At 65.7% G+C, this 110,888-nt stretch carries 101 protein-coding genes and 3 rRNA genes (2 of these 104 only partly in view); 59 read left to right on the top strand and 45 right to left on the bottom strand.

What is annotated here, in order from left to right; all coding sequences use genetic code 11:
* From ACS0OT_RS01495 to rrf (ACS0OT_RS01505), 3 genes are all read left to right on the top strand, one after another.
* A 23S ribosomal RNA gene (locus ACS0OT_RS01495) occupies positions 1-2,419 on the top strand; it begins 461 nt to the left of the window's first position.
* Between the two features lie 126 nt (positions 2,420-2,545).
* Positions 2,546-2,660 (top strand): 5S ribosomal RNA (gene rrf, locus ACS0OT_RS01500).
* A 131-nt stretch (positions 2,661-2,791) separates the two neighbouring features.
* Positions 2,792-2,906, top strand: a 5S ribosomal RNA gene (gene rrf / locus ACS0OT_RS01505).
* 317 nt (positions 2,907-3,223) lie between these two features.
* On the opposite strand, the gene ACS0OT_RS01510 is transcribed toward rrf (ACS0OT_RS01505), so the two are convergent.
* Together ACS0OT_RS01510 and ACS0OT_RS01515 are read right to left on the bottom strand one after the other, a co-directional pair.
* Positions 3,224-4,933 carry a M28 family metallopeptidase gene (locus ACS0OT_RS01510; protein ID WP_442256008.1) on the bottom strand — a complete coding sequence of 570 codons (1,710 nt, stop codon included), beginning with the start codon at positions 4,931-4,933 and terminating at the stop codon, positions 3,224-3,226.
* 86 nt (positions 4,934-5,019) lie between these two features.
* The gene (locus ACS0OT_RS01515; RefSeq protein WP_005414989.1) at positions 5,020-5,682 is read right to left on the bottom strand and encodes a hypothetical protein; all 663 of its coding nucleotides are present in this window, start codon (positions 5,680-5,682) and stop codon (positions 5,020-5,022) included.
* A gap of 95 nt (positions 5,683-5,777) precedes the next feature.
* On the opposite strand from ACS0OT_RS01515, the gene ACS0OT_RS01520 reads away from it, so the two are divergent.
* Together ACS0OT_RS01520 and ACS0OT_RS01525 are read left to right on the top strand one after the other, a co-directional pair.
* The gene (locus ACS0OT_RS01520) at positions 5,778-7,076 is read left to right on the top strand and encodes a murein hydrolase activator EnvC family protein (protein ID WP_033834985.1); all 1,299 of its coding nucleotides are present in this window, start codon (positions 5,778-5,780) and stop codon (positions 7,074-7,076) included.
* A 108-nt stretch (positions 7,077-7,184) separates the two neighbouring features.
* On the top strand, positions 7,185-8,621 hold the full coding sequence (locus tag ACS0OT_RS01525; RefSeq protein WP_442256009.1) for a S41 family peptidase: 1,437 nt from the start codon (positions 7,185-7,187) through the stop codon (positions 8,619-8,621).
* A 60-nt stretch (positions 8,622-8,681) separates the two neighbouring features.
* Here ACS0OT_RS01525 and ACS0OT_RS01530 read toward each other — a convergent pair whose 3' ends face one another.
* Positions 8,682-9,374: a rhomboid family intramembrane serine protease gene (locus ACS0OT_RS01530; protein WP_053498727.1), complete on the bottom strand. Its 693-nt coding sequence runs from the start codon at positions 9,372-9,374 to the stop codon at positions 8,682-8,684.
* 225 nt (positions 9,375-9,599) lie between these two features.
* On the opposite strand from ACS0OT_RS01530, the gene ACS0OT_RS01535 reads away from it, so the two are divergent.
* The 3 genes from ACS0OT_RS01535 to ACS0OT_RS01545 all read left to right on the top strand — a co-directional run bounded on the left by ACS0OT_RS01535 (position 9,600) and on the right by ACS0OT_RS01545 (position 12,821).
* Positions 9,600-11,027, top strand: a complete 1,428-nt coding sequence (locus ACS0OT_RS01535) for an outer membrane protein transport protein (protein ID WP_442256010.1) — start codon at positions 9,600-9,602, stop codon at positions 11,025-11,027.
* A 134-nt stretch (positions 11,028-11,161) separates the two neighbouring features.
* Complete coding sequence (gene pnuC / locus ACS0OT_RS01540; protein ID WP_111173230.1) at positions 11,162-11,761, top strand: nicotinamide riboside transporter PnuC; 600 nt, start codon at positions 11,162-11,164, stop codon at positions 11,759-11,761.
* Positions 11,748-12,821: an AAA family ATPase gene (locus ACS0OT_RS01545; protein ID WP_184014287.1), complete on the top strand. Its 1,074-nt coding sequence runs from the start codon at positions 11,748-11,750 to the stop codon at positions 12,819-12,821. The genes pnuC and ACS0OT_RS01545 overlap by 14 nt, the downstream gene beginning before the upstream one ends.
* Before the next feature lie 118 nt (positions 12,822-12,939).
* Here the strand turns inward: ACS0OT_RS01545 and putA are convergent, their stop codons facing one another.
* The gene (gene putA, locus ACS0OT_RS01550; protein ID WP_065186705.1) at positions 12,940-16,158 is read right to left on the bottom strand and encodes a bifunctional proline dehydrogenase/L-glutamate gamma-semialdehyde dehydrogenase PutA; all 3,219 of its coding nucleotides are present in this window, start codon (positions 16,156-16,158) and stop codon (positions 12,940-12,942) included.
* Positions 16,159-16,432: 274 nt separating this feature from the next.
* Between putA and ACS0OT_RS01555 the strand changes: the two genes are divergently transcribed.
* The 6 genes from ACS0OT_RS01555 to ACS0OT_RS01580 are packed head-to-tail and all read left to right on the top strand — an operon-like array spanning position 16,433 to position 21,295.
* Positions 16,433-16,909: a DUF2244 domain-containing protein gene (locus ACS0OT_RS01555; RefSeq protein ID WP_021202927.1), complete on the top strand. Its 477-nt coding sequence runs from the start codon at positions 16,433-16,435 to the stop codon at positions 16,907-16,909.
* A gap of 11 nt (positions 16,910-16,920) precedes the next feature.
* Positions 16,921-17,877 (top strand): cytochrome c oxidase subunit II, encoded by a 957-nt coding sequence (gene coxB, locus ACS0OT_RS01560; protein WP_053498721.1) that lies wholly within the window; start codon positions 16,921-16,923, stop codon positions 17,875-17,877.
* A 59-nt stretch (positions 17,878-17,936) separates the two neighbouring features.
* The gene (ctaD, locus tag ACS0OT_RS01565) at positions 17,937-19,544 is read left to right on the top strand and encodes a cytochrome c oxidase subunit I (RefSeq protein ID WP_005407790.1); all 1,608 of its coding nucleotides are present in this window, start codon (positions 17,937-17,939) and stop codon (positions 19,542-19,544) included.
* An 8-nt stretch (positions 19,545-19,552) separates the two neighbouring features.
* Positions 19,553-19,819 (top strand): hypothetical protein, encoded by a 267-nt coding sequence (locus ACS0OT_RS01570; protein WP_065179436.1) that lies wholly within the window; start codon positions 19,553-19,555, stop codon positions 19,817-19,819.
* The gene (locus tag ACS0OT_RS01575; RefSeq protein ID WP_053498717.1) at positions 19,816-20,406 is read left to right on the top strand and encodes a cytochrome c oxidase assembly protein; all 591 of its coding nucleotides are present in this window, start codon (positions 19,816-19,818) and stop codon (positions 20,404-20,406) included. Before ACS0OT_RS01570 ends, ACS0OT_RS01575 begins: the two co-directional genes overlap by 4 nt.
* 13 nt (positions 20,407-20,419) lie before the next feature.
* Positions 20,420-21,295 (top strand): cytochrome c oxidase subunit 3, encoded by an 876-nt coding sequence (locus ACS0OT_RS01580; protein WP_005407793.1) that lies wholly within the window; start codon positions 20,420-20,422, stop codon positions 21,293-21,295.
* Between the two features lie 20 nt (positions 21,296-21,315).
* Here ACS0OT_RS01580 and ACS0OT_RS01585 read toward each other — a convergent pair whose 3' ends face one another.
* On the bottom strand, positions 21,316-21,534 hold the full coding sequence (locus ACS0OT_RS01585; RefSeq protein ID WP_049416782.1) for a twin transmembrane helix small protein: 219 nt from the start codon (positions 21,532-21,534) through the stop codon (positions 21,316-21,318).
* A gap of 57 nt (positions 21,535-21,591) precedes the next feature.
* Here ACS0OT_RS01585 and ACS0OT_RS01590 point away from each other — a divergent pair, with 57 nt between their 5' ends.
* The 5 genes from ACS0OT_RS01590 (at position 21,592) to ACS0OT_RS01610 (ending at position 25,994) form a co-directional block, all read left to right on the top strand.
* The gene (locus ACS0OT_RS01590) at positions 21,592-22,308 is read left to right on the top strand and encodes an SURF1 family protein (protein WP_065186704.1); all 717 of its coding nucleotides are present in this window, start codon (positions 21,592-21,594) and stop codon (positions 22,306-22,308) included.
* A 96-nt stretch (positions 22,309-22,404) separates the two neighbouring features.
* Positions 22,405-22,974: a hypothetical protein gene (locus ACS0OT_RS01595; RefSeq protein ID WP_005415005.1), complete on the top strand. Its 570-nt coding sequence runs from the start codon at positions 22,405-22,407 to the stop codon at positions 22,972-22,974.
* 10 nt (positions 22,975-22,984) lie between these two features.
* Positions 22,985-24,148, top strand: coding sequence for a COX15/CtaA family protein (locus ACS0OT_RS01600; protein WP_164093479.1), 1,164 nt, complete (start codon positions 22,985-22,987; stop codon positions 24,146-24,148).
* A gap of 4 nt (positions 24,149-24,152) precedes the next feature.
* Entirely contained in the window at positions 24,153-25,046 is an 894-nt protein-coding gene (gene cyoE / locus ACS0OT_RS01605) for a heme o synthase (protein ID WP_049416773.1), read from the top strand.
* A 141-nt stretch (positions 25,047-25,187) separates the two neighbouring features.
* Positions 25,188-25,994 carry a calcium-binding protein gene (locus ACS0OT_RS01610; RefSeq protein ID WP_442256011.1) on the top strand — a complete coding sequence of 269 codons (807 nt, stop codon included), beginning with the start codon at positions 25,188-25,190 and terminating at the stop codon, positions 25,992-25,994.
* Positions 25,995-26,109: 115 nt separating this feature from the next.
* Here ACS0OT_RS01610 and ACS0OT_RS01615 read toward each other — a convergent pair whose 3' ends face one another.
* The 6 genes from ACS0OT_RS01615 to rpsU form a co-directional block, all read right to left on the bottom strand.
* The gene (locus tag ACS0OT_RS01615) at positions 26,110-27,081 is read right to left on the bottom strand and encodes a bile acid:sodium symporter family protein (RefSeq protein ID WP_139726642.1); all 972 of its coding nucleotides are present in this window, start codon (positions 27,079-27,081) and stop codon (positions 26,110-26,112) included.
* A gap of 28 nt (positions 27,082-27,109) precedes the next feature.
* On the bottom strand, positions 27,110-27,610 hold the full coding sequence (locus ACS0OT_RS01620; protein WP_442256012.1) for a beta-lactamase hydrolase domain-containing protein: 501 nt from the start codon (positions 27,608-27,610) through the stop codon (positions 27,110-27,112).
* A 27-nt stretch (positions 27,611-27,637) separates the two neighbouring features.
* Positions 27,638-29,377: a DNA primase gene (gene dnaG, locus ACS0OT_RS01625; protein ID WP_065179430.1), complete on the bottom strand. Its 1,740-nt coding sequence runs from the start codon at positions 29,375-29,377 to the stop codon at positions 27,638-27,640.
* 61 nt (positions 29,378-29,438) lie between these two features.
* A complete protein-coding gene (locus tag ACS0OT_RS01630; RefSeq protein ID WP_065186699.1) occupies positions 29,439-30,359 on the bottom strand; it encodes a YihY/virulence factor BrkB family protein in 921 nt (306 codons plus the stop codon).
* Positions 30,360-30,464: 105 nt separating this feature from the next.
* Complete coding sequence (locus tag ACS0OT_RS01635) at positions 30,465-30,908, bottom strand: GatB/YqeY domain-containing protein (protein ID WP_065179428.1); 444 nt, start codon at positions 30,906-30,908, stop codon at positions 30,465-30,467.
* 133 nt (positions 30,909-31,041) lie between these two features.
* On the bottom strand, positions 31,042-31,257 hold the full coding sequence (gene rpsU, locus ACS0OT_RS01640) for a 30S ribosomal protein S21 (RefSeq protein WP_002808376.1): 216 nt from the start codon (positions 31,255-31,257) through the stop codon (positions 31,042-31,044).
* Positions 31,258-31,423: 166 nt separating this feature from the next.
* On the opposite strand from rpsU, the gene tsaD reads away from it, so the two are divergent.
* Positions 31,424-32,449, top strand: coding sequence for a tRNA (adenosine(37)-N6)-threonylcarbamoyltransferase complex transferase subunit TsaD (gene tsaD / locus ACS0OT_RS01645; protein WP_021202939.1), 1,026 nt, complete (start codon positions 31,424-31,426; stop codon positions 32,447-32,449).
* Positions 32,450-32,482: 33 nt separating this feature from the next.
* Here the strand turns inward: tsaD and ACS0OT_RS01650 are convergent, their stop codons facing one another.
* Complete coding sequence (locus ACS0OT_RS01650; RefSeq protein ID WP_164230278.1) at positions 32,483-33,148, bottom strand: hypothetical protein; 666 nt, start codon at positions 33,146-33,148, stop codon at positions 32,483-32,485.
* A 359-nt stretch (positions 33,149-33,507) separates the two neighbouring features.
* Between ACS0OT_RS01650 and folB the strand changes: the two genes are divergently transcribed.
* From folB to ACS0OT_RS01670, 4 genes are all read left to right on the top strand, one after another.
* Complete coding sequence (gene folB, locus ACS0OT_RS01655; RefSeq protein WP_005415016.1) at positions 33,508-33,861, top strand: dihydroneopterin aldolase; 354 nt, start codon at positions 33,508-33,510, stop codon at positions 33,859-33,861.
* Between the two features lie 62 nt (positions 33,862-33,923).
* A complete protein-coding gene (locus ACS0OT_RS01660) occupies positions 33,924-35,195 on the top strand; it encodes a mechanosensitive ion channel family protein (protein WP_005415017.1) in 1,272 nt (423 codons plus the stop codon).
* Between the two features lie 128 nt (positions 35,196-35,323).
* On the top strand, positions 35,324-37,498 hold the full coding sequence (locus ACS0OT_RS01665) for a glycoside hydrolase family 3 N-terminal domain-containing protein (protein WP_005415018.1): 2,175 nt from the start codon (positions 35,324-35,326) through the stop codon (positions 37,496-37,498).
* Positions 37,499-37,626: 128 nt separating this feature from the next.
* Positions 37,627-38,181, top strand: a complete 555-nt coding sequence (locus ACS0OT_RS01670; protein ID WP_065197312.1) for a hypothetical protein — start codon at positions 37,627-37,629, stop codon at positions 38,179-38,181.
* Positions 38,182-38,296: 115 nt separating this feature from the next.
* Here ACS0OT_RS01670 and ACS0OT_RS01675 read toward each other — a convergent pair whose 3' ends face one another.
* Positions 38,297-39,463, bottom strand: a complete 1,167-nt coding sequence (locus ACS0OT_RS01675) for a PQQ-dependent sugar dehydrogenase (protein WP_065197313.1) — start codon at positions 39,461-39,463, stop codon at positions 38,297-38,299.
* Positions 39,464-39,632: 169 nt separating this feature from the next.
* Here ACS0OT_RS01675 and yiaA point away from each other — a divergent pair, with 169 nt between their 5' ends.
* A complete protein-coding gene (gene yiaA, locus ACS0OT_RS01680; protein WP_014645710.1) occupies positions 39,633-40,085 on the top strand; it encodes an inner membrane protein YiaA in 453 nt (150 codons plus the stop codon).
* Between the two features lie 100 nt (positions 40,086-40,185).
* Here the strand turns inward: yiaA and ACS0OT_RS01685 are convergent, their stop codons facing one another.
* From ACS0OT_RS01685 to ACS0OT_RS01710, 6 genes are all read right to left on the bottom strand, one after another.
* Entirely contained in the window at positions 40,186-40,509 is a 324-nt protein-coding gene (locus ACS0OT_RS01685) for a hypothetical protein (protein ID WP_005415023.1), read from the bottom strand.
* 110 nt (positions 40,510-40,619) lie between these two features.
* A complete protein-coding gene (locus ACS0OT_RS01690) occupies positions 40,620-41,921 on the bottom strand; it encodes an APC family permease (protein WP_065179423.1) in 1,302 nt (433 codons plus the stop codon).
* The gene (locus ACS0OT_RS01695) at positions 41,918-42,679 is read right to left on the bottom strand and encodes a L,D-transpeptidase family protein (protein WP_005415025.1); all 762 of its coding nucleotides are present in this window, start codon (positions 42,677-42,679) and stop codon (positions 41,918-41,920) included. Before ACS0OT_RS01695 ends, ACS0OT_RS01690 begins: the two co-directional genes overlap by 4 nt.
* A gap of 15 nt (positions 42,680-42,694) precedes the next feature.
* Positions 42,695-43,543 carry a MurR/RpiR family transcriptional regulator gene (locus ACS0OT_RS01700; RefSeq protein ID WP_053498690.1) on the bottom strand — a complete coding sequence of 283 codons (849 nt, stop codon included), beginning with the start codon at positions 43,541-43,543 and terminating at the stop codon, positions 42,695-42,697.
* 598 nt (positions 43,544-44,141) lie between these two features.
* Positions 44,142-45,236 carry a dipeptide epimerase gene (locus tag ACS0OT_RS01705; protein WP_012478950.1) on the bottom strand — a complete coding sequence of 365 codons (1,095 nt, stop codon included), beginning with the start codon at positions 45,234-45,236 and terminating at the stop codon, positions 44,142-44,144.
* Entirely contained in the window at positions 45,233-46,672 is a 1,440-nt protein-coding gene (locus ACS0OT_RS01710) for an SH3 domain-containing protein (RefSeq protein WP_235646306.1), read from the bottom strand. The genes ACS0OT_RS01705 and ACS0OT_RS01710 overlap by 4 nt, the downstream gene beginning before the upstream one ends.
* A 132-nt stretch (positions 46,673-46,804) precedes the next feature.
* On the opposite strand from ACS0OT_RS01710, the gene ACS0OT_RS01715 reads away from it, so the two are divergent.
* The 9 genes from ACS0OT_RS01715 to hglS all read left to right on the top strand — a co-directional run bounded on the left by ACS0OT_RS01715 (position 46,805) and on the right by hglS (position 57,828).
* Positions 46,805-48,277 (top strand): transglutaminase-like domain-containing protein, encoded by a 1,473-nt coding sequence (locus ACS0OT_RS01715; protein WP_329888458.1) that lies wholly within the window; start codon positions 46,805-46,807, stop codon positions 48,275-48,277.
* A 51-nt stretch (positions 48,278-48,328) separates the two neighbouring features.
* Positions 48,329-51,328, top strand: coding sequence for a TonB-dependent receptor (locus tag ACS0OT_RS01720; protein WP_442256013.1), 3,000 nt, complete (start codon positions 48,329-48,331; stop codon positions 51,326-51,328).
* On the top strand, positions 51,316-52,902 hold the full coding sequence (locus tag ACS0OT_RS01725; protein ID WP_442256014.1) for a serine hydrolase domain-containing protein: 1,587 nt from the start codon (positions 51,316-51,318) through the stop codon (positions 52,900-52,902). The genes ACS0OT_RS01720 and ACS0OT_RS01725 overlap by 13 nt, the downstream gene beginning before the upstream one ends.
* Complete coding sequence (locus ACS0OT_RS01730) at positions 52,835-53,548, top strand: M15 family metallopeptidase (protein WP_216655045.1); 714 nt, start codon at positions 52,835-52,837, stop codon at positions 53,546-53,548. The genes ACS0OT_RS01725 and ACS0OT_RS01730 overlap by 68 nt, the downstream gene beginning before the upstream one ends.
* A gap of 380 nt (positions 53,549-53,928) precedes the next feature.
* On the top strand, positions 53,929-54,300 hold the full coding sequence (locus ACS0OT_RS01735; RefSeq protein WP_065186625.1) for a hypothetical protein: 372 nt from the start codon (positions 53,929-53,931) through the stop codon (positions 54,298-54,300).
* 232 nt (positions 54,301-54,532) lie between these two features.
* Positions 54,533-54,949 carry an EF-hand domain-containing protein gene (locus ACS0OT_RS01740; RefSeq protein ID WP_005407824.1) on the top strand — a complete coding sequence of 139 codons (417 nt, stop codon included), beginning with the start codon at positions 54,533-54,535 and terminating at the stop codon, positions 54,947-54,949.
* 84 nt (positions 54,950-55,033) lie between these two features.
* Positions 55,034-55,783 carry an HAD family hydrolase gene (locus ACS0OT_RS01745; RefSeq protein ID WP_442256015.1) on the top strand — a complete coding sequence of 250 codons (750 nt, stop codon included), beginning with the start codon at positions 55,034-55,036 and terminating at the stop codon, positions 55,781-55,783.
* Between the two features lie 31 nt (positions 55,784-55,814).
* A complete protein-coding gene (locus tag ACS0OT_RS01750) occupies positions 55,815-56,303 on the top strand; it encodes a hypothetical protein (RefSeq protein ID WP_005415036.1) in 489 nt (162 codons plus the stop codon).
* A gap of 160 nt (positions 56,304-56,463) precedes the next feature.
* Positions 56,464-57,828: a 2-oxoadipate dioxygenase/decarboxylase HglS gene (gene hglS / locus ACS0OT_RS01755; RefSeq protein ID WP_188239175.1), complete on the top strand. Its 1,365-nt coding sequence runs from the start codon at positions 56,464-56,466 to the stop codon at positions 57,826-57,828.
* A 144-nt stretch (positions 57,829-57,972) separates the two neighbouring features.
* Here hglS and ACS0OT_RS01760 read toward each other — a convergent pair whose 3' ends face one another.
* The gene (locus ACS0OT_RS01760; protein ID WP_442256016.1) at positions 57,973-59,487 is read right to left on the bottom strand and encodes an acetyl-CoA hydrolase/transferase family protein; all 1,515 of its coding nucleotides are present in this window, start codon (positions 59,485-59,487) and stop codon (positions 57,973-57,975) included.
* 384 nt (positions 59,488-59,871) lie between these two features.
* Here ACS0OT_RS01760 and glnE point away from each other — a divergent pair, with 384 nt between their 5' ends.
* Positions 59,872-62,667, top strand: coding sequence for a bifunctional [glutamate--ammonia ligase]-adenylyl-L-tyrosine phosphorylase/[glutamate--ammonia-ligase] adenylyltransferase (glnE, locus tag ACS0OT_RS01765; RefSeq protein ID WP_070490025.1), 2,796 nt, complete (start codon positions 59,872-59,874; stop codon positions 62,665-62,667).
* Positions 62,668-62,842: 175 nt separating this feature from the next.
* Here the strand turns inward: glnE and ACS0OT_RS01770 are convergent, their stop codons facing one another.
* From ACS0OT_RS01770 to ACS0OT_RS01795, 6 genes are all read right to left on the bottom strand, one after another.
* Entirely contained in the window at positions 62,843-63,403 is a 561-nt protein-coding gene (locus ACS0OT_RS01770; protein WP_188239176.1) for a queuosine precursor transporter, read from the bottom strand.
* Between the two features lie 75 nt (positions 63,404-63,478).
* The gene (locus tag ACS0OT_RS01775; protein ID WP_188239177.1) at positions 63,479-63,991 is read right to left on the bottom strand and encodes a hypothetical protein; all 513 of its coding nucleotides are present in this window, start codon (positions 63,989-63,991) and stop codon (positions 63,479-63,481) included.
* A 32-nt stretch (positions 63,992-64,023) separates the two neighbouring features.
* Positions 64,024-64,527, bottom strand: coding sequence for a hypothetical protein (locus ACS0OT_RS01780; protein ID WP_032953871.1), 504 nt, complete (start codon positions 64,525-64,527; stop codon positions 64,024-64,026).
* A 19-nt stretch (positions 64,528-64,546) separates the two neighbouring features.
* On the bottom strand, positions 64,547-65,398 hold the full coding sequence (locus ACS0OT_RS01785) for a DUF2145 domain-containing protein (RefSeq protein ID WP_188239178.1): 852 nt from the start codon (positions 65,396-65,398) through the stop codon (positions 64,547-64,549).
* Positions 65,399-65,446: 48 nt separating this feature from the next.
* Complete coding sequence (locus ACS0OT_RS01790; protein ID WP_005415044.1) at positions 65,447-65,677, bottom strand: hypothetical protein; 231 nt, start codon at positions 65,675-65,677, stop codon at positions 65,447-65,449.
* Positions 65,678-65,831: 154 nt separating this feature from the next.
* Positions 65,832-66,791 (bottom strand): mitochondrial fission ELM1 family protein, encoded by a 960-nt coding sequence (locus ACS0OT_RS01795; RefSeq protein ID WP_072169051.1) that lies wholly within the window; start codon positions 66,789-66,791, stop codon positions 65,832-65,834.
* 126 nt (positions 66,792-66,917) lie between these two features.
* Here ACS0OT_RS01795 and ACS0OT_RS01800 point away from each other — a divergent pair, with 126 nt between their 5' ends.
* Together ACS0OT_RS01800 and ACS0OT_RS01805 are read left to right on the top strand one after the other, a co-directional pair.
* Positions 66,918-67,508, top strand: a complete 591-nt coding sequence (locus tag ACS0OT_RS01800; RefSeq protein WP_005415046.1) for a malonic semialdehyde reductase — start codon at positions 66,918-66,920, stop codon at positions 67,506-67,508.
* Between the two features lie 86 nt (positions 67,509-67,594).
* Positions 67,595-68,302, top strand: a complete 708-nt coding sequence (locus tag ACS0OT_RS01805) for a YceI family protein (RefSeq protein ID WP_005415047.1) — start codon at positions 67,595-67,597, stop codon at positions 68,300-68,302.
* Positions 68,303-68,519: 217 nt separating this feature from the next.
* Here ACS0OT_RS01805 and ACS0OT_RS01810 read toward each other — a convergent pair whose 3' ends face one another.
* Entirely contained in the window at positions 68,520-68,921 is a 402-nt protein-coding gene (locus ACS0OT_RS01810) for a hypothetical protein (protein WP_069139893.1), read from the bottom strand.
* Between the two features lie 206 nt (positions 68,922-69,127).
* On the opposite strand from ACS0OT_RS01810, the gene ACS0OT_RS01815 reads away from it, so the two are divergent.
* On the top strand, positions 69,128-69,949 hold the full coding sequence (locus tag ACS0OT_RS01815; protein ID WP_065179552.1) for a hypothetical protein: 822 nt from the start codon (positions 69,128-69,130) through the stop codon (positions 69,947-69,949).
* Between the two features lie 62 nt (positions 69,950-70,011).
* Here the strand turns inward: ACS0OT_RS01815 and ACS0OT_RS01820 are convergent, their stop codons facing one another.
* Positions 70,012-70,809 (bottom strand): siderophore-interacting protein, encoded by a 798-nt coding sequence (locus ACS0OT_RS01820; protein WP_329953277.1) that lies wholly within the window; start codon positions 70,807-70,809, stop codon positions 70,012-70,014.
* A gap of 60 nt (positions 70,810-70,869) precedes the next feature.
* Positions 70,870-71,430: a PadR family transcriptional regulator gene (locus ACS0OT_RS01825; RefSeq protein ID WP_329953276.1), complete on the bottom strand. Its 561-nt coding sequence runs from the start codon at positions 71,428-71,430 to the stop codon at positions 70,870-70,872.
* A 545-nt stretch (positions 71,431-71,975) separates the two neighbouring features.
* On the opposite strand from ACS0OT_RS01825, the gene aceE reads away from it, so the two are divergent.
* Positions 71,976-74,663 carry a pyruvate dehydrogenase (acetyl-transferring), homodimeric type gene (gene aceE / locus ACS0OT_RS01830; RefSeq protein ID WP_442256017.1) on the top strand — a complete coding sequence of 896 codons (2,688 nt, stop codon included), beginning with the start codon at positions 71,976-71,978 and terminating at the stop codon, positions 74,661-74,663.
* Positions 74,664-74,797: 134 nt separating this feature from the next.
* Here the strand turns inward: aceE and ACS0OT_RS01835 are convergent, their stop codons facing one another.
* The 4 genes from ACS0OT_RS01835 to ACS0OT_RS01850 all read right to left on the bottom strand — a co-directional run bounded on the left by ACS0OT_RS01835 (position 74,798) and on the right by ACS0OT_RS01850 (position 80,186).
* Positions 74,798-75,976, bottom strand: coding sequence for a hypothetical protein (locus ACS0OT_RS01835; RefSeq protein WP_141653575.1), 1,179 nt, complete (start codon positions 75,974-75,976; stop codon positions 74,798-74,800).
* Positions 75,977-75,988: 12 nt separating this feature from the next.
* Positions 75,989-77,860 (bottom strand): DNA cytosine methyltransferase, encoded by a 1,872-nt coding sequence (locus ACS0OT_RS01840; protein WP_072167693.1) that lies wholly within the window; start codon positions 77,858-77,860, stop codon positions 75,989-75,991.
* 1,255 nt (positions 77,861-79,115) lie between these two features.
* The gene (locus ACS0OT_RS01845; protein WP_005415054.1) at positions 79,116-79,484 is read right to left on the bottom strand and encodes a hypothetical protein; all 369 of its coding nucleotides are present in this window, start codon (positions 79,482-79,484) and stop codon (positions 79,116-79,118) included.
* A 486-nt stretch (positions 79,485-79,970) separates the two neighbouring features.
* A complete protein-coding gene (locus tag ACS0OT_RS01850; protein WP_005415055.1) occupies positions 79,971-80,186 on the bottom strand; it encodes a hypothetical protein in 216 nt (71 codons plus the stop codon).
* 212 nt (positions 80,187-80,398) lie between these two features.
* On the opposite strand from ACS0OT_RS01850, the gene ACS0OT_RS01855 reads away from it, so the two are divergent.
* The 8 genes from ACS0OT_RS01855 (at position 80,399) to ACS0OT_RS01890 (ending at position 87,728) form a co-directional block, all read left to right on the top strand.
* Positions 80,399-80,998, top strand: a complete 600-nt coding sequence (locus ACS0OT_RS01855; RefSeq protein ID WP_005415056.1) for a hypothetical protein — start codon at positions 80,399-80,401, stop codon at positions 80,996-80,998.
* A 520-nt stretch (positions 80,999-81,518) separates the two neighbouring features.
* Positions 81,519-81,875: a hypothetical protein gene (locus ACS0OT_RS01860; RefSeq protein ID WP_239666623.1), complete on the top strand. Its 357-nt coding sequence runs from the start codon at positions 81,519-81,521 to the stop codon at positions 81,873-81,875.
* 9 nt (positions 81,876-81,884) lie between these two features.
* Positions 81,885-82,823 carry an XVIPCD domain-containing protein gene (locus ACS0OT_RS01865; protein ID WP_111126922.1) on the top strand — a complete coding sequence of 313 codons (939 nt, stop codon included), beginning with the start codon at positions 81,885-81,887 and terminating at the stop codon, positions 82,821-82,823.
* Between the two features lie 133 nt (positions 82,824-82,956).
* The gene (locus ACS0OT_RS01870) at positions 82,957-83,883 is read left to right on the top strand and encodes an XVIPCD domain-containing protein (RefSeq protein WP_005415059.1); all 927 of its coding nucleotides are present in this window, start codon (positions 82,957-82,959) and stop codon (positions 83,881-83,883) included.
* Complete coding sequence (locus ACS0OT_RS01875) at positions 83,880-84,515, top strand: hypothetical protein (protein WP_005415060.1); 636 nt, start codon at positions 83,880-83,882, stop codon at positions 84,513-84,515. Before ACS0OT_RS01870 ends, ACS0OT_RS01875 begins: the two co-directional genes overlap by 4 nt.
* 2 nt (positions 84,516-84,517) lie before the next feature.
* The gene (locus tag ACS0OT_RS01880) at positions 84,518-85,531 is read left to right on the top strand and encodes an XVIPCD domain-containing protein (protein WP_442256018.1); all 1,014 of its coding nucleotides are present in this window, start codon (positions 84,518-84,520) and stop codon (positions 85,529-85,531) included.
* Positions 85,532-85,716: 185 nt separating this feature from the next.
* Positions 85,717-86,862 (top strand): YncE family protein, encoded by a 1,146-nt coding sequence (locus ACS0OT_RS01885; protein ID WP_442256019.1) that lies wholly within the window; start codon positions 85,717-85,719, stop codon positions 86,860-86,862.
* Positions 86,863-87,038: 176 nt separating this feature from the next.
* The gene (locus ACS0OT_RS01890; protein ID WP_065179600.1) at positions 87,039-87,728 is read left to right on the top strand and encodes a hypothetical protein; all 690 of its coding nucleotides are present in this window, start codon (positions 87,039-87,041) and stop codon (positions 87,726-87,728) included.
* A gap of 27 nt (positions 87,729-87,755) precedes the next feature.
* On the opposite strand, the gene ACS0OT_RS01895 is transcribed toward ACS0OT_RS01890, so the two are convergent.
* Together ACS0OT_RS01895 and ACS0OT_RS01900 are read right to left on the bottom strand one after the other, a co-directional pair.
* On the bottom strand, positions 87,756-88,148 hold the full coding sequence (locus tag ACS0OT_RS01895) for an XVIPCD domain-containing protein (protein ID WP_065197331.1): 393 nt from the start codon (positions 88,146-88,148) through the stop codon (positions 87,756-87,758).
* 75 nt (positions 88,149-88,223) lie between these two features.
* Positions 88,224-88,703: a nuclear transport factor 2 family protein gene (locus ACS0OT_RS01900; protein ID WP_235649908.1), complete on the bottom strand. Its 480-nt coding sequence runs from the start codon at positions 88,701-88,703 to the stop codon at positions 88,224-88,226.
* Positions 88,704-88,930: 227 nt separating this feature from the next.
* On the opposite strand from ACS0OT_RS01900, the gene ACS0OT_RS01905 reads away from it, so the two are divergent.
* On the top strand, positions 88,931-89,743 hold the full coding sequence (locus tag ACS0OT_RS01905) for an alpha/beta fold hydrolase (protein ID WP_065186645.1): 813 nt from the start codon (positions 88,931-88,933) through the stop codon (positions 89,741-89,743).
* A 9-nt stretch (positions 89,744-89,752) separates the two neighbouring features.
* Complete coding sequence (locus ACS0OT_RS01910) at positions 89,753-89,926, top strand: hypothetical protein (RefSeq protein ID WP_181452208.1); 174 nt, start codon at positions 89,753-89,755, stop codon at positions 89,924-89,926.
* Positions 89,927-90,036: 110 nt separating this feature from the next.
* Here the strand turns inward: ACS0OT_RS01910 and ACS0OT_RS01915 are convergent, their stop codons facing one another.
* Entirely contained in the window at positions 90,037-90,717 is a 681-nt protein-coding gene (locus ACS0OT_RS01915) for a hypothetical protein (RefSeq protein WP_442256020.1), read from the bottom strand.
* A 134-nt stretch (positions 90,718-90,851) separates the two neighbouring features.
* On the opposite strand from ACS0OT_RS01915, the gene ACS0OT_RS01920 reads away from it, so the two are divergent.
* Together ACS0OT_RS01920 and ACS0OT_RS01925 are read left to right on the top strand one after the other, a co-directional pair.
* Positions 90,852-91,511 (top strand): hypothetical protein, encoded by a 660-nt coding sequence (locus ACS0OT_RS01920; RefSeq protein ID WP_204324505.1) that lies wholly within the window; start codon positions 90,852-90,854, stop codon positions 91,509-91,511.
* 103 nt (positions 91,512-91,614) lie between these two features.
* The gene (locus ACS0OT_RS01925; protein ID WP_442256021.1) at positions 91,615-92,583 is read left to right on the top strand and encodes a polysaccharide deacetylase family protein; all 969 of its coding nucleotides are present in this window, start codon (positions 91,615-91,617) and stop codon (positions 92,581-92,583) included.
* 3 nt (positions 92,584-92,586) lie between these two features.
* Here the strand turns inward: ACS0OT_RS01925 and ACS0OT_RS01930 are convergent, their stop codons facing one another.
* The 3 genes from ACS0OT_RS01930 to ACS0OT_RS01940 form a co-directional block, all read right to left on the bottom strand.
* Positions 92,587-93,429 carry a class I SAM-dependent methyltransferase gene (locus ACS0OT_RS01930; protein WP_164229704.1) on the bottom strand — a complete coding sequence of 281 codons (843 nt, stop codon included), beginning with the start codon at positions 93,427-93,429 and terminating at the stop codon, positions 92,587-92,589.
* 456 nt (positions 93,430-93,885) lie between these two features.
* Entirely contained in the window at positions 93,886-94,524 is a 639-nt protein-coding gene (locus ACS0OT_RS01935; RefSeq protein WP_235649909.1) for a hypothetical protein, read from the bottom strand.
* 136 nt (positions 94,525-94,660) lie between these two features.
* The gene (locus ACS0OT_RS01940; protein WP_235649910.1) at positions 94,661-95,080 is read right to left on the bottom strand and encodes a hypothetical protein; all 420 of its coding nucleotides are present in this window, start codon (positions 95,078-95,080) and stop codon (positions 94,661-94,663) included.
* A 90-nt stretch (positions 95,081-95,170) separates the two neighbouring features.
* Here ACS0OT_RS01940 and ACS0OT_RS01945 point away from each other — a divergent pair, with 90 nt between their 5' ends.
* A complete protein-coding gene (locus tag ACS0OT_RS01945; RefSeq protein ID WP_005415073.1) occupies positions 95,171-95,455 on the top strand; it encodes a hypothetical protein in 285 nt (94 codons plus the stop codon).
* A gap of 87 nt (positions 95,456-95,542) precedes the next feature.
* On the opposite strand, the gene dmeF is transcribed toward ACS0OT_RS01945, so the two are convergent.
* A complete protein-coding gene (gene dmeF, locus ACS0OT_RS01950; RefSeq protein ID WP_329848208.1) occupies positions 95,543-96,508 on the bottom strand; it encodes a CDF family Co(II)/Ni(II) efflux transporter DmeF in 966 nt (321 codons plus the stop codon).
* A 50-nt stretch (positions 96,509-96,558) separates the two neighbouring features.
* On the opposite strand from dmeF, the gene ACS0OT_RS01955 reads away from it, so the two are divergent.
* Positions 96,559-96,843, top strand: a complete 285-nt coding sequence (locus ACS0OT_RS01955) for a metal-sensing transcriptional repressor (RefSeq protein WP_049417302.1) — start codon at positions 96,559-96,561, stop codon at positions 96,841-96,843.
* A 77-nt stretch (positions 96,844-96,920) separates the two neighbouring features.
* Here the strand turns inward: ACS0OT_RS01955 and ACS0OT_RS01960 are convergent, their stop codons facing one another.
* Positions 96,921-97,292, bottom strand: coding sequence for a MerC domain-containing protein (locus tag ACS0OT_RS01960; RefSeq protein ID WP_053499005.1), 372 nt, complete (start codon positions 97,290-97,292; stop codon positions 96,921-96,923).
* Between the two features lie 69 nt (positions 97,293-97,361).
* On the opposite strand from ACS0OT_RS01960, the gene ACS0OT_RS01965 reads away from it, so the two are divergent.
* A complete protein-coding gene (locus tag ACS0OT_RS01965) occupies positions 97,362-98,687 on the top strand; it encodes a GTP-binding protein (protein WP_329953261.1) in 1,326 nt (441 codons plus the stop codon).
* Positions 98,688-98,830: 143 nt separating this feature from the next.
* On the opposite strand, the gene ACS0OT_RS01970 is transcribed toward ACS0OT_RS01965, so the two are convergent.
* Both ACS0OT_RS01970 and ACS0OT_RS01975 read right to left on the bottom strand, forming a co-directional pair.
* On the bottom strand, positions 98,831-100,438 hold the full coding sequence (locus tag ACS0OT_RS01970; protein WP_171956385.1) for an ATP-binding cassette domain-containing protein: 1,608 nt from the start codon (positions 100,436-100,438) through the stop codon (positions 98,831-98,833).
* Between the two features lie 225 nt (positions 100,439-100,663).
* Entirely contained in the window at positions 100,664-101,563 is a 900-nt protein-coding gene (locus ACS0OT_RS01975) for a LysR family transcriptional regulator (protein WP_235649912.1), read from the bottom strand.
* A gap of 227 nt (positions 101,564-101,790) precedes the next feature.
* On the opposite strand from ACS0OT_RS01975, the gene ACS0OT_RS01980 reads away from it, so the two are divergent.
* Both ACS0OT_RS01980 and ACS0OT_RS01985 read left to right on the top strand, forming a co-directional pair.
* On the top strand, positions 101,791-102,969 hold the full coding sequence (locus ACS0OT_RS01980) for a serine hydrolase domain-containing protein (RefSeq protein WP_065197341.1): 1,179 nt from the start codon (positions 101,791-101,793) through the stop codon (positions 102,967-102,969).
* Positions 102,966-104,150, top strand: coding sequence for an MFS transporter (locus ACS0OT_RS01985; RefSeq protein WP_329953260.1), 1,185 nt, complete (start codon positions 102,966-102,968; stop codon positions 104,148-104,150). The genes ACS0OT_RS01980 and ACS0OT_RS01985 overlap by 4 nt, the downstream gene beginning before the upstream one ends.
* 67 nt (positions 104,151-104,217) lie before the next feature.
* On the opposite strand, the gene ACS0OT_RS01990 is transcribed toward ACS0OT_RS01985, so the two are convergent.
* On the bottom strand, positions 104,218-105,834 hold the full coding sequence (locus ACS0OT_RS01990) for an EAL domain-containing protein (RefSeq protein ID WP_065197343.1): 1,617 nt from the start codon (positions 105,832-105,834) through the stop codon (positions 104,218-104,220).
* Between the two features lie 228 nt (positions 105,835-106,062).
* Between ACS0OT_RS01990 and cycA the strand changes: the two genes are divergently transcribed.
* Entirely contained in the window at positions 106,063-107,436 is a 1,374-nt protein-coding gene (gene cycA, locus ACS0OT_RS01995; RefSeq protein WP_329953259.1) for a D-serine/D-alanine/glycine transporter, read from the top strand.
* Between the two features lie 211 nt (positions 107,437-107,647).
* Positions 107,648-108,424 (top strand): lytic transglycosylase domain-containing protein, encoded by a 777-nt coding sequence (locus ACS0OT_RS02000; RefSeq protein WP_005415084.1) that lies wholly within the window; start codon positions 107,648-107,650, stop codon positions 108,422-108,424.
* A gap of 7 nt (positions 108,425-108,431) precedes the next feature.
* On the opposite strand, the gene ACS0OT_RS02005 is transcribed toward ACS0OT_RS02000, so the two are convergent.
* Positions 108,432-109,952 (bottom strand): hypothetical protein, encoded by a 1,521-nt coding sequence (locus tag ACS0OT_RS02005; protein WP_139726666.1) that lies wholly within the window; start codon positions 109,950-109,952, stop codon positions 108,432-108,434.
* A gap of 167 nt (positions 109,953-110,119) precedes the next feature.
* Between ACS0OT_RS02005 and ACS0OT_RS02010 the strand changes: the two genes are divergently transcribed.
* A protein-coding gene (locus ACS0OT_RS02010; RefSeq protein WP_442256022.1) for a gluconolaconase crosses the window boundary here: on the top strand, positions 110,120-110,888 show its 5' end (the start). Its footprint extends 1,313 nt past the window's final position; only the first 769 of its 2,082 coding nucleotides appear in the window; its start codon is at positions 110,120-110,122; the stop codon falls past the right edge of the window.

The following is a 110,888-nucleotide window of genomic DNA, read 5'->3' on the forward strand; positions in this document are numbered from 1 at the left end:
GAAAAGAACCCCGGAGAGGGGAGTGAAATAGAACCTGAAACCGTGTGCGTACAAGCAGTAGGAGCTCCGCAAGGAGTGACTGCGTACCTTTTGTATAATGGGTCAGCGACTTACTGTTCGTGGCAAGCTTAACCGTATAGGGGAGGCGAAGGGAAACCGAGTCTGATAAGGGCGCATAGTCGCGGGCAGTAGACCCGAAACCGGGTGATCTAGTCATGCCCAGGGTGAAGGTGCGGTAACACGCACTGGAGGCCCGAACCCACTCCCGTTGCAAAGGTAGGGGATGAGGTGTGATTAGGAGTGAAAAGCTAATCGAACCCGGAGATAGCTGGTTCTCCTCGAAAGCTATTTAGGTAGCGCCTCATATGTATCCTCTCGGGGGTAGAGCACTGTTATGGCTAGGGGGTCATCGCGACTTACCAAACCATTGCAAACTCCGAATACCGAGACGGACTGTATGGGAGACACACGGCGGGTGCTAACGTCCGTCGTGAAAAGGGAAACAACCCAGACCCACAGCTAAGGTCCCAAATTTTGTGCTAAGTGGAAAACCATGTGGAAAGGCACAGACAGCCAGGAGGTTGGCTTAGAAGCAGCCACCCTTTAAAGAAAGCGTAATAGCTCACTGGTCGAGTCGGTCTGCGGGGAAGATTTAACGGGGCTAAGCACAGAACCGAAGCTTGGGGTGCATAACTTTGTTATGCGCGGTAGAGGAGCGTTCCGTAAGCCGTTGAAGGTGGATTGAGAAGTCTGCTGGAGGTATCGGAAGTGCGAATGCTGACATGAGTAACGATAATGCGGGTGAAAAACCCGCACGCCGAAAGCCCAAGGTTTCCTTGCGCAACGTTAATCGGCGCAGGGTGAGTCGGCCCCTAAGGCGAGGACGAAAGTCGTAGTCGATGGGAAGCAGGTTAATATTCCTGCACCTCGCGTAAGTGCGATGGAGGGACGGAGAAGGTTAGGTGTACCAGGCGTTGGTTGTCCTGGGGAAAGGCGGTAGGTTTGGATCTTTGGCAAATCCGGGATCCTCTAAGACCGAGCACCGAGACGAGCCTTTATGGCAAAGTCACTGATACCACGCTTCCAGGAAAAGCTCCTAAGCTTCAGCTTACGCAGACCGTACCGTAAACCGACACAGGTGGGTAGGATGAGAATTCTCAGGCGCTTGAGAGAACTCGGGTGAAGGAACTAGGCAACATGGCACCGTAACTTCGGGAGAAGGTGCACCCTTTTTGGTGGCTCGTGCGAGCTATAGCTGAAGAGGGTCGCAGTAACCAGGCCGCTGCGACTGTTTATCAAAAACACAGCACTCTGCAAACACGAAAGTGGACGTATAGGGTGTGACGCCTGCCCGGTGCTGGAAGGTTAATTGATGGGGTCAGCCGCAAGGCGAAGCTCTTGATCGAAGCCCCAGTAAACGGCGGCCGTAACTATAACGGTCCTAAGGTAGCGAAATTCCTTGTCGGGTAAGTTCCGACCTGCACGAATGGCGTAACGACAGCGGCGCTGTCTCCACCCGAGACTCAGTGAAATTGAAATCGCTGTGAAGATGCAGCGTTCCCGTGGCAAGACGGAAAGACCCCGTGAACCTTTACTATAGCTTTACACTGAACGTTGAGTTCGTCTGTGTAGGATAGGTGGGAGGCTATGAAACCATGGCGCTAGCTGTGGYGGAGCCATCCTTGAAATACCACCCTGTCGTGCTTGACGTTCTAACCTGGGCCCATTATCTGGGTCGGGGACCGTGTATGGTGGGTAGTTTGACTGGGGCGGTCTCCTCCTAAAGAGTAACGGAGGAGCTCGAAGGTACGCTCAGCGCGGTCGGACATCGCGCACTGTGTGCAAAGGCATAAGCGTGCTTGACTGCAAGATCGACGGATCAAGCAGGTAGGAAACTAGGACTTAGTGATCCGGTGGTTCTGTATGGAAGGGCCATCGCTCAACGGATAAAAGGTACTCCGGGGATAACAGGCTGATACCGCCCAAGAGTTCATATCGACGGCGGTGTTTGGCACCTCGATGTCGGCTCATCACATCCTGGGGCTGTAGTCGGTCCCAAGGGTATGGCTGTTCGCCATTTAAAGTGGTACGCGAGCTGGGTTCAGAACGTCGTGAGACAGTTCGGTCCCTATCTGCCATGGGCGTTGGAGATTTGAGAGGGGCTGCTCCTAGTACGAGAGGACCGGAGTGGACGAACCTCTGGTGTTCCGGTTGTCACGCCAGTGGCATTGCCGGGTAGCTATGTTCGGAAGCGATAACCGCTGAAAGCATCTAAGCGGGAAGCGCGCCTCAAGATGAGATCTCCCGGGGCACAAGCCCCCTGAAGGAACCATGTAGACTACGTGGTTGATAGGTCAGGTGTGTAAGTACAGCAATGTATTGAGCTAACTGATACTAATGATCCGTGCGGCTTGACCATATAACCTCAAGTTGCCTTGGCTTTACGACAGCGTCGTAAGAGCATCCAAGTGCACGCTACGTCACAAGAACTATGCGAGGCTGGCGCCTTGTCCCMCAGGGACGAGTGCGACKCTCCAAAAGCCTCCCTGGTGAAATTAGCGCTGTGGAACCACCCGATCCCATCCCGAACTCGGAAGTGAAACGCAGCTGCGCCGATGGTAGTGTGGCTCAAGCCATGCGAGAGTAGGTCATCGCCAGGGTTTAYACCCAAAACCCCGCTGCTGACGCAGCGGGGTTTTYCTTATTAAGTGAAGGCATTGCYTTTCTGGATACCTTCCGCCCAWGGGCAAGATCGCGAAGCTGGCGCTGCAAGCGCTGCTGCAACCGTCTCCCTGGTGAAATTAGCGCTGTGGAACCACCCGATCCCATCCCGAACTCGGAAGTGAAACGCAGCTGCGCCGATGGTAGTGTGGCTCAAGCCATGCGAGAGTAGGTCATCGCCAGGGTTTACACCCAAAACCCCGCTGCTCGCGCAGCGGGGTTTTTCTTTGCGCGCAGTAATACAGGTAGTACCAGCCGCTGGCCGGCAACCCGATGGCGTTACATCGCCCGCTAGATCCACGCCCTGCCTGGATGCCCTCTGCGAGGAAGCATGGCGCCAACCAAGGTCGGCCGCTACCAATCGATTGCCGGCCAGCGGCCGGCACTACCGGCAGATCCACACCAGTCGTGGATCTGCCGCCGACGGTATGCAAAAGAAAAGCGGCGCCCCAGTGGGGCGCCGCTCTGCTCTCAACAATGCTCAGTCGAGCATGGCCCGACTTTATTTGGCCGAAGCCTTGTCCTTCATCATCGCGTCGCGGGCCGCCTTGAACGGGTTGCCTGCATACCAGTTCGGCCAACGATCACCACCGGCCAGTTCCTTGCCCACGCCGTACATCAGCTGCAGGTCTTCAACGGTGCCGTCCAGTTTCCAGGTGGCCGCGTCGAACTCGTCCTTCGGGCCATGGTAGCGGTTGGCGCCGTAGTCCGCCGCGGCCTTGCGGCCCGCTTCCACGCCACCCTCGCGCAGGTCCTCGCCGCCATCGGCGTACAGGGCCGGCACACCGGCCTTGGCGAAGTTGAAGTGATCCGAGCGGAAGTAGAAGCCGCTTTGCACCGAGGTCTCACCGTGCAGCGTACGGTCCTGGGCGGCGGCCAACGGCTTGAGGATGTCCTCCAGCTCCGAGCTGCCGAAGCCGGTGACGGTCACGTCCTTGGCACGGCCGGCCACCGACATCGCATCGATGTTGATCACGCCGGCGATCTTGTCCAGCGGGAAGGTCGGATGGGCGACGTAGTACTTCGAACCCAGCAGGCCGGATTCTTCCAGGGTCACGGCCAGGAACACCACCGAACGCTCCGGCTTCGGGTCCTGGTGGGCCATGGCTTCGGCCACTTCGAGAATGCCGGCGACGCCGGTCGCATTATCGACGGCGCCGTTGTAGATGTTGTCGCCGGTCTCGCCCTCATGCTTGCCCAGGTGATCCCAGTGCGCCATGTACAGCACCGCCTCGTCAGCGCGCTTGCTACCCGGCAGCACACCCACCACGTTGCGCGACTGCTTCTGTGCGATCTGGCTCTTCAGGTCGACCGCAGCGGTGGCCTTCAGCGGCACCGGCTTGAAGCCGCGCTTGCTGGCGTCCTTGTAGGCCTGCGCCAGGTCCAGGCCGGCACCGGCAAACAGGGCCTTGGCCGCGTCGGCGCTCAGCCAGCCCTGCACCGGGATACGCGCTTCCGGATCATCCTTGGCCGGCAGGTCGTACTGCGGGCCAGCCCAGGAATTCTTCACCACGTCCCAGCCGTAGGAGGCGCCGGCGTTGTCGTGCACGATCAGTGCAGCAGCGGCGCCCTTGCGCGCGGCCTCCTCGAACTTGTAGGTCCAGCGCCCGTAGTAGGTCATGCGCTTGCCGTCGAACAGCTTCTCGTCGTCGACATGGAAGCCCGGGTCGTTGACGAACATGACGACCGTCTTGCCCTTCCAGTCCTGCCCGGCGTAATCGTTCCACTTCTGCTCCGGTGCATCGACGCCGTAGCCGACGAACACCAGGTCGCTGGCATCGACCTTCACCTCGGCCTGGCCGGTGCGGGTACCCACCACCATGTCGGTGCCGAACTTCAGCTCGGTGGTCTTGCCGCCCTGGGTGATCTTCAGCACGGTCGATTCGTCGGCCGTGGTCTCGGTCATCGGCACATCCTGGAACCAGCTGTCGCCGTTGCCGGGCTGCAGGCCGATGCGCTGCATCTGGTCGCGGATGTAGTTGACCGTCAGCTCTTCACCCTTGCTGCCCGGGGCGCGGCCTTCGAACTCATCCGAGGCCAGCGTCTTGACCATCTCGGCGAAGTCGCCGGCATTGATCTCCGGGGAGAACGAATGGGCGGCCGGCTTCGCCGCAGCGGTGTCGGTGGCCGGCGCGGCGGCGGGCGTGTTTTCGCCTTTGCAGGCACTGAGCGCGGCCGCGGCGGCCAGGCACAGGAGGAGTTTGCGGGGCATCGTCGATTCCTGGAGAACAAAGGGCGGCCGCACCTGATGCGCGACCGGTAACAGTGAGTATCACCGAACCGGCAGGTCCGGCGGGTTCAGTCCGCCGGGGCGGTTTCGGTGTCGAACGGAATTGGCTCGGCGCCGGTCACCGGGCCGATGCGAGCGGAGCGATGCACGTACAGCACCACTTCGCGCTCGAACTGCAGGGGGCCGTTGACCACCGCATTCGGGCCGATGATCACGCGCGGCTTGCGGCTGGCGGTCAGCGAGACACTGAAGTTCGGCTTGCGCACATGCACACCGCCGTTGACCTGCGAACCGATACCGACGGTGATGTCACCATTGACGGTCTCCACGTCCTTGCCGACGCGGCTCTCGACCAGGCCGATGCCGCCGTTCACGGTCTCGACGCCGCCTTCGATCTGGCTGCCGCGATCAGTGAAGATGCTGCCGTTGACGGTGCTGACGCCGCCACTGGCGATCACTTCACGACCCAGGCGCACACCGCCGTTGACCGTTTCGATCTTGCCGGTGCGCGCGCGGTCGGCGACCTTCACCCCGCCGTTGACGGTGTCGATGCTGCCGGTCTCGACGCCTTCGCCGACGCGGATGCCGCCGTTGACGGTGTCGAGCTTGCCGTAGCGTTGACCGGGTTCGGCGCTGATGCTGCCGTTGACCTTGCTGATGTTCTCCTGCGCACAGACCGGCCCGGTGGCCAGCAGTACGCCCAACAGCAGCGGAATGGAAAGAGTTTTCATGGCGACCTCGATGGATGTGCGGCTGGCAGGCCGCGTGCGGAGATGTCACCATTCCCCGGTAGCCCCCGCAACTGCCTGAAGTCACTGGAAAGCCCTTGCGCGACAACGCCTTCCCATCACGCCGACATCACATCGCCGCTGCCCGCGGCGGTCGCTGCCTGCTGCTGGGGCTGGCGTTGGCGCTGGCCCTGCCGCTGCCCAGCGGTGCGCAGACCACCCGCGAGACCGAGCGCAAGCTGCAGAAACTGCGAACCGAATTGAAGGGCGTGGCGCAGGAGCGACGGCAGATCGAGGGCCAGCGCGGGCAGGCATCGCAACAACTGCGCGAGGCCGACGAGAAGGTAGCCCGCACCGGCCGTGCCCTTGCGCAGACGGAAGCCGCGCTGCGCGAGCAGGGCCGCGCCCTTGCCGAAGCCGAGCAGCGCCGCAGCACGCTGCAGGGCAACCTGGCCCAGCAGCACCGCGAACTGGCCGGGCTGTTGCGCGCGGCATATCAGCTGGGCAACCACGCACCGCTGAAGCTGCTGCTGTCGCAGGACACGGTGGCCGATGCCAACCGCGCCTTGGCCTACCATCGCTACCTGCAGCGCGAGCGTGCGCAGCGGATCACCACGCTGACCGCCGACCTGAAGGAGCTGGAAGCGCTTCAGGCGCAGATCGCCGAGCGCAAGCAGAAGCTGCAGGGGACGCAGCAGGACCAGAAACAGCAGGCAGCCGCCCTGGAAGCGGACCGCCGCGATCGCGCAAAGACCGTTGCCTCGCTGGAAGAGCGCTTCAAGGACCAGCGTGAGAAGGAACAGGCACTGGGCCAGGACGCCAAGGCACTGGAAACGCTGCTGGCCAACCTGCGTGCCGCTGCCGCGCGGGCCGAAGCCGAGCGGCGCGCCGCTGCACGCCGGGCCGCCGCCGAGAAAGCCGCTGCCGAGCGCGCCGCACGCCAGGCCGCCGCGCAGGGCCGTCCACCGCCGCCCACCAAGGTTCCACCTGCGGTGGCGTCGGCACCGGCGCCGAAGGTCGGCGGCCTGGGGTGGCCGTTGTCCGGCAACCTGCTGGCCCGCTATGGCGGCAAGCTGCCCGATGGGCGCACCAGCAGCGGTGTGCTGATCGGCGCGCCAGCCGGCAGCACGGTCACGGCCGTGGCCGATGGCACCGTGGTGTTCTCCGACTGGATGACCGGCTACGGCATGATCCTGATCGTCGACCACGGCAACGGCTACATGAGCCTTTACGCGCATAACGACACCCTGCTGAAGGATGCTGGCGCGCGGGTCAGCCGCGGCGATGCGGTGGCCAAGGTCGGCAATTCCGGCGGCCAAGGCGTCACCGCGCTGTACTTCGAGCTGCGCCGTGGCGGGCAACCGGTCAACCCGGACAGCTGGCTGCAGCGGCGCTGAATCCTGGCCCGCCGGATGCGGGCCGGATTCAACGGGAATTTAGCTGTGCTTCGCGCATAATCGGTGCATGTGCCTTGGGCACCATGCCACCGTCGACAGGAGTGATCCATGCGCGCAGCCCGTACCGCCACCCTCTTGCTGGCCCTGTTGCCAGCGCTGTCCTGGGCGCAGCAGACCGCGCCCGCCCCCAGCCCGGAAACCAGCGGGCAGGCAGCGAACAGCGAGGAGGCGGTGACCTCGAAGGTGCCGCTGGAGGAAATCCGCCGTTTCGTGGCCGTCTACAACGCGGTGCGCGCCGCCTATGTCGACCCGGTCGATGACAAGAAGCTGATGCAGTCAGCCGTGCGTGGCCTGCTGCTCGACCTTGATCCGCACAGCACCTACTTCAACAAGGAAGACGCGCAGGCCTTCGACGAGCAGGCCAACGGTGCCTACGAGGGCATCGGCGTGGAGCTGCAGCAGCAGCCGGACAACGCCAGCATGAAGGTGATCGCGCCGATCGACGACACGCCGGCAGCCAAGGCCGGCATCCTTGCCGGCGATTTGATCATCGCCATCGACGGCAAGCCGATCAGCGCGATCGATGCGAGTGAACCGCTGCGCGGCCCGGCCGGCAGCAAGGTGGTGCTGACCATCGTGCGTGACGGCAAGCCGAAGCCGTTCGATGTCAGCCTGACCCGCCAGACCATCCGCGTGACCAGCGTGCGCAGCCGCCTGCTCGAGCCGGGCTATGGCTATATCCGCCTGAGCACCTTCCAGGCCGATACCGGCTCGGATTTCCAGAAGCATGTGCAGCAGCTGCAGAAGCAGTCCGGTGGCCAGCTCAAGGGCCTGGTGCTGGATCTGCGCAGCAACCCGGGTGGCCTGCTGACGGCCGCCGTGCAGGTCGCCGACGATCTGCTCGACAAGGGCAACATCGTCAGCACCCGTGGCCGCATCAGCATCAGCGACGCCCGATTCGACGCGACCCCGGGCGACCTGCTGAAGGGCGCACCGGTGGTGGTGCTGGCCGATGCCGGTTCGGCCAGCGCCTCGGAAGTGCTGGCCGGCGCGCTGCGCGACAACAAGCGCGCCCGCGTAGTGGGCAGCCGCACCTTCGGCAAGGGCTCGGTGCAGACCGTGCTGCCGCTGGACAACGGCGATTCGGTGAAGCTGACCACCGCGCGCTACTACACGCCCAGCGGCAAGTCGATCCAGGCCACCGGCATCGTGCCGGATGTGGAGTTGAAGCCCGCCGCCACCCCGGCGGAGGATGCCCTGCCGGCCAGCCTGAGCGATTACAGCGAAGCCACCCTGCCAGGCCATCTGCGCGGCGACGACGAAAGCACCGAGGGCTACCACGCCGGTGCGGTGCTGCCGGGCGACGGCCCGATCAACGACGCGCTGGCCGAGCTGAAGAACCCCGGTTCGGTGGCCGCACGGTTGAAGGCCGAGGCCGCGAAGGCGGCTGCGGTGAAGCCCGAAGCCAAGCCGGAGGCGAAGGTCGAACCGAAGGCAGACAGCACGCCGGAAGCCAAGCCCGCTCCTGTGCCGGCCAAGCCTTGATTCGTGGTCTACGAACGAGCGGGTGAGCGTGGAGCCGGCCAGCGGCCGGCTCTACCTGGATCAGAAGCCGTGCCGCTTGCGCAGGCGGCGCGCGATCGCGGCGCGTACATAGACCCCGTACACGACGCCGAACACGAAGCCGCCGATGTGCGCCCACCAGGCCACCATGCCGAAGCTCGGGCCGATGTGGGCGAACACCACTTGCAGCGCCGCCCAGACGCCGATCAGCAGGTACGCCGGGGCGCGCACGAACTCCAGGAACAGGCCGAGCGGGATCACCACGCCCAGCCGCGCGCCCGGGAACAGGGCCAGATAGGCGCCGATCAGGGCCGACACCGCGCCGCTGGCGCCGATGATGATCTGGTCCGGGCTGCCCATGGTGTAGATCGCGACCAGGTTCGACACTGCGCCGCCGACCAGGAACAGCAGCAGCAGCCGCCACGGCCCCAGCACCCGCTCGGCGGGCAGGCCGAAGATCAACAGGAACACCAGGTTGCCCAGCAGGTGCGACCAGTCCGCGTGCAGGAACAGGGCGGTGAACAGGCGCAGCACGCTGCCGTCCTGCAGCGTCGCCCACCAGTCCAGCGGGTGGGTCAGACCGGTGGACAGCGCGCCCCAGTCCAGCCAGAGGCTGCCGCGGGCATCGTCCGGACGCGAGATCGACCACAGGAACGCCAGCCACAATGACGCGAACAGCACGGGCGTGGCCCAGCGCAGGGCCGCCTTCTTGCGGGACGGGAGCGAGACGAACATGCCAATAGCCTAGCGTGCGGCCACTTTCGGTGGGGACGGTCCTGTTCAGCTTTTGAGACGAAAAAACCGCCTGCGCTGTTATTGTTTCATTAACAGCTCTGGGTAATACTCGCATACGGCGTCGTATGTCGGGAGGGGAATCCGGCGCGCTCCGATGGGTCCCAGGACCCGGCGGGCGCAGGCGCACTCAGAGCACCATCACCGCTTACCGGAGAGAGAACTACGATGCAAACCGCTTCCACCATTGCCCGACTGACCCTGCTGGCCGTCGGCGTTGCCGGTGCGCTGGCCGCCGCCGATGCCAATGCTGCCGCCTTCCAGCTGAAGGAAAACAGCGCCAAGGGCCTGGGCCGCGCGTTCGCCGGCTCCACCTCGACCGAAGGTGACGCCTCGGTCATCGCCACCAACCCGGCCTCCATGCGCCTGCTCGACGGCACCCTGGTCCAGGGCGACGTCAGTGCCATCAGCTTCGGCGCCAAGTTCCGCGGCCAGGGCAAGTACGGCAACGGCGCGCCGATTTCCGGTGGCAACGGCGGCGACGCCGGCATGATCGCCCCGGTTCCGGCCGCGTACTTCCACGTGCCGTTCGGCGAGAACGACAACAAGCACTTCGGTGCTTCGCTGACCGTGCCGTTCGGCTTCAAGACCGAATACGACCGCGACTGGGTCGGCCGCTACAACGGCGTCAAGACCGAGCTGCAGGCCATCGACCTGGGCGTGGCGTTCTCCTATGACGTCAACCCGTACCTGTCTTTCGGTGCTTCGGTGTTCGCCGAGCGCCTGAACGTCGACCTGACCAGCGCTGTCGATACCGGCACTGCGATCAACGCCACGGCCCAGCGCACCGCTGCGGCGCGTGTGCTGGCTGCCGGCGGCACTGCGGCCCAGGCTGCGGCGGCCTCGCAGGCCGCTGCACGCCAGGCCGCCCAGCTCGGCTTCTCGCCGGGCACCGCCGATGGCTACCTGCGCATCAAGGGCGACGAAGTGTCGGTCGGCTACACCCTGGGCATGACGGTCACCCCGGTGGAAGGCACCAACATCGCCTTCAGCTACCGCTCGAAGGTCGAGCACAAGATCACCGATGGCAAGGCCGACTTCACCATCCCGCAGAACGCTGCCGCCTTCCTGGCCACTGCTGCCCCGGGTACCTTCATCGACAGCAACGGCCGCGCCACCATCACCCTGCCGGCCAGCGCCACCGTGGGCTTCACCCACCGCGTGAACGACCAGTGGCAGATCATGGCCGAGGTCACGCGCACGGCGTGGAGCAAGTTCGACCAGGTCACGGTCGACTATGACTCCAACCAGCCGGACAGCGTGCTGCCGTTCCACTACCGCGACACCACCTTCGCGTCGATCGGTACTGATTTCCGCGTGAACGACAAGCTGACCCTGCGTGGCGGCCTGGCCTACGACCAGACCCCGACCACCGACGCCCACCGCGACGTGCGCGTGCCGGACACCACCCGCAAGTGGCTGTCGCTGGGCCTGACCTACGCCGCTTCGGACAAGATGGAATACAGCGTGGGTTACACCCACCTGTTCACCAAGGATCCGAACATCACCTCGACCTCGGCCACTGCCAACACCGTGACCGGCAAGTACAAGGTGAGCGGCGACGTGCTGGCGGCGTCGATGCAGTACAAGTTCTGATTCGGGCGATTGCCTGAAGCAGTACGAGGAGAGCCCCGCGCAAGCGGGGCTTTCTTTTTGCGGAGGGTATCCACGCATGGCATGGTTCTGCTGGTCCGACGACGCAGGGCGTGGATCTACGCGACAATGGTGCGATGAACCTGTCCGACCCGAGCTTCCAGCTGGAGCTGGCCGCCAACATCGCCGTCGCCGGCTCGATCCTGCTGGCCGGCCGCAACAACGTGCACACCTGGTGGCTGGGCATCGTCGGCTGCGCATTGTTTGCTGCGGTGTTCGAGCGCTCGCACTTGTATGCAGACATGGTGCTGCAGTTCTTCTTCATCGCCATCAGCGTGCTGGGCTGGTGGCAGTGGCTGCGCGGCGACCATGGCGCGCCGCTGCCGATCACTGCGCTGCGGCCGCGGGCATGGGCCTGGCTGGCGCCGCTGGCGGTGGTGGCCACGTTCGGCTACGGCTGGATGCTGACCCGACTGACCAACGCCTATGCGCCTTACATCGATTCGGCGGTGCTGGTGCTGAGCGTGATCGCGCAGATCCTGATGATGCGGCGCAAGCTGGAATCGTGGTGGGTGTGGCTGCTGGTGAACACCGTGGCAGTGCCGCTGTACTACAGCCGTGGCCTGCATCTGACCTCGATCCTCTACATCGGTTTCTGGATAAACGCGCTGGTCGCCCTGCGCCATTGGCGGCACCTGATGCGGGACGAGGCCAGGGCGGCCGATGCCGCTGCCTGAGCGTGTCGAGCGCGGCCTGGTGGTGGGCAAGTTCTGCCCGCTGCATCTCGGTCACGAACGCCTGATCGACTTCGCCGCCACGCGCTGCCAGCAGCTGCTGGTGATCGGCTGGTCGCAGCCGGGTTTCCCAGGCTACAGCGCCGAGCGTCGCGAGCGCTGGCTGCGAGCGCGCTTCCCGCAGGCGACGGTGGCGGTGCTCGATGATGCGCGGCTGGCGGCATTGTGCACGCAGCACGGTTTGCCCGTGCGCACGCTGCCGCACGACAGCGACAACGAGCACGTGCAGCGCGAGTTTACCGCCTGGCTGTGCCTGAGCCTGTTCGGCGGGCCGGTGCAGGCGGTGTACACCGGTGAGGACTACGGCGACGGCTTCGCGCAGGCGCTGGCCACGCACTTCGGTGCGCCGGTACGCCATGAGCGGCTCGAACGCGCATTGGACGCCGGGCAGGCGTGCGGCACCCAGCTGCGCGCCGATCCGCACGCGCACCGCCATGGTCTCGCACCGGAGGTGTACGCCGGATACGTGCAGCGCGTGGCCTTCATTGGTGGCGAGTCCAGTGGCAAGACCACGCTGGCGCGGGTGATGGCCGAGCGCCTGCAGACCGCCTGGGTGCCGGAGTATGGCCGCACGCTCTGGGAGCAGCAGGGCGGCGACCTGATGCCGGACGATCTGCTTCGTATCGCGATGACCCAGCCGCAGCATGAAGAAGAGGCTGCGCGGCGGTCACATCGCTGGCTGTTCTGCGATACCACGCCGCTGGTGACGCTGGGCTACAGCGGCTGGATGTCTGGTACGGCGCCGGAGGCACTGCGGCAGGCTGCATTGCGGCCATATGACCTGCTGTTCCTGTGCGCGCCGGATATTCCGTTCGACCAGGACGGCACACGGGTGGGGGAAGCATTCCGTGCGCAGCAGCATGCGTGGTACGTGCGCGAGCTGCAGGCGCGGGGCGTCGACCATGTGCTGCTGGAAGGCGATCTGGAGACGCGCATCGCGCGCATACAGCGCGAGCTGGCTAAGCGTGCGGACAACCGGTTCAGTGTCGCCCTGCCTCTGTAGCGCCGAGCCCATGCTCGGCTGCGCCAGGAAAGCCGAGCGTGGGCTCGGCTCTACAGGAAGCAAAGCACAAGAAACCCCGCTTTCGCGGGGTTTTTCGTTCACTGCATGAGGCTGACGATCAGTCGCCCAGGGTCAGCAGCGAGGCGTTGCCGCCGGCGGCGGTGGTGTTCACCGTCACCGTCTTTTCGGTCGCAAAGCGCAGCAGGTAGTGCGGGCCGCCGGCCTTAGGGCCGGTGCCGGACAGGCCCTGGCCACCGAACGGCTGCACGCCGACCACTGCACCGATCTGGTTGCGGTTGACGTACACATTGCCGACGTGGACGCCGTTGCTGATGCGGTCAACGGTTTCGTCGATGCGCGAATGCACGCCCAGGGTCAGGCCGTAGCCAGTGGCGTTGATCTGGTCGATCACCGCGTCGAGCTGGTCGCCCTTCCAGCGGATCACGTGCAGGACCGGACCGAAGACTTCCTTGTGCAGCTGCCCCAGGTCCTTCAGTTCATACGCGCGCGGTGCGAAGAAGGTGCCGTTGGCGGTTTCAGCGGACAGCTCGGCGGCGGCGATCAGGCGCGCTTCGCGGTCCATGCGTTCGGCGTGTTCCTGCAGGATCTTCAGCGCGTCGGCGTCGATCACCGGGCCGACGTCGGTAGACAGCAGGCCCGGGTTGCCGACCTTCAGTTCCTTCATCGCACCGGCCAGCATGGTCATCACCTTGTCGGCGATGTCGTCCTGCACGAACAGCACGCGCGCGGCCGAGCAACGCTGGCCGGCGGAGGTGAAGGCCGAACCGATCGCGTCCTTGACCAGCTGTTCCGGCAGTGCCGAGGAGTCGGCGATGAAGGCGTTCTGGCCACCGGTCTCGGCGATCAGCACGCCGATGGCGGCGTCACGCGCGGCCATCGCACGGTTGATCGCACGGGCGGTCTCGGTGGAGCCGGTGAAGGCCACGCCGGCCACGCGCGGGTCGGCGGTCAGCGCTGCACCCACGGTGGCGCCGTCGCCCGGCAGGAACTGCACCACCTCGGCCGGCACGCCGGCATCGTGCAGCAGCTTCACCGCGTAGTAGCCGATCAGGTTGGTCTGCTCGGCCGGCTTGGCGATGACGCTGTTGCCGGCGGCCAGTGCGGCGGCGACCTGGCCCAGGAAGATCGCCAGCGGGAAGTTCCACGGGCTGATGCAGACGAACACGCCGCGGCCGTGCAGCTGCAGCTCGTTGGATTCACCGGTCGGGCTGGGCAGCTTCTCGGCGTGGCTGAACTGCTCGCGCGCCTGCTTGGCGTAGTAGCGCAGGAAATCCACGGCTTCGCGCACTTCGGCGATGCTGTCGGGCAGGCTCTTGCCGGCTTCCTTCACGCACAGCGCCATGAACTCCGGCATGCGCGCTTCCAGCTGGTCAGCGGCGTGTTCGAGGATGGCGGCGCGGCTGGCGGCCGGGGTGCGGTTCCAGGCCGGTTGCGCGGCCACGGCGTTGGCCAGGGCCTTCTGCACGGTGGCGGCATCGGCGGCCAGCCACTGGCCGACCACTTCGCGGGTGTCGGCCGGGTTGGTCACCGGCAGCGCGGCGCCGGCCGGGTTGGCACCCGGTACCAGCGGCGAGGCCTGCCACGGCTTCACGGCGGCGTTGAGCTGCTCGGCCAGGGCGCGCAGTTCGTTGTCGTTGGCGAGGTTGGCGCCCATGGAGTTCTTCCTGTCGTGGTTCTGGCTGCGCAGCAGGTCAACCGGCAGCGGGATCTTGGGATGCGGAATCGATTCGAACGAGGCGACCATCTCGACCGGATCGCGGATCAGGTCGGCGATCGGCACGCGCTCGTCGGTGATGCGGTTGACGAAGCTGGAGTTGGCACCGTTTTCCAGCAGGCGGCGCACCAGGTACGGCAGCAGGTCTTCGTGCGAACCGACCGGGGCGTACACGCGGCAGGGCAGGTTCAAGCGATCGGCCGGCACCACTTCGGCGTACAGGTCGTCGCCCATGCCGTGCAGCTTCTGGTGCTCGTACACGCCGCCGTTGGCGATGCTGCGCACGGCCGCGATGGTGTGCGCGTTGTGCGTGGCGAACATCGGGTAGATCGCGTCCGCATGGGTGAACAGCCGCTTGGCGCAGGCCAGGTAGGACACGTCGGTGTTCTGCTTGCGGGTGAACACCGGGTAGCCCGGGTAGCCTTCGATCTGCGCGCGCTTGATCTCGGCATCCCAGTAGGCGCCCTTGACCAGGCGCACCTGCAGGCGGCGACCGGCACGGCGTGCCATGTCGGCCAGGTGGTCGATCGTGTACGGCGTGCGCTTCTGGTAGGCCTGCACGACCACACCGAAGCCATCCCAGCCAGCCAGCGAGGCGTCGGAGAACACCTGCTCGATGATGTCCAGCGACAGTTCCAGGCGGTCGGACTCTTCGGCGTCGACGGTGCAGCCGATGCCGTAGCTCTTGGCCAGCTGTGCCAGTTCCAGCACGCCCGGCACCAGGTCCTTCAGCACGCGCTCGCGCTTGGCGTGCTCGTAGCGCGGGTACAGCGCCGACAACTTGATCGAGATGCCCGGCGCGTTGTTGACGTCGCCGTCCGGACGGCCACCGCGGGCCTTGTGATCGCCGCCGATGGCGTGGATCGCACGACGGTAGTCTTCCAGGTAGCGCAGCGCGTCCTTCATGGTCAGCGCGCCTTCGCCGAGCATGTCGAACGAGTAGCGGTAGCTGGCGTTGTCGCCCTTGTGCGAGCGCGCCAGCGCTTCGCTGATGGTGCGGCCCATGACGAACTGGTGGCCCATGATCTTCATCGCCTGGCGCACGGCCAGGCGCACCACCGGCTCACCGACGCGGCCGACCAGGCGCTTGAATGCGCTGGGCGCATCGGCGCGCGTGGCGTCGTTCATCTGCACCAGCTTGCCGGTCAGCATCAGGCCCCAGGTGGAGGCATTGACCAACACCGAGTCGCTGCCGCCCAGGTGCTTTTCCCAGTCGGCATCGGCCAGCTTGTCGCGGATCAGCTTGTCGGCGGTGTCCTGGTCCGGAATACGCAGCAGCGCTTCGGCCACGCACATCAGCAGCACGCCTTCCTCGCTGCCCAGGTCGTACTGGCGCATGAAGGCTTCGATCGCGCCCTGGTCCTTGGCACGCACGCGCACGCGGCCGACCAGGTCGGCGGCCAGCGCCTGCACCCGGGCCTGTTCCTCGGCGGGCAGGCGCGCCTGCGCCAGCAGCTCGCGGACGTGGCTGGCCTCGTCCTTCAACCAGGCATCGGTGATGGCCTGGCGGAACGGGTTGGGGGGCGCCGGCAGTTCCGGCGACAGCAGCGCGCCCGGACGCGGGGCGTCGTGGGCGGCAGGGGAGGAGGAAGGTGCGTTCATGCCGGTCCGGCCAGTGGAAAACTTGGCGATTTTAATCATTTTTGCGGCCTTCGGAAGTGCCACGCAGACACCTTCATGAAGGGCTGATAGCCACTAACGGTGGTGGATTCGGCGTGTTCAGCAAACCCGGCGAGATTTGTGCTGAATTCGTCATCCGTGCCGCCGACCGCATGCTGTGTTGCAGCATCGGAAAAAGTGTGAATGCACCCTTGCTACCGGCGAGAGGGCGGGGCTACCATCGAGACGTTTCCCGCGGCAGGAACGCGGTTGCGACATGATCGAGGTGCTTCCAGCTCCGGATGGGTCAGGTACGCAGCTGCGGCTGCGTCCCCCACGGGCGCTCGATGCCCGGCAGTTCGTCCTGTTGTTCACCGTGTTGTCGGGTGCGATGTGGCTGGTGTCCGCCCTCGGGTGGTGGGCCGGCAATGCATTCGCCCCCCTGTTCGCGCTGCTGTACAGCCTGGTGCTGGCGGCGGCGCTGCGTGCCTTGTGGCGCAGCGGTGAACGGCAGGAGGAGATCCGGGTAGTGCCGGCGTACGTGGAGGTCATTCCCGTACCCGGTGGATCGCCGGTGTTCCGGGCCCACCCGCATTGGGTGCGCCTGCTCACCGACGATGAGAGGGTCCGGCTGGCATCCAGCGGCCGGCAGGTGGAGGTGGGGAGTTTCCTCGCGCCGGCCGAACGTCAGACGCTCGCAGAGACACTTGAAAGCTTGCTCGCCGCCAGCGATGGCGGCAACCGACGACGCTAAGGGTCTAGGCAATGAAGCAAAGCAGCAGGTGGGGCACGAAGTGCGTGAACGCGGTTGCCGCAGTGCTGGCGACCGGGGGACTGATGCCGGCGTTGGCCTGGGCCCAGGCGGCCGATCCCAAGCCGTGGCAGCTGAACATGGGCAAGGGGGTGACCCAGACCTCGCGCCTGGCCTGGGAATCGAACAACCTTTCGTTGATCATCTGCACGGTGATCGGCGTCATCGTGTTCGGCGCGATGGCCTACGCCATCTTCAAGTTCCGCAAATCCAAGGGCGCGGTCGCCGCCACCTTCAGCCATAACACCAAGGCCGAGATCATCTGGACGGTGATCCCGGTGATCATCCTGATCGTGATGGCGTGGCCGGCCACGGCCAACCTGATCAAGATGTACGACACCCGCGATGCCGAGATGACGGTCAAGGTCACCGGCTACCAGTGGATGTGGAAGTACGAATACCTCGGGGAGAACGTCACCTTCACCAGTCGCCTGGACCGGGAATCCGACCGCGTGCGGCAAAGTGGCATCGTGCCGACCCGCGAAAGTCATCCGCACTACCTGCTGGACGTCGACAACCGGCTGGTGTTGCCGGTCGATACCAAGGTCCGCTTCGTCATCACTTCCGATGATGTGATCCACGCCTGGTGGGTGCCGGCGCTGGGCTGGAAGCAGGACGCGATCCCCGGTTTCATCAATGAAGCCTGGACCAGCATCGAGCAGCCCGGGGTGTATCGCGGCCAGTGCGCCGAGCTGTGCGGCAAGGACCACGGCTTCATGCCGATCGTGGTCGAGGCGGTGTCCAAGGAGGACTTCAAGCAGTGGCTGGCGCAGCGCAAGCCTGCACCGCCGGCCGAGCCCGCCCCCCCTGCGGCACCTGCAGAACCGGCTGCCCCTGCGGGCGAAGCACCGGCGGCACCTGCTGCTGCCGAAGCCGGCAATGCACCTGCGGTTGCGGCCAGCGGCGCGTGATGTAAAGCCCGCGGCCGCTCGCGGCCGTGGTGACAACCGATTCTGAGAGGTGTTTTGCAATGGCGCACTCGGCAGTTGGGCACGACGATCACCATCACCACCAGAGTTTCTTCGAGCGTTGGTTCTTCTCGACCAACCACAAGGACATCGGCACGCTGTACCTGGGTTTCAGCTTCATCATGTTCATCATCGGCGCGGCGATGAGCGTGGTGATCCGCGCCGAGCTGGCGCAGCCGGGCCTGCAGTTCGTCAAGCCCGAGTTCTTCAACCAGATGACGACCGTGCATGCGCTGGTGATGATCTTCGGCGGCGTGATGCCGGCGTTTGTCGGCCTTGCCAACTGGATGATCCCGCTGCAGATCGGTGCGCCGGACATGGCGCTGCCGCGCATGAACAACTGGTCGTTCTGGCTGCTGCCGGTGGCCTTCAGCCTGCTGCTGCTGACGCTGTTCCTGCCCGGTGGTGCACCGGCCGGTGGCTGGACGCTGTATCCGCCGCTGTCGCTGCAGGGCGGCTACAACGTGGCCTTCAGCGTGTTCGCCATCCACGTGGCCGGCATCAGTTCGATCATGGGTGCGATCAACATCATCGCCACCGTGCTCAACATGCGCGCGCCGGGCATCGACCTGCTGAAGATGCCGATCTTCTGCTGGGCGTGGCTGATCACCGCCTTCCTGCTGATCGCGGTGATGCCGGTGCTGGCCGGTGCGGTGACCATGCTGCTGACCGACAAGTTCTTCGGCACCAGCTTCTTCAATGCCGCCGGTGGCGGTGACCCGGTGATGTACCAGCACATCTTCTGGTTCTTCGGCCATCCCGAGGTCTACATCATGATCCTGCCCGCCTTCGGCGTGGTCAGCGAGATCATCCCGACCTTCAGCCGCAAGCCGCTGTTCGGCTACCAGGCGATGGTGTACGCCACCGCCGCGATCGCGTTCCTGTCGTTCATCGTCTGGGCCCACCACATGTTCACCGTGGGCATGCCGCTGGGCGGCGAGATCTACTTCATGTTCGCCACCATGCTGATCTCGATCCCGACCGGGGTGAAGGTGTTCAACTGGGTCAGCACCATGTGGCGGGGGTCGCTGACGTTCGAGGCGCCGATGCTGTGGTCGGTGGCCTTCGTCATCCTGTTCACCATCGGTGGCTTCTCCGGCCTGATGCTGGCCATCGTGGCGGCCGACTTCCAGTACCACGACACCTACTTCGTGGTTGCGCATTTCCACTACGTGCTGGTGACCGGCGCGGTGTTCGCGCTGATCGCGGCTGTGTATTACTGGTGGCCGAAGTGGACGGGGCGGATGTACAGCGAGAAGTGGGCCAAGGTGCACTTCTGGTGGTCGATCGTGTTCGTCAACCTGCTGTTCTTCCCGCAGCACTTCCTCGGCCTGGCCGGCATGCCGCGCCGCATTCCGGACTACAGCGTAGCGTTTGCCGACTGGAACCTGATCAGCTCGATCGGTGCGTTCGGCATGTTCGTCACGCCGTTCATGATGGCCGCGATCCTGCTGTCCTCGCTGCGCAATGGCGAGAAGGCCGAGGCCCGTAGCTGGGAAGGCGCGCGCGGGCTGGAGTGGACGCTGCCGTCGCCGGCACCGGCGCATACCTTCACCACGCCGCCGACCATCCGCCCGGGCGATCTGGCGCATGACGACATCACGCATTGAGGTGGGGCATGCATAACGAGAGCCCACTGCAGACCTGTAGAGCCGAGCCATGCTCGGCTGACGGCGTGCTGACCAACGGTAGAGTCGACTGTCAGTCGACTCGCGAAGTGCAGCCGACTAGCAGTCGGCTCTACCAGAACCAAAGCCAGAGCGAAGCCCAACACCACGGCATCGAACAGCAACGCCAGCGTGCCCGGCGCACGGCGATGTGGGTCGGCGCCATCGCGGTGCTGGTCTACGTCGGCTTCATCCTCAGCGGGGTGATCGGCCGATGAGCGAGGCACCGGCCAGCACGCGGTCACCCAGTGCCGGGCTGCCGCGCCTGATCGGCGTGGCAGTGGCGGTGTTCCTGCTGACCTTCTCGCTGGTGCCGCTGTACCGCATTGCCTGCGAGAAGGTATTCGGCGTGCGCCTGGAACGCGGCCCGGGTGGTGAAGCCAGTACGGGTGCCGCAGCTGGCAAGCGCACCGTGCGGGTGGAGTTCGATGGCGGCGTCAATTCGCGCCTGCCGTGGTCGTTCCATCCCGAGCAGCTGACCATGGATGTGGTGCCCGGCGAACTCAACGAGGCGCTGTACTTCGCCCGCAACGACAGCCAGCAGGCAGTCGTTGGCAGCGCGGTGCCTTCGGTGGCACCGGCACGCGCGTCGGGCTTCTTCAGCAAGACCGAGTGCTTCTGTTTCACCGCGCAGACGCTGCAGGCCGGCGAGAAGCGCGACATGCCGGTGCGCTTCATCGTCGATCCGGACCTGCCGCCGGAAATCAAGACGATCACCTTGTCCTACACCTTCTACCGCAACGACGCGTTGTCCGATCGGCTGGCCCCGGCCGCCACCTCGGACGGCGCGCACGCCGCACCCTGACCCGGATACCGACATGGCCCAGACACCAACCGACGCCAACGTGTACTTCGTCCCGGCCCAGAGCAAATGGCCCTTCGTGGGGTCCATCGCGATGATGGTGACCATGGTGGGCGTGGCCAGCTGGCTCAACGATGCCAGCTGGGGGCGCTGGACGTTCTACATCGGCATCGCGATGCTGGTGTTGACCCTGTTCTGGTGGTTCAGCGACGTGGTGCGCGAATCGCAGGCCGGCAACTACAACCACCAGGTCGATGGCTCGTTCCGGATGGGGATGATCTGGTTCATCTTCTCCGAGGTGATGTTCTTCGGCGCCTTCTTCGGCGCGCTGTTCTACACCCGCAACCTGGGCCTGTCGTGGCTCAGTGGCGAAGGCCGCGGGGTGATGACCAACGAGCTGCTCTGGCAGGGCTACTCCGCCGGATGGCCGACCAATGGCCCGGCGGCGATCGGTGGTGCCTTCCAGACCATCCCGGCGTGGGGCCTGCCGCTGATCAATACGCTGATCCTGCTCACCTCAGGCGTGACCCTGACCATCGCCCATCACGCGTTGAAGGCCGGCAACCGCCGCCAGCTGCTGATCTGGCTGGGCCTGACCGTGGTGCTCGGCCTCGGTTTCCTGACCCTGCAGGCGGAAGAGTACATCCACGCCTACAAGGAGCTGAACCTGACGCTGGGCTCGGGCATCTACGGTTCGACGTTCTTCATGCTGACCGGCTTCCACGGTGCGCACGTGCTGCTGGGCACGATCATGTTGATCGTGATGTGGCTGCGTTCGGCCAAGGGACACTTCACCCGCGACAACCATTTCGGTTTTGAAGCGGCCGCGTGGTACTGGCACTTCGTCGACGTGGTGTGGCTGATGCTGTTCCTGTTCGTCTACGTGCTTTGACCACGCACGCATCGGTGGCCTCAGCCGCCGACGCCGTGCGGCTTGATCCAGCCCATGTAGATGCTCACGATCACCAGTACGATCAACGCCACCGACACCGCGATGCGACGTGTCAGTGCGTTGACCGTGCGCTTGGTCTGGCCGCGGTCGACCAGCAGGTAATACAGGCCGGCGCCCAGGTTCCAGACGATGACGATCAGAAACGCGATTACCAGCAGGGTCTTCAGCGAATCACTCATGCGCGGCTCGAGGGAAGGGTGGGTGCGCCTATCTGACCGCGTTTGTGCGGACTTGTCATGATGCGCCAGCACACACGCGTGATCGGATGGTTGCTGGCCGTGCTGGCGATGGCCGGTTTCACTGCATTGGGGCTGTGGCAGCTGCAGCGCATGCATGCCAAACAGTCAATGTTGGATGCGCAGGGGCCAGCGGTGGCACAGGCGCTGCCGCTGGCCCAGGCGCTGGCAGCCCCCGGTGCGTTGCACGGTGTGGCCGATCACGGTCGCTTCCTGCCTGGCGTGGTGCTGCTGGACAACCAGACCCGGCATGGCCGTGCCGGCGTAAAGATCTATCGCCCGTTCCGCAGTGACGAAGGCAGCGTGCTGCTGGTCGATCTTGGCTGGCGCGCGCTGCCGCCGGATCGCACGCTGCCGGACATACCGGCGCCGCCTTCGCCGGTGGTGGTGCGCGGGTTGCTGGCGCCACCGCCTTCGGCGGGGCTGGTACTGGGTCCGCCGTTCTCCGCCACCGGTGAGGCGGGGCGCTGGCTGGCCAGCCGCTTGCCGGCCGAGGGCCTCGCCGCAGCGCTGGGCCTGCCAACACTGCCCGAGCGGGTCCTGCGACTGGACCCGGCGCTGCCCTTCGGCGACGAGCGTGACATGGACCTGCTGCCAAATACGCTGCCACCGCAGCGACACCTGGGCTACGCCGTGCAGTGGTTCGGCCTGGCCCTGACCGTGCTGGTGGTGGCGCTGGTGCTGGAGCGGCGCAGGAGACGGCCCATCGCCGGGTAGTGTCGGCCGCTGGCCGGCACGCACTCGGATTCCTGGATGCCGGCCAGCGGCCGGCACTACCGGCATCGTTTACCCAACCATGAGAAAATGCCCCACATGAACACTGCTACGTCCCCGCAGGCGCGCGGCTCCGGCCGCCGGACCCTGGTGCTGCTGTTTGCCGTGTTCTTCGGGGCGATGGCGCTGGCCGCGGTATTGCGCTTCTCCGGCTGGCAGCCCACCGGCCACCGCAATGCGGGACAGCTGCTGAAGCCGCCGGTCGATCTGCGCCAGCAGACGCCGACCCTGGCCAGCGGCCAGCCCTATCCTTGGAACCCCGAGGCCCGCACCTGGCGCCTGCTGGTGGCACCGGCCGGTGCCTGCGACGCGCAGTGCGTCACTTTGTCGCAGGGACTGGGCAAGGTGTGGCAGCTGTTCGGCCATAACGCCGATAATGTCGAGATCCTGTGGCTGGGTACGCCACCGGCGTCGATCGCCTCGCTGCCCGCGCTGCGGCCGCTGGCTCCGTCGCCAGCCCTGCGCGCGGCGTTGCCGGGCGTCGATGATCCGGCGGGACTGCCGGTCTACGTGATCGATCCGAACGGCTTCGTGATCATGCGCCATGCCCCGGGTTCCGACCTGGGTGGCCTGCGCAAGGACATGGCCACGTTGCTGAAACTGAAGTGAGTCCCGTTTGATGAGCCTTTCCGCGCGTCCGGCGCTGCACCGCAATTTCCACCGCCTGGCGTGGTTCGCCATGATCATGACCGCGAGCACGATCATGTTCGGTGCGTTCGTACGCCTGTCCGATGCCGGCCTGAGCTGCCCGGACTGGCCGACCTGCTATGGCCAGGCCACCTGGCCGCAGCACGTGGAAGAGACCATCGGCCACCCGGCGGCGGATATCCGCCCGCTGGAGACCCACAAGGCCTGGCGTGAGCAGGTGCACCGCTTCCTGGCCGGCGCGCTGGGCATCGAGATCCTGACCCTGGCCCTGCTGGCCACGCGCAAGCGCCGCTTTGGGACCACGGCAGTGGTGACCGCCTGCGTACTGGTGGCCGCTGGCATACCGCTGTACATGATGGGCTGGCATGGCACCGCCAGCGCATTGGCTCTGGTCGGCGAGGCGATCCTGCTGATCGCCGCGCTGCGCTGGAGCAACATCGACCTGGCACGCGCTGCACTGCTGACCCTGGCGGTGGTGATCTTCCAGGCCCTGCTGGGCATGTGGACGGTGACCCTGCTGCTCAAGCCCATCGTGGTGATGGGCCATCTGCTGGGCGGCATGCTGATGTTCGCGCTGCTGGCCTGGATGGCCTGGCGTGCGACGCACATGCCGATCACTCTGGCCGAGGCACCGAAGCTGAAGTGGCTGCTGCGCATCGGCCTGGCGGTGCTGGTCACCCAGATCGCACTCGGCGGCTGGGTCAGTGCCAACTACGCGGCGCTGGCCTGCGGCGGCGGCAGTGCATCGCTGGACAACTTCCCGCGCTGTGCCAACCAGTGGTGGCCGCAGCACAACTTCGTCGAAGGCTTCACCCTGTGGCGTGGCATCGGCGTGGACTACGAAGGCGGCGTGCTGGATGGTGCCTCGCGTATCGCCATCCAGATGGCGCACCGCCTGTTCGCGGTGGTGGTGGCCATCTACCTGCTGTGGCTGGGCGTGCGCCTGTTCCGGTTGCCGAGCATGCGCGGCTGGGCCAGCGCGCTGATCGCGCTGCTGGTGCTGCAGGTCACCCTCGGCATCCTCAATGTGAAGCTGGCGCTGCCACTGGAAGTGGCCGTGGCCCACAATGGCGTGGCCGTTGCCCTGTTGTTCGTGCTGGTCAGCCTGCTGGCCCGCCTGCGCGCCCCGGACTGATTCCATGTTTTCCAACTACCGCCAGTACTGGGACCTGACCAAGCCCAAGGTCGTCGCCCTCATTGTCTTCACTGCCCTGGTCGGCATGGTCCTGGCTATTCCGGGCGTGCCCAGCTGGGAGCAGGTGCGCGCCGGCCTGCTCGGCTTCCTCGGCATCTGGCTGGCCGCTTCGGCGGCCGCCGCGATCAACCAGTTGCTGGATGCGCACATCGATGCGCAGATGGCACGCACGTCGTGGCGCCCGCTGGTGGTCGGCAAGGTCAAGCCATGGCAGGTGCTGGTGTTCGCCGGCGTGCTGATCGTGCTGTCGATGACCATCCTGGTGCTGTGGGTGAACCTGATCACTGCGGTGCTGACCTTCGCCTCGCTGATCGGCTACGCGGTGATCTACACCGTGTACCTGAAGCGTGCGACCTCGCAGAACATCGTCATCGGTGGCCTGGCCGGCGCGATGCCGCCGATGCTGGGCTGGGCTGCGGTGACCGGCATGCAGGGCTCGTCGGACTGGGCGTACTCGTCGCTGCTGGTGCTGATCATCTTCATCTGGACGCCGCCGCACTTCTGGGCGCTGGCGATCTTCCGCCGCGAAGACTATGCCAAGGCGGAGATCCCGATGCTGCCGGTGACCCACGGCGTGGCGCACACCCGCAAGCAGATCATGGTGTATTCGGTGGTGCTGGCGCTGGTCTGCCTGTTGCCCTACCTGGTGGGCATGAGCGGTGCGTTCTACCTGGGCGGCGCGATCGTGCTCAATGCCGTGTTCCTCTGGTACGCCTGGCGCATGCTCGACCCACCGGATGAGCTGTTCTCGATGAAGATGTTCTATTACTCCATCGTGTACCTGATGGCGCTGTTCGCCTTCCTGCTGGTCGACCACTGGATCCTGCCCTGGTTGTGAAGCACCACCTGTAGAGCCGAGCCCATGCTCGGCTGAGGGGGGATTGGAAGAGCAGCCGAGCGTGGGCTCGGCTCTGCACTTGATCTCTTCCAGCGGCGTCGCCATTGCTGTTCCTGACCCCAAGGAAAGGAGCGAGCAGGGATGCATACGATCTTCCGTTGGACCACCGCGCTGATTCTGGCGCTGGGCATGGCCGTGACCGCGCATGCCGACGACACCGCCGCGCAGATCCACCAGCACGCCGGTGATCACCGCCTGCTGGTGCTGGGCGAATTCCATGGAACCCGCGAGACGCCGCTGCTGGTGCGGCAGCTGGTGGATGACTACAGCCGCACCAGGCCGGTCCTGCTGGCGCTGGAACTGCCACGCGGGGAAACCTCCACGCTGCGCGATTACCTGACTTCCGATGGCGGGGAGAAGGCACGCCAGCATCTGCGCGGGCGTGCGTTCTGGACCGTGCGCGATGACCAGCATGATGGCCGTCGCAGCCGCGACATGCTGGCAATGATCGAAAGCCTACGCGTGCTGAAGTCGCAGGGACGTGTTATCGACGTCGTTGACTATGACGTCAACGCCAGCAAAGGCGGCAACCAGGTACGCGATGACCTCATGGCAGCCGAGTTGCGGCGGCTCTATCGAGGCCTACCGGCCAATGCGCGCATGCTGGTGCTGACTGGTAACGTGCACGCGATGCTGCAAAGGCCGCAAGGTATGCCGCCAGAAATGCAGATGCATCCGATGGCGTCGCAGCTGCGGGACCTGGATATCTACAGCGTACGGTTGGGCGCGCAACGTGGTCAGACGTGGGGATGCGCGGGCGGTTGCATGGCGCGGCCACTTCGAGAGCAGGTTGCCACGGGGCCGCGGGTCGCTGCCGGTGCGGAACGGCCGTACGACCTATGGGTATGGATGCCGGAACTGAGCGTCGGGACGCTGGTGGATCCGTAGCGTCAGGCAAACCATCCACGCATGGCGTGGATCTACTCCGGATCACAGGTGTCAGCCGAGCGCGGGCTCGGCTCTACAACAGATCCACGCCATGCGTGGATGTCCTCCCGTCGGGTCAGGGCGCGCGCTTCGCGTACCGCTGCGCGATCACGCCGCAGACGATGAGCTGGATCTGGTGGTAGATCATCACCGGCAGCACGATGGCGCCGAGGCTGCCGCCGGCGAACAGCACCTTGGCAATCGGCACGCCGGTGGCCAGGCTCTTCTTCGAGCCGCAGAACACGATGGCGATCTCGTCCTCGCGGTTGAAACGCAGGCGGCGGGCGATGAAGGTGATCAGCGGCATGGCGATGCCGAGCAGCACGGCGGCCACGACCGCCACGGCCAGCAACGAGAGCAGCGGCGTCTTGCTCCACAGTCCTTCGGTCACCGCCTCGCCGAACGCCGAATACACCACCAGCAGGATCGTGCCCTGGTCGGTGTAACGCAGCAGCGCGCGCTGCTTTTCCACCCAGCCGGCAATCCACGGCCGCAGCAGGTGGCCGGCCACGAACGGCACCAGCAGCTGCAGCATGATGCCGCCGATCGCATGCAGCGGGTCGTGCACGCCGCCGGAGGTGCCCGCCAGCGCGGTCAGCAGCAGCGGGGTCAGGAATACGCCGAGAATGCTCGACAACGAGGCACTGCACACCGCTGCGGGCACGTTGCCATGCGCCATCGAGGTGAACGCGATGGACGACTGCACGGTGGAGGGCAGGGTGCACAGGAACAGCACGCCCAGGTACAGCTCCGGGGTCAGCAGCCAGCCCGATAGCGGCTTGAACATCAGCCCGAGCAGCGGGAACAGGAGGAAGGTGCAGGCGAGGATGGTCAGGTGCAGCCGCCAGTGCAGCATGCCGCCAATGATCGACTCACGTGGCAGGCGCGCGCCATGCAGGAAGAACAGTGCAGCGATGGCGACGGTGGTGACATCGTCCAGGACGATGGCGGCGGCGCCCCTCATCGGCAGCAGGGAGGCCAGGCCGACGGTGCACAGCAGGGCGAGGGTGAAGTTGTCCGGTCGCAGGCGCGACCACCAGCGGGTCATGGTGGGCAGAGTCCTTGGTGCGGAGGGTTCAGGGTGAGGTGATCGGCGTGGCCAGGCGTTGGCGGGTGGCGGCTTCCAGCGAGGTCAGGCCAGCACGCTGGCCCAGCTGAAGGGCCTGTTCGGGGCTGGCATGTTCGTAGCGTGCGTTGACCAGGCCGAGCACGGCGCCGGCGCGGTTGCCGGACGCACAGTGCAGCAGCACAGGCCCCTGGCTCTGCCGCAGGGCCTGGTGCACGGCGCGCACGTTGGCGGCATCGAGCCCCTCGGCACCGGCCACCGGAATGTGCACGTAGCGCAGGCCCAATGATTCGGCAACGCGCGTTTCGTCGAACCCCCGGTCCTCGCCGGGCTGGCGCAGGTCGATCACGGTGCGCACGCCCTGCGCGGCAAGTTCGCCCAGTTGTGCGGCGGAGGGCTGGCCGCCGGCATACAGGCCCGGGCGGACTTCATTGAGCGGGCCATCTGCGGCCAGGGCCGCCAGTGGCAGGCAGAGCGACAACAACAGCAGGCAGGGCAGGCGCAGCAGCATGGTCCTCTCCGTGAAAACGTTCTGCCGCTACAGGCGCAGCCCGGCGCGGGCCTTCAGCAGCTCGCGCAGTTCGTATTTGTCAGTATCATCCAGGCCCTGCTGGCGCTGCTTTGCCAACAACTCCTCCAGACGTTGCACCAGCAGCTGTTTCTCCAACTGGGCCACGGCATCGTGCAGTTCCTGGGTCCAGCTGGCCTCGGTGCCGGGCAGCGTCTGAGCGGCCAGCGTATGCAGCGACGCCTGTTCCTCGCGGCCGTCGAAGTGTTCCAGCAGGGCGCCGGTGCTGATGTCCGGGCGTTGTTCGACCAGCCCCAGCAGTTCCAGCAGCAGCTCCACGCCCGGCAGTCGCAGGCCCTGGAAGTGATGCTTTCCGCCCAGGGTCAGCGCCAGCGACGGCTGCTGCAGCAGCACGGCGATCGCGCCGCGCACCAGGCTGCGCTTGGCCACCGGCTGGATCGTCCGATGTGGCTGGCGTTGCGGCACCGGCGCGCGCGTGGCCTGGGCTGTGCCACCGAGGCCGGTCAGCTGCGCCAGCTGCTGCTTCATCAGGTCGCCGAAGGCACCGTCGGGAATCTGCGCCAGCATCGGCTTTGCGCGTTCGGCCAGGCGCGCCTTGCCGTCCAGCGTGCCCAGGTTGATCTCGCGGGTCAGTTCATCGAAGAAAAACTGCGACAGCGGCGTGGCCTGCTTCAGGCGCTCGTTGAAGGCCTCGGCGCCTTCCTTGCGCACGATGCTGTCCGGGTCCTCGCCATCGGGCAGGAACAGGAAGAAGGCCTGGCGGCCATCCTTCATGCGCGGCAGCACCGACTCCAGCGCCTTCCAGCCGGCGCGGCGGCCTGCGGCGTCGCCGTCGAAGCAGAAGAACACGTCCGGTGCGTTGCGGAACAACAGCTCGGCGTGGTCCGGCGTGGTCGCCGTACCCAGCGTGGCCACCGCCTGGGTGACGCCGAACTGGAACAGCGAAACCACGTCCATGTAGCCCTCGACCACGATCAACCGCTCGATCTTCTGGTTGGCCTGGCGCACCTGCCACAGGCCGTACAGTTCGCGGCCCTTGTGGAACAGCGCGGTTTCGGGCGAGTTGAGGTACTTGGGGCCGTCGTCCTTCTCGAACACGCGCCCGCCGAAGGCGATCACCCGGCCACGGCGGTCGAAGATCGGGAACATGACCCGGTCACGGAACTTGTCGTAGACGTGGCCGCGATCGTTCTTGGAAAACAGGCCGGCGCGGTCGAGCAGCTTCATGCGCCGCTCGTCCTTGCCGAGCGCGTCGCGCAGGCCGCTGTAGCCGTCCGGCGCGTAGCCGATCTGGAAGCGCGCGCGGTTCGCTTCGTCCACGCCACGGCTTTCCAGATACGCGCGTGCCTTCTCGCTGCCTTCGAGGTTCTTCTGGAAGAACCTGGTGGCGGCGTCCAGCGCCGAATACAGCTCGCGGCTGTCGTCCTGCTGCTGCGGGCTGCGCGGATTCTCGTTGCGCGGCACTTCCATGCCGGCGCGCTTGGCCAGTTCATCCACCGCGTCGAGGAACTCGAGGCGGTCGTAGTTCATCAGGAAGCTGATCGCGGTGCCGTGCGCGCCGCAGCCGAAGCAGTGATAGAACTGCTTGGTCGGCGAGACCGTGAACGAGGCCGAGCGCTCGTCATGGAACGGGCAGCGTGCGGCGTATTCCTTGCCCTGGCGCTTCAACGGCACGCGGCTGCCCACCACCTCGACGATGTCGGTGCGGGCCAGCAGGTCGTCGATGAAAGCGTCGGGAATACGGGCCATGGGCAACAGGGCAGGGCGCGGTACAGGACCACGCGACGGAACCGGGGGCGGTTGCCCTAGTTTACCCCCTGTCGGGCACCTGGCTGGCGGTGGCCGGATCGATGCCGGCGGCGGCCAGGTGATGGCGCGCGCGCAGGCGCTCATCGATCACCGCGGTCATCAGCGCGCCAACGAAGAAGACCACGGTCGCGTAATAGATCCAGACCAGTGAGATCACCAGCGCGCCCATCGAGCCGTAGGCACTGCCGGGGGCCACGGTGGCGATGTAGACGCCGATGCCGTAGCGGCCCAGTGCGAACAGTGCCGAGGTGATGGCACCGCCGATGAAGGCCTGGCGCCATGCCACGCGGCGGTCGGGCAGGTAGTGGTACATGAAGGCGAACCCCACCGCGTACAGCAGCAGGCTGGTGACGTACCCCAGCGCGGGGAGGATCGAGGGCAGTTGCGCGAAGGCCACCTGCAGTACCGTGGTGGCAGTCATCGACAGGATCAGCAGGAAGCCCAGGGCCAGCACCACGCCGAACGAGAACACACGCTTGCGCAGCCAGGCCTTGATGCCCTCCAGGCGCTCGCCACTGGTGCGGAAGATCAGGTTGAGCGCGTTCTGCAGCTGCGCGAACACGGCGGTGGCGCCGACGAACAGCAGCAGCGTGCTCCACAGCCCCGCCAACGAGCCGACGTCGGGCTGGTTGTCGGCGTTCTTCAGGACGGTTTCGGCCACCGTAGCCGCGCTGCTGCCAGCCACCGAGCTGATCTGGTCGATCAGCGCCTGCTGTGCCGGCGGGTACAGCGAAGCGGTCAACCACAGCAGCAGCACCAGCAGCGGGGCCATCGACAGCAGGGCGTAGAAGGAAACGGAGGCGGCCTGGGTCAGCACGTCGACGTCGATGAAGCGCTTGGCCACCGCCATCGGAAAGCTGTCCTGCAGGCGCTTGAGGTACTTGTGCAGGGACACGGGAACGTTGGGCTCGGGTTCAACCATGGGTGTGGTTGTAGCAGGCGACCGACGAAGGTGCGGTGAAGCGGGTGCATCAATGGGGTCAGAGCCCTTTCGCGTTGCGAAAGGGATCCGACTCCGTGTACCGGATTACGCCAGCTGCTGCTTGACCAGCTTGGACACCAGGCCCATGTCGGCCTGGCCAGCGAGCTTGGGCTTCAGTGCGCCCATCAGCTTGCCCATGTCGGCCGGGCCGGAGGCGCCGGTCTCGGCGATGGCGGCCTGGATGGCGGCCACGATCTCGTCTTCGCCCATCTTGGCCGGCAGGTAGGCTTCGATGACCACGATCTCGGCGCGCTCGATCTCGGCCAGGTCTTCGCGGTTGGCCGCTTCGTACTGGCTGACCGAGTCCTTGCGCTGCTTGACCATCTTGTCGAGCACGGCGATCACGGCGGTGTCGTCCAGTTCGATGCGCTCGTCCACTTCGCGCTGCTTGATGGCGGCATTGATCAGGCGGATCACGCCCAGCTTGTGCTTCTCGCCCGCCTTCATGGCGGCCTTCATGTCTTCGGTGAGCTGCTGCTTCATGCTCATGAGGAACCTCGTGGTGGTAGGTGGGGCGGGGCGGATGCCCGAACCCGGAAACGCAAAAAGCCGGCGACGCTCGCGCGTGCCGGCTTCGGCTCCATCGCGACGGGCAGGCCCGCCGCAATGAAAATGCGTCCGATCAGTACAGGCGCTGACGCTTGGTGACGTCGCGCGACGAGCGGCGCAGCTGACGCTTCACAGCAGCGGCGGCCTTGCGCTTGCGCTCCTGGGTCGGCTTTTCGTAGAACTCGCGCTTGCGGGTTTCGGCCAGCACACCGGCCTTTTCGCAAGTGCGCTTGAAGCGGCGAAGAGCAAACTCGAAGGGCTCGTTCTCGCGGACTTTGACGCTGGGCATGGAATCTCCGGGACACAGTAGAACCGGGTCACGCCCGGCGAGCCGCACATTATAGCGGCGAATCGACAAACTGCAAGCGGCCAACCCTGAATACGGGCCGGCGGTTCGAAAGCAGTGAGATCTGCACGTCCCCCGAGGGGGCGGCAGGGGCGTCATAATAGCAGGCATGCGAGTCCTTGGCATCGAATCTTCCTGTGATGAGACCGGCGTGGCGGTGTATGACACCGACCTGGCCGGCAGCGCGGCCCTGCGCGCCCATGCGGTCTACAGCCAGATCGCCCTGCACGCCGAATACGGTGGCGTGGTGCCCGAGCTGGCCAGCCGCGACCACGTCCGCAAGCTGCTGCCACTGGTACGCCAGACCCTGGCCGACGCCGGCCTGGGCGTGGGCGATATCGATGGCGTCGCCTATACGGCCGGTCCCGGCCTGGTCGGCGCGCTGCTGGTCGGCGCCGGCGTGGCCCGATCGCTGGCCTGGGCGCTGGAGGTTCCGGCCGTCGGCGTACACCATATGGAAGGCCACCTGCTGGCTCCGCTGATGGAAGACGACCCGCCGGAAGCGCCGTTCGTGGCGCTGCTGGTGTCCGGTGGCCATACCCAGCTGGTGGCGGTGGACGCGATCGGCCAGTACCGCCTGCTGGGCGAAACCCTGGACGATGCGGCTGGCGAGGCCTTCGACAAGACCGCCAAGCTGATGGGCCTGCCGTATCCGGGCGGCCCGCAGCTGGCCAGGCTGGCCGAGCAGGGCACGCCGGGCGCGTACCGCTTCGCGCGGCCGATGACCGACCGCCCGGGGCTGGATTTCAGCTTCTCCGGCCTGAAGACCCAGGTCCTGATGGCCTGGCGCGACAGCGACCAGAGCGAGCAGACCCGCGCCGACATTGCCCGGGGCTTTGAGGACGCGGTGGTCGAGACCCTGTCGATCAAGTGCGAGCGCGCGCTGGAAGCGGCCGGGACCAATGTGATCGTGGTGGCCGGCGGTGTAGGTGCCAACAAGCGCCTGCGCGCCCGCCTGCAGCAGATGGCCGAGCGCCTCGGCGGCCGCGCCTGCTTCCCGCGGCCTGCACTGTGCACCGACAACGGCGCGATGATCGCCTTCGCTGGCGCGCTGCGGCTGCAGGCTGGCCAGCACAGCCCGCCGAAGGTGGATGTGACCCCGCGCTGGGACATGGCGACCCTGCCGGCGGTGTGAACCGGTAGCGTCGGGCCACGGCCGGCGGACGCATTACCGATGCACTACCAACGGCGACGCCGCCCATACCGTCGTCGCCCGCTCATGGCGCTGCAGCCACCCCAGGGTGTGCGGGCAGCGCGCATGGATCAGCCGCCCGATCGCGGCCAGATCGGCGCCGATGTCGCGCTCGAGGATGGGCTCGTGATGGGCGATGCGGTTGCGCAGGTGGCGGATGCGTCCGATATCCGCATGGATGGCTTTCCTGACGGCACTGGGATGAGCAGAGGGAGCATGCTGCAGAACCCTGCTGAGTGCGGGTATCCAAAGCGTGGAGTCGAAGCGACAGGTGAAGAGCTGCTGCCAGAACACCATCGGCAGGTTGGCGACGATCCCAGGTGTATCGGTTACGCGGCTGGCAAGGTGTTCCAGTACCGTGCGCGGAGAAGTACTGGATGAGGTTGGCAGCCTCCGTCGGAAGGCACCATTCCAGGGCCAACGCGGGCCATGCTGCCTGGCGAGCACAGCTGCAGCGGCGTTACGGGTGACCACTTCGCACAGATGGACCGGCATCATCAGTGCACTGCACATCCGCATGTTCCACAGGTACAGGGATTCGGCTGTGACGTCGGGGCTGCAGGTCGATGCGATTCTCTCGTAAGTAGACAGACGCTCCGCTGACAACGCGCGCCGCAGTACATCGTATGGAGCCATCGTCATGTGCGGTGGTGAAGGAGGGATCGATGTTCGCGAGAGTGGGCGGCGGCGACCATCAGGGAACGTCGTTGTCCGCGCGGCTGATTTTCTGCGTTTTGCCTCGGACGAATACCTGACCTGCCCTGTCGGAATTGGCCTTGACCGGCGATCTGGTCCTTGCCTAATCTGCGTGCCTGCGCCACCGGGACTCGCGGCTGGATTCCAGCTCCCCCCGGGGACAAACGGTAGTACCAAAGGGCCCTGCTAGTGGGGCCCTTTGTTTTTTCCGGCGCCGTCTCCCTGTCGGCCGCTCACCGCCCGTTCCGGGCAGGGTCACCGCCGTGCCGTTACCATGGCCGCCTGTATTGGCGCTGGTAACCGCAATGGACAAGGTTTTCATCGAGGGGCTGACGATCGACGCCCTGATCGGTATCTACGATTGGGAGCGACGGATCCGCCAGGACCTGGTGTTCGACCTGGAAATGGGCTTCGACAACCGTCGCCCTGCGGCCACCGACGACATCGCCCACACCCTGAACTACAAGGCGGTGAGCAAGCGCCTGGAGCAGTTCGTGCGCGAGTCGGAGTTCGGCCTGGTCGAGACGCTGGCCGAGCGCTGCGCGCAGATCGTGCTGGACGAATTCGACGTGAAGTGGCTGCGCCTGAAGCTGAGCAAGCCGGGCGCGGTGCGCGGCGCTCGCGCGGTGGGCGTGATCATCGAACGCTCGCGGGACTGATCCGGTAAATCCGGCCGCCGGCCGGCAACCCCAACAACAACGACAAAGCAAGGAGACAACGGATGGTGGATGCGGTGGTGGCGGTACAGTGGCTGGAACGGCTGCAGAACACACTGGAACCCTATCCCGGCGCCTACCTGGCGTTGATGATCTCGGCGCTGCTGATCGCCGCCGGCCTGGCCAATTGGGTGACCAAGCGCATCCTGCTGCGTGGCCTGCGGCGCCTGTTGCAGCGCCTGCCAGGTGCCGAGTCCGGCCGCGGCAGCCACTTGATGCGGGTGATTTCGCGCCTGTCCAACGTGGTGCCCAGCCAGGTGATCGCTTCGGGCATCACCCTCATCCCCGACCTGCCGCCCAGCCTGGTCAACGTCATCATCAAGCTGTGCATCGTGTGGGCCGTACTGACGGTGTCGATGGCGTTCTCGCATGCGCTGGACGCGGCCAACAGCCTGTACGAGCGCAAGCCCGATGCGCGCAACAAGCCGATCAAGGGCTACCTGCAGGTGGTCAAGATCGTGGTGTTCGTGGCCGCCGGCCTTTCCATCGTCGCCACCCTGCTTGGGGTGAAGCTGGGCCCGCTGGTGACCGGCCTTGGCGCCGCCACCGCGGTGCTGATGCTGATCTTCCAGGACACCATCCTGTCGCTGGTGGCCAGCGTGCAGATCAGTGGCGATGGCCGCGTGCGCATCGGCGACTGGATCGAGATGCCCAGCCAGAACGCCGACGGTGACGTCATCGACATCGCCCTGCACACCATCACCGTGCAGAACTTCGACAAGACCATCACCACCATCCCGACCAAGAAGCTGGTGACCGAGTCGTTCAAGAACTGGCGCGGCATGCAGGAGGCCGGTGGCCGCCGGATCAAGCGCGCGCTGTACCTGGACCAGCACAGCGTCGGCTTCCTCGACGACGGCGACCTGGCCTTCCTCGGCGAATTCGCGCTGCTGCGCGACTACCTGCGTGAGAAGGAACAGGAGCTGGGGCAGTGGAACGGGCGCCTGCGCGAGCAGGGCGTGGCTGAGGTCAACAGCCGCCGCGTGACCAACCTGGGCACCTTCCGCGCCTACGTGGAGCGCTACCTGCGCAGCCACCCGGGCATCCATACCGACATGACCCTGCTGGTGCGGCAGCTGCAGCCCACCACCGAAGGCCTGCCGCTGGAGCTGTACTGCTTCACCCGCAGCACCGCCTGGAGCGAGTACGAGGCCGTGCAGTCGGACATCTTCGACCACCTGCTGGCGATTCTGCCGGCGTTCGGCTTGCGGGTGTTCCAGGCCTCCAGCGATGCCATGTTGATGGCCGGGCAGCGCCAGATGGCCGGCTCGGAGTAAGCTGCGGTGCTCCCGGTGGGACCATACGGGCCCCGCTGTTGGCTGAAACTGAACGAAGAAACCTCTCGCCAAATGGCTCGGGATCGCTAGAATGCCGGGCTTGTAAACGTTTTCATCAAGGACTGCCGGTGGCCTCCGATCGCATCGAATCCCTCATTGCCCAGATGACCGTCGAGGAAAAGGTCGGCCAGCTGGGTGTCTTCGCGGACATGGTCCGCCCGTTCGCCCCGGACGTGAACCCGGAAGCCAACGTGCGCAATGCCGACCAGGTGCTGCAGCAGGTGCGCGAGGGCAAGGTCGGCTCGCTGTTCAATGGCGTGGGCGCCGAGCTGGGCCGCCGCATCCAGCAGGTCGCCACCGAGGAGAGCCGCCTGGGCATCCCGGTGATCCTGGCCGCCGACGTCATCCACGGCATGCGCACCGTGTTCCCGATTCCGTTGGGCGAGGCCGCCAGCTTCGAGCCGGACCTGGCCGAGCGCACCGCGCGCGCCACCGCCATCGAAGCCACCGCTGCCGGCCTGCACTGGACCTATGCCCCGGCCGTGGACATCGCCCGCGACCAGCGCTGGGGCCGGGGTGCCGAAGGTGCCGGTGAGGACGTGGTGCTGGGTTGTGCGTTCGCCGCCGCCCGCGTGCGTGGCTTCCAGGGCAGCGACCTGCGCGCCGCCGATTCGCTGCTGGCCACGCCGAAGCACTTCGCCGCCTACGGCGCGGTGATGGCCGGCATGGAATACAACATGGTGGACATCTCGCCGCAGACCCTGCGCGATGTGCATCTGCCGCCGTTCAAGGCCGCCTTCGAGGCCGGCGCGATCACCGTGATGTCCTCGTTCAATGACATCAACGGCGTGCCGGCCAGTGCCAACGCTGAACTGCTGACCGACATCCTGCGCGGCGAATGGAAGTTCCCGGGCGTGGTGATCTCCGACTACACCGCCGACATGGAGCTGGTCGCCCACGGCTATGCCGCCGACGACCGCGATGCCACCGCCAAGGCGTTCACCGCCGGCCTGGACCTGAGCATGCAGAGCGGCTTCTACGCCGAGCACCTGCCGGGCCTGGTCGAGAGCGGCGAAGTGCCGATGGCGGTGCTGGATGAAGGCGTGCGCCGCATCCTGTGGCTGAAGGAAACCATCGGCCTGTTCGACGACCCGTACCGTTCGCTGGACCCGGCGCGCGAAGCGGATACCTCGCATATCGCTGCGCATGATGAACTGTCGCGCGATGCCGCGCGCCGTTCGATCGTGCTGCTGAACAACCGCGACAACGTGCTGCCGCTGCAGAAGACCGGGCAGAAGATCGCGCTGATCGGCCCGTTCGTGCAGGACCGCGAGAACATCGAAGGCTGCTGGACGCTGTTCGGCGACAAGCAGCGTTACGTCGACCTGGAAACCGGCGTGCGTGCCGCCATCGGCGACGAAGCGCTGCTGGAAATCGTGCCGGGCTGCGAACTGGAAGCGGCCATTCCGGGCGGTACCGAAGCGGCGGTGGCTGCCGCGCTGCGCGCCGATGTGGTGGTGCTGGCGCTGGGCGAACCGCAGCGTTACAGCGGTGAAGCGCAATCGCGCGTGGAGATCACCCTGCCGCCGGCACAGCAGGCACTGGCCGAGGCCGTGGCGATGACCGGCAAGCCGCTGGTGGTGCTGCTGCGCAATGGCCGCGCGCTGGCGCTGCAGGGCGCGGTGCGCAATGCGCAGGCCGTGGCGGTGACCTGGTACCTGGGTACGCAGACCGGCCATGCCGTAGCTGATGTGCTGTTCGGTGACTACAGCCCGTCCGGCCGCCTGCCGGTCAGCTTCCCGCAGGTGTCCGGCCAGCAGCCGTACTTCTACAACCACCCGCGCACCGGCCGTCCGGAGCTGCCGACCATGTCGGAGTTCAAGGCCCGCTGGCGCGAGATTCCGAACGAGCCGCTGTACCCGTTCGGCCACGGCATCGGCTACACCACCTTCGCCTACGGCGTGCCGCAGCTGAGTGCTGTGCAGCTTGGCTGGGACGACACCCTGACCATCACCACCACGCTGACCAACAGCGGTGATGTGGCCGGGGAGGAAGTGGTGCAGTTGTACATCCACGACCGCGTGGCCAGCCGCGTACGTCCGGTGCGTGAGCTGAAGGACTTCCGCAAGGTGGCGCTGCAGCCGGGGGAGTCCGCCGACGTGGTGTTCACCCTGACCCGCGAGCAGTTGGCGTTCACCGGCCGCGATGGCGTGCTGCGTGCCGAGCCGGGCCAGTTCGACCTGTGGGTCTGCGCCTCGTCGGCCGCCGGCGAAGCCGTGCAGTTCGAACTGCTGAAGGCCTGATCAGAAAAAGGGGACGGAGGGGATTAAGTCGTTTGTGCCACTAACGACTTAATACCCTCCGTCCCCTTTTTGTTGCCGTCACTGTGGCGGCGCTACCATCGGGCTTCCTGTTTCGATGGAGTGCGCGTATGCGCCGGATGGCCTACCTGATTCCCGCTCTGCTGCTGGCGGCCTGTTCGCAGCCTGAGCCGCCGGCGCAGCCTGCGGCGGATGCGCCGCCGCCGATGGAAGCGAACGCGGCAGCGACGCCTGCCGCTGAACCGGCGGCGCCGGCTGCCGAACCTGCCGCCGCCGCACCGGCCGCACCGGCCGCGGAGGCGCCCGCCGAGGACGCGCGTGCGCGCATCGAATCGCTGCTCGGCGATGCCGCGCAGTTCGAGAAGGTCTTCAACGCGTTCAAGACCGCCGTGGTCGGCGGTGATCGTGCTGCGGTGGTCGAGCAAGTGCGCTTCCCGTTGAACATCAGCGACGGAAAGAAGATCACTGGCCCCGGTGAGTTCCAACGGAACTACGAGAAGATCATCACCCCGGCGGTGGTCAAGGCAGTGTCCGGGCAGGACTTCGGCAAGGTCTTCGTCAACCAGCAGGGCGTGATGATTGGCGATGGACAGGTGTGGTTGAACGGAACGTGCCTGGACAAGGCCTGCACGCAGACCGAGGTGAAGGTCATCACCATCCAGTGAACGCAGACGGCCCCGCACGCGGGGCCGTTTGGCAGGGTAGTGCCGGCCGCTGGCCGGCAACCGCCGGATGCCGGAAGGATCCAGGTGCCGGCCAGCGGCCGGCACTACCGGGGCATCAGGTCTTCGGGGTGAGCTTCAGCAGGCGCGCCTTGCTGCCGTCTTCCAGCAGCCACAGGGCGCCATCCGGGCCCTGTTCCACTTCGCGGATGCGCTCGCCCATGTTGAAGCGTTCGGCTTCGCGCGCGCTGTCGCCATCAAAGGCCACGCGCACCAGCGAGGTGGACGACAGGCCGCCGATGAAGCCGCTGCCCTTCCACTGCGGGAACAGGCTGCCGCTGTAGATCACGAAGCCGGCCGGCGAGATCACCGGCGTCCAGGTCACCTTCGGGGCGGCGAATTCCGGGCGGGTGTCGTGGTCGGGAATCGGACGGCCGTCGTAGTGGTTACCGTTGGAAACGATCGGGTAGCCGTAGTTGGCGCCACGCACGATCAGGTTCAACTCGTCGCCACCGGCGGGTCCCATCTCATGCGCCCACAGCTTGCCGTTGGCGTCGAAGGCCATGCCCAGGATGTTGCGATGGCCCAGCGACCACACCTGTGCGGCAACCCCGCCCTGTGAGGCGAACGGGTTGTCGGCGGGCAGGCTGCCATCGTCGTTGAGGCGGATGATCTTGCCGAGGTTGCCGCCCATGTCCTGGGCCGGATCGAACTTCTGGCGCTCGCTGGAACTGATCCACAGCTTGCCGTCCGGGCCGAACGCGAGACGATGCCCGTAGTGGCCCTCGCCGCTGACCTTGGGGCTCTGCCGCCAGATCACTTTCAGGTCCTTCAGCTGGCCACCCCCGTCGGCATCCAGTGCCAGCGTGGCCCGGGCCACCGCGGCACCGCGGGTGTCGAGCGTGCCTTCCTCGGCGTAGCTGACGTAAACAACATGATTCCGGGCGAAGTCCGGGTGCAGGATGATGTCGCCGAAGCCACCCTGGCCACCATAGGCGACCTTGGGAACGCCGGTGATTTCGTGCTTCTGCCCGTTGGCCGGGTCCAGGTGCTGCAGCGTGCCGCGCTTTTCGGTGACCAGCAGGCTGCCGTCGGGCAGGAAGGTCATCGCCCAGGGCTGGTCGAAGCGGCTGACTTCGGTGGCGGTGAACGGGCGCTGGTCGGTGGCGGTGGCTGCAGGCGCTGTGGCCTGGGCGGTACCCGAAGCCGGATCGGCGGCGTTGCAGGCGGAGGTGGCGAGGATCGGCACGAGGCCGAGGGCGAGCAGCAGGGGCGTACGGGTCATGGGTATCTCCAGGGCGGGGATGCGGATGGCCGGGCTGCCCCTTGTATACCACCGCAGCCGTTACCGTCGTGGCCCGAAGGTCCTGCGCCCCCCTGTGCGGCAGCGGCGGGATCGTCTAGGGTGGGCACGCCCGGGCAAAGCATGCCCGTCTGCCTGCCAAGGACCTGCAATGAATACTGCCATGCCTCACAAGCCCTCCACCGCCTTCATCGCCGCCTCGTGGGTGGCCCTGCTGCTGGGTGCGGCGGCGTACCTGATCGGCCTGTTCAATGCCACGATGGCGCTCAACGAGAAGGGCTACTACCTGACCCTGCTGCTGTTCGGCCTGTTCGCGGCGGTGTCGCTGCAGAAGAGCGTGCGCGACCGCGTCGAAGGCATTCCGGTCAGCGGCCTGTATTACGCGCTGTGCTGGTTCGCGTTGTTGTCGGCGCTGATGCTGCTGCTGGTCGGCCTGTGGAACGCCACGCTGGCACCCAGCGAGAAGGGCTTCTACGGCATGGCGTATGCCTTGTCGTTGTTCGGTGCGGTGGCTGTGCAGAAGAACACCCGCGACCTGATCGCCGCCGGTGGTGGCGAGAGCAAGCGCAGCGCGATCGTGCCGCCGCTGCCGGAACAGGAATGATTCGGTAGCGCCGAACCCATGCTCGGCTCAGCCGAGCATGGCTCGACCCTAAACGTGGGGCGAGAGCCGAGCGTAGGCTCGGCTCTACAGCAGCCTGGCGCTATCGCTTCAAGCGCGGATCCGCCAGCTGCGCTTCGTCCCAGCCACGGCGCACGGCGTTGCGTGCCTGCGCCCAGTCCAGGCGACTGCGGCCACGTTCGCTGGCCCAGCGCGATTCCAGTTCGCGCTCCACTTCCTCGTAGGCGCGGATCATGTCCTGCGCGCGCGCGGCATGGCCGATCCGGTAGGCCGGCTCGTAGTCCTCGAAGAACAGTTGGTCGTCGTAGTACGGCTCGGCGGTGTAGCGCTCGCGCCAATAGTCGCTGACCGCGTCGCGCGGCGTGCTGTCGTCCGGTACGCGGCCGGGAATCTGGTACTCGGTCATGAAAAGGCTCCGTTGTGGACGAAGCCTGATCGTGCCTGCGTGGCGGTTAACGGTCCGGTCCGACAGCGTGATCGCCAGATCAATCCGCCAGGCATGGCCCGGCGCTCCGTTCACCCGGCGTCCGCATCCTTGCGCGGCAGCGTGTAGATCACCGCGCCAATGACGAACGCGACCAGTGCAGCGGCGATGTTCTGCCAGCTGGCACTGGCGAACAGGGCCAGGCACAGCAGCAGCGCCAGCACCGGAATCAGCGGGCCACCGGGCAGCTTCAACGCGCCCGGGCGATCCGCGTAGCGCTTGGCCAGCACCAGGACGGCGGCAGCGGTGCCGATGTAGGCGAACAGGCGCGTGGTCATCGACAGCAGGGCGAGCTGCACGAACGAACCGGACAGCGCCAGTCCGAGCGCGATCAGGCCCTGGCACAGGATCGATGCGGCCGGCGTATGAAAGCGCGGATGCACCTGCGCCAGGATCTTCGGCCCGTAGCCATCGCGGGCCAGTGCGAACAGGAATCGCGGGCCCATCATCATCGTGTTGCTGTTGGTACCCAGGATGGAGATGGTCGCGCCGATGGTGAGGATCAGTGCCAGGGCCTCGCCGCCGAAACCGGCTGCGGCGTCGGCCAGCGGCGTGGCCGAGCTGGCCAGGCCGGCCAGCGTACCCTGCGCCACCACCTGCACCGCGCCATAGATGACGGTGACAGTGATGATCATGGTGATCAGCGCGAACGGAATATCGCGGCGTGGATTGCGGTACTCGCCGGCCGCGGCCGGGATGTTCTCGAAGCCGGCGTAGGCGTACAGCAGCAGCAGGGCGGCCTCGCCCATCCGTTGCAGGTCATGCGGGTCCGGGCGCTGGCCGGAGAAGGCCAGCTGTGGATCGATATAGAACGCGCCGATGGCCACGAACAGCAGCAGCGGCAGCATCTTGCCGATCACCAGCACCACGCCGGTGCGCGCGGCCGAGCGCACGCCGATGATGTTGACGCCGGTCAGGAAGCCCAGCGACACCACGATCACCGCGATGCGACCCATGCCGGCGCCGGCCCACGGCCAGAAGCGCGCGACCGCATCGGCCAGCGCGTTGCTCAATGCGGCCGCCGAGCTGATGCGGGTCAGCCAGATCATCCAGCCGATCTCGAACCCTGCGAAGCGGCCGAAGGCCTCGCGTGCGTAGAGGTAGCTGCCACCGGGTTCATCGAAGTAGCTGGCGGCCTGCGCGTAGCACAGCACCAGCAGCGCGACGACGATGCCAGCGGCGACCACGCCCCACAGGCTGAAGGGGCCGAGCAGGGCGACGGTGGCGGCCGGCAGCAGGTAGATACCGCTACCGATCACATCGTTGATCGACAGGCCGACGATCTGCCAGCGGCTGACCGCGCGCTGCAGCTGTGGTTCGTCCTGCGCGCTCAACGGGCGTCTCCGCTCAGCGCGGGCAGCTGCCACTGCACCTGCAGTCGCTGGTACTCGGTGCGCGGCAGCAGCACGAAGCGCGGCGTATCCTGCGGCCGCAGCCAGTCCAGCAGCGCCTGCATGCGCGCTTGTGGCATGGCGGTACAGCCGGCGGTGGCCTCCCCGGGCGTGCGCCACAGATGGGCGAAGATGCAGCTGCCCTTGCCGGGCTGGTTGTCCGGGTTGTGGGCGATGACGAAGCCCTCCCGGTAGCGCACGTCGCCCTTGTTGTGCAGATCCAGCCGCATCGGCTCGGTGGAGCCCTTGATCGCTGCACTGCCGACTTTCTTCTCATCGACGATGCGGTTGTAGAACGGCGAACCGGGCACGTCCATGCAGTAGCTGCTGTCCAGCATCGGCTGGTAAGGCATTGCGGTGCCGGGGCGTGTGACGGCATAGCCGAACGCACTGCCGAGCGCGAATATGCCGGCCGGGCTGCGACCGTCTCCTTCCTGCTTCTGCGGGCCATCGGCCTGTGCCGGATGCAGGCCCAGGCCCCAGGCGCTGCCGGTACGGCCGAGCGCCACCGGGAACGCCTGTCCGTGCGTGTGCCAGCCCTTGCCATCGCGCACATAGGCCTGCAGCTGCCCTTGGGTACTGTCCCAGCCATCGCTGGTGACCACGATCAGCTGGCGCGCGCCATCCAGCGGCGCCGCGTGAACGGACACCGTCGCAGCAAGCAGCAGCGCAGCGGTAGCGAGGCGAACCAGCGATTTCATCAACAGGTGCTCCGGTCAGGAATCCAGCAGGTGGTCGATCCGCTCCAGGTTCACCGCCAGCTGCTGCTGGCGGTCCGGATTGGTGTGGCAGAGCAGCACGAACAGGAAATCGAGCAGGGCGTGCATGGCGCTACGGTACAGCAGCTGCGCGACCTGCGGCGTGCGGTCGTGCGCGCAGACCGCCAGTGCCGCATCAGCGTGCGCGCGCAGCGGGTTGGCAGTGTGGCGGGTAATGGAAATCACCTTGCCACCCATGTCCTGGAACTGCCGCGACAGCTGCGAAAGCTGCGGCAGGTTGCCGAATTCGGAGAACACCAGCAGCACATCGCCGGGGCGTGCGGCCGACAGGTTGGCCAGCATCAGGATCGGGTCGGTGTGCGGCACGACCAGCAGGCCGAGCAGCGACAGCCGCATGGCGAACTCGCGGGCGAACAGGCCGTCGTCACCCAGGCCATGGACGAACAGCTTGGGTGCGCCGTCGAGCAGCTGCACGATGCGCTCGATCTCCTCGCGTGGATTGGCCTGGCGTGTTTCCTCCTCGGCCTGCGCCTTGCTGCGGCGCAGGGCCTCGCCCAGGCGCAGGTAGTCATCGCCGCTGTCGGGTTCGCTGGGCACCTGTTGTGGATCGGCACCGGCGCGGGCCACGTCCTGGCCGATCGAGTACTTCAGGTCCGGGTAGCCCTTGAAGCCGAGCTTCTGGCTGAACTTCACCACGCTGGACTGGCTGATGCCCAGCGCACTGGCCAGCTGCTGCGATGAGTAGTCGCGCAGCAGGTGGGCGTTGTCGAGGATGAAGTCGGCGATGCGGCGCTCGATGGCAGACATCTGCCCGCGCTCGGTGCGGATCTTCAGCAGGGGCGGCATGCGGGGCGTCCGGGCATGTGTAGGCGCGTTGCGGTTGGCAGCGTAGAGCAGATTATGTGGTGGGTCGGGTGGGTGGGGTTCGCGGGGGACGCCGTGAATTCGTCCATGGGGGCCTGGCCGCGCTTGCTCGTTTGCGCTGTCCTGCGCAAACGGCAAGACCGGGGTTGGGCGTCCTGCCCAACCCGCCCGAGGCATGCCTCGGGCCCATGGCGCGGACACCCCCGCAAGCCCCACCCGCCCGACCCCGGACAGATCGCGCGCGTGCCAGCCGCGAGGGGGATACGGGGTAGAGCAAAAGCAAGAGCAAAAGCATCCACGCATGGCGTGGATCCACGGGATGCAGTTGTTGCCTTTGACGTTGAGTCCGCCTTCAAGCGAGCCGAGCACCGCAGGTCCGGCGAGGGCGAAGAGGCGCGGGTGTCCGAGCGCAGCGAGTTCCCGCGCCGTCCCTCGACGGGCCGAGGAGCGCAGGGAACCGGTGCGTAGCACCGGCTCGCGGTCGGCGGAGCGTTTCTTTTGGTTACTTTTCTTTTCGCGAAAAGAAAAGTAACGCCCGACCCAACGTCAGTGGCACGCCAGGCCAACCGCAAGGCAGAAATCACCCCAGCATCTCCAGTCCACGCACTTCGGTGATACCCAGCCCCGGCACGTCGCTGATGCTGATCTCCGATTCGTTGAAATGCACGCCGCCGCTGACCGGATCGAACTGGCCCAGCGAGGGACCGTCGAGGTCGACCTTGGTGATCACATCGCTCTTGGCCACGGCCAGGTGCACGGCCGCGGCCACGCTGATGCTCGATTCGATCATGCAGCCGATCATGCACGGCACGCCGTAGATGCCGGCGATGTCGGCGATGCGGATCGCGTTGGAAAGGCCGCCGGTCTTCATCAGCTTGATGTTGATGATGTCGGCCGCGCGCTGCTGGATCAGGTCCATCACCTGGCTCGGGCTGAACACGCTCTCGTCGGCCATGACCGGCGTGTTGACGCGGTCGGTGACGTACTTCAGGCCGCTGATGTCGGCGGCCTTCACCGGCTGCTCCAGCAGCTCCAGTACCACGCCGGCTTCCTCCAGCGTGCGCATCGCATGCACCGCCTGCTTGGCGGTCCAGCCCTGGTTGGCGTCCAGGCGCAGCAGGGCGCGGCCCTCCACGGCGGCGTGGATCGCCTTGACCCGTTCGATGTCCAGTCCGATGTCCTTGCCGACCTTGATCTTCAACGACTCGAAGCCGCGTTCGATCGCCGACAACGAATCGGCCACCATCTTGTCGATGTAGTCCACGCTGATGGTGATGTCAGTGGTGATCACCGGGTCGCCGCCACCGAGCATCTGGTACAGCGGGGCACCGTGCAGCTGCGCCCACAGGTCGTACAGCGCGATCTCCACCGCGGCCTTGGCGCTGGTGTTGCGCTCCATCGCGGTCTGCACCAGCGTGCACAGGTGGTTGAGGTTGACCACGTCCTGGCCGATTAGGCGCGGGGCGATGAAGTGGCGGATCGCTTCGATGATCGAGCCGTGGGTATCACCGGTGATCACCGCTGTAGCCGGTGCCTCGCCGTAACCGGTGTGACCGGTGTCGGTGCGGATCAGCACCACCACGTCTTCCACGGTCTCCACCGTGCGCAGCGCGGTCTTGAACGGTGTCTTCAACGGCACGCGCAGCATGCCCAGTTCGATGGCGGTGATCTTCATTCAGGAGTCTTGGCCCGCAGGCGCTGGATGTTGGTGATGCGGTCGATGTAGCGGACGGTGTCGCTGGCCATCATCGGCTCCAGCGGCGTGACCGAAACACCATTGAGATGGGCCTGCACGCGTTTGCCGTCGGTACCGAACCAGCTGCCGCCCGCCGTATCGTGGATGACCCAGGTGCGGCCGTCGACGTGGCCGATGGCCATCATCACATGACCGGGAATGTAGACCAGGTCGCCCACCTGCAGGCTGGCGACGGCACGGTCGCGCACCGCCTTGCCGTCCTTGCCGGTGAACGGCAGGCGGTCCAGCGCCGGACTGACCGCCTGCGCGCTGGTATTGCGCGGCAGCAGCACGCCGAAGCTGCGGTAGATCTCGGAGACGAAACCGCTGCAGTCGCGGGTGTCGTAGTCGTGGCCCCAGCCGTAGCGTTCGCCGAGGAACTTGAAGCCCTGCTGCAGCAACAGGCGCGGGGTCAGCGGCAGGTAATCGGCGGCGGTGTCCTGCGAGCGCGGCAGCAGCGCCGGCACCAGCTTCAATCGGCCATCGGCCTCGCGTACCGGCAACTGCACCACCCACGAGGCGTGGGCCTGCTGGCCGTTCACCGGCTCTGACGCGGGCCAGTCGGCCAGCACCGGCAGGCGCACGCCCATGTCCAGCTGCAGGCGCGAGACGCGCGGCTCCTCCGGGGTATGGGCGGTCTGCGCGGTGGCGCCGGTGACGATCCGGTACGGTCCCTTCGCGCCGTAGCCGAGCACCGTGGCCTTGTCGCCGCTGGCGATGGCGTCGGCTTCGATCCACGCGCTGTAGCGCTCGCTGTGCACGAACAGCCAACGGCCATCGGTACTGCGATGGACCACGGCCACCTTGTCGCCGGGGAACAGTGCCGATTCCTGGAAGCGGTCGATGTCGGTGTCACCGACGGTGCTGAAGACGCGCTCGCGGGTGGGGAAGGTGCGCAGCGCGGCACGCTTCACCACCAGCCCATACTGCGGTGCCACCTGTGTGGGAATCGCATCGAGGCCGAGGTTGGCTTCGATAGTGCTGCGCAGCGCGGGTGCGATCGCCTGGCCCTTGTCGTTGTAGAGGGCGCGGGTGGGCCAGCTCGACAGCGCGGTGATGCTGGCGCGAACCGTCGCCGCATCAAGCTGGGCGGGCAGTGTGGCGATGTCCTGGATGTGGCTGTCCTGCGCCCGCATCCGCGCGTTCTGTGCTTCGATCTGCGCGCGATCCAGAATCGGCGCGTCGGCGTTGTCCAAGCGCGCGGCCCAGTACTGCGGGGTCAGATAGGCCTCGTGCAGGCCGATCACATAGGGCAGCGGCGCACCCGGGTCGGGCGGTGGGGCCGCCTGTGCAAAGGCCGGGGCGGCCAGCAGGCACAGGGCCAGGGCCAAGCGGCGCGGCCAATGCCGGTGCCGTTCGCGGAAAGCCAGGCTCATGCGGTGCACACCCTCCTCGAATGCCTGTTGGAATATTTATTCCTTTTGGCCCCGAAAGCAAGAATAAATTATTGACCAACATCCCGGCCCGTGTTACACAGCCGTTACCACCCGCGCTGGGGAAGTGTCGCTGTGGATCCTGCCGTTCGCAAACCGCGTCTGACTGCCGCCGCCGGCCTGGGTGCCGTGTTGCTGCTGTGGGTGTCGGCCACGCACGCAGCAGGCGAGCGCAGCAGCCAGCAGCAGGCGCGTCAGGCGCAGGTGATCGACCTGATCGACAGCGGCCGTTTCCGCGACGCCGACGCGCTGCTGGCCACTACACCCGCCGCCACTGACGAAGCGTTCCAGCGCGAGCGCATGCGCCGCATCCGCCTGGATTTCGCCCTCGACGAAAACGCCGCCAAGGACGCCGTACGGCGCGGCATTCCCGATCTGACCGACGAGGAATTTGCGCGCTGGGACCAACTCGGCCTGATCGAGCATCTCGATATCGATGGCGAGCGTTGGTACTTCAAGCGCGCACCCTCGAACCTGTTCCTGCTCAGCGACGAAGCACGCGCGCGTCGCCGCGCGGATGCACCGATGCCGCCTCCGGGCCCCAACGAAGTGCTCAATGCCCACCACGCAGGCGTGGTTGCTGCGGCCGAACAGAGTGGCCAGGCGTCGGTTCTGCCGCAGCGCTATGAATTCACCCAGTCGCTCACGGTGAAAGCCGATGTGGTGCCCGCCGGTGAAACGATCCGCGCGTGGATTCCGTACCCGCGCGAGATCCCCGGCCAGCAGGAGCAGGTGCAATGGCTGGGCAGCACCCCCGGCAAGGCGCGCGTGGCTCCGGCCCATACCCAGCAACGCACCGCCTACCTCGAAGCCAAAGTGGTTGCCGGGCAGCCGACCCGCTTCGAGATCCGCTACGCGGTCACGATCTTCGCCCGGCATACCGCGATCGATCCGGCCAGGGTGCAAGCCACACCGGAAGATTCCTCGTTGAAGCCCTACCTGGCCGAGCAGCTGCCGCATGTGCGCTTCACCCCTGCGCTGAAGCTGTTCTCCGACCAGGTGCTGCAGGGTGAAACGCGCCCGTATGAAGTGGTGCGCAGGCTGTTTGCTGCGGTCGATCGCATTCCCTGGGCCGGTGCGCGCGAATATTCCACGCTCAGCAACATCAGCGATTACGCGCTGCGGGCCGGCCATGCCGACTGCGGGCAGCAGACCCTGCTGCTGATCGCGCTGCTGCGCATGAACGGTATTCCTGCACGCTGGCAGTCGGGCATGGTGTTCTCCGGCGACGGCAGCGGCTACAACAACCTGCATGACTGGGGGCAGGTCTACCTGGCGCCGTATGGCTGGTTGCCGATGGACGTGACCACCGGCGCACTGGCCAGTGATGTGCCGGCCCTCCGTGACTTCTACCTGGGTGGCCTCGACGGCTACCGCATCGCCTTCAACGACGATTTCGGCCAGCCCTTCGTGCCGGCCAAGCAGCACTTCCGCTCGGAAACGGTCGACTCGCAGCGCGGCGAGGCCGAGTGGGCAGGCGGCAACCTGTACTTCGACCAATGGAGCTACGACTTCCAGTGGCGGGTACTGCCAGCCAGGCAACGCTAGCGCGACACATCGCATTCCACACCATTCAATTCTTGCAGGAGAGAGCAGGGGATGAAGGCTTACAGCATCAAGCGGGCGGCATTGTGCGTCGCCCTTGGGGCGTGTCTGGGCATGATCGCGCCCAGCGCATTCGCACAGGATGGTTCAGTGGTTGGCCGGCTGGTCAGCGATGCCGGCCAGGTACCGGCCGGTGCCACGGTGACCGTACGCAATCCGGCAACGGGCTTCGTGCGCTCCGTGCAGGCCGAAGCCAACGGCAGCTACCGCATTCCGTTGCTGCCGGTGGGCACCTATGAGATGGAGGTCGGCTTGCCGGGTGGTGGCGCCAGCCGTGTCGGCCAGGTAACGGTCAGTCTCGGCAGCGCAACTACGGTGAACGTGCCGCTCGGCGCGGTCAGCACGCTGGGCACGGTTGAAGTACGGGCACCGCAGGTAGTGTCGATGGTGGATGTGAAGTCCACCGAGTCGGCCACCAACATCACCCGCGAGGAACTCTCGCGGCTGCCGGTGGACCGTGACATCACCGCGGTGGCGCTGCTGGCGCCGGGTGCGGTGAAGGGCAAGGGCTCGCTGGGTGGCCAGGGCATTTCCTTCGGGGGTTCGTCGGTGGCTGAGAACACCGTCTACATCAATGGCCTGAACGTCACCGACTTCTACAATCGGGTCGGCTTCTCGTCGGTACCGTTCTCGTTCTATCAGGAATTCCAGGTCAAGACCGGCGGCTACTCGGTGGAGTTCGGGCGCAGCACCGGCGGTGTCATCAACGCGGTGACCCGCTCGGGCAGCAATGATTTCAAGGCCGGTGCCGAGCTGGTGTTTGAGCCGCGCGCGTGGCAGTCGCAGGCCCGCGACCGCTACGACGGCAACGGCAGCCGCTACATCACCGCCAGCCGCGACGACTACAGCCGCAGCGCGCTGAATGTGTTCGCTTCCGGTGCGCTGGTGCAGGATCGACTGTTCTTCTTCGGAATGTACGAGGCGCGCGACTACCGCCCGACCTCGACCAACGACGCCGGTACGCGCCTGAGCCAGGGCAAGGCTGATGATCCGTTCTGGGGCGGCAAGATCGACTGGCAGATCACCGACAACCAGATGCTGTCGCTGTTCGGTTTCTCGGACAAGAGCAAGACGCTCACCGATGTCTACGCCTACGACTACGCCACTGGGCAGACCGTGGGCGAGCGCAGCAACCAGATCTACAACACGGTGGGCGGCAAGAACTGGTCCGGCACCTACAGCTGGCAGGTGAACAACGACCTGACCATGAAACTGATGTATGGCGAGAACAAGCGCAACCGTGTGCAGAGCTCGTTGATGGACCAGAACTGCAACCGCGTGTTCGACAACCGAACCGCCAGCCAGGGCGTGCCGCCCTCGCTGCAGGGTGACCGCAGCTGCACCAGCAGTTCGCAGCTCGAATCCGCATTGGACACCCGCAAGGCCGCGCGCGCCGATTTCGAATGGACGCTGGGCAACCACCTGCTTCGCTTCGGCCTGGATCGGGAGGAGAACACGTCCGACTACAGTCGCGCCTATCCCGGGCCGGGCGGCCTACGCTACGACGTCTACGCCCGCACGCCCGGCAGCTCGCTCAACGGCGGTGTCGTGCCGGCCAGCGGCCTGGTGGCGCGCACCCGTCGCTATGAAGTGGAGGGTGCATTCGAGACGATCAACTCGGCCTACTACCTGGAAGACAACTGGCAAGTGACGCCGAACCTCCTGCTGAACATGGGTCTGCGCCTGGAAGCCTTTGACAACAAGGGTGGCGATGGCAGCAGCTACATCAAGATCGACGACATGCTGGCCCCGCGCCTGGGCTTCTCCTGGGACGTGCGCGGCGATGGCACGACCAAGGTCTTCGGCAACCTGGGCCGCTACTTCCTGCCGGTGGCCAACGTCATCAACATCAAGCAGGCCGGTGGCTTCCTCGACGAGCGGACCTGGTATGAGTTCCTCGGCTACAGCGGCGCAGCCAACAACATCCCGAACCTGGGCGTGCAGATCGGCCCGGTGGACAACTCGCAGGGCGACGGCAGCGTGCCGGACCTGCGTGCAGAAGTGAACCGGGACATGGACCCGGTGTACCAGGACGAGGCGATCCTCGGCTTCCAGCAGATGATCAACGAAGCCTGGTCGGTCGGTGCCAGCGTGACCTATCGCCGGCTGCACAACGCCATCGATGACATGAACATCACCGCGACCGGGCAATGTGGTGCCATCGACGGGGTGTGGATCATGGGCAATCCGGGCCGCACCAACACCGTGTGGGGAGACACCAACTGTGACGGCAGCAACGATGGCTGGATCAGCATCGATACGTCGAAGGAAGGCTGGGCGCTCTACGACGACAACGGCAACTACGTCGGCCAGCGCGGCTGGGTGAAGCCCAAGCGTGACTACAAGGCACTGGAGCTGCAAGTCGACCGGGCCTGGGACGGCAAGTGGGGCTTCAACGCGTCCTACACCCTCGCATACGGCCGCGGCAATGCAGAAGGCCCGGTCAACTCCGATACCGACTTCGCCGATGCCGGGCGTACCGAGAACTTCGACAATCCGTGGGTGAACTACCGCGGCTACGGCTATCTGGCCAACGACCGCCGACACCAGTTCAAGTTCCGTGGCAGCTATGCATTGACCGAGAACCTGAGCGTAGCCGCTACGCTGGGCGTGCAGTCGGGCAGCCCGATCACGCGCTTCGGCGCCGGTAATCCATTCGACGCCACCGATTTCCACAGCTACTACGTGTGCGTGTCCAACTGCCAGGCCACGGTGCCCTCCGAACGCGTGTTCGTGCATTCCCCGCGCGGTGGCGATGGCCGCACGCCGTGGACCTACGACCTGGACGTGAGCGTGTCGTACAAGGTGCCGATCCCCACCGACCTGCGTCTCAAGCTGGCGGTGTACAACGTGCTCAACCAGCAGCGCGTGGTGACCGTGGATCAGGACTACGAACCGCAGGACAGCATCGGTACGCCGAATCCGCTGTACCGCTACGGTACCGGGTTCCAGTCGCCGCGTTATGCGCAGCTGACCGTCACATGGGCCTACTGAGACCCGCCCAGCACGCTCGACGCTGCATCTGCGTGGCCGTGTTGGCGGTGTTTCCGGTTGCGGCGGCGCAGACCAGCGCGACCGCCTCGATCGATGCCGACGTCGCCGCCGTGGTCCAGCACGAGCACCTGCCCGGGCTGGCCATGGCGGTGGTCGAGCAGGGGCGTGTGGTGTACCAGCATGCCGAGGGCGCGCGCGGCGACGGCGGCCGCATCGACCAGGACACGCTGTTCAAGATCGCCTCCAACAGCAAGGCGATGACCGCCGCGCTGCTGGCGCGGCTGGTGCAGCAGGGCAAGCTGCGCTGGGAGGATCCGGTGCGGCGGCATCTACCGGGCTTCCGCATGCACGATGCGTGGGTGGGCGAGCAGATGCAGGTGCGCGACCTGCTGATCCACAACAGCGGTCTCGGCCTGGGCGCCGGTGACCTGATGCTGTGGCCGGAGCCGAACGCGTTCACCCGTGCCGACATCATCGCGGGGCTGGCGCACCTGAAGCCGGTCAGCAGTTTCCGCAGCCGCTACGCCTACGACAACCTGATGTACGTGGTGGCCGGCGAACTGGCCGCTGCGACGGGTGGCAAACCGTATGACCAGTTGATGCGCGAGCAGGTGTTCGAGCCGCTGGGCATGACCCGCTGCCAAGTGGGGACGTGGTCGGTGAAGCGGGTCGGCAACGTGGCGCAGCCACATGCCTGGCGTGGCGACCACAATACGGTGGTGAACGCCGATGGTGCGATCAGCCCGGACCTGCCGTCGATGGCCGCCGGCGGCATCCGTTGTTCGCTGCGGGACATGACGCGCTGGATGCAGGTGCTGCTCGATCCCGGCCTGGCACCTGGCTGGTTGGATGCTGAGCAGCGCCGTACGCTGTGGACCCTGCACATGCCGATGCCGCTGGGTGAACACCAGCGGCGTTGGGACAACGCGCATTTCTACGGCTACGGCTATGGCTGGCGCGTGTCGGACATGGATGGGCAGTGGAAGGTGGCGCACACCGGCACATTGTCGGGCATGTACTCGTCGCTGGCGCTGCTGCCTGAGCGCAAGGTGGGTGTGGTAATGCTGATCAACGGTGAAGGCGAGGATGCGCGCATCGCATTGATGCAGACCGCACTGAAGCGCTTCACCGCCCCCGATGAGGCGCGTCCGGCGCTGGCGTACCTGGCCGAACTGAAGGCTGACCAGGCCATGCGAGCGGCAGGCGGCCATCAGCGGCCGGCGACGTCGCAGGCACGGCCGACATCGGACGCCGATCTGCCGCGTTGGCAGGGCCGCTACACCGATCCGTGGCTGGGGCCGGCCTCGCTGTGCCCGGGCAAGGACGGCCTGCGCTTCAGCGTGGACAAGTCGCCCCGGCTGGAAGCGGCTGTGCTGCAGCTGCAGGGGCGCTGGCTGCTGCGCTGGGATACGCTGGGCGAAGACGCGCAGGCGTGGCTGCAGCCGGGTGAAGGCCTGGCACCGACACTGGACCTGCGCGCCATCGATCCGGACATCGACTTCAGCTATGACTTCCAGGACCTGCATTTCACTCGTACTGGCGATTGCCCTGGCAGCGACCACCAGCGCCGCTGAGCCACCGCGCGTTTCACCGGCCACCGACGCGGCCAGCGCCGGGCTGGTGGAGATCCGTACGTTGTCGCCGCGCATCGACCTGGACATCCGCTATGCGGGCGCCAACAACTTCACCGGCGCGCGCGTGCCCGGCTACGAGGCGCCTTCGTGCTACCTGCTGGCGCCGGTGGCGAAGGCGCTGGCCGAGGTGGAACAGGACCTGCGCGCCGATGGCTTCGGCCTGCGCCTCTACGACTGCTACCGGCCGGTGCGTTCGGTGCAGGCCTTCATGGCCTGGGTGAACGATCCGCGCGAGCTCTCGCGCAAGGCACAGCAGTATCCGGACCTGGACAAGCCGCGCCTGCTGGCCGATGGCTACATCGCCGAACGCTCCGGCCACAGCCGCGGTGCCACGGTGGATCTGGGCCTGCTGGATTGCCGAAGCGGTGCATGTGCGCCGTTGGACATGGGCACTGACTTCGACTTCTTCGGGCCACGTGCGCATACGCAGACGAGCGGGCTGAGTGAGACGCAGCAGGCAAACCGGCGGCAACTGGTGCAGGCAATGGCACGGCGTGGCTTCGTGAACTATCCGCAGGAGTGGTGGCACTACACGTTCCAGCCGGAACCGGATCCCGGCTCCGCGTACGACGTCCCGGTACGGTAGGGGTATCGGCAGGGCTGCGCCCTGTACCTGCGGTAGTGCCGGCCGCTGGCCGGCAACATCAGACGCAACAGCAACAGCGTGCGTTCCGTGGGTTGGCTGGGCGGTGCCGGAGTGCGGGGACGCCGTAAATCCGTCCATGGAGGCTTGGCAGCCGCATCCATGCGGCTGACACCCCGCACTCCGGCACCGCCCAGCCTCTGACAGTTTCCCGCGCGGTCCGTTGTAGGGCCGAGCTCATGCTCGGCTGCTCTTTGTTCAATCGTCGAATTATTCGATCTCGATGGAGACTCATCCACGCACGGCGTGGATCTACCGTGGCTGCCGGATTGGGTCCGAAGCAGATCCCTTACACTGGCCGCTATCCCACCGTTGCCCATCCGATGAACCTTCCCCTGCACTTCGGCCTGCTCGGTACCCTGGAAGCCGGCGCCATCGCCATGCTGGTTGGGCTGCTGGTGTACTTCCTGTGGTCGCAGCTGTGCCGCCTGCTGCGGTGGTCGATGGGGCACGCGATCGGCTGGTCCTGCGTCATCGCCGTGATCATCGCCGCCGGCATCGATGCGTGGAAGCTGTTCTACATGGGCATCGTGCGGCTGGAATCGCCGCTGTACGCGCGCATCTTCCTGGCCACCATCCACGATCCGAACGAACTTGGCAGCCGTGTGGTGCTGGAAATCGCCGGTGCGCTCGCCGGTGTTGCTCTTGCATGGGTGTTGTTCAGTTCGCGGTCATCGGAAAAAACCGTCGACTGACGCAGGTTTTTCGTTGCCTGCCGGTTAAATGCAGAGGCGCTGAATGCGCATCTTATGAGCCACTCACTTCACCCTAACCACCGCGCTAAAGCATGCGTGGAGGCGAGTGGTTAATCGCATGTGTGCGGGCCGGTCGCGGCGCAAAATCGATTCAGAAACGCGGTGGCAGGGTAGGTGCCGTGCGGAATCAACACGCCGCGCAACACCACCCAATTGGCAGGAGACACCCCTGATGACTATTCGCAACCGCAAGCCCCTGATCGCCCTGATCGTCGCCGCTGGCAGCGTGCTGGCCATCCCGGCGATGGCCCAGTCGGCCAAGCAGCAGGCCGCGCATGCACAGAACGAGGCCGCTCAGGCCCAGCAGGCGGCTGCACAGGCCGGCCAGGCCGCCGACCAGGCGACCAATGCGGCCGCAGCGGCATCGGCACAGGCCAATGGCGGTGGCCAGACCTGGGCCAGCATCGATACCGATGGCAACGGCACCATCAGCAAGACCGAGGCGCAGGTGAACGCCGGCCTGGCCCAGGTGTTCGACCAGGCCGATACCAACAAGGACGGCGAGCTGAGCGCCGATGAGTACAAGGCCTACGTGGCCGCCCAGCAGGCCGGCGCCGGTGGCGCAGCGCAGGGTGCACAGGGCAGGTAAGTCCTGCGTCGGGGCGTATGGGAACCCGGGCGGTTTCGGCCGCCCGGGTTTTTTTCGTCACCATGGCCCCTGTATCCTTGCGCGATGAATACACCCACGCCTGCGCCGTCGCGCGCCATCGGCCTGGTCGGTTTTGACGGTGACGATACGCTGTGGAAGAGCGAGGACTACTACCGCAAGGCCGAGCAGGATTACCTTGACCTGCTGTCGCGCTATGTCGACGTGCATGACACCCAGACCGCCCGCCACCTGCTGGAAGTGCAGCAGCGCCACCTGGGCACCTTCGGCTACGGCGTCAAGAGCATGACCCTGTCGATGATCGAAGCGGCCATCGACATCACCGGCCAGCGCATCGAGGCCAAGGACATCCAGCGCATCCTGGAGATCGGCCACGACACCCTGCGCCACCCGGTCGAGCTGATCGATGGTGTACGCGAAGCGGTGGTGGCCATCGCCGAGCACTACCCGGTGGTGCTGATCACCAAGGGCGACCTGTTCCACCAGGAAGCGAAGATCAAGGTCGCCAACCTGGGCGAGCTGTTCCCGCGCATCGAGATCGTTTCCGAGAAGGACCCGGAGACCTACGCCCGCGTGCTGGCCGAATTCGACCTGCCGATGCAGGGCTTCGTGATGGTCGGCAACTCGCTGCGCTCGGACATCGAGCCGGTGGTGACCCTGGGTGGCTGGGGCGTGCATACCCCGTACGCAGTGACCTGGGCCCACGAGACCCAGCATGGCGTGGCCGACGACGAACCGCGCATGGTCACTGCCGATACCGCCCACGACTGGCCGGCCGCACTGGCGGCGATCGAGGCCAAGGCCGCTGCGGCCTGACAGGGCCCGTCGGCTGCGGCAGAATCGGGGCATGAACCACCGACTGCGCGCGCTGATGTTGTTCCTGTTGCTGGCGCCGGCCACCGTGCTGGCCCAGCAGACCGCCGAGCGCTCAAGCGCCTACGACGTGGACACCGGCGACAGCTGGGTCGATGCCCAGCTGCAGGACATCAACCATTACGCCGAACGCTACCCCGATGCCTTCCTCGACGAAGTGTCGCGCTATGCCGACGTGCCGCGCGGCTACATCAGCGCGCTGTTCACCACCCACGGCTGGCAGGCCGGAGACATCTATTTCGCCTGCTTCTGGGCCAAGGCCAGTGGCCAGACCTGCCGCGACAGCGTGCGTGCCTTCAGCCAGGACCCGGAGGGCGGCTGGGAGGCGGTGGTCAAGCGCATGCCCACCAAGCCGGACAATCTGCACTACCGGGCTGTGCGCCATGCCATCGTGGCCAGCTACCAGCACTGGGACCGGCCGATCACCCTGGATGCCGCGCTGAAGCGCCAGTTGAAGCGGTAGGGTCGGCCGCTGGCCGGCAATTGCAGCCTTTCCAGGCATCCGGGGTTGCCGGCCAGCGGCCGGCACTACCCGGTCATGTTGCTCTGCGTATCGCCGCCGCCGGGCGCTCCGGCGACAATACGGGTCCGAGCTGTTCCCCGTTCCCGTAATCGAGTGACTGATGAGCGCCTCTTTCGTTTCGCCTGATGTGATCCGCCGCCTGTTCGCGCAGGCCATGTCCCGCATGTACCGCACCGAAGTGCCGCTGTACGGCACGCTGGTGGAACTGGTGGAGCGGATCAACGCGCAGGTGCTTGCCCAGGACCCGGCGCTGGCCGCGCAGCTGCAGCGCAACGACGAGCGTGCGCGGCTGGATGAAGAGCGTCATGGCGCGATCCGCGTCGGTACCGTGCAGGAACTGGCGACGCTGCGCCGCCTGTTCGCGGTGATGGGCATGTACCCGGTCGGCTACTACGACCTGTCGGTGGCCGGCGTGCCGGTGCACTCCACCGCGTTCCGCCCGCTGACCGGCGCGGCGCTGGCGCAGAATCCGTTCCGCGTGTTCACCTCGCTGCTGCGCCTGGAGCTGATCGAAGACGAAGCCCTGCGTGCAGAGTCGGCGAAGATCCTGGCGCGCCGTCGCATCTTCACCGACGGCGCGCTGGCGCTGATCGACCAGGCCGAGCGCGACGGTGGCCTGTCGCAGGCCGATGCCGAGCGCTTCGTCGATGAAGCACTGGAAACCTTCCGCTGGCATGGTGACGCCACGGTCGACCTGCCGACCTACCGCGCGCTGCACAACGCGCACCGGCTGGTGGCCGACGTGGTCAGTTTCCGCGGCCCGCACATCAACCACCTGACCCCGCGCACGCTGGACATCGACGCTGCACAGGCGGCAATGATCGAGCACGGCATGGCGGCCAAGGCGGTGATCGAAGGCCCGCCGCGCCGCGCCTGCCCGATCCTGCTGCGCCAGACCAGCTTCAAGGCGCTGGAAGAGGCCGTGCATTTCCCGGATGCCGAAGGTGGTAATGCCGGCACCCATACCGCGCGCTTCGGCGAGATCGAACAACGCGGCCTGGCGCTGACCCCGAAGGGCCGCGCGCTGTACGACCAGCTGTTGTCGCAGGCCCGCGACGCCGGTGGTGAAGGCAGCACCGGCGGCGACTACGGCCAGCGCCTGCAGGCGGTGTTCGCCAGCTTCCCGGATGACCATGACACCCTGCGCCAGGAAGGCCTGGGGTATTACCGCTACCAGCTGACCGACGCTGGCCGCGCCGCGCCGGAGCGCGTGGCCGATCTGCCCGCTGAAGTGATGGTGGCCGCCGGCCTGGCCACGGCTGACCCGATCGTCTACGAGGATTTCCTGCCGGTCAGTGCCGCGGGCATCTTCCAGTCGAACCTGGGCGGCGAAGAACAGCGCGCCTATGCCGCGCATGCCAACCGCGAAGCCTTCGAGCAGGCCTTGGGCGTGGCGGTGAACAACGAGTTCGAGATCTACGAGCGGCTGCAGGCCGAATCGCTGGCGGCGTTGCGCACCGCGTAAAGGCAGAGCCGGCCGCTGGCCGGGCACCGCGTGAAGGTGGAGCCGGCCGCTGGCCGGGCGCACCGCGTGAGGTAGAGCCGGCCGCTGGCCGGCTGTTGGGGAAGCCGGCCAGCGGCCGGCTCTACCCGACGTCCGTAGCGGGCCTCAGCCCTTCATCGTGCCGGTATCCAGCCAGCGCTGGTGCCACGACAACGCTTCCGGCAGCAGGTGCGGGGTGTGCTTGCCGTAGCTCTCGCGGCTGGCACGGTCGAAGTAATCCTGCAGCTGCGGGCGGAAGTCCGGGTGGGCGCAGTTGTCGATCAGCACCTGCGCGCGCTTGCGCGGGGTCAGGCCGCGCAGATCGGCCAGGCCCTGTTCGGTGACGATCACCGACACATCGTGCTCGGTGTGGTCGACATGGCTGGCCATCGGCACGATCGCCGAGATGGTGCCGTTCTTGGCGGTGGACGGGCTCAGGAACGCCGACAGGAAACCGTTGCGGGCAAAGTCACCGGAACCGCCGATGCCGTTCATGATCCTCGTGCCCATCACGTGCGTCGAATTGACGTTGCCGTAGATGTCCACCTCGATCATGCCGTTCATGCCGATGCAGCCCAGGCGGCGCACCAGTTCCGGGTGGTTGGAGATTTCCTGCGTGCGCATGATGATGCGCTCGCGGTAGAAATCGATGTTCTCCTTGAACGTCTCATTCGCCTGCGGGCTCAGCGCGAAGCCGGTGCAGGAGGCGTAGCTCAGCACGCCGTCGCGCAGCAGGTCGAGCATGCCGTCCTGGATCACTTCGGTGAACGCGGCCAGGTCGCGGAAACCACTCTTGGCCAGGCCGGCCAGCACGGCGTTGGGGATGTTGCCCACGCCCGACTGCAGCGGCAGCAGGTTCGGCGGCAGGCGGCCCTTCTTCACCTCGTGCTTGAGGAACTCGATCAGGTGCGAAGCGATCTGCTCGCTGGCTGCATCGATCGGGCTGAACGGGCTGTTGCGGTCCGGGCCGTTGGTACGCACCACGGCCACGATCTTGTCCGGGTCGCAGCGCAGCGCGGTATCGCCGATGCGGTCGTTGGCGTTCACCAGCGGAATCGGCTTGCGGTGCGGCGGCAGCGCGGTGCCGTAGTAGATGTCATGCATGCCGTCGACACCGGCCGGCTGCCATTCGTTGACCTCGACGATCACCTTCCTGGCCAGGTCCAGCCAGGTCTTGTTGTTGCCGACCGAGGTGGAGGGCACCAGCGAACCATCTTCGCGGATGGCCGAGACTTCGATGACGGCGGTATCGATCTCGCCATAGAAGCCGAACCACACGTGCTGGGCAACGTGGCTGAGGTGGATGTCGATGTAATCCAGCTTGCCCTCGTTGATGCGGTTGCGCGCGTCCGGGTCGCTCTGGAACGGCATGCGCATGGCGATGCCATCGGCCTTGGCCAGCGCGCCATCGAGTTCCGGCGCGGTCGAGGCGCCGGTCATCAGCTTGATCTGGAAGGGATTGCCCTGGGCATGCACCGCTTCGATGCGGCGGGCCAGTTCGACGGGAACGGCCTTGGGATACCCGGAGCCGGTAAAGCCGCTCATGGCCACGGTTTCACCGGGCTGGATCAGCGCGGCTGCGGCCTCGGCGGAGACCACGCGGTCACGGAGACGCGCGTTGGCGATGCGATCAACAGACATGACGACAGTGTTTCTGGGGGGAATCCCGATTATCGGCCATCCTCATCCGTACGGGGGGCCTACCTTCGTGGAATGGCTTTTCCCCCAGGGGCTCACCCATACCCACCGGTTCTGTTTTGCAGTGCAGCGTGCAAAGTGCTTTCGCAGCCCGCACGATGGCCCTGCATCCCGACGTGGGGGAGGGAGCAGAGCCCGCTGGCAGTTCGCTGCAAGCGGGCTTTTTTATTGCCTGTCGCCCAGTGTGAATACGCGGCCTGCATTATCGGTAGTGCCGGCCGCTGGCCGGCAACTGCAGCAACCTTCGGCAGAATCATGGGATCTGCCGGCCAGCGGCCGGCACTACCGGGTCCGTTGCGTCCCAGCCGGGTCGATACAATCAGACCCATGACCCTCGCCCCCGCTGACCTGCCCGCCCCGCTGCAGCCCCTTGTCGACCGCGCCCTGGCGCGCCTGGCCCAGGTCCTGCCCGAGCCCGTTCCTGCCGAACTGCTGCCGCTGCTGACCCGACTGGCGGTGGCCAGCGACTTCGCGCTGGACACCCTGGTGCGGCAACCGGCGCTGCTGGCGCAGCTGGCTACCCCCGGCTGCCCGCCGATCCCGCCACCGGTGCTCGATCCGCTGCAGCCCAGCGACTGGCCGGCGCAGATCCGGCGCTGGCGTACTGCCATGTCGACGCGGCTGATCTGGCGCGACCTGACCGGCCTGGACGACGTGGCACAGACCCTGGCCGGCGCCACCACCCTGGCCGAGGACTGCCTGCGGCTGGCGCTGGACGCGCTGCAGCAGGAATTCGCCCAGCGCCACGGTGTGGTCCGCGATGGCGAAGGCGCCGCGCAGCAGCTGGTGGTGTTCGGCCTCGGCAAGCTTGGCGGCGGCGAGCTCAACTTCAGTTCCGATATCGACCTGGTCTACGCCTATCCGCACGGCGGCGAATCCGACGGCCCGCGCGCGCTGGCCGCCGAAGAGTATTTCGCCCGCCTTGGCCAGCGCCTGGCCAAGCTGCTGGACGAAACCACCGTCGATGGCTTCAGCCACCGCGTCGACCTGCGCCTGCGCCCGTTCGGCAGCGCCGGCCGCGTCGCGCTGTCGTTCGCGGCGATGGACCAGTACTTCCAGCGCGAAGGCCGCGACTGGGAGCGCTATGCGTGGCTGAAGGCGCGCGCGGTCGCCGGTGATATCGAGGCCGGTGAAGCGTGGCTGCAGACCCTGCGCCCGTTCGTGTACCGCCGCTACCTGGATTTCACTGCGCTCGATGGCCTGCGCGAGATGAAGGCAGCGATCACCGCCGAAGTCGCGCGCCGCGAGCTGCACGAAGACATCAAGCGCGGCGCCGGTGGCATCCGCGAGATCGAGTTCCTGTGCCAGGCGCTGCAGCTGATCCGCGGTGGCCGCGAACCTGCGCTGCGCGAGCGCCGCCTGCTGGTGGCGCTGGACGCGCTGGTGGCTGCGGGGCAGATCGCGCCCGAGGACGGCAGTGCGCTGCGCGAGGCCTACCTGTTCCTGCGCCGCCTGGAGAACCGCCTGCAGATGCTGCGCGATGCGCAGACCCACGTGCTGCCCAGCGATGCACTGGACCGCGAGCGCATCGCCGTCGGCCTCGGCTACCCGGACTGGGACGTGCTGCGCGCGGCGCTGGCCGAACAGCAGCAGCGGGTCAGTACCGAATTCGCCGCGCTGCTGGCACCGCGCAAGGGTCAAGCCGCGCCCGACGCGCTGGCCAATTACTGGCGTAGCCTGCCCGAGGGCAGCAACGCGCCGTTGCTGGCAGAAGCCGGTTTCCTCGATGCCAATGGCGCCGACCAGTCATTGCGTGACTTCGCGCAGGGCACCGGCGTGAAGTCATTATCCGATGCGGCGCGTGCGCGGCTGGATCGCGTACTGCCCGCGTTGCTGCATGCGGCCACGCGTTCGCCGCAACCCGACGCTGCGCTCAAGCGTGTGCTCGGCCTGTTGCAGGCCGTGCTGCGCCGGACCAGCTATCTCGCGCTGCTGGACGAACAACCGAGCGCGTTGGCGCGTCTGGTCGATGTGCTGGCGCGCAGCGCGCTGCTGGCCGAGCGGCTGGCCGCGTACCCGCTGCTGCTGGACGAACTGCTGGACGTGCGCGTGTCCGGGCCGATGCCCGATGCGGCCGGCATGCTGGCCGAGTGCCAGCAGGTGCTGGCGGTGGAAGATCCCGAATCCGCACTGCGCTGGCTCAACGAGACGCGGCTGGCGCTCAGCTTCCGCATGGCGATGGCCACGCTGGATGGCCGCCAGGGTGCGGTGGACAGCACGCGGCAACTGGCCGAGCTGGCGCAGGCGGTGGTCACCACCGTGCTGGCGATGGCCGAGGCGGACATGCGCGCCGCGCACGGCGGGATTCCCGGTGGACGTTTCGCGATCATCGGCTACGGCAGCCTCGGCGGGCTTGAGCTGGGCTTCGGTTCCGACCTGGACCTGGTGTTCCTGCACGACAACCCGGCTGGCGTGGAGGCCAGCGATGGCGCACGTCCGCTGGAACCGGGGCGCTGGTATGCACGGCTGGCACAGAAGGTGATGGCGCTGCTTGGTGCGGTCACCGCCGCCGGGCGCCTGTACGACATCGACGTGCGCCTGCGCCCGGACGGTGGCAAGGGTTCACTGGTGTCTTCGTTGGCCAGCTACACCGAATACCAGCGCGAACGCGCGTGGACCTGGGAACACCAGGCCCTGGTGCGCGCACGCGGTGTGGCCGGTGATGCCAGCCTGCTGGCCGATTTCGAACAGGTGCGTGCACAGACACTGGGTCGTGAGCGCGATCCGGCCACGCTGTATGCCGATGTGCTGAAGATGCGCGGCCGCATGCGCACTGAACTGGACCGCAGCGATGCCGCGCGGCTGGACCTGAAACAGGGTGCCGGTGGCGTGGTGGACCTGGAGTTCCTGCTGCAGACCGGCGTGCTGGCGCGTAGTGCGCAGCATGCGGCGTTGCTGCAGCCACGCGACACGCCGTCGCTGATCGATGCGCTGGCGGTTGCCGGTTTCCTGCCGGAAGACACTGCGCAAGCACTGCATGGCGCGCATGCCACGCTGCTCGACGTGGGCCTGGCCTGCACGCTGGACCGTCGCCCGCGACTGGCACCGACCACGCCAGCGATTGAAGACGCGTGTGCGGCGATTACGGCGGCGTGCAGAGCGGCGGAGCTGCCGTTCGGGTGAGTGGGTGCACCCATTAGAGCAATTGCCCGGGGATGATCCGCTGTTGGTAGGTGCCGACCGTTGGTCGGCACAATCTGTCAGCGGTGATGAACTCTGATGGAGCGTGCCGACCAACGGTCGGCACCTACCGTGCTCATGTGCCATCCAAGGTCGGCACCTGCCAGAGCACGTGCGGTCAGCTGGTCGCGCGCAGCGGCGCCATCTTCCACAGCAGTGCGCGGAACGGGGCCAGCAGGCAGACGCCGATCGCCAGCTTCACTACCAGGTCGCCGGCGGCCCAGCTCACCCACGGCAGGGTGGAACCGGCAAATGCGATCGACCAGAAAATGGTGGTATCCACCGTCGCGCTGCAGGTCGTGGCCACCATCGGTGCGCGCCACCAGCTGCCGCGGCGCAGGCGGTCGAACACGGTGATGTCCAGCAACTGCGCCACGATGAAGGCTGAGCACGAGGCAACGGCGATGCGCGGCGTGGCCACCCAGATCGACAACAGCACCGCCACCGCGAAGCCGATCCACGCCACGCGGCGCGCCGGGCCCGGGCCGAAGCGGCGGTTGATCAGGTTGCTGACCAGGAACGCGACCGGATAGCTGAAGGCGCCCCAGGTCAGCCAGTCGTTGATCGGGTACTGCACCAGCACGTTGGACAGCAGCACCACCGCGCCCATCGCCAATACCGCCAGCACCAGGGCGCGGGCGGTCAGCGGGGCAAACATAGGGGCAGGACGCACGGACATGGCGAGCCAGGGGGACAAAGGGGATCGCCCATTATCCGCCCGGCCCGCGGCAAAGCCAAAACCGCTTGTTCAGCTTTACAACGCTTCGCTCATCACATCGCCCGCGGCGTAGGCGGTGGGGACGTAAGCCAGCGCTTGGCCCTGTGCGCTCTTCACGGTCCAGCCGGCACCGGCCTCGGTGGGGTCGAAATGTACCTGCTGGCCGACCACGAAGGCCGCCGTCTGGTCTTCATGCACGCGCGCCGGCCAGCGCAGGGTGGCGGTCTGATCGGCCTTGTCGGGCACCTGCAGCTGCACCTGGCGCTCGCCGGCCGCCGTGGTCTCCACCTTCTTCACTTCCATCGGCGGCAGTGGCACCGCCTTGGTGCGGGCAACCCTGCCATTGCGTTCGCTGGCCTTGAACGGCGCCTTGGACAGTTCGGACAGGCCCGCCGCCGCAGCGAGCGGCACCGAGACCACGATCAGCGAGGTGATCAGCACGCTGGCCTCGCTGCTGTTCAACTGCGGCGCGGCGCCGGCATGGACGGTGGGCACCAGCAGCGCGGAGAGCAGCAGGGCGGAAGCGGGAACGCGCAGGCAGCGGAACATGGAGACCTCCTGGTCAGCGTGGGGACGGCGGCTCAGCGCCGGGTATCGAAGATATCGCGCGGGCCGGTGGCCTCGGGCAGGTATTCCAGCGGGCGGCCCTGGTTGTCCTTCAGCTGCCAGCCCTGGTCGGCGCCGGTTGGCTCGAAGTTCACGGTCTGGCCCACGGTGAACTGCACGGCCGGGTCGCCGACGCCGCGCGGATACTGCATCGATGCGGTGTTCTGCGGATCGTTGGCATCACGCAGCAGCACTTCGCGGCGGCCATCGACGGTGGTGGCGATTGCGCTCACCTCCATCTGCGGCAGCTTGATCTGCTGCGGGCGGGCCAGCGGCTGGCCGGCATCGGCCGCATCCTGGGCTTCCTTCGCTGCTGCGGCGCGGGCCGAGGCCACCATCTGCGTGGACATTTCCAGGCTCGGTCCCTGCGGGCCCGGGTCATGGATGATCACGATGCGGCGTTCGGCGTGGGCGGCCGTCGACCACGCCAGGCCGGTGACGATCACCATCGACAACACAGAGGTAAGCAGCGGACGCATGTCGTTCTCCTTGCGGGATTCAGGGCGTGGCGGCGGTGGCACCGGCCACCGGCACATGGGGGATCACCAGTTCCTGCTGCAGCTGGCTGCGCTGGTGCAGGAAGTCGAACACCGATTCCACCGTCACCACCGAATAGTTGCCGGAGATGCGTTCGCCGGCTGGATGGTCGGTGGTGGTGGCGTTGGCTACGAACAGGCGCGCACCCACGCGCTTGCCGAGGCCGATATGCAGCACGCTGGGCTGGTACTTCTGCTGGCGCAGCCACTGCTGTGCCTGTTCGCGCTTGACGATGGCCGGCGCGCCTTCGGCCTGCGCCATCGCCGCCGCCAGCACTTCCAGCACCCACTGGTTGGAGTTCTGGTAGTCGGTGGCGAACGGGTAGGCGACCACGTTGTACCTTGTTTCGTGCAGCGCCTTGGGCTGGATCGAGGGCGGCACCAGCATCGCGCGCAGCGCTGCACGCAAGGGGGCCGACGGCACGCCGATGCGCAGGTCGGTATGGCCGCCGCTCTCGCCGACGAAGTTGCCGAGGCCCTCGTGGTACAGCTGCGAGCTGCCGGTCTTGCAGCGGTTGAGCAGGTGCATCGCGCGCCAGCGGCCGTCGTCCTCGCGCAGCAGGAAGGCCAGGTGGCTGTGGCGCAGGCCGTAGCGGCTCAGGTCCTGGCCACCGCGCGCGGCCACCACCACGTCCACATCGGGCAGCGCGTCCAGGCGTTCGGCGGTGGTCCAGGCCACGTCCAGCATCGCCGCCTGCGACGCCACGCTCGGGTAGCGCTCGCGGCAGGCGGTGCTGTCGGCCCAGGCCGGTGCGGTCGCCAGCAGGCTGGCGATCAGCAGCGCGGCGCGGCGCAGGCGGGAAAAACGATCCATGTCGGTACCTTCAACGGCGGGCAGGCCCGCGCGCCGATCATACGCTGCTCAGCGCAGCGGGCGATCCACGCCCTTGCGCTGGAGTTCCCTGTCGCAGGCATCGCTGATCGGGGCGATCGGCAGCGGCGGGCGCTCGCCCGTCTTCGGATCGCGCAGCGCCGGCTGTTCGCGGTACGCATCCAGCTGCTGCTGGCATTGATAGGAGATCGGGTCCAGCTCGGTGGGCGCGGTCGAACACGCGGCGAGCAGGGCCAGGGGCAGCAGGAGCAGGGTACGCATGAAGGCATTCGGTCCGATGGGGGACACCGGACTCTAACGATATGGGCGGATTGAAATGTTCAGAAATCGCTGCGCATCCCGGTAGTGCCGGCCGCTGGCCGGCATCGGCAGGGTGTCCGGTAATGCGTGCAGCGTTGCCGGCCAGCGATCGGCACTACCCCAAGGCCAGGCGCTGCTTCACTTCCGCCGCCACGCGCGCGGTTTCGCGCAATGGCTCGATGCGGTCGTACTGCCAGTCCAGCCAGTGCGGCTGCAAGCGCCCGCGCTCGCGCAGCTGCTGCTGGAAGCGCGCCAGCCGGCCCTGCGCGGTATCGGCCAGCGCCACCATCACCGGCATGCGCGTGGCGCAGGCCTCAGAGAGCAGGTTCACCGAATCGGGCGAGACCACCACGCGGTTGGCCCAGCCGAGCAGGCCGCCATAGGGATTGGTACCGTCGCCACCATCGCCCCAGATCACGTGCGGCAGGTCGGCGAACTTCGCGCGCAGGATCTCGGCCAGGGCTGGCGGCGTGCGTCGCGAGGTGGTGGCCAGCAGGCTGCCGCCTTCGCTGCGGATCTGCTCGGCCAGCGCCTGGAACACACCGACCATCGCCGTCTCGTCCCACGGCGCCAGCGGCGTCGGCCCGCCCACCAGCAGTGCGGTGCGCGGACCGGGCAGGGTGCTGAAGCCGGCGAACGCGGCGCGACCCCAGGCCAGCCAGTCGTCGTCCACCGGGTTGAGGCTGCCGAGCAGGGTCAGCACATTGCTGCCGCGCAGGGCGTCGTGTTCCGGCACCACCACCACGTCCCAATGGCGGGCGCCGATGCGCGGGTCGAGGATCTGCACCACCTGGCTGCCGCGTGCACGCAGCACGCGCAGGGCACCGGCCGCCTGGCGACCACAGCCGATCGCCAGTGCCGGCGCCTCGGCCGCCAGCGTCGCCAAGGCCTCGCCGTAGCCATTCACATCGCCGGGCAGGCGCCGCGGCGACAGCCAGCGCCAGGGTGCGCGCGGTTGCAGGAGCAGCGGTCGGTGGGTGCCCTGGCGCAGTGCCGAGGCCAGCGCGACCGCCTGGCGGACATTGCCCGCACGGCCGTCAGTGACCGTCCATGGCGCGCTCGATCGTTTCACCATTGGCATTAATTCGTTTCAGCCCTGCTGGGTGTTGCAACAGTCGCGACACTCTACACTGCGGCTCGTCGTTTCGCCCCGCGCCGCCCGCGGGCACTGACTTCCTTTCGCCGCCCTGGAGATCCACCGATGTCCCACGCGCTCGACGCCGCCGCCCTTGATCAGCTGTTCCGTACGGCCCGCACCCAGAACGCCTTCCTCGACAAGCCGGTCCCCGAGAGCCTGCTGAAGGAACTGTACGACCTGGTGAAGTGGGGCCCCACCGCGGCCAACACCACGCCGGCGCGCTTCGTCTTCGTCACCTCGAAGGAGGCCAAGGACAAGCTGGCCCCGGCGCTGTCCGAAGGCAACCTGGCCAAGACCATGGCTGCGCCGGTCACCGTCATCATCGGTTTCGACCTGGACTTCCACGAGAAGCTGCCGTACCTGTTCCCGCACACCGATGCCAAGGCCTGGTTCGATGGCCCGCAGGAAGGCCGCCACGAAGCCGCCATCCGCAACGGCAGCCTGCAGGGTGCCTACCTGATCCTGGCTGCGCGCGCGCTGGGCCTGGATGCCGGCCCGATGTCCGGCTTCGACCCGGCCAAGGTCGACGAAGCCTTCTTCGCCGGCACCTCCATCAAGTCGAATTTCCTGGTCAACCTGGGTTACGGTGATCCGGCGGGCCTGTTCCCGCGCCTGCCGCGCCTGTCGTTCGACGAAGCGGCGCGCATCGCGTAAGTCGCTGTATCGGTTTCGGGCCCGCTGTTCCGCGGCGGGCTCTTGCTGCACCGTGTACCCACCCTACGATCCGGAGAGTTCCTCAGATGAGCGCCACCCGTAAACTGCTGCTGCCGCTGGCCCTGACCCTGGCCATCGCCGCCTGCTCCAAGCCGGCCGACACCGCTGCCCCGGCCGCCGATGCCGCCGCCCCGGCCACCACCGAGCAGGCAGCCACCCCGGCGGCTGATGCCGCTGCTGCCGCGCCAGCTGCTGAAGCGATCAAGATCGCCTCGGGCACCTACAAGCTGGACCCGAGCCACACCGACGTGCTGGCGCAGTGGAGCCACTTCGGCTTCTCCAACCCCAGCGCGCACTTCGGCAACGTCGAAGGCACCCTGGTGTACAACGCCGAAGACGTGACCAAGTCCACCGTGGAAGTGAAGCTGCCGCTGAGCGGCCTGAACAGCTTCACCGCCAAGTTCGACGAGCACCTGAAGAGCGCCGACTTCTTCGACGCCGCCAAGTTCGCCGATGCCACCTTCAAGAGCACCAAGGTGGAAGCGGCCGGCACCAACAAGCTGACCGTCACCGGCGACCTGACCATCAAGGGCATCACCAAGCCGGTCACCCTGGACGTCACCGTCAACGGCGGCGGCGAGCACCCGATGGCCAAGGTTCCGGCTGCCGGCTTCGATGCCACCACCACCCTGAAGCGCAGCGATTTCGGCGTCGGCGCCTACGCCCCGAACGTCAGCGATGAAGTGAAGATCCGCATCACCACCGAAGCCACCGGCGAAAAGCCGGCCGCTTGATGCACCCAGCTCACTCGTCGTGAGAAGGCAGAAGGCCCGCTGAAAAGCGGGCCTTCTTTTTGGGTTCTGCATGCGCGGTGCCCGATGCCGATGGGGTTGCCGGCCAGCGGCCGGCACTACCCGGCAGGTGCCAACCTGCATCTGGTGGGTGCGGATCTGCATCTGGTGGGTGTCAACCTGCATTTGGTGGGTGCGGACCGTTGGTCCGCACGATCCCTCAGCGCAACGCGCCCAGCCACGCCCCACATGCTTCGCTCGGGCTCTGCTTGGCCTTCACCGTCATCCCGCTCACCCGCACGAATGTCTGCGCCGCCTGCGCCACCACCTGGCGTGCGATCAGCGCCGCCTGCTTGGTCGCGGCCTGCTGCTTGCGCAGCTGCACGATGTTGATCGAAGGCCGACCCACCGGCGCGTACTTCTGGTCGCGGCGCAGCACGTCGGCCACCTGCGCCACTTCGAATTCGGCCTGCAGGTAGCGGTGCTGTGCTTCCACCAGCTCGCGCAGCGGCGCGCGCAGTGCAGCGGTATCGGCGAAGGCGGCCAGGGCCGCGTCGCAGGCAGCGTCATCAGCGAAGCGGGTACGCAGCGCGTCCACGCTGGCCAGGGTCAGTTTGGCCATGTGGGCCTCGTTGCTGCAGGAAAGGAGCGCGATTGTCGCATTGCCAGCTCGGTAGTGCCGGCCGCTGGCCGGCAATTGCATGGGAGTGTGCGGACCAACGGTCCGCACCCACCAGTCGATGGCGGTCCGCACCCACCGACGGCGGCGCAGCCGAGCGTGGGCTCGGTTCTACAATGGCTGCGGTATCACCCACGGAAGGAAGACCCATGCAGGACGCGCAGTACTGGTTGAACGAATTCTGGTCGGGCCTGAGCGTGCTCGATCTGGTGGGCGGCAGCGTGCTCGGCACGCTGCTCGGCCTGGTGCTGGGCATCGCCGGCTGGCGCTGGCTGCATCGCCGTGGTTGGTTGCAGCGACGCAAGCGCTGGCATCACTGGCTGCTGGCCAGCTACATGCTGCTGCTGCCGCTGGCCACTGCCTTCTTCGGCCTGCAGCTGGGTTTCACTGCCGGTGCGCACCGCGCGCTGTTCAAGCAGCTCGATCATTTCCAGCCGCACCTGCAGACCCTGGTGGAAGGCTGGAGCGAAGGCTTTACCGATTCGCTGGACGACCCGCGCATGCGCGAGGCGCTGCGCAGCCAGGGCACGGTGGGCGACGTCGCCGACACCATCGCCTCGGCCTACCTCAGCGAGCATCCGCTGCCTGGCCTGGACCGTCTTGGCAACGGCCCGTTGGCACGTGGTACCGGCTGGGTGATCAGCAAGGTGCGCGAGGGCCTGTTGCGCAGCATGGTGGAAGACACGCTGGTGGACAGGGCCGGTACCCTCGGCCTGGAACCCAAGGTGGTGCGCGAGGCGCTGACCATGCACGTCGATGAGCTGCTGCACACCCGTGGCGTGCTGCGGCTGGTGAAGGCGCAGATCAACGGCATGATGCCGGGCGTGTACTTCGGGCTGCTGTTGCCGTTGTTGATCATCGCGCTGCTGGTGGCGCTGGAGATCTGGGCTGCGCAGCGGTTCGGGTGGACGCGGCAGAGGGTAGTGCCGGCCGTTGGCCGGCAATTGCAGGTTCCTGCCGAAGGTTCATGAGGTTGCCGGTGCATGGGGTCAGATCCCTTTTCCACAGGAAAAGGGATCTGACCCCGAGCCGGTCAATCGCCGTCGGTTTCGTCCGGGTGGGCCTTCCAGTAGCCGGTCGAACGAATCCAGTCGCGCGGCACGCCCAGGTGGCCTTCGATGAACTTGCGCATCATCCGTGCGCGGCGCGATTCGGTGGCGATCCAGTAGAAGACATCGCCGTCCGGTGCTTCGAAGTCGGTCAGCATGTCTTCCAGCAGGGTGCTGCTGGCCGCCGGGAAGCCGTTGCGCTCCAGCCAGTGGATGCGCACATTCTCGTACTGCGGCAGGTCCTGGCGCTCGGCTTCATCGCTCACTTCGATGAAGGCCTGCACCTCGGCATCCTCCGGCAGCACGTCCAGCCAGCGAGCGATGGCTGGCAACGCAGTCTCATCGCCGATCAGCACATAGGCGTCGTAGGTGTCGGCCACCACGAACGAACCGCGCGGGCCGCCGATCACCAGCGTGTCGCCCGGCTGCGCGCGTTCGGCCCACGGCCCGGCAATGCCCTGGTCGTGCAGCACGAAGTCGATGGCCAGCTCGCCGGTCTCGTGATCCCACCAGCGCGGGGTGTAGTCACGCGACGGCGAAGGCTCCTTGCCGTCCGGGTAGCTGCGGCCTTCGGCGGTCAGCACCGGCAGCACCATCTCGCCCGCAGCGTTGGGGAAGAACAGCTTGATGTGGTCGTCGGCGCCGGGCGAATCGAAACCGGCCAGCTCTGCGCCACCCAGCACGATGCGGCGCATGTGCGGGGTGACCTCTTCAGTGCGCAGCACGGTCAGTTCACGGAAGCGCACATCCAGGCGCAGGCGCGTGTTGTTGTGTTCGGTCATGGGGGTTACCTGTAAGGGCGTCGCGCGGGGGCGCGCGGCATGGGGGAGACCTGGCTGGAGTCAGTCTGGCTGGGTCGTTGAAAACGGTGGGCTCTCGCTGCCGGCGGTACCGTTGAGCAGGGCCGAGGCCCGCGTCAGCAGCGCCGCCACTTCGTCCGCCTCACCCTCGGCCCAGCGGCCGTGGTGGTGCACCAGCGCCCGCTTGAACTCGCGCAGGGCAGTGGCCAGCGGCGGCGGAAGCGAAGCCTTGGTGATCTCGCGGGCACGGTCGAAGGCACGCCGCTGCGCCAGGCGTACCTGGGTGCGCTGCACCTTCAGCTCGAACTCGCCAGCAGCGGTGATGCGGAAGATCCGCTTGCCGTCCACTTCCTCGGCCTCGATCCAGCCGGCCTGCTCGAAGCTGGCCAGCAGCGGGTACATGGTGCCGGCGCTGGGCGTATAGGCCTGCATGAACTGGTTGCTGATCAGCTGCATCAGCTCGTAACCATGGCGCGGCTGCTCGCCGATCAGGGCCAGCACCAGCAGGCGCAGGTCGCCGCGGCTCAGCACCCGCGGCTGGCCATTGCGACGTGGCACAGCTGAATCGGTGGAACGGGCTCTGGGAGAGGGGCTTCGGCTCATTTCGATATATCGGTAAACGAGTGTGCAAACGATATATCGATATGTCGAAAGCGACAACATCCGATCCGGCCACAAGCAGGTGCAATTTGGGCCAAGGACCCTCGTGCGCACAGCAAAAGGGGCGCCCCCTGCGAGGCGCCCCGGCGATGCTGTGGAAGGGAGCAGGGCCATCGGGCCCATCACTCGCGCCTCACCCTGGGCCCGTGGCTGGCAGCGATCCAGAGGCAGGTGCGACATGTTGTCGCCGGTTCAGAACCGCTGCCCCGCGCCCACCTACGGCGGTGCCGGAGTTGCCCTACAACCGTCATCGGCAGCAGTAACACTGCGTCCTGCGCATGGGCGCAGCGGCCCGCAAGCGACAGCCCGCGCCGCCGCCAAGGCCCGCCGCAGGGCCATCAGCGGGTCCGGCAAGCCCCTTGCGGACACTGGCCGGTTGCATCCATACGCCAGCGTAGCCAAGTGACGAAAGCCCTTGGTGCGCTACACTTTGCGGTCTAGAAATCTATACAACAGTCGCGCGCGTGCGTGCGGTTATGGGAGCGCTAATGAACTGGTTGAACGAGGTGCTGAACAACGACCCGAATCCTGTGGAAACCCAGGAGTGGATCGAGTCGTTGAAGGCCGTTATTGATGTCGAGGGCTCCGAGCGCGCGCATCAGCTGCTGGAAGGCATGGTGGAACTGACCCGTCGTTCGGGCGCCTACCTGCCGTTCTCTCCCACCACCGAATACGTCAATACCATCGAACCGCAGTTCGAGGCCAAGAGCCCGGGCAACGCCGAGCTGGAATGGCGCATCCGTTCCATCATCCGCTGGAACGCGATGGCCACCGTGGTGCGCGCCAACCGCAAGCCAGGTGACCTGGGCGGCCACATCGCCTCGTTCGCCTCCGGCGCCACCCTGTACGACGTGGGCTTCAACCACTTCTGGCGCGCCCCGAGCGAAAACCACCCGGGCGACCTGCTGTTCATCCAGGGCCACAGCGCCCCGGGCATCTACGCGCGTTCCTTCCTGGAAGGCCGCATCAGCGAAGAGCAGCTGGACAAGTTCCGCATGGAAGTGGACGGCGGTGGCCTGTCCTCGTACCCGCACCCGTGGCTGATGCCGGACTACTGGCAGACCCCGACCGTGTCGATGGGCCTGGGCCCGCTGGCCGCCATCTACCAGGCGCAGTTCATGCGCTACCTGGAAAACCGTGGCCTGATCGAGAAGTCCGACCGCAAGGTGTGGTGCTTCATCGGCGACGGCGAGAGCGACGAGCCGGAAACCCTGGGTGCCATCGCCCTGGCCGGCCGTGAAGGCCTGGACAACCTGATCTTCGTGGTGAACTGCAACCTGCAGCGCCTGGACGGCCCGGTGCGCGGCAACGGCAAGATCATCCAGGAACTGGAGGGCGTGTTCCGTGGCGGCGGCTGGAACGTGATCAAGCTGCTGTGGGGCGGTTACTGGGATGCCCTGCTGGCCAAGGACACCAACGGCGTCCTGAAGAAGCTGATGATGGAAACCGTCGACGACGAATACCAGAACTGCAAGGCCTTCGGCGGCGCGTATACCCGCGAGCATTTCTTCGGCAAGTACCCGGAAACCGCCGCGATGGTCGCCGGTCTTTCCGACGACGACATCTGGCGCCTGAACCGTGGTGGCCACGACCCGCACAAGGTGTACGCCGCCTACCACCAGGCCGTGAACACCAAGGGCATGCCGACCGTCATCCTGGCCAAGACCGTGAAGGGTTACGGCATGGGCAGCGCCGGTGAGGCACTGAACCCGACCCACCAGACCAAGAAGCTGGACGACGAAGCGGTGCGCCACTTCCGCGACCGCTTCAACATTCCGGTAACCGACGCGCAGCTGGCCGACGGCCAGGTGCCGTTCTACCACCCGGGCCCGGATTCGCCGGAAGTGCAGTACCTGCAGGAACGCCGTGCCGCGCTGGGCGGTTACCTGCCGCAGCGCCGCCGCAAGGCCGACAAGACCTTCGTGGCGCCGAAGCTGGAAGCCTACGAGCGCCTACTGAAGAGCAGCGGCGAGCGCAGCTACTCCACCACCATGGCCTTCGTGCAGAGCCTGAACATCACCCTGCGTGACAAGGAACTGGGCCCGCACATCGTGCCGATCGTGGCCGACGAAGCCCGTACCTTCGGCATGGAAGGCCTGTTCCGCCAGATCGGCATCTACGCGCCGTTCGGCCAGAAGTACAAGCCGGTCGACGCGGACCAGCTGATGTTCTACCGCGAAGACCAGAGCGGCCAGGTGCTGCAGCAGGGCATCAGCGAGCCGGGTGCGATCAGCTCGTGGATGGCCGCCGGTACCAGCTACTCGGTCAGCAACGTGCCGATGCTGCCGTTCTACATCTACTACTCGATGTTCGGCTTCCAGCGCGTGGGCGACATCGCCTGGCAGGCGGCGGATATGCGTACCCGCGGCTTCCTGCTGGGTGGCACCGCCGGCCGCACCACGCTGAACGGTGAAGGCCTGCAGCACGAAGATGGCTTCAGCCATCTGGTGGCCGGTGGCATCCCGAACGTGCGCAGCTACGATCCGACCTTCGGCTTCGAAGTGACGGTGATCCTGCAGCACGGCACCAAGCGCATGATGGAAGACCAGGTGGACGAGTACTACTACGTCACCCTGATGAACGAGAACTACACCCACCCGGAAATGCCGGAAGGCGCGGCCGAAGGCATCGTCAAGGGCATGTACCTGCTGACCGACGCCGGCAAGCCGAAGAAGGGCGAGCTGCGCGTGCAGCTTCTGGGTTCCGGCACCATCCTGCGCGAAGCCATTGCTGCCGCCGAGCTGCTGGACAAGGACTTCGGCGTGACCGCCGATATCTGGAGCTGCCCGAGCTTCAACGAACTGCGTCGCGATGGTTTCGACGTGGAACGTGCCAACCGCCTGCATCCGGAAGGTGAGCAGCGCAAGGCCTACGTGACCGAGCTGCTGGAAGGCCGCCAGGGCCCGGCGATTGCCGCCACCGACTACGTGCGTGCGTATGCGGACCAGATCCGCGCGTTCGTGCCGATGTCGTACACGGTGTTGGGTACCGATGGTTTCGGCCGCTCGGATACGCGTGCGAACCTGCGCCGGTTCTTTGAGGTGGATCGCTACTACATCGCGCATGCCGCGATTGCGGCGCTGGCGAAGGAAGGGAAGATGACCGCGAAGGATGTGGCCCGGGCGATCAAGCAGTACAAGATTGATCCGGAGAAGGCTAATCCTGTTGGGGTTTGACTGATGAATTAATTGGACAAAAAGAAGGCGGCCACATTGGCCGCCTTTTTAAGGTCTCCCGAAGAAGTTCAACTGTTGTGAGGATGTCTTGGGCTCCGGGGGGTAGAATATAGTCTAGAAGGCCTTTGTACCCGCTAGCCCATAGCGATTCTATTCCAAGCTTCACGGTGTTCGAAGCTGATGGCTCTCTCGGTCTTCAATAGTGCGGCATACTCTGGAGCGAAGCTCGAAGGATCCGACAATAGGCGAAGGTAATAATAAAGGGATCGGTACACTCCATTAACTATTACCTGGCATCCGAAGCGTGCCTGGATTGAGGTTAACTCTTCCTCCAGTCCGGGCTTATCGCTGCTGATATGGGTGGTAAGAACATAGTAGCGATCGACGGATTTATCCATCACCTTGCGCTTTACATGCTCAATAATGGTGGAGTCAATAGGGATGTTGTGTTTAATCTCAAGGGCTTCAAAAATAGATCCATCGCTTCTTGCTATCTCAATATCCCCAATTGCGCCGGTTTGAGCGTCTGCCGCTGAATGTGATTCAAGAGGTCTGATGGACATGCCATGAAAGCGTTGCATCTCGCGCACCAGAACCGTGTAAATCGCGTGGAAGGCTAGGACTGGCAGTCTTGATGCGCCTTTGTTCTTGTATGTTTGAGAAAAGTGCTCCGTTAGCATGCGCACAATAGTGGCTATATCTCGCGTCTTTGGTTCGGCGATTATTATTCCTTTTTTGGCGCGTATTTGAATTTGCTTGTAAATCAGAAATCGTAGCGCTTCAAATGGATCGCAATCTCCGGATTCTAGCTCGTCGTATATTTCAAGAAAGCTAGTCTTGATGGTTCCAATGTTTTCGTCATACGAAAGAAAATATGGCTTTGGGCGCTCGAATGTGCGCGTCTGCCATCCCGACTTGGCGCCATTAAACTCATTCTTGGATAGCCATGGGTAAATGTTCTTCTCGGATACGCCCCGAAAATTGAATCCCGCTGGTCGATTGGTCTGATTCTGAATCTGAACTTGATGGTAGCGGACATCAATTTCCGGGCGCGCTGTCTTTATGCTAATGGCCGTCACGATGTTGGTGAAAGCGGTGGTGGAAGTCTCGGATTTTGCGGAGAGGTTCTCTATCGCAGACTTGAGCCGTGGGCTGAGTTTGAAATTTACTTCCTCGCCCTTTGCGTAATCATCTTCCGCATATGAAAGCGCCAGCTGTAAGCAGTTCAGAACCTGCTCCCCGATTCGTCCTTCCGCTTCCGTTCCGTAAACGGAAGCTAGATCCTTACACTCAGATTCTGGTGGTCGATTCATTTCATATCCCTATCAATACATCTCGTCATTGCGAGGGCTCAACACGTTCTGAAGAACCGTCTGCCGCCTCTTTACTGAGAAGTTCATCTGCTTTCTATGAGGGAGAGTGAAGGGGTATGCCACCATGTACTTATCTTTAGGCATCGCAATGTTAGTTTCAAAGCAGCGGATGTCGAATCGATACCCTCTCAGAATCTCTACTATATCAAGAAAATTATTCGTGCCAAGGGATGATCCGAAAAGATCCGTCAAGTGAGATCTTTTCAAGTGGGTCGAACAATTCTCAAACTTTGAGCAGTGCTTGGCAAATGTCGCGATAGGATGAGTCGAGTGGGTAACAAAATTATCAATTTCGAAAATCGGGTGCGGTTCAGTGAAGTGGCCGTAGAGCTCGAAAAGCGAATGGAAATTACTGGATCTGATGACCCAGTCGTCGATCGCGTTCCACATTGTTTGGATTGAGTGAGGCGACTCGCCGAAAACTTCGATGCGAACGTATCCATCTGTGGGGTCACCTTCAGATGTCGGCATAATTCCGGGTAAGCGCATCGTCATTTTCGCGAATAGCTTCTTTGAGCCATCCGATCGAACAGATATCTTTACGCCATCCTTTACTCTTGTGACTTTGGTGTTCTTCTTTCCGGCAGGAGCGAGTGTTGGTTCAATTCTGGTCTCGTAGTCGAATATAGAAAATGAACTTGCCATGGCCCCCTTAGATTCGTCTACGATTGCGTGCAGCCTTCTCGTATTCCTCGCCTTGGCACTTTTTCTCTTATCGAAGCTGAGCGGCGCATCTGCAGGCAGGAGCTCAATGCCGGTGTCTATGTCAAAAATCTGGGTGGCAATAGATTGTGCAAGGGCGAATGCAATCTTTGGGCTTACAGAGTTTCCGATTTGCTTGATCGCATCGGACCTGGATCCCGTCACGATATAGTCATCGGGGAAGCCTTGAAGGCGCTTGTACTCGGCCACAGAAAAGTATCTGCTATCCCAGTGAAACGGTCCGGTGTACTTTCCGGGGCTTGCGATTAGTGTCTTAATTGGGAGATTGGGGTCGGCTTTGTAGAGAAAGTCGGAGAATCGTGACCTATAAGCGAAGACCGGATTCGGATAGCCTCGCTTCGACGTGAAGTGAAGATAGTTGCTACCCGGGGGGACGAGCGGAAGCAGATGGGCGTACTTGCCATCTTTGAGGCACAGTGCGGCAACATCCTCAGTTTGAACTACTCCCTCAAGAGCTCTGCCGGCGGTGACATGGGGCTGCCCGCTTTGGGAGTCTGGTCCAAATAGGGGGGCAGGGAAAAGGAAAGAGCGATCGGCTCGATGACCGACCAGAAATAGTCTCTCTCTCTGCTGAGGAGCGCCGTAATCAAGTGCGTCTAGAACCCTGAAGCTAATTGTATAGCCGAGCTCTTTGAAAGCCTGCTGAATTCGCGCCCAATCTTTTCCCCCATTCGTTGCTAGGATGCCGCGAACGTTTTCGAAAAGGAATCCCTTGGGTTTTAGCCAGGATAAGACACGACAATAGGCCTCGAACAGGGTCCCTCTGGAGTCCAGTGTTCCGGCCGCGCCTCCAGCTCTACGTCCAGACGCTGAAAATGACTGGCAGGGAGGGCCGCCAATAACAAAATCAATATCCGAAGGTAGGTCGCTCTGCTTCAATGTGCGAATATCTGCACAAACGACTTCTGGTGCCGATTGGATTGATTTTGATGAATTGGCTCTGATGGTCTCAGTACACTGGGGTATGAAGTCTGTAGCATATACGACGTCAAATCCTGCTTGGTCGAATCCCAAATCGAGGCCGCCTGCGCCAGCGAAGAAGGCAGCTACTCGAACTTTTGGCTTTGACTTGGAGCGGGCAGTGTTAACTACGGATTTCATATATCAAAATATCCATTATAGTTTTTTATCTGTAGCAGTGGGTGCCGGCTGATAGCCATCTTCAGTCAAGTTGACGTCATGAACGTAAGATCTCATGAATTCTCTTAGGACCTGAGCGGCGCAAGTGTTATGAAGCCTGCACTTATGCACAAATGCCTTCCGAAGCTCGGGTTCCAATCTGATTCGCATCCCTACATCTTTCATTGGGTGTTCCAAATGGATACACATTGTGTATCCATCTTATCACTACACCGCCCCGCATTCCAATACGGCTGGGGGCAGTGTCAAGTGCTCGATGTTGATTGGAGGAGACAATTCTCCGCCTAGGGAGTCTCATAAGCGGAGACCAAAGTCGTGTGCGCGAAGGATTGATATTGCGTCTCCACATCTTTAGGTCAAAACGCTTGGGTCGACGAGTCCCGACACCAGTGGATCTGCGGGAGGGGAGGAGGGCTCCTCGAGAAATACCGCTGAGTCAGGCCCTAGTGCCAAGCTGGCAGCGCCATCGCACGGAAACGAGCCCGCAATACGATGCCCCTAAGGCTCGCGCGTACGCTTAAATCTTGGAGATCTTGGTTGCCAACTGCAGTCGTTGGCTATGCGCTTTCTGATAATGAATTTTGCGATTTGCTGGCCATCGCATGTCTGGCAATTGCGAGGACTCGAAAATGATTCCGAGCTTACTGCCTCTGCGGATGAGGGCATTGGCCAGCGTTGAGTCGAGACGGCTGGTGCAATTTCTGAGTGAAGTATGTGGGGTGAACTGCTCCAAGCTCACGGTGCGTGAATGCAGTGCGCCTTTGCTATCAATGCGCTATTGAGAGATTGCGCAGCTACTACTGTTCAATGGGAAATTGTGCAGCGAAGCGAATTCAATTTAACTTGCATAGTTCGCCATCAGCAATCGCGGCGACGAGTCATGCGATTGTACGTTGGATTCCCCGCGGCAGGCCGCAGCGAAAGCCATCGGACCTAAGTTCCAGAATGCCTGATGCTGTATCGGCGGTCATCTGGCGCAGAGCGATTTTATGACGGGCAAGTATATTGTCGGAGGCAGCTGAGTAGTTGCTCTTTCCTAACCCTTCCTTTTGACTAGGGATGATGAGAGCTCCGCCTACCCTCCTCGCCGCAAGACAGTTGGAGGCCGTAAAGCACTATCAAAAGTTCGCAGTTCGGCGAGCAGGAAAGGCCGTTCGCCTTCCGATAGCTCATTAGCGGCGCGCTGCCTATTGTCTGAAACTCAGATCCTCCGGCTCTACTCCGGCACGTGCAACCGCTCAGTCACCTGCGCAGTCAACGCCACACACGCCAACTTCAACCCCTCCATTACCCGATCCCCCAGGTACTCCTCGGGCGCACCGTTCTGCCGGGTCCGCTCTGCGGCCAGCATCAGCTCCGCCACCACACGCAGGCCCGCCAGCGCGCAATCCGCGTCCGCCAACTGAAGGCACCTCCCAGGCAGTTGATGCCGTTCCCGCCAAGGCTGGCCATCCGCAGCCGCACCAGATCCGATGCGGCGCAGCGTGGCGACGAAGGCGTTGGGATCGACGGATGGTTCGCGCTCGGGTTCGGCGTTGTCCGGATCGTACTGCGCGTGCAGGGAACGGAAGTCCGATGTGTTCATGGCAATGCTCCGTACAGGACAGACAGCAGCGCCACCGATAGAAGTGGCGGACGATGCGAGGCTCGAAAACCGGTCAACAACCAATCCGGCGGGCCCGAAGACCCCCACGCACCGCCCGCCATGGACCGCGAACGGATTGCCAGCCGGCGTCACACGAACGTGACGCCGGCTGACAAGCGCAAACACATGGTTGTTGACCGGGTTTTCGACGCCCGTGCCACCCTGTGTGAGGTGGCATGCCAAGGTGTACTCGCATGGTTGCGAGATGCCAAGAAACCGTAGGCCGCAGAGGCCGCAAATGCTGACGCTTACGGCATTGTTGCATGGCGCACGCGTGGCAGAACCCTTGCGGTGCAGTGGTTTCGGCCGGTGTTAAGTTACCGCCCGAATGCGCATTGAAAAGCACGGTTTGCAGCTGTTCGAGATCCCAAAAACGACACGTAGCCCACAGCGCCCATTCGCGCAGCGTGCCGATTGCGACACAACTTAACTTTGCAGCGCCATACCCGGCCATGGCCACAGCGCATCGTCGCGCTCCAGGTCGTAGTCGCTTCCGAACGCCAGTGCTGCTTCGCGAGGCGGAAGGTCTGCGTAGCAGCCCAGCAGGTACTCATCCATGCCGGCATCACTATGGTCGATGGCGAACAGGTGGAGAAGCTCCTTGTCGAACGCTTCCAGCCATGCGGTGTCGATCCTGGTCATGGTCATCCTCCAGAGTGCAGGAGTAGTGCCTGCATCATCGCGTGCCTGCTAACACAAGAACTGGCCCATGCAATGTTCATCGGCAGGATTCCCCATCCCGCCTCCGGCTATGTGAAGCCAGTTCAGATCCTGCCGGCCGGCGCGGTGTATAAACTGCCGACACGTGTGTGCCCGAATGTGAGGAACGGATGCGACAGCTACTGAGGCCATGGATGGTACTGCTGCCCGTGCTTATGGACGGCTGTAGCACGCAGGCACCCCGGGTGTATGGCGATGGTTTCCCCGTTGCCAAGCCGATGGACCTGGTCCACGCAGGTGCGACGGTAGAGGCGCGTTTTGAACTGCCGCCGCCTTGGGAGAAGGATCTCGAGCCTCGCACGTTCCTGATCGGGTTCCGTACCGGTGGGCCTGCCAAGCGCCCGGACATGAAACCGGGAGACGTCGACTTCCTTGAAGGCGCCCGGATTCCCCTGAAGGTGCAGCTGTGGAAGTTGGATGGGGACACCGAAACGCCCATAGCACTACAGGTATTGAATCGCGATCTGCCTTCTGTCTGGCAGGGCAGCCGATATCAACCGGCCAAGGGCGACGTGTACGAGTACAGGAGCGCCGTCGGCGCGGATTCGAACAGTCTGGTCAATGCAGGAAAGTACGACATGTCCCTGGCCTACAGGGAGTACGAGGTGGCCCGTGCTGATTCCGGGGATCTGACGGCCGGGAAGTACCGGCTGAAGGTGACCAACCTTCAGGGCAACCCAGACGTTGCGCATCTCAACTTCGAGCTTCTCGTCGCCAACTACAACGTGAAATAGGGCTATGTACAGTCAACAGCCTCAACGATTGGGTGTTTCATAGGCTGCGCTGGGACACGCCCGCATTGGATCGTCAATGCCTCGTGCTCTGCAGCCCACGGCGACTAATCAGCCGCTGTCCCATTTGCAGCTCTCCCGTTCTGTGGTGGCAGTCGTCATAGATTGCTTCCAGGCCTGCGTGTATAAGAAGGTCTGGTGAGAAAACACCTATCAATCAAAGATGAAGCGAGGGCGGACGATGCTGCGACTGGGACGACGGATGCTGGGGGCAGGCGCATGCTTGGCCTTACTACTGCTAAGCGCTTGCCAGGCTCAGACAGCTCCGCCGCGATCTGAGCCTTCTTCCGGTGCTGCGCAGAACATTGTGCCGGTTGTCAGGCCGCTTACGTTGACGTCAATGGCCGAGCCCATGGTTGTAGAGTTCAATCTTGAGCCGCCCGGTAGAAACGCCGCGCCAACACTCCTGGTTGCCGTCCGCGTAAGTGGGGAGGATGGCGCAGCAGCGCTCGAGCGGGCCTTGATGATTCGACGCGCTGGTCTGCCTGCACGCGTGCACCTCACTCGGCTCGGGGAAATGGGTGAGGCAAATGCTCCACTCGTGCGTGTTGAGCAGCAGCCAGGAACGGCCGCCACTCTTGTGCCGATCAACGCTGATGGGCAAGTTTCAACGGTGTGGCTCGATGACGTGGACGACACTTCACTTGAGGCGGCGGGGCTGTCCAGTCCGCAAGGGCACTACAAGCAGTTGGCGATGGCTTGGGGCCAGAATCTCTCTCCAGGCCGGTATCGCCTGAGTGTGGAGTTACTTGACCCCTCAACGCGCCTCGCGCCAATCCCGGCAGAATTGCTGGTCGCCTACAAGCACAAGTCAAAATAGGAGCGCTTCATGGACGAACGATATCGCGTGACAATCTACGTTGCGGCGCCAGGAACCCCGCTGTTGGGGGGCGGAACGTCTGCCGCGGGTCACGTCTACTACACGGTGGGCGATGGCCGTGAGAGCATCAGCTATGGCTTTGCGCCGAAGGAGCACGGGGCAACGACCGGTCCCGGCAAGGTTTATGACTCCGACGCGGGTGATTACCAGAATCCCTTTTACCAGCGAACGCTCGAAATCTCGAAAGATCAGTACGAAAAGCTCAAAGAATTTGGTGATGCGCCGGACAAGCACGGGTTCAATACGGAGTATCACGGGCTCAACAATAGTTGTATTGATTTCACTTGGGGTGCGTTGAACCACGCGGGACTTCATCGCACCAATGCGCTTTTCATGCAGGACAAGGATTTCCAAGGCGGCCTCAAGCCTCTCACCAACATCGAGTACATCCGTAGTATCCGCGCGCCTTTTCCGGACAGCGCGTTGAATACCGAGCACTACAACAAAATGCCGGAGAGAACGCTGTTCCAGCGAATCATCAGCGATGAGCAACTGCCGCGGGGGGACAGGGATATGCTCGACTCCATCCGCAAGGGAGTGGCGGGTATCGATGAGCGGCATGGCCGTTCCTACGATGCGACCAGCGAGAGGATTTCAGTGGGGTTGTTGGCCACGGCCAAGGAGAGCGGGCTGGAGCGCGTTGATCATGTGGTATTGGGCAATGCGCCAAGCGATGGTTCGGCGCAGCGACTGTTCGTTGTGCAGGGGGAGCTCAACGATCCGGCCCACGTGCGGGCGTCGATGGCGGCGGAGGAGGCCGCGCGAACGCCAGTGGAGCAGTCCTTTGCGAAGGTCGAGCAGATTTCGAAAGCCCAGCAGGAGCGCGCCTCGTTGGCGCCGCAGGAGCTGGCCATGGAACAAACCCGGGCGCCGCTGCAGATGGGCTGACTTCCAGCGACTGCACGGCAGATCACAGTTTCGAGCGCCTCGGCCTCGAAACTGCTTTCACCTCCACCTGCCCCCCATCCCACCTATGCCATCATCCGCCCAGGACCGCAGCACCCATCAAGGCTGAACAGGCATGGAGCAGGCAACACGCTACACCGTAACCCTTTATCTGGCCGCGCCCGGCACCCCGCTGAAAAGTGGGGGCATCTCGCCGCGCGGCCACATGTACCTGCAGGTCGCTGCGGGCGACGAGGCTCACAGCTACGGTTTCGCGCCGCCGCGCCAGGCGCCGGGCGAAACCCGCACCGGCGTGCAGTACGCGCAGGTTCGCCACGACGATGCCGACCAGCATCTGGACCCGTACTACAGCCGCACCCTGGAAATCACCGAGGAGCACTACGGCTGCCTGCGTGATTTCGCCGAGGAACCGGCCGAGTTCGAATTCGATGTGGATCGCCCGGCCACCATCAATCGCTGCAGCGATTTCGTCTGGGCGGCGCTGCACTACGCCGGCCTGCATCCGCTGCCGGCGCCGCTGGATGGCAGCAGCAACCTGGGCGAGTTCGCGGTGCTGTTCAACCTGCCGGAGATCCAGTGTATCGCCGCGCCGTTCCCGGGCAGCGACCTGAATGCCGAAACCCACCACGCGATGCCCGAGCGCGAGGCCGAGCATCATCGCCAGGGCGACCGTGCCAGCGATGAACCGCCGCCGACGCCGATTGAAGTGGCCGGCACGCTGCTGGACCCTTCGCATCCCGACCACCGCCTGTTCTCGCAGCTGATCCAGAAGGTGGCGGAGCTGGATGCCGCGCACGGCCGCCCGTTCGATGCGGCCAGCCAGCGCATCAGCGCCAGCCTGCTGGTGCTGGCCAAGCAGAACAACCTCTCGCGCGTGGACCACGTGCTGCTCAGCCGGCCGACGAAGAGCAGCCATGCGGCGGAGAGCATCTTCATCGTGCAGGGCGACCGCAACGACCCGGGGCACCGCCGCGCCAGCATCGCCACCGAGGTGGCGGCCAAGACCGATGTGGCCGATTCGCTGCGGTTGAAGGAGCAATGACGCGGTCACTGCGGCGGGGGCTGGTGGTACTGGCGGTGCTGGGCGCGCTGGCGGCATGCCGTGCGTCACCAGCGCCTGAGGTTGCGCCGTCCCTGCTGACGCGCGCACAGGCCGAGGCCCGCACGGTTGTGCCGCTCACGCGGGCCGTGCAGTTGCAGAAGGCCGGTCGGATTGCCGAGGTCACGTTTGATTTGCCGGCGCCCCAGAAGCCGGCCATTCCGATCCTGAACATCGGGTTGCGGCTGCAGGATACCGATGGGCGACGGCTGCTGGATGCTTCGGAGAAGATCACGCTGGGACGGCTGCCAACGCGGCTGCGCCTGGAGCGTATTGATGGCGGTGCACCTGGTCCTGTGCAGCTCTGGCAGCGTACTCGCGATGGACGCGATTCTCAGAAAATCGGGGAGGATGGCGTGGTAACAGACCTGACGACGGGGAGCGTGGACATCAACAGCTTGGCCGAGGCCGGGTTGTACTCTGAAGAGGTGCTCTATCGCACGTTGCAGTTGGCGCAGGTCGGAGGCATTGCACCCGGGCGCTACCTTCTGCGGGTGGACCTTGTGGAGGATCGGCCCCGGCTGGAAGGCCTGAAAGCAGAACTGATCGTTGGCTACCAATCACTAGGAAAGTAGACATGCACAAGGACGATGCCGAACGCTACAGCGTAACCATTCATCTGGCGGCCCCCGGCACGCCGCGCTACGGCCGTGATGCTGAGGGAAACAGGTTTCTGCTGGAGCCCTCGTTCGCGGGTCACATGTTCCTGTCTCTGCGCCGTTCGGGTGAACCGTTGCCGGAGAGTATTGGTTTCACCCACGCGGGCACCAAGGACAATCCGAACAGGGGCAGGGTCGATGACATGGATGTGTCGGTCTACGACAAGCCCCGCTTCGAGCGCACGATCGAGATCAGCAAGGAGCAGTACGACCGCATCCTCGAGTTCTCGGCTGATCCGAAGAAGCACGGCTTCGACATGGATTACGACTTCTTCTCCAACGCCTGCACCGATTTCGCATGGGGTGCCCTGAACCACGCTGGGCTGCGCCCGGTCGGGCTGGCCGGGGAGATCACCAACTACGAGGGCGCTACCAGGGTCCTGGACAACATCCGCGCGGTCAACGCCATTCCGCAGCAGGTGAAGGGCAGCGAGCTGGACAAGGTGCAGTGGAACCCGATGCCGAAGCAGACCTTCCGCGAGTGGATGTTCACCGAGAACGGCGAGCAGTGGCGCGGCAACAGTACGCTCGCGGCAAGCGGCACGCCCGCAGACCCGGCGCACGACGATCATGCCCGCCTCAACCAGATCCACCAGCAGGTGGCCGACCTCGGCGCTTTCGGGGCGCGCAACGGCAATGTCAGCGCCAGCCTGCTCGCGCTGTCGAAGGAGCAGCAGTTCTCGCGCGTGGACGAGGTGGTGCTGGGCGAGCAGCGCGGTGATACCGCACCGAAGCTGTTCATCGTGCAGAGGGACCGCAGTGACCCGGCACACCAGCGCGCCAGCATGCCGGCGGAGGTGGCTGCGCAGGCACCGGTGGAGGCCTCGTTCGATCGGGTCGCGCAGTTGCAGCAGAATCAGCGGCAGGGAGACGCGCAGCGCCTGCAGGAGGAGCAGCAGCTTCAGCAGAGCCACGGCCCACGGATGGCATAGCGGCGGGCGCAGCATCGAGGTCGAGCGTCGGCCATGCCCGCGCCGGCGCACGCCACGCCCCCCACCTGCTACCATTCCCCCGCATCCCCAGCCAGCCCACCCCGCGCAGACAGATGTGGGGCGGGCCGTCGCAGTACGGCCCAGCGAGCCAGGACACCTTCCCGTGCCCATTCAAGGACGCTCGCATGTTCAGTACTCCTCTCTTCCGCTCGGCCGCCCTGGCCGTTGCCGTTTCGCTCAGCCTCGGCGCGCCCTCGGCGTTCGCCGACAACGCACCCGCCGCCAGTGCCACCACCGCCGTGCAGCGCCAGGCCGTGGCCAAGGGCCTGTACGAGCTGGCCTACAGCCCGAAGCAGAACGCCGTGTTCGTGGCCTCGTCCGGCGGTTTCGGCGATGACGCCGGCCCGGCCCAGGTGCTGCGCCTGAACCCGGCCACGCTGGCCGTGGAAACCCGCATCCCGCTGGAGCGCAAGGCGTTCGGCGTGGTGCTGGATGACGCCCACGACCGCCTGTACGTGGGCAACACCGTGGACCTGTCGGTGACCGTGGTCGACACCGCGCAGAACAAGGCCGTCGGCACCCTCCAGCTGATGGAGAAGAAGACCGGCAAGGACGGCAAGGCCGCCTACACCCACGACCTGCGCGAGCTGGTGGTCGACAGCGCGGCCAACCGCCTGTACGTGACTGGCCACAGCAGCCAGCCGGACGTGAGCAGCGTGCTGTTCGTGATCGATACGAACACGCTGAAGGTGATCAACACCATCGACGGCCTGGGCAATGCCAAGGCGCCGGGCCTGGCGCTGGATGCGGCCAACAAGCGCGTCTACACCAGCAACCTGCTGGCCGACCTGGTGGTGGTGGGCACCGATTCGAACAAGGTGGTGGCGCAGCACAGGATCGCCGCCGAGCAGCCGATGAACATCGCGCTGGATCCGGACGGCAAGCGGCTGTTCGTGACCGACCAGGGCTCGGAATTCCTGCGTGGCTACCAGGCCAAGAGCAGTGGCCTGGTCAGCAAGCATCCGGGCCAGCGCGTGCTGGTGCTTGACCGCAGTACCGGCAAGGAACTGGCCAGCATCCCGACCGATGCCGGCCCGCTGGGCATCCTGCTGGATGCACCGCGCAAGCGCCTGTACGTGACCAACCGCGAAGCGGGCACGGTGACGGCGTACAACAGTGACAGCTACCAGAAGGTGGCCACCTACACGGTGCCGACCCACCCGAACAGCTTGGCGCTGGATGCGAAGAACAACGTGCTGTTCGTGAGCATCAAGAACGGCGAGAAGGATGACAAGGGCGCTGACGAGAGCGTGGCGCGCATCCAGCTGTAAGCATTCGCGCTGGATTGACGAGGGCCGTGTCCTCGGCCGTCGGCCGTGGAGCGGGCCTCATCCGTTTATGCGGCTCGCATGACGCTGGACTAGGAAGTGTTGCAAAAGCAGGGGCAGCGCTTGTTGCAGTGGGGCGGTACATGTAGCGTCATCAGCCTTCCAGGGGAGGCTATCCAATGAGTACGTATACCGCGTTCGTCGAGCTCGCATTTGAAAGGTTGAACAAAGAGCTGGCGATACCGAAGGGATTCGCCGTAGCACTCTACAAAGAGGAAGACTCGTGGAGCTTCATCTCGAAGCTGGCGCAGCTCGTCGAGGCCGTTTTCACGCGGGCCGTCGTCGATGCCCTGCGCGAGCCGCTGATATTCGATGTGATCAGCAATCTTCCGCAGGAAGTGAGGATCAATTTTCTGCGCAAGATGAACATCATCGACAGTGAACAGAAATCGATGTTCAAGGCCGTTGCAGAGATCAGAAACCAGTACATCCATGATCTCTCGAACATCGACGTTCCGCTGGATGCCTACATCAAGAACCTGGAGGACGGTGCAAGGAAGGGACTCTTCAAACGGTTCAAGCCGTACTTCGTCGACCCGAAGATGTCCATTGAGAAGTTCATCTCGCAATGCAGGCCACAGGTCTTCCATGTGTGCGTGCTGGAGCTGCTGAAGGTCCATGGAAAGGTGTCATCCATCAACATCCAGAAGGACCACGAGGCATTCCGTCTTCAGCAGGCGGGAAGGTTGCTGCCGGCGAAGAAGCAGGGCGAGATGCTTCCATTGGATCGACTTACGGTGAGCAGCTATGTCACCCAGGCCAGAGACGTTCTGAAGCGGGAAGGCCTGTTCGTTTCAGAGTTCAAATAGCGGGAGAGAAACCGCTTCCGCGCCTGCTTACCCCATCCGAGGCGCAGGATTCTGCATTTCGTGCGCCTGCACATCGACCTGCGGCTGCGCACCCACCCCCAACTTCTGCATCGACTGCTCCACCGGCGTCTGCGCTGCCAGAGCCGTCGGCATCATCGCGCGCAGGTGCGCCGGATTGGCCGGGTCGCCCTGCACCACGAAGATGTTGTGCCCGGCCGGGTGCTGGGCCGTGGCGTTGCTGACCAGCACGTGGTCGACCTGCTGCAGGCCCTGTTCGCGGGCGAGCACGGTCAGGCTGGCGGTCAGGCGTTCGCTGGTCTGGTCGAACGCACGGCCATGCTGGGCGTCCAGTGCGGCCACGCCCTGACGGATCTGCTGGTTGAGGCCGTAGTCGGGGTGGTTGGGGGTGATCTCTGCCATGGCGATCGAACGGTAGCGGTGGGTCGGGGTGAACCCCGCCAGTATAGATCCGGCCGGTGAAGGGCGCCGGAAAGGTCAGTCCGCCGGCCGATGGTCATAGCTGATCACCCGTTCGGCCAGCCAGTGCCCGTCCACGCGGCGCCAGACCTGGATGAAGCGGGCCTGGCCGGTCCAGCGTTCCACCCCGTCCTTGCCGCGCTCGTAAAAGCGGTGGTCGCCGATTTCGAGCGCCCGCTCATCGTGCAGCGGAAACACCTGCAGCGAAGATTCCACGAGCTCGCGGCGCAGCTGCCAGCCACCCTCGCGCGCGCTGCTGCACAGGTTGGCCACGCTGTGGCGGAAGTCCTCGCGGCTGCTGGCCGACTTGCCATCCTTGTCATGGAAGAACTCCATGTCGTCGGTCGTCATCGCGGCGGCCTTGTCGGCATCGCAGGCCTCGAAGGCCGCAGCGAAGAGCTGGATATCGGCGTGGCGGATCTGCACGCGCAGGGTGTCGGCGGGCGCTGGCGTGGCAACGAGGCCGGCGGCCAGCAAGGGCAGGGTGAGCAGCAGCATGGTGAGGCTCCAGGGAGGGTTCACGCAGGCTCGCATGGCGTTTGGGCCACTGCAGCCGGCTTCCGACGAAACGGCCCTGCCACGGAATGAATGCCCATATTGGCGGCCCGGTTCCAGCCTTGAGGCCGTTGCCTGTGCAGGGGATGTCATGAGCGACCGGGATTCCCTCACAGCCGCCACAGGTGACGGCCACTAGCCTGCACTCCTTCCCTTCCACAGGAGCGCCCATGCCTGCTTCCCGCATCCGCCTGCACGTTGAAGACACGGGTGGCGATGGCCGCCCGGTCATCCTGATCCACGGCTGGCCGCTGTCCGCCGATGCCTGGAAGACGCAGGTGGCGATCCTGCGCGACGCCCAGTATCGGGTGATCAGCTACGACCGGCGTGGCTTTGGCCGCTCTGACAAGCCGGCCGAAGGTTATGACTACGACACGCTGGCGGCGGACCTGGCGGGGTTGATCGAGGAACGTGACCTGCGCGACGCCACCCTGGTCGGTTTCTCGATGGGTGGCGGCGAGGTGGCGCGCTACGTGGCCAACCATGGCCAGGATCGCCTGCACAGTGTGGTGTTCGCGGCCGCTGTGCCGCCGTTCCTGCTGCGCAGCGACGACAATCCGCAGGGGCCACTGACCCAGGCCAAGGCCGATGAAATGCGCAGCGGATTGGAGAAGGACCGCGAAGCGTTCTTCGATGGCTTCACCCGCGACTTCTTCAGCGCCAACGGCCAGTTGATGGTCACCGAGGAGACGCGCCAGGCGGCGATCGCGCTGTGCCATCAATCCGACCAGGCGGCGGCGCTGGGCTGCATGAAGGCGTTCGCTACGACCGATTTCCGGGATGACCTGAAGAAGATCACGGTGCCGACCTTGATCCTGCACGGCGACAGTGACGCCATCGTGCCGTTCGAGGGCTCCGGCCAGCGTACGCACAAGGCCATCAAGGGCAGCGAAGTGGTGATCCTGGAAGGTGCACCGCATGGCTGCAACACCAGCCACGCCGACCGCTTCAATCTGGCGCTGCTGAACTTCCTGAAGCGGTAAGCTACGGCGATGCGCGAGCCAAAGACACCCCCGTGGAAGAAGCCCAACCCCAAGGGCCAGACGTCGCAACCGCTGTCGGATGCGCAGAAGGCGGCGGCACGGCAACGTGCCGAGGAGAACGGGCGGCGGTATCCGAACCTGGTGGACAACATGTGGGCGGCGAAGCTGCCGCGTGGGTCGTGATTCACAGGCCGGGTGGGGACGTGGCGTAGCACAGAGCCGATGCTCGGCTGGCGCGCACAGCGCGTGCCGTTCGGGGAAGGGGCAAAGGGCAGCCGAGCATGGTCTCGGCGCTAGGGGCCGGGCAGTGGCCGCCAGCCCGACTCCCGCCATGGCGCTACGTCGCGCCTCTGCACGTTGATCGCCTCGACCGGCAACCCTGCCTGTCGCGCCAGTTCGGCACGCAGTACTTCGCTGTCCACCGGCAGTGCGATGGCCACCTGCAGCTGGTCGCCCTGCTGACGGACCTGCGTGGGCACCACCGCATGGGCTTCATGCTCGCCGCCGGTGCGAGCAATCGGATAGCGCATCGCCACGGGCCTTCCCAGGTGTGCCAGTACGGGGCGCCATGCCTGCAGCACGACAGGCTGTGCTGCTGCGGGAACCCGCACCTCGATGATGGTTCCCGGGTAGCCAATGACATTGCCCACCATCACCTGGAAGCGCGCACCATCGGGGATGGCGACCACAGTGGCGGCCAGCACGCCTATCGACAGGACAGCTGCGGCGGGGCGCCATCTGCGCGGCGCGGCGGCGGCGCGGGTCGCCGTGCGCAGCCCCGGCTTGCGCCGCAGCTTGCGCGCGTAGATGCGCCGATCCTTCCTGCGCGGGCTGCTGCTGTGCGCCGGCAGGTTCAACGGGACGCGTGGCAGCCGGGCGGCGCGCGCGTCGATCAGGCGCGCGAGCAGCCACCACGCGAGCACGAATGCCAGCAGGGGCAGCAGCGTTCGTACGATCAGGTACAGCATCACCATCGGGAATACCAAGGAAAATTCGCATTCAAACAACCGTGCCATCGTAACGGCGCTGCGTGGTGTGTGTCGCATCCGCCAGCCGACACGTGCGAACTGCTTGGTTAGGATGGCTCTTTGCTGTCATGGATGAACCGATGAGCGCTGCCACCTCCCGAATCCGCCGCATCTGTGGGCAGGGGCCGATCCTGCTGATGCTGCAGCTGGTCGCGTTGCTGTCCGTTGCACTGGCTTCCGGGTTCTTCCATTGCCGCGTCGACCTGCTGCTGGAGCCGATCACCGCGGCGTGCGGTGGCCCGGATGAGCAGGCGCGGTTGCAGATGGCCGAACAGGTGATGGCGCGCGCCGGTGCATTGGACGACTGGCAGCCATTGAGCTGGATTCCATTGGCGGGCATCGTGCTGGCGCTGCTGGGTGCGATGGCGGTGTGCGCGAGCCGCGCGCTGTGGCTGCGCGATGGGCTGCGCACGGCGAACGTGGCGCTGCTGCTGCTGCATGGCGGGGCACTGTGCTTGGCCGGGTGGACGCTGCACCTGTACGAGAACGCATGGAACAGCGTGGCGCGCTTGTCACCCACGGCATGCCTGATGGACCTGGTGGCGGAGGGCGATACCCCGCTGGTGCAGGCGCAGTCCGTGGTGTTCCACATCCTGGCGCGCGAGAACGCAACGCTGATGCGCAATCCGGACGACCTGGCGCTGGTGCTGGTGGCGTTGCTGATGGCGACGATGGTGGGCGGCATCTCCCTGTGGCGGGCGATCGTGCGGGCCCGGGTGGCACGATCGGCAGTGGCCTGACGGGCCTCCGCGGCTGACCGGATCCGAGACATGCAGGGCGCACGCTCGGCGGCGCGCGGCAATCGCGCTACAGTCGACGCCTCGCCACTCCAGGGAAGACCCGATGCGCTTGTTGCTGCGTGCGTTGCCGTTGTTGCTGTGTTCGCTGGCCGTACACGCCGCCGAGGTGGACCGTCGTATCGCGGTGACCATCGATGATCTGCCATGGGCACGGCTGGACCAGATCGTGCCGCCGGATCTGCAGGCGCGGCACGAAGCGTTGATGGCCCAGCTGCGCGAGGCCGGCGTGCCGGTGGTGGGCTTCGTCAATGAGAACAAGCTTGAGGTGAATGGACAGGTGCAGCCGGCGCAGGTGCAGATGCTGCGCGACTGGCGCGATGCGGGTTATGTGCTGGGCAACCACACGTACTCGCACATGGATTTGAATGCGAAGGGCGTGGCGGCGTTCCAGCAGGATTTCCTGCGCGGCGAAACGGTGCTGCGGCCGCTGCTGGCCGAGAAGGGGCAGGCGCCACAGTGGATGCGCCACCCCTACCTGCGCGCCGGGCGCACCGCAGATGAGCGCGTGCAGATGGAGGCGTTCTTCAAGCAGCATGGCTATCGCGTGGCACCGGTGACGGTGGACAACGGGGAATGGGTGTGGGCGTTCGCCTATGCCAACGTGATGAACGAGCAGGCGGATTCGCCGGCGCGTGACGCGACGCTGGCGCAGCTGCGCAAGGGCTACGTGCCGTACATGCTGAACAAGCTGGATTACTACGAGAAGCAGTCGCAGTTGCTGCTGGGGTACGCGCTGCCGCAGGTGTGGCTGATGCACGCCAACGAGCTCAATGCGGCCACCTTTGCCGAACTGGTGGCGGCCACGAAGCGCCGCGGCTATCGCTTCATTTCACTGGACGAAGCGATGCGTGACCCGGCGTATGCGCGGGGTGCGGAAGGCTACAACGGCCGCTATGGCCCGAGCTGGCTGCATCGCTGGGCGATGGCGGAGAACAAGCCGAAGGACTTCTACGCCGGCGAACCGGGGGTGCCGGCGTGGGTGATGAAGCTGGCCAAGGTTGATTCGGAGTGAGGCTCAGCGCTTGACGGCCAGCACGCCGTCGAGCGCCAGTTCCGCCTTGAAACCAGCCTTTTCCAGACGTTTGGCCACTTCACGCGGCACGTCGCGGCCGCTGGTCAGCTTGTTCGGCGCGCCGGTGTAATGGAACAGGCGACCGCCCTTGCGGATGACGCGGGCGAGGTGGTCGTAGAACACCTGCGAGTACAGCTCGCCGGCGATGCCGAAGCGCGGTGGGTCGTGCAGGATTGCGTCGACACTGTTGCTGGCCACCCGTTCGATCTGCTGCGAAACGTCACCGTGGCTGAACTGCAGGCGACCACCGGCGGCAGCCGAGTCTGGATCCGGCGACCACGGGTTGAGCGTGCGCAGCCACATCACATCGGCGTTCTTCTCGAATGAACGGATCTGGCCGACACCGGCCTCCAGCGCGCAGGCGGCGAAGTAGCCCAGGCCACCGCAGGTATCGAGGATGACCTTGCCGGCCGGGGCGACCAGCTCCACCTTGCGGCGTGCATCCTCGAACGGCGACAGCTTGGAGGTCGGCAGCATCTTGATGCCGTCGATCTCGAAGGTCGGTGCGCCCCATTCGGTGGGCACCAGCTTGATCAGCGAGCCGCTGTAGCGCGAGATCGGCGCGAATTCCTCGCCATCCCAGTAGTACAGCGTGCGGTCCTTCAGCTTGCCCGGCCAAGGGTAGGGCTGGCCCCGGAAGTGGAAGCCGTCCGTATCCAGCGCCACGCTGTCCTGGCTGCGGCCGAGGTCAAGCGATCCCTGCCAGTCGGCGGCGCCCTTGTCACGGGCACGGCGCAGGGTATCGGCGCTGTCGCGGGTCAGCAGGGGGCCGGTGTAATGGGGCACGGCGGGTACCGGGGCGGTTCGGGGGAGGGCATGGTACCGCAGGACCTTTGCCAGGATACTGAGATTCCGTAGTGCAGACCCAACCGGTGGAGGGCGTTGGTAGAGATGCAGTTCCCACTGAGGGCGTCATGCCCATAGCGGCACAGAATTCTCTGTGGAAGTCGCGTGACGCTGACGGTTGAAGATCGTAATGATAGGTCAGTACTCCCTCTTCATTTCTGATCAAAAGTTGCTGGATGCATATCATGTTCCCAGAACTGTCAGGGGCCAATGTGCTGCGGATGACCACTGGTGTCCCTTGGAGGCTGTAGTCCGCGCTCAGTTGGCCTGGGATGCACGAGCCTGATACGAAAATCAGGGATTGAGCGATGGTAGCGATCATTGGGAATCGGGTCATGTACCTAAGCAGTGAGGGTGGCTTGGTCACCCTCACTGCTAGGTCAAAAGGTTTTGGTATCAGTTGGCTCTGATGGAACCACGATCACTGGCGCAGGCGCGCGGTACACAACCTTCCATCAGCGTATTCATCGTCTGCGGGGAATGAGCAAAGCAGAGGACTCGTGCAGTGTGATTTCCCACCGTGTTTGGCGGGTAATACTCGCTATAGAAGGTCCGGCACCTTCCGTTGTCTATTTGCGCGCTACCCTGGATGTTCCCACTGACTGAGCTGTTGAATCTTACGGTTCCGTAGGAAACGAAGTTCTGGCCAGCTGATACCTGTCCATTTGGTGCATAGGCGATTACATAGTCAGTACTCTTTGCGTCGCTAGCACTGTTCGAATCGATGCTTGAGCAATGCCATGCAGCGCTTCCTGGCCCCACTGTGATGGACTCGCCCTTGGCAGGGTTCATTCCAAGATCTGCGCAGGAAGCCTCGTGATACTGCTTCGTCGCTTCCGTTTGATCGTCGTAGCGATATACATATTGTCCCTTCGAGTTGCGGGTGAGGGACTGCTCCACACTGATCGTCCCCCCAATGAAGTCGGGCCATTCTGCGCTGCGAACGATTTTTTCCGGGATCTTTGCTTCGTCTGCGGTTTGTCCGACAGCTGGATTCCCGTCTCCTGCCTGCACGGATACAGAGGCGATGAACATGATGATGGCTAGCTGCAATTTCACTTGGGCCTCTCAAAATCTGGGTGAGGCTTCATCTTCGCTACTTGCCCAATGGTGCTTTTGGTTGCATTACGCAGTTCTTTGGATTTCAAACATTTCTCAAAAGTCTGTGTCGCTAATCGCACTTCACCGCATACACCGGCCCGGCCCCGATCAGCATCAACGCCATGTAGTCGCTGTCGCTGGCCTTGCCCTTCAGCGTCGCGCCCTTGTTGAAGTGGAAGATGCCGAAACCGCCGGCCATGCGGATCAACGCACTGTCGATCTGCTCGGCGTCGTCGCGGAAGTAGCGGCTGATCTCGCTGGACGTGGCCTTGTGCAGGGCATTGGGTTCGCGCTGCCACTGCTCGCCACGGCTGAAGGAAACGAAGTACTGGCCACCTTCCTTGTCGATGCGGAAGTCGGCGGGTTTGCGCGCGCTGGTGGCGAAGCAGCCCTGCAGCGGGTCGGTGGAAAACGGAAGCCCGGCGTCACCGCTGCAGGCGGCGGTCAGCAGCAGGAGGGCACCGGGCAGCAGCAGGCGGAGCGTGCGCATGGGATGTCCCTACAGGGCAGGTGCGGCTAGTGTAGGCAGCACGCGGGCGTGGCCCGTACGGAAATTCGGCAAGGACACAGGGGTTTTCGGATGGCGCAGGGCAAGGCACCGTGGTGCGGCGTGGCCAGTTGGCTGGGTATTGCAGTGGGGTGGGGGGCAGGCACCGTGGCGGCACAGGCGGCGGTCGCTGCGGGTGGCAATGGCATGGCCGCAGGGCTGGGCGTGGGCGTGCTGGGTGCGGCGCTGGTGGGCGGCGGCCTGGCCGTAGCATCGCGCGTGCGCGGTGAGCGCTGGCCGTGGATCGGCATCGGCGGTGCAGTGCTGAGTGCGCTGCCGCTGCTGATGTACCTGCTGCGGATGATGCTGAAGCTGTAGCGGTAGTGCCGGCCGCTGGCCGGCACCTGCAGGTTGCGTGCGGCGCTCATGGGGTGCCGGCCAGCGGCCGGCACTACCGGATGCAGGTCAGGTGCTGCGGTGGATCTCCACGGTGACATGCACCAGCTCCTCATGGATCGCCAGTGCATTGCGCACGGTATCGGCATCCAGACCTGCGTCGCTGGTGACCACGCTGGCACTGACCGCGTACTTGCCGCGGCCGACCTGCCAGACGTGCAGGTCGGCCAGGCGCGCCGGCCACGGGCCTTGTTCGATCACCTCGCGCACTTCGGCCACCACCGGCGCGTCCATCTGCGCGTCGAGCAGGATGCGGCCGCTGTCGCGCAGCAGGCCGATCGCCCACACCGTGACCAGCACGGCGCCGACCAGGCCCATCACCGGGTCCAGCCAGGTCAGGCCCAGCAGCTTGCCGCCGAGCAGGGCGATGATGGCCAGCACCGAGGTGGCGGCGTCGGCCAGCACGTGCACATAGGCCGAGCGCAGGTTGAGGTCGTGACCGTGCGCATGGGTGTGATCGTGGTTGTGGCCGTGGTGATGGCCATGGTCATGCCCGTGGTGGTGATGCACGTGGCCCGGGCTGTCGTGCAGCCACCAGGCGCACAGCAGGTTGACGCCCAGCCCGACCGCAGCAATGGCGATGGCTTCGTTGTAGTGGATCGTTGCCGGTACCCACAGCCGCTCCAGCGATTGCACCGCCATCAGCGCGGCGACGCCAAGCAGGGCGATGGCGCTGGTATAGCCGGCCAGGATCTCTATCTTCCAGGTACCGAAGGCGAAGCGCGGGTCGTGCGCGTAGCGGCGCGCGCAGCGGTAGGCGAACACTGCCAGGCCCAGCGCGAGTGCGTGCGAACTCATGTGCCAGCCGTCGGCGAGCACGGCCATGGAGTTGAACCACCAGCCGCCGACAATTTCCACCAGCATCATGCTGACGGTGAGCCACAGAGCGCGGCGGGTATTGCGTTCGGCCAGCGGGTTGCCGTCGTCGAAGCGGTGTTCGTGGCGACGGGCGGCGGCGAGGGCATCCAGGTGCATGGAAAGACCAGAGGGTGGAAGGATACCCCCATAGGGTATACGATGCGCCCATGGCCCATGTACACAGGAATCGAAAGCAGCTGCTGACCCGGGTACGCCGCATCGGCGGCCAGGTGGCGGCGTTGGAGCAGGCGCTGGACAGGCCGGAGGGTGAGGCCGGCGACTGTGCGGACGTGCTGGTGCAGGTTGCCGCCGTGCGCGGTGCCGCCCACAGCCTGCTGATGGAGCTGCTGCACGAGCATCTGCAGGAACATGTGGTCGGCGCCGAAGACCCGCAGCAGCGGGCGGCCGAGGCCGAGGTGCTGGTCGAACTGCTGCGCCGCTACGGCAAATAGCAAGGGTAGTGCCGGCCGCTGGCCGGCACCTGCAGGTTGCGTGCGGCGTTCATGGGGTTGCCGGCCAGCGGCCGGCACTACCCGTGCCGGTGCCGCGCGTTCCAGATATGCGTGGCGGCCAGCAGCAGGCTGCCGGTGACGGTCATCGGTGTTTCCCAGTCGTGCGAGGGCAGCGCCAGCGCACCGGCCAGCAGCAGGCCGAGCCCGGCGCCGGCGGTGGCCCAGGCCAGCACCGGCAACGGATGGCGGCGCTCCGCCCGCCATAGTGCATACCCGGTCAGCGGCAAGGCGATGGCCACGAACAGCAGGTGGACCCATTCGGCTTCGGCCCAGCTGCCGAACAGCGGCAGCGCGGCTGCAAGCAGGGGCAGCGCCAGGCAGTGCAGCAGGCACAGGCTGGACAGGGCGACCGCGCCGGCATCGAGCAGGGCGGCAGACGGCGACTTCATCGGGGGACGTTCCTTGCGCAGATATTGTTATACAGTAACATTTACACTCCGCAGCCAACCCGCTCCGACATGAACACTGTTTCCCGCGCCGACCGTCGCCTTCCGGTCACCGTGCTGTCCGGCTTCCTCGGGGCCGGCAAGACCACCCTGCTCAACCAGATCCTGCGCAACCGCGCCGGCCTGCGTGTGGCGGTCATCGTCAACGACATGAGTGAGGTCAACATCGACGCGCAACTGGTGCGCGACGGCGGCGCCGAGCTGCGCCGCACCGAAGAGACGCTGGTGGAATTCAGCAATGGCTGCATCTGCTGCACCCTGCGCGATGACCTGCTGCAGGAAGTGCGGCGCCTGGCCGACGCCGGTTGCTATGACTACCTGCTGATCGAGTCGACCGGCATCGGCGAGCCGATGCCGGTGGCGGCCACGTTCGCGGTGCGCGACGAGCAGGGCTTCAGCCTGAGTGACATCGCGCGCCTGGACACGATGGTGACGGTGGTGGATGGCGGCGCATTCCTTGCCGACTTCGGCTCGACGTTGCGCCTGGCCGAGCGCGGCCAGCAGGCCGGGCCGGATGACGACCGGGGGTTGGTCGACCTGCTGTGCGAGCAGGTCGAGTTCGCCGACGTGATCGTGGTCAGCAAGGTCGACCAGGTGGATGACGAGGTGCTGCAGGACACGCTGGCCGTGCTGCGCGGCCTGAACCGCGACGCGAAGCTGCTGCTGTCCCGCTTCGGTGACGTGCCACTGGCCGAGCTGCTGGACACCGGCCGCTTCGACTACGAGCGTGCGCAACGTGCGCCGGGCTGGGTGAAGGAACTGCGTGGCGAGCATACGCCGGAGACCGAAGAGTACGGCATCGCCAGTTTCGTTTACCGCTCGCGGCGACCGTTCCATCCCGCGCGCTTCGCCCGCGCGCTGCAGTCGGGCATGCCCGGCGTGATCCGCAGCAAGGGCTGGTTCTGGCTGGCCAATCGCATGGACTGGGTGGGTGAGCTGAACACCGTGGGCGCCGCGACGCGGACGCAGGCGGCGGGGTTCTGGTACGCCGCGCGTGATCGTGTGCGGGCTGGGCTGGAGGACACCGCGCCATTGCTGCCGCCCACGCCGCTGCCGTACAGCGACCTGGGCTGGGCGCGGCAGCAGGCCGACTGCTGGAGCGCACCGTTGCCGGGTCTGGAAGACTTCCCGGATGCGGCCGCGCATTCGGCGATGCAGCGGCTGTGGCACCCGCTGTGGGGCGACCGCCGCCAGGAGCTGGTGGTGATTGGCGTGCACATGGATGAGCGCGCGGTGCGTGCGGAGCTGGACGCGTGCCTGCTCAACGACCAGGAACTGCGTGCGGGGCCGCTGCTGTGGCAACAGTTGCCGCAGGCATTCCCGGTGTGGAAGCGGTGACGGTGCACTGAGGATCCATGGGTTGCCGGCCAGCGGCCGGCACTACCCCTGGTCGATAGGCCATGCATGCATCCACGCATGGCCTATCCTGTAGAGCCGAGCCGACGCTCGGCTGCTGCAGCAGGTCCACGCATGGCGTGGATCTACAAGCCGTCACGCCACTGCCACCCCCCGGTGCCCACCTGCAGCACGTGGGTCGGCCGCAACGCCTGCAGCAGGTGCCGGTCGTGGCTGACCATCAGCAGCGCGCCCGGCCACGCCGCCAGCAGTTCTTCCAGTGCCTGCAACGCGCTCAGATCCAGCGCGTTGCCCGGCTCGTCCAGCAGCAACAGCTGCGGTGCGGGATCTGCATACAGCACGCTGGCCAGCGCGCCTTTCACCCGTTCACCATCACTGAGGCTGTGGGCTGCACGCTGGATGCGCTGTGCGTCCAGCCCGAGCAGGGCCAGCCGTGTGCGCAGCTCACCCGCATCCGCCACCGGGTTGGCGGCCTGCACGGTGTCGAGAATGCTGCGTTCGCCGGACAGTCCCAGCAGCTGCTGGTCGAGCAGCGCCAGTGGTGCATGGCGCTGCACGATGCCGCTGCGTGCAGGCAGCTGGCCGGCCAGCACGCGCAGGAGCGTGGACTTGCCACTGCCATTGTCACCGACCACGGCGATGCGCTGGCCGCGGCGGATCTCCAATTGCAACGGTGCACTGCAACCCTGCGGCAGCACCAGCGACTCCGCCTGCAGCAGACGTGCGTTGCCGCGTTCACCGTCACCGGCGAACAGCGCCAGCTCCGGCGCGGCGTGAACTGCCGAAGCCGCTGCGCGCAGCTGGTCGGCGCTGGCCTGAAGACGATCGGCCTGTACCTGTTGCGCGCGCCCGTGGCTGGCCTCTGCACGCTGTTTCTGCCGGCCAAGCAGGATCGGTGCCTGGTTGGCCTGCTTCGCATCGCGATTGCCACGTGCCTGGCGCTGCTGCTGGCGTTCGTGCTGCTCGCGCGCGCTGCGCTGTTGCTGCCGGTGCTGGGCGCGGGCGTGGTCGAGCTGTGCGGCGGCCGCTTCGCGTTCGGCGGCCCGCGCGTCGGCGTAGTGCTGCCACGGCCCGCCATAGCGATGCAGCCCGCGCGCGTCGAGCTCGACGATCTGCTGCATCTGCGCCAGCAGCTCGCGATCATGGCTGATCACCAGCAGGCCGCCGCGCCACTGCTGCAACCGTTCGTACAACTGTTGGCGATGGCGGCCATCGAGGTGGTTGCTGGGTTCGTCCAGGATCAGCCAATCGGCGCCGCTGGCCCAGGCGCCGGACAGCGCCACCTGCATGGCCTGGCCGCCACTGAGACGCGCGGCGGGTTGGGCGGGATCGAGATCGTCGGGCAGGCGGAGCGCCTGCCATTGCTGCTGCAGGCGCTCGCGCAGATCCCAATGGTCGCCGACGCAGGCGAAGTCGGCCTCATCCACGCTGCCGGCTTCGATGCGTTGCAGCGCGGCCAGTTCCGCGCCGACGCCGGCCAGTTCACCGACCGTGCCGGCGGGGGGATAGCCGGGCGTCGGCAACAGGAACACGCGGCTGCTGCTGCGCACCTGCCCGTTCTCTGGCCGCACCCGACCGGCCAGCAGGCGTGCGAGCACGCTCTTGCCGGTGCCATTGGCACCGACCAGACCGGTGGCGACCGGATCGAAGGAAAACGACAGATCGGAAAACAGCGGGCGGCCGTCGGCCAGCCGATACGACACGCGATCGAGCGTGAGGGAATGTGTGGTCATGCGACCTCCATGGATGCCGGTTCTCCCCTGCGCGCAGGGGCGGGAAGAGTCAGGCCGTCTGTTGGGAAAACGGCGGCATCAATGGCGCATTGGTCGCGAGCCTCTGGGAGGAATGAGCGGCCAGTATAGCGGGGTTGGCTGAATGGTTTGATGGCTCTGCACTACAAGAGCATCCACGCATGGCGTGGATCTACTGTGGGCCGGGCATGGGTGGATTTCTCGCGGCTACGGCACGGTGTCCAGGCGGGCGCCGACGAAGTCGATGAACACCCGCAGCTTCGGCAGTACGTGTCGGCCCGACGGCCACAGCAGGTGGAAGGTGCCGCAGGAGTGCACATGATCCTCCAGCACGGTGACCAGGCGGCCGTCGGCCAGCGCATCGCGTACCGAGTGCACCGGCACGAAGGCCAGGCCGGTATCGCGCAGCGCCAGCGCCACCCGCGCCTCGATGGTGTTGGCCACCATGTGCACCGGCAGCTCCTGCGGTGTTTCGTGGTCGGGCCAGTGGATCGGCCACGGCTCCAGCTTGCCGGTGCTGGGGAAGCGGTAGTGCAGCAACGTGTGCTGCAGCAGGTCGGCCGGCGTGCGTGGAACGCCGCGACGCTGCAGGTAGCCCGACGAGGCGACGACACGCCGCGGGAATACCCCCAGCCGGCGTGCGTTCATCCGCGAGTCGCTGGGTTCGCCAACGCGCAGCACCGCATCGAAACCTTCCTCGATGACATCGACCAGCCGGTCGCTGAAATCCAGGTCGAGGCGGATGTCCGGATACGCGGCCATGAATTCGGCCATCAACGGCAGGGTGAGGTCGCCTACCAGTGGCAGGCTGATCCGCAGCGTGCCGCTCGGTGCAGCGTGCGGTTGCGCCAGTTCGGTGCGCGCGGCATCGCGTTCGTCGAGGATGCGCCGGCAGCGCGCCAGGAACAGCTGGCCCTCGGCGGTGAGGGTGATGCTGCGCGTGCTGCGGTGGAACAGGCGCACGCCCAGTGCGTGCTCCAGCCGCGCAACGCACTTGCCGGCGGCCGATGCGGAGATGCCCTGCAGGCGCCCGGTCTCGACGAAGCTGCGGGTGTCGGCGGCGTGGACGAAGGTCTGCAGATTGGCGAGGTTGTCCAGGACTGACATGGGCGTAGCAGCAATGAAAACGGCAGGGTAGGGGCAGGTGATCGCGGCACGCGGCGCGGCCATCGCAACACTGTGGTGCGGGGCCTCGGGCAGCCCTTGCGGCGTTGCAGTTCCGGGCATGATGCCGATTGCGGACTGCACGGTCCATGATGCCCGGAGCGGCAACCGGCTTTTTGCAGCGCCGCGCGCTGCCTAACGTGGCGGGCCTCTCCCCACGGATCACCGCGATGAATGCCGCTCTTTCCCTTGAACCTGCACCGACGCTGCCTTCGGTGCAGCGGCTGCTGCAGCAGGTCCATCCGTTGCGCCTGGTTGGTGCGGTGGTGCTGGTGCGCGAGCACGGCGTGCTGCGCCATGCCAGCGCGAGCGGGCTGGCCGACCGCGAGTCGGCCAGGCCGATGCAGCGCGATCAGCTGTTCCGGCTGGCATCGGTCAGCAAGCCGTTGCTGGCCACGGTGATCCTGCGCCTGGTGGCTGAAGGCGTGCTCGACCTCGACGCGCCGGTGCAGCGCTGGCTGCCGGACTTCCGCCCGGCGCTGGCCGATGGCAGCACGCCGCCGATCAGCCTGCGCCAGCTGCTCAGCCACAGCAGCGGACTGGGCTATCGCTTCCTGGAGGCGGATGCGGAGGGACCTTACGCGCGCGCTGGCGTCAGCGATGGCATGGACGCCAACCCGTTGACCCTGGCCGAGAACGTGCGCCGCATCGCGCAGGTGCCACTGCTGTTCGCACCGGGCAGCCAGTGGTTTTACTCGTTGGGCGTGGACGTGGCCGGTGCGGTGGCCGAAGCCGCGACCGGTGAAACGCTGCAGGCGCTGTTCCAGCGTCTGCTGGCTGCCCCGTTGCGCCTGCGCGACACCGCGTTCGTTACGCGCGATGCAGAGCGGCTGGCCACGCCGTATGTGAGCGACACGCCGCAACCGCATCGCCTGCAGGAAGGCGAGGTGGTCGCACCTTTCGAGGGAACGCTGGGCATCGAGTTCAGTCCCGCGCGTGCCACCGACGCCAGTCGGTTCGCTTCGGCCGGCGCCGGCCTGGTCGGTACCGCCGATGAGGTGATGGCGGTGCTGGAGGCTTTGCGCGACGTGCAACGCTCTGGCCTGTTGCCGCCCGCGCTGGCGGCGCAGATGGCCAGCCCGCAGGTGGGCGAGCAGGGGCCGCCGGAACCGGCCGGCTGGGGCTTCGGGCTGGGCTTTGCGGTACTGCGCGATGCCGCCGCCAGCGGCACACCACAGCGCGAAGGCAGCTGGCGCTGGGGCGGTGCCTACGGGCACAGCTGGTTCGTCGACCCGTCGCGTGGGCTGAGCGTGGTGGCGCTGACCAACACCCTGTACGAAGGGATGGATGGCGTTTTCGTCGATGACCTGCGCGATGCGGTTTATGCCGACCTGGGGGCAACGCGATGAGCGGCCATGCCATCGATGCCGCCAGTCCGGCCGGCGAGGCCACGCGCCTGCCGTGGGCGGGCCTGCTTGCCTTGGCCGGTGGTGGCTTCATCACCCTGTTGACCGAGACCCTGCCGGCGGGTGTGCTGCGGCCGATGGGCGAAAGCCTGGGCGTGAGTGATGCGGCGGTCGGCCAGCTGGTGAGCGTGTATGCGCTGGGTTCGGTGATGGCAGCACTGCCGATGACCGCGCTGACCCAGGGCCTGCCACGGCGTCCGCTGCTGCTGGTGGCCATCGCCGGCTTCGTGGTGGTCAATACGCTGACCGCGCTGAGCAGCAGTTACGCGCTGATCCTGGCTGCGCGCTTCCTGGCCGGTGTGAGCGGTGGATTGCTGTGGTCGCTGGTGGCTGGCTACGCCGCACGCATGGTGGTGCTGTCGCTGCAGGGACGGGCCATCGCAGTAGCGATGGTCGGTTCGCCGCTGGCGCTGTCGCTGGGGGTGCCGGCCGGAACGCTGCTTGGCCAGCAGATCGGCTGGCGCTGGGCGTTCGCGTTGATGAGCGTGCTGGGTCTGCTGCTGCTGGCCTACGCGCGCTGGGCGTTGCCTGCGTTGCCGGCCGCTGGGGCCGGGCAACGCACTTCGCTGGCGACCGTGTGGCGCCTGCCCGGTGTACGCAGTGCGCTGCTGGTGATGGCGCTGTACGTGCTGGCGCACAACGTGCTGTACACCTACATCGAGCCGCTGGCCGTCGACGCGGGTGCCGGTGCGTGGCTGGACCGGCTGCTGCTTGCTTTCGGCATGGCGGCGATTGCTGGCATCGCGATGGCCGGCTGGGGCGTGGATCGCTACCTGCATGCGCTGGTGTGGGCGGCGGTGATCGGTTTCATCGTTCCGGTGCTGGCCTTGCTGGTGTGGCCAGGCGTGGCGAGCGCGCTGCTGCTGGCGACGATCCTGTGGGGCGTGGCGTTCGGCGCCGTGCCGACCCTGTTCCAGACCGCCTTGGCACGGCGCGCCGGGGCCGCTGCGGACCTGGCGCAATCGATGCTGGTGACCGGCTGGAACCTGGCCATTGCGGCCGGCGGCGTGGCAGGCGGGGTGCTGCTGCAGGCCAGCGGCCCACGCCAGCTGGGATGGCTGCCGTTGCTGTTGCTGGCGGTGACCGCCACGTGGTTGCTGGCACGGCCGAAGGCGTGGGCGTAGCTGTTGATCAGTGATGACGCGGTGCCGGCGAGCGGCCGGCACTACCGTGGGCCTTGCTTTTGCCTTGCTAATCCAGCGGCACCTGCTCGATCGGCACGCTGCGCGGGTTCTGCATGTGTTCGCGTGCAGCGCCGTACTGCTGTTGCCGCTTCTGATGGAAGGCGACGAACTCATCGCGCGGCAACGGCCGCGAGAACAGCCAGCCCTGTCCGAATTCCACATGCCGGCTGTGCAGGTAGGCCAGCTGCGCTTCGGTTTCCACGCCCTCGGCCACCACCCACAGGCCCAGCTCCTTGGCCATGTCGATGATGTGCGGCGTGACCGGGCTGGTGGCGCTTTCGGTACCGATCGCATCGATGAATGATTTGTCGATCTTCAGCGCATCCAGTGGCAGCTGCTGCAGGTATTGCAGGCTGGAGAAGCCAACCCCGAAATCATCGATGGCCACGCTGTGGCCGGCGCGGCGGGCGGCGGCGAGCATGGTGCGCGCGCGGTCCAGATCGAGGAAGCCACGTTCGGTGGCCTCCATCCAGATCTGCTGCGGCAGGATGCCGCTGCCGGCCATGTGCCGGGAGATCATCTTCAGGGCGCGACCGCTGCTGATGTCTTCGGCGGCGAGGTTGATCGCGATGTGCGCGCTGCGGTCGGCGACCAGCAGCTCGCGCATGTCGCGCACCACGTTCTCGATCACCAGGTCGGTGACGTCGGCGATCATGCCGGCCTCTTCGGCCAGTGGAATGAACAGGTCAGGGCGCACCTGGGTGCCATCCGGGCGTTGCCAGCGCACCAGCGCCTCGGCGCCGACGCAGATGCCGGTGTCCAGTTCGATGATCGGCTGGTAATGCAGGTACAGCTCGCGGCGACGGATGGCGGTGGCCAGTTCGCCGCGCAGGGAAAGGCGGCGCCGCGACAGCCAGATCACCAGGCCGGCCCCGGCGGCGGCCAGCAGCAGGCCCGCCGGCACGTACAGCCAGGCCTGTTGGCGGAAGGCGGCGGCAAGCGCGGTGCGCGGTGTAGTGGCGACGGCCAGCCATTCCTCGTTGCGCGCGGTAGCGAACAGCGTGGTGTGGTCCAGGCCTTCGCCCGGGTCGCGCAGCAGTGCCTGCAGCAGGTCCGGATCCAGGCCGGGTTGTTTGGCCAGCAGGCGGCCATCGGGGCTGGCCAGTGCCAGCCGCACATTCGGGTCGGCGATGACATCGACGAAGCGGCGTGGGTCCACCAGAGCGTCGTAGGACCCATACAGGATCGCCAGCACCTGGCGGCGCCCGCTGATTTCCGGGCGCACATCCACCGCAATGCCGGCGCCGTCGCTGGTGACGTGGTCCGGCGTGGGCTGATCCACATCCGACAGGAACGGCCCCCAGGAGGTGCAGCGCAGCTTGCCTCCTTCGAAGTAGCCCATCTGGTCAATCGATGGGGTGGTCATTACCAGGGTCTGCATGCGCCGGATGTGCTCGGGGCTGCAGGACACGTAGGCACCGGCTTCGGCGGATTTCAGCGCCGCCAGCGCCTCCTGGTAGGACAGGTCGGAGCGGCGCAGGGTGCGATCGGCGATGTCGCGCAGGCGCTGCTGTTCGACGCTGACCGCGCGGTCCCAGGTGGCGTAGGCCATGACCGCGATCGGCACCGCAGCGGCCAGCAGGGCCAGTGCGGTACCGCCGATGATGACGCGCAGGCGGCTCATGGCCGGGGCTCCAGCAGGGCGGGCGGGGCAGGGCGCATGGTCGGGCCGGTCCTTGGGCAGGTGCGGCTATCTGAGCATGGCACCGGGCCGGGCGGAATGGGATCAATACGGTATTCGGTCACATTGTGGTGAAAGCGGCCTGCTTTGACGCAATGGGGCCGTCTGGCGCTGGCGCTCGGCGCCGCGGAGGACTACCGTCGAACGCTTCGCCCGCCCCTTCCCGCGCCCATGACCGAGCCCGCCACGCCCCCCGAGCACCTGCGCCGCAGCCTGTCCAACCGCCACCTGCAACTGATCGCCATCGGCGGTGCCATCGGCACCGGCCTGTTCATGGGCTCGGGCAAGACCATCAGCCTGGCCGGCCCGTCCATCGTCTTCGTCTACCTGATCATCGGCGCGATGCTGTTCTTCGTGATGCGTGCGATGGGCGAGCTGCTGCTGTCCAACCTTCAGTACAAATCCTTCATCGACTTCTCCACCGACCTGCTCGGCCCGTGGGCCGGGTTCTTCTGTGGATGGACCTACTGGTTCTGCTGGATCGTCACCGCGATTGCCGACGTGATCGCGATTGCCGCCTACGCACAGTTCTGGTTCCCCGGGCTTGAGGCCTGGAAACCGGCGCTGGCCTGCGTGATGCTGCTGCTGGCGTTGAACCTGGTGACGGTGAAGCTGTTCGGTGAAATGGAATTCTGGTTCGCGCTGATCAAGATCGTGGCGATCTGTGCGCTGATCATCACCGGCGCCGGGCTGGTGGCGTGGGGTTTCACTTCACCCAGCGGCCACACCGCGTCGCTGTCGAACCTGTGGAATGACGGCGGCATGTTCCCGATGGGCCTGGTCGGCTTCTTCGCCGGGTTCCAGATTGCGGTGTTCGCCTTCGTCGGCATCGAGCTGGTCGGCACCACCGCCGCCGAAACCGCCGATCCCGAGCGCAACCTGCCCAAGGCAATCAACTCGATCCCGGTGCGCATCATCATCTTCTATGTGCTGGCGCTGATCGCGATCATGGCGGTCACCCCGTGGCGCCAGGTGGTGCCGGACAAGAGCCCGTTCGTGCAGCTGTTCGTGCTGGCCGGCATTCCCGCCGCCGCCAGCCTGATCAATTTCGTGGTGCTGACCTCGGCCACGTCCTCGGCCAACAGTGGCATCTTCTCCACCAGCCGCATGCTGTACGGCCTGGCCGAAGAGGGGCACGCCCCGCGCGGGCTGTCGAAGTTGTCACGCGCTGCCGTGCCCGCCCGAGGCCTGCTGTTCTCGTGCCTGTGCCTGCTGGGCGGCACGCTGCTGATCTACCTGATTCCGAACCTGGTGACCGCCTTCACCCTGGTGACGACGCTGGCCACGGTGCTGTTCATCTTCGTCTGGTCGCTGATCCTGGTGGCCTACATGGCCTATCGCCGCCGCTACCCGGAGCGCCACGCTGCCTCGATCTTCAAGATGCCCGGCGGCGTTGCCATGTGCTGGGCCTGCCTGGTGTTCTTCGCCGCCGTGCTGCTGCTGCTGAGCCTGCAGGGCGACACCCGCCAGGCGCTGATCGCCAGCCCGGTGTGGTTCGTGCTGCTGGGCGCGGGGTATTGGGTGCGCCGGAGGGCCGCGAAGTGATCCAACGTCTCCGTTCCATCGATTGATCCATCGTCTCCAGAGAGTTTCATCCACGCATGGCGTGGATCTACTGTCAGCCGCAGGAAATCGGCCGCTGCCGTTGCCGTTGAGGTTGCCGGCCAGCGGCCGGCACTACCGCGGGTGCAGGGCGTAGCCCTGCCGGCCCCCATTCACCCAACATTCGCGGGCGCCGCCGGATCATCCGGCCGCCATGTCCCATCGACCTCTCCTGCTTGCACTGGTGCTGCTGCCCATCCTGTGGCCCGGGATGGCTGCCGCGCGCACGGTCTATCGCTGCGTGCAGGGCAACACCGTCAGCCTGGCTACCGCACCGGAGCCGGGATCGCGGTGCACGCCGAAGGAGATCGACGACAACGCCATCCAGGCCCCGAACCTGTGGGGCAACATGGGCGTGTTCAGTGGTGTGCTGTACGAGCGCGAGCAGGACGGCGTGCTGGTCTATTCCACCCGCAACCTGCCCGGCTCGCGGGTATTCCTGAAGTTCACCGTGGCCACGCCGCCGGGCGAGCCGGCGCACGAGGGCCTGGGCAAGGTCGGCAAGCCGCAGCTCGCGCAGCACGCCAGGCAGTTCAAGGCCGCGGCCAAAGCCACCGGCGTCGATGATGCCTGGCTGCGCGCGATCGCCCATGCCGAAAGCAATTTCGATCCGCTGGCGGTCTCGACCAAGGGCGCACAGGGCGTGATGCAGTTGATGCCGGAGACCGCACAGGAATATGGCGTGCGCGATCCGTTCTCGCCACAGCAGTCGATCGAGGGCGGCGCACGCTACATGCGCGCGCTGCTGCGCCGTTACAACGGCGATCGCCCGTTGGCGGCGGCTGCCTACAACGCGGGCATCGGTGCGGTCACCCGCTACAAGGGCGTGCCGCCCTACGCCGAAACCCTGGCCTATGTGGACAAGGTGATGGCGCTGTACGCGCGCTACCGCGAAGCGATGGGCATCCGCACCGAAGTACCAGCCCGCTAGCAGGGACTCAGCGCGAGGTGGAAGTGCTGACCAAGTCGTAGCGCTCGATGCGGCCGACGCGTGCCACCTCCGCCTGCACGTCGGCACGCTGCTTGAGTGCACGCCACGCGGCATCGATGCGCACATCGCCCGGCAATGACGGATAGGTGCGCATGTCCTGCAGGCTGGCCAGGGTTTCACCGCGTTCAACCGGCGAGCGCAGCTGTTCGATCAGCACGGCGGCGGCACCGTCCAGGTCGCCTTCCTCCAGCAGCATTTCGCGATGGAACAGGCGGGCATCGTCGCGCTGGGCCAGGATCACCGCGCGTGCTGCATCGCGCGCCTTGGCATCGCCGCGCTCGCGGGCGGCGGCGAACTGCAGCAGCGCCTGTGCGGCCTTGCCGTAACCGGCGAGGCCCGGCATGTCATTCACTGCCTGCGCAGCGTCCTGCATGCGCCCCAGCGAACTGAACACGAAGCCGACATTCATCTGGTGCTCGACACCATCCGGGCCGAGCGCGCCGATGCGGGCGGCCTGTTTCGCCGTGGCCAGTGCCTCATCGGTGCGGCCCAGCCGGCGCAGTGCGGTGAGCCGGCTGTTGAGCAGCCAGGCCACCCATTCCGCCTCCGCAGCGGCAGGCGATTCGCCGTTGCTGGCGGCACCGGCCATGCCCTCGGTCAACGACAGCACTTCCTCGTTGCGGTCCAGCATCAGCAAGGTGGTGCTGAACTCGGCCATGCGCGCGTCCAGTGCGCGGTCGAGCAGGCCGGAAACACGCAGTTCATCGAGGTGGCGCTGTGCCGCCTGCACCGGATCGAAACGCGCGTCACCGCGATCGACATAGCGATCAAAGCGCTTGTCGCTGCGCAGGCGGATGATCTCGGCCGGGCTGTCGATCCGCGCCAGCGTGGCCGGAATGCTGTCGCCACGGCCGTTGTCGGCCTGCAGCGTGGCCAGCGCCAGCCACAGCCCGGTGGGTTCCAGGCCGCCACTCTTCCAGCCGTTGTCAAACAGCGCCTGCAGCAGGTCCATGCGCTTCTGCGGCTGCTCACGCAGGCGGTACTGCAGGTAGTTGATGGCGTGGTGATCGATCGACAGCGGTGCGTCGGCGTGCTGCAGTGCCTTCACCAGGAAAGTGGTGGCTGCGGCCGGCTGGTTGTCCGACAGTTCCACCGACACCTGGGTGAGCAGGATCTGTGCATCCTCCGGCAGGGCCTCCTGCGCCCGCTGCAGGTAGCGGCGGGCCTGGTCCGGCTTCTTCTGCATCAGCGCGGTCCAGCCGGCGACCTGCGAGGCGCGGCCGCGATGCTCGGCATCGAAGTCGTCCAGCAACGGATCTTCCATCAGCCGCTCCATGCTGATCAGCGCACCCAGCGTGTTGCCGTCGCGTGCCTGCTGGATGGCCTCATCCCAACGCGTGGCGTACGCCGCGTGTACTGCATCGGCGGTGGCCGAAGGCTTCTGCGGGGCCACCGTGATCGAAGCGAAGGCGGGCGCGCTGGCCAATGCGGCCAGCAGCAGGGCGGTGAGGGGGAGAACGCGGGGCATGGAGAATCTCCATCCGTGGGAACCGCATTGAACCTGCTACGGCCAGCGAGGACAAGCACGACGAAGCGAATCCTGGCGTTCAGCCGCATGATCGGCCGTGGCGGATCGCACGCGCAGCGTCTATTGTCGGTGCCTCTTCAAGCAGCAGGCAGAGGCAGCGCAACACGATGGCACGGTGGCAATGGATGGCGGCAGGGCTGGCGTTGGCAACGGCGGTGGGCTTGGCTGCAACCTGGTGGGATACCCCGCTGAAAACGCTGGCCGGCCCTGCCGGCCCGGTGCCCACGCCGCTGGCCTGGACTGCGCAGATCGAGCCGCTGGCCGGCGATGGTCACCCCGGCGACCGCGACGGTGCGTCCGCGCAGGCGCGCTTCGCCGACCCGTATGCACTGCTGCGCGGCACCGATGGCAGTGTCTATTTCACCGATGCCGGTGACAACAACCGGATCCGCCGCCGCCTGCCCGATGGCCGCGTTGAAACCGTGGCCGGGCAGGGCGAGGGCCGTGTCGATGGCCCTGCGCTGCAGGCCAGCTTCAATACGCCTTCGGGCATTGCCGGCGATGCGCAGGGCAACCTGTACGTGGCCGACACGGGCAACCATGCGATCCGCCGCATCGGCACCGATGGCCAGGTGACCACGCTGGCCGGTGGTGAACAGGGCTTCGCCGATGGCCCTGCCATGCAGGCCCGCTTCGATGCACCGATGGGCGTTGCGGTGGACGCGCAGGGCCAGGTCTACGTGGCGGACACGTTCAATGACCGCATCCGGGTGATCGGTACCGATGGCAGTGTGCGCACCCTGGCCGGTGGTGATCGGCCGGGCTTTGCCGATGGCGCGGGCGCTGCTGCGCGTTTCGATACGCCGGTGGCGCTGGCCTTCGACGCGCAGGGTGCATTGCTGGTGGCCGATCTGTTCAACAACGCCGTGCGCCGGG

This window comes from Stenotrophomonas maltophilia group sp. RY12688 (assembly GCF_052149045.1).
GTDB classification, from domain to species: domain Bacteria; phylum Pseudomonadota; class Gammaproteobacteria; order Xanthomonadales; family Xanthomonadaceae; genus Stenotrophomonas; species Stenotrophomonas sepilia.

What these genes read in the sequence shown, in the direction of transcription:
- ACS0OT_RS01705 (WP_012478950.1), bottom strand. Translation starts at nt 45,236, where the DNA reads ATGAAGATCACCGCCATCGAACTGGGCATGCTGCGCGTGCCGTTGAAG.
- ACS0OT_RS01580 (WP_005407793.1), top strand. Translation starts at nt 20,420, where the DNA reads ATGGCCCAGACACCAACCGACGCCAACGTGTACTTCGTCCCGGCCCAG.
- ACS0OT_RS01985 (WP_329953260.1), top strand. Translation starts at nt 102,966, where the DNA reads ATGAGCGGCCATGCCATCGATGCCGCCAGTCCGGCCGGCGAGGCCACG.
- ACS0OT_RS01510 (WP_442256008.1), bottom strand. Translation starts at nt 4,933, where the DNA reads ATGCCCCGCAAACTCCTCCTGTGCCTGGCCGCCGCGGCCGCGCTCAGT.
- ACS0OT_RS01905 (WP_065186645.1), top strand. Translation starts at nt 88,931, where the DNA reads ATGCCTGCTTCCCGCATCCGCCTGCACGTTGAAGACACGGGTGGCGAT.
- ACS0OT_RS01750 (WP_005415036.1), top strand. Translation starts at nt 55,815, where the DNA reads ATGAACCACCGACTGCGCGCGCTGATGTTGTTCCTGTTGCTGGCGCCG.
- ACS0OT_RS01685 (WP_005415023.1), bottom strand. Translation starts at nt 40,509, where the DNA reads ATGACCGAGTACCAGATTCCCGGCCGCGTACCGGACGACAGCACGCCG.
- ACS0OT_RS01515 (WP_005414989.1), bottom strand. Translation starts at nt 5,682, where the DNA reads ATGAAAACTCTTTCCATTCCGCTGCTGTTGGGCGTACTGCTGGCCACC.
- aceE (WP_442256017.1), top strand. Translation starts at nt 71,976, where the DNA reads ATGAACTGGTTGAACGAGGTGCTGAACAACGACCCGAATCCTGTGGAA.
- dmeF (WP_329848208.1), bottom strand. Translation starts at nt 96,508, where the DNA reads ATGCACCTGGATGCCCTCGCCGCCGCCCGTCGCCACGAACACCGCTTC.
- ACS0OT_RS01635 (WP_065179428.1), bottom strand. Translation starts at nt 30,908, where the DNA reads ATGAGCATGAAGCAGCAGCTCACCGAAGACATGAAGGCCGCCATGAAG.
- ACS0OT_RS01545 (WP_184014287.1), top strand. Translation starts at nt 11,748, where the DNA reads ATGCCGCTGCCTGAGCGTGTCGAGCGCGGCCTGGTGGTGGGCAAGTTC.
- ACS0OT_RS01965 (WP_329953261.1), top strand. Translation starts at nt 97,362, where the DNA reads ATGAACACTGTTTCCCGCGCCGACCGTCGCCTTCCGGTCACCGTGCTG.
- tsaD (WP_021202939.1), top strand. Translation starts at nt 31,424, where the DNA reads ATGCGAGTCCTTGGCATCGAATCTTCCTGTGATGAGACCGGCGTGGCG.
- coxB (WP_053498721.1), top strand. Translation starts at nt 16,921, where the DNA reads ATGAAGCAAAGCAGCAGGTGGGGCACGAAGTGCGTGAACGCGGTTGCC.
- ACS0OT_RS01900 (WP_235649908.1), bottom strand. Translation starts at nt 88,703, where the DNA reads ATGCTGCTGCTCACCCTGCCCTTGCTGGCCGCCGGCCTCGTTGCCACG.
- ACS0OT_RS01585 (WP_049416782.1), bottom strand. Translation starts at nt 21,534, where the DNA reads ATGAGTGATTCGCTGAAGACCCTGCTGGTAATCGCGTTTCTGATCGTC.
- ACS0OT_RS01955 (WP_049417302.1), top strand. Translation starts at nt 96,559, where the DNA reads ATGGCCCATGTACACAGGAATCGAAAGCAGCTGCTGACCCGGGTACGC.
- ACS0OT_RS01800 (WP_005415046.1), top strand. Translation starts at nt 66,918, where the DNA reads ATGTCCCACGCGCTCGACGCCGCCGCCCTTGATCAGCTGTTCCGTACG.
- ACS0OT_RS01920 (WP_204324505.1), top strand. Translation starts at nt 90,852, where the DNA reads ATGAGCGCTGCCACCTCCCGAATCCGCCGCATCTGTGGGCAGGGGCCG.
- ACS0OT_RS01785 (WP_188239178.1), bottom strand. Translation starts at nt 65,398, where the DNA reads ATGGATCGTTTTTCCCGCCTGCGCCGCGCCGCGCTGCTGATCGCCAGC.
- hglS (WP_188239175.1), top strand. Translation starts at nt 56,464, where the DNA reads ATGAGCGCCTCTTTCGTTTCGCCTGATGTGATCCGCCGCCTGTTCGCG.
- ACS0OT_RS01815 (WP_065179552.1), top strand. Translation starts at nt 69,128, where the DNA reads ATGCAGGACGCGCAGTACTGGTTGAACGAATTCTGGTCGGGCCTGAGC.
- ACS0OT_RS01820 (WP_329953277.1), bottom strand. Translation starts at nt 70,809, where the DNA reads ATGACCGAACACAACAACACGCGCCTGCGCCTGGATGTGCGCTTCCGT.
- ACS0OT_RS01745 (WP_442256015.1), top strand. Translation starts at nt 55,034, where the DNA reads ATGAATACACCCACGCCTGCGCCGTCGCGCGCCATCGGCCTGGTCGGT.
- ACS0OT_RS01595 (WP_005415005.1), top strand. Translation starts at nt 22,405, where the DNA reads ATGAACACTGCTACGTCCCCGCAGGCGCGCGGCTCCGGCCGCCGGACC.
- ACS0OT_RS01850 (WP_005415055.1), bottom strand. Translation starts at nt 80,186, where the DNA reads ATGACCAGGATCGACACCGCATGGCTGGAAGCGTTCGACAAGGAGCTT.
- ACS0OT_RS01845 (WP_005415054.1), bottom strand. Translation starts at nt 79,484, where the DNA reads ATGAACACATCGGACTTCCGTTCCCTGCACGCGCAGTACGATCCGGAC.
- ACS0OT_RS01885 (WP_442256019.1), top strand. Translation starts at nt 85,717, where the DNA reads ATGTTCAGTACTCCTCTCTTCCGCTCGGCCGCCCTGGCCGTTGCCGTT.
- ACS0OT_RS01990 (WP_065197343.1), bottom strand. Translation starts at nt 105,834, where the DNA reads ATGAGCCGCCTGCGCGTCATCATCGGCGGTACCGCACTGGCCCTGCTG.
- ACS0OT_RS01730 (WP_216655045.1), top strand. Translation starts at nt 52,835, where the DNA reads ATGACTTCCAGGACCTGCATTTCACTCGTACTGGCGATTGCCCTGGCA.
- rpsU (WP_002808376.1), bottom strand. Translation starts at nt 31,257, where the DNA reads ATGCCCAGCGTCAAAGTCCGCGAGAACGAGCCCTTCGAGTTTGCTCTT.
- ACS0OT_RS01610 (WP_442256011.1), top strand. Translation starts at nt 25,188, where the DNA reads ATGCATACGATCTTCCGTTGGACCACCGCGCTGATTCTGGCGCTGGGC.
- ACS0OT_RS01810 (WP_069139893.1), bottom strand. Translation starts at nt 68,921, where the DNA reads ATGGCCAAACTGACCCTGGCCAGCGTGGACGCGCTGCGTACCCGCTTC.
- cyoE (WP_049416773.1), top strand. Translation starts at nt 24,153, where the DNA reads ATGTTTTCCAACTACCGCCAGTACTGGGACCTGACCAAGCCCAAGGTC.
- ACS0OT_RS01615 (WP_139726642.1), bottom strand. Translation starts at nt 27,081, where the DNA reads ATGACCCGCTGGTGGTCGCGCCTGCGACCGGACAACTTCACCCTCGCC.
- ACS0OT_RS01670 (WP_065197312.1), top strand. Translation starts at nt 37,627, where the DNA reads ATGCGCCGGATGGCCTACCTGATTCCCGCTCTGCTGCTGGCGGCCTGT.
- pnuC (WP_111173230.1), top strand. Translation starts at nt 11,162, where the DNA reads ATGAACCTGTCCGACCCGAGCTTCCAGCTGGAGCTGGCCGCCAACATC.
- ACS0OT_RS01725 (WP_442256014.1), top strand. Translation starts at nt 51,316, where the DNA reads ATGGGCCTACTGAGACCCGCCCAGCACGCTCGACGCTGCATCTGCGTG.
- putA (WP_065186705.1), bottom strand. Translation starts at nt 16,158, where the DNA reads ATGAACGCACCTTCCTCCTCCCCTGCCGCCCACGACGCCCCGCGTCCG.
- ACS0OT_RS01525 (WP_442256009.1), top strand. Translation starts at nt 7,185, where the DNA reads ATGCGCGCAGCCCGTACCGCCACCCTCTTGCTGGCCCTGTTGCCAGCG.
- ACS0OT_RS01660 (WP_005415017.1), top strand. Translation starts at nt 33,924, where the DNA reads ATGGTGGATGCGGTGGTGGCGGTACAGTGGCTGGAACGGCTGCAGAAC.
- ACS0OT_RS01780 (WP_032953871.1), bottom strand. Translation starts at nt 64,527, where the DNA reads ATGCGTCCGCTGCTTACCTCTGTGTTGTCGATGGTGATCGTCACCGGC.
- ACS0OT_RS01805 (WP_005415047.1), top strand. Translation starts at nt 67,595, where the DNA reads ATGAGCGCCACCCGTAAACTGCTGCTGCCGCTGGCCCTGACCCTGGCC.
- ACS0OT_RS01840 (WP_072167693.1), bottom strand. Translation starts at nt 77,860, where the DNA reads ATGAAATCCGTAGTTAACACTGCCCGCTCCAAGTCAAAGCCAAAAGTT.
- ACS0OT_RS01940 (WP_235649910.1), bottom strand. Translation starts at nt 95,080, where the DNA reads ATGCGCACGCTCCGCCTGCTGCTGCCCGGTGCCCTCCTGCTGCTGACC.
- ACS0OT_RS01570 (WP_065179436.1), top strand. Translation starts at nt 19,553, where the DNA reads ATGCATAACGAGAGCCCACTGCAGACCTGTAGAGCCGAGCCATGCTCG.
- ACS0OT_RS01880 (WP_442256018.1), top strand. Translation starts at nt 84,518, where the DNA reads ATGCACAAGGACGATGCCGAACGCTACAGCGTAACCATTCATCTGGCG.
- ACS0OT_RS01795 (WP_072169051.1), bottom strand. Translation starts at nt 66,791, where the DNA reads ATGGTGAAACGATCGAGCGCGCCATGGACGGTCACTGACGGCCGTGCG.
- ACS0OT_RS01945 (WP_005415073.1), top strand. Translation starts at nt 95,171, where the DNA reads ATGGCGCAGGGCAAGGCACCGTGGTGCGGCGTGGCCAGTTGGCTGGGT.
- ACS0OT_RS01775 (WP_188239177.1), bottom strand. Translation starts at nt 63,991, where the DNA reads ATGTTCCGCTGCCTGCGCGTTCCCGCTTCCGCCCTGCTGCTCTCCGCG.
- ACS0OT_RS01835 (WP_141653575.1), bottom strand. Translation starts at nt 75,976, where the DNA reads ATGAATCGACCACCAGAATCTGAGTGTAAGGATCTAGCTTCCGTTTAC.
- ACS0OT_RS01980 (WP_065197341.1), top strand. Translation starts at nt 101,791, where the DNA reads ATGAATGCCGCTCTTTCCCTTGAACCTGCACCGACGCTGCCTTCGGTG.
- ACS0OT_RS01620 (WP_442256012.1), bottom strand. Translation starts at nt 27,610, where the DNA reads ATGCTGCTGCGCCTGCCCTGCCTGCTGTTGTTGTCGCTCTGCCTGCCA.
- ACS0OT_RS01575 (WP_053498717.1), top strand. Translation starts at nt 19,816, where the DNA reads ATGAGCGAGGCACCGGCCAGCACGCGGTCACCCAGTGCCGGGCTGCCG.
- ACS0OT_RS01600 (WP_164093479.1), top strand. Translation starts at nt 22,985, where the DNA reads ATGAGCCTTTCCGCGCGTCCGGCGCTGCACCGCAATTTCCACCGCCTG.
- ACS0OT_RS01650 (WP_164230278.1), bottom strand. Translation starts at nt 33,148, where the DNA reads ATGACGATGGCTCCATACGATGTACTGCGGCGCGCGTTGTCAGCGGAG.
- ACS0OT_RS01700 (WP_053498690.1), bottom strand. Translation starts at nt 43,543, where the DNA reads ATGCCGCCCCTGCTGAAGATCCGCACCGAGCGCGGGCAGATGTCTGCC.
- ACS0OT_RS01870 (WP_005415059.1), top strand. Translation starts at nt 82,957, where the DNA reads ATGGAGCAGGCAACACGCTACACCGTAACCCTTTATCTGGCCGCGCCC.
- ACS0OT_RS01855 (WP_005415056.1), top strand. Translation starts at nt 80,399, where the DNA reads ATGGTACTGCTGCCCGTGCTTATGGACGGCTGTAGCACGCAGGCACCC.
- ACS0OT_RS01710 (WP_235646306.1), bottom strand. Translation starts at nt 46,672, where the DNA reads ATGAGCCTGGCTTTCCGCGAACGGCACCGGCATTGGCCGCGCCGCTTG.
- ACS0OT_RS01975 (WP_235649912.1), bottom strand. Translation starts at nt 101,563, where the DNA reads ATGTCAGTCCTGGACAACCTCGCCAATCTGCAGACCTTCGTCCACGCC.
- glnE (WP_070490025.1), top strand. Translation starts at nt 59,872, where the DNA reads ATGACCCTCGCCCCCGCTGACCTGCCCGCCCCGCTGCAGCCCCTTGTC.
- ACS0OT_RS01535 (WP_442256010.1), top strand. Translation starts at nt 9,600, where the DNA reads ATGCAAACCGCTTCCACCATTGCCCGACTGACCCTGCTGGCCGTCGGC.
- ACS0OT_RS01720 (WP_442256013.1), top strand. Translation starts at nt 48,329, where the DNA reads ATGAAGGCTTACAGCATCAAGCGGGCGGCATTGTGCGTCGCCCTTGGG.
- ACS0OT_RS01675 (WP_065197313.1), bottom strand. Translation starts at nt 39,463, where the DNA reads ATGACCCGTACGCCCCTGCTGCTCGCCCTCGGCCTCGTGCCGATCCTC.
- ACS0OT_RS01790 (WP_005415044.1), bottom strand. Translation starts at nt 65,677, where the DNA reads ATGCGTACCCTGCTCCTGCTGCCCCTGGCCCTGCTCGCCGCGTGTTCG.
- yiaA (WP_014645710.1), top strand. Translation starts at nt 39,633, where the DNA reads ATGAATACTGCCATGCCTCACAAGCCCTCCACCGCCTTCATCGCCGCC.
- ACS0OT_RS01695 (WP_005415025.1), bottom strand. Translation starts at nt 42,679, where the DNA reads ATGAAATCGCTGGTTCGCCTCGCTACCGCTGCGCTGCTGCTTGCTGCG.
- ACS0OT_RS01875 (WP_005415060.1), top strand. Translation starts at nt 83,880, where the DNA reads ATGACGCGGTCACTGCGGCGGGGGCTGGTGGTACTGGCGGTGCTGGGC.
- cycA (WP_329953259.1), top strand. Translation starts at nt 106,063, where the DNA reads ATGACCGAGCCCGCCACGCCCCCCGAGCACCTGCGCCGCAGCCTGTCC.
- dnaG (WP_065179430.1), bottom strand. Translation starts at nt 29,377, where the DNA reads ATGGCCCGTATTCCCGACGCTTTCATCGACGACCTGCTGGCCCGCACC.
- ACS0OT_RS01960 (WP_053499005.1), bottom strand. Translation starts at nt 97,292, where the DNA reads ATGAAGTCGCCGTCTGCCGCCCTGCTCGATGCCGGCGCGGTCGCCCTG.
- ACS0OT_RS01890 (WP_065179600.1), top strand. Translation starts at nt 87,039, where the DNA reads ATGAGTACGTATACCGCGTTCGTCGAGCTCGCATTTGAAAGGTTGAAC.
- ctaD (WP_005407790.1), top strand. Translation starts at nt 17,937, where the DNA reads ATGGCGCACTCGGCAGTTGGGCACGACGATCACCATCACCACCAGAGT.
- ACS0OT_RS01895 (WP_065197331.1), bottom strand. Translation starts at nt 88,148, where the DNA reads ATGGCAGAGATCACCCCCAACCACCCCGACTACGGCCTCAACCAGCAG.
- ACS0OT_RS01735 (WP_065186625.1), top strand. Translation starts at nt 53,929, where the DNA reads ATGAACCTTCCCCTGCACTTCGGCCTGCTCGGTACCCTGGAAGCCGGC.
- ACS0OT_RS01915 (WP_442256020.1), bottom strand. Translation starts at nt 90,717, where the DNA reads ATGGTGATGCTGTACCTGATCGTACGAACGCTGCTGCCCCTGCTGGCA.
- ACS0OT_RS01740 (WP_005407824.1), top strand. Translation starts at nt 54,533, where the DNA reads ATGACTATTCGCAACCGCAAGCCCCTGATCGCCCTGATCGTCGCCGCT.
- folB (WP_005415016.1), top strand. Translation starts at nt 33,508, where the DNA reads ATGGACAAGGTTTTCATCGAGGGGCTGACGATCGACGCCCTGATCGGT.
- ACS0OT_RS01760 (WP_442256016.1), bottom strand. Translation starts at nt 59,487, where the DNA reads ATGTCTGTTGATCGCATCGCCAACGCGCGTCTCCGTGACCGCGTGGTC.
- ACS0OT_RS01555 (WP_021202927.1), top strand. Translation starts at nt 16,433, where the DNA reads ATGATCGAGGTGCTTCCAGCTCCGGATGGGTCAGGTACGCAGCTGCGG.
- ACS0OT_RS01925 (WP_442256021.1), top strand. Translation starts at nt 91,615, where the DNA reads ATGCGCTTGTTGCTGCGTGCGTTGCCGTTGTTGCTGTGTTCGCTGGCC.
- ACS0OT_RS02005 (WP_139726666.1), bottom strand. Translation starts at nt 109,952, where the DNA reads ATGCCCCGCGTTCTCCCCCTCACCGCCCTGCTGCTGGCCGCATTGGCC.
- ACS0OT_RS01590 (WP_065186704.1), top strand. Translation starts at nt 21,592, where the DNA reads ATGATGCGCCAGCACACACGCGTGATCGGATGGTTGCTGGCCGTGCTG.
- ACS0OT_RS02000 (WP_005415084.1), top strand. Translation starts at nt 107,648, where the DNA reads ATGTCCCATCGACCTCTCCTGCTTGCACTGGTGCTGCTGCCCATCCTG.
- ACS0OT_RS01530 (WP_053498727.1), bottom strand. Translation starts at nt 9,374, where the DNA reads ATGTTCGTCTCGCTCCCGTCCCGCAAGAAGGCGGCCCTGCGCTGGGCC.
- ACS0OT_RS01865 (WP_111126922.1), top strand. Translation starts at nt 81,885, where the DNA reads ATGGACGAACGATATCGCGTGACAATCTACGTTGCGGCGCCAGGAACC.
- ACS0OT_RS01935 (WP_235649909.1), bottom strand. Translation starts at nt 94,524, where the DNA reads ATGTTCATCGCCTCTGTATCCGTGCAGGCAGGAGACGGGAATCCAGCT.
- ACS0OT_RS01860 (WP_239666623.1), top strand. Translation starts at nt 81,519, where the DNA reads ATGATTCGACGCGCTGGTCTGCCTGCACGCGTGCACCTCACTCGGCTC.
- ACS0OT_RS01630 (WP_065186699.1), bottom strand. Translation starts at nt 30,359, where the DNA reads ATGGTTGAACCCGAGCCCAACGTTCCCGTGTCCCTGCACAAGTACCTC.
- ACS0OT_RS01970 (WP_171956385.1), bottom strand. Translation starts at nt 100,438, where the DNA reads ATGACCACACATTCCCTCACGCTCGATCGCGTGTCGTATCGGCTGGCC.
- ACS0OT_RS01825 (WP_329953276.1), bottom strand. Translation starts at nt 71,430, where the DNA reads ATGAGCCGAAGCCCCTCTCCCAGAGCCCGTTCCACCGATTCAGCTGTG.
- ACS0OT_RS01910 (WP_181452208.1), top strand. Translation starts at nt 89,753, where the DNA reads ATGCGCGAGCCAAAGACACCCCCGTGGAAGAAGCCCAACCCCAAGGGC.
- ACS0OT_RS01770 (WP_188239176.1), bottom strand. Translation starts at nt 63,403, where the DNA reads ATGTCCGTGCGTCCTGCCCCTATGTTTGCCCCGCTGACCGCCCGCGCC.